At 72.5% G+C, this 113343-nt stretch carries 106 protein-coding genes, 1 tRNA gene, 1 other RNA gene, 7 pseudogenes and 1 riboswitch (2 of these 116 cut by a window edge); of the genes and pseudogenes, 60 read left to right on the top strand and 55 right to left on the bottom strand.

Annotated elements, in window-relative coordinates:
* Positions 1-853, top strand: partial view of an FtsX-like permease family protein gene (locus tag B056_RS35015; RefSeq protein ID WP_018500543.1) — the 3' portion only. It extends 539 nt beyond the left edge of the window; only the last 853 of its 1392 coding nucleotides appear in the window; the start codon falls outside the window, past its left edge; it ends in the stop codon at positions 851-853.
* Positions 854-1684: 831 nt separating this feature from the next.
* A complete protein-coding gene (locus tag B056_RS0103620) occupies positions 1685-2725 on the top strand; it encodes a metallophosphoesterase (RefSeq protein WP_026239284.1) in 1041 nt (346 codons plus the stop codon).
* 270 nt (positions 2726-2995) lie between these two features.
* Here the strand turns inward: B056_RS0103620 and B056_RS42330 are convergent, their stop codons facing one another.
* Positions 2996-3235, bottom strand: a complete 240-nt coding sequence (locus B056_RS42330) for a hypothetical protein (RefSeq protein WP_154676805.1) — start codon at positions 3233-3235, stop codon at positions 2996-2998.
* A 35-nt stretch (positions 3236-3270) separates the two neighbouring features.
* Here B056_RS42330 and B056_RS45925 point away from each other — a divergent pair.
* Positions 3271-3492 (top strand): annotated as a pseudogene (locus B056_RS45925) (LysR substrate-binding domain-containing protein); the annotation flags it as partial.
* Positions 3493-3514: 22 nt separating this feature from the next.
* On the opposite strand, the pseudogene B056_RS45920 reads toward B056_RS45925, so the two are convergent.
* Positions 3515-4283 (bottom strand): annotated as a pseudogene (locus tag B056_RS45920) (AraC family transcriptional regulator); the annotation flags it as partial.
* Positions 4284-4289: 6 nt separating this feature from the next.
* Entirely contained in the window at positions 4290-4880 is a 591-nt protein-coding gene (locus tag B056_RS0103600) for a TetR/AcrR family transcriptional regulator (protein WP_018500538.1), read from the bottom strand.
* Between the two features lie 108 nt (positions 4881-4988).
* On the opposite strand from B056_RS0103600, the gene B056_RS0103595 reads away from it, so the two are divergent.
* Positions 4989-5933 (top strand): TIGR03620 family F420-dependent LLM class oxidoreductase, encoded by a 945-nt coding sequence (locus tag B056_RS0103595; RefSeq protein ID WP_018500537.1) that lies wholly within the window; start codon positions 4989-4991, stop codon positions 5931-5933.
* A gap of 13 nt (positions 5934-5946) precedes the next feature.
* Here B056_RS0103595 and B056_RS43450 read toward each other — a convergent pair whose 3' ends face one another.
* The 4 genes from B056_RS43450 to B056_RS0103580 form a co-directional block, all read right to left on the bottom strand.
* Positions 5947-6306, bottom strand: coding sequence for a hypothetical protein (locus tag B056_RS43450; RefSeq protein WP_076784630.1), 360 nt, complete (start codon positions 6304-6306; stop codon positions 5947-5949).
* Positions 6303-6662, bottom strand: coding sequence for a hypothetical protein (locus B056_RS0103590; RefSeq protein ID WP_018500535.1), 360 nt, complete (start codon positions 6660-6662; stop codon positions 6303-6305). Before B056_RS0103590 ends, B056_RS43450 begins: the two co-directional genes overlap by 4 nt.
* Positions 6659-6982, bottom strand: coding sequence for a PadR family transcriptional regulator (locus B056_RS0103585; protein WP_018500534.1), 324 nt, complete (start codon positions 6980-6982; stop codon positions 6659-6661). Before B056_RS0103585 ends, B056_RS0103590 begins: the two co-directional genes overlap by 4 nt.
* 244 nt (positions 6983-7226) lie before the next feature.
* Positions 7227-8189 carry an AraC family transcriptional regulator gene (locus B056_RS0103580; RefSeq protein WP_018500533.1) on the bottom strand — a complete coding sequence of 321 codons (963 nt, stop codon included), beginning with the start codon at positions 8187-8189 and terminating at the stop codon, positions 7227-7229.
* A 136-nt stretch (positions 8190-8325) separates the two neighbouring features.
* Between B056_RS0103580 and B056_RS0103575 the strand changes: the two genes are divergently transcribed.
* The 4 genes from B056_RS0103575 (at position 8326) to B056_RS0103555 (ending at position 11781) form a co-directional block, all read left to right on the top strand.
* Positions 8326-9045 (top strand): SDR family NAD(P)-dependent oxidoreductase, encoded by a 720-nt coding sequence (locus B056_RS0103575; protein WP_018500532.1) that lies wholly within the window; start codon positions 8326-8328, stop codon positions 9043-9045.
* Positions 9046-9049: 4 nt separating this feature from the next.
* On the top strand, positions 9050-9481 hold the full coding sequence (locus B056_RS0103570; protein WP_026239281.1) for a nuclear transport factor 2 family protein: 432 nt from the start codon (positions 9050-9052) through the stop codon (positions 9479-9481).
* A 344-nt stretch (positions 9482-9825) separates the two neighbouring features.
* Positions 9826-10878, top strand: a complete 1053-nt coding sequence (locus B056_RS41610; protein ID WP_063826600.1) for a cupin domain-containing protein — start codon at positions 9826-9828, stop codon at positions 10876-10878.
* 81 nt (positions 10879-10959) lie between these two features.
* Positions 10960-11781 carry an SDR family NAD(P)-dependent oxidoreductase gene (locus B056_RS0103555; protein WP_035749958.1) on the top strand — a complete coding sequence of 274 codons (822 nt, stop codon included), beginning with the start codon at positions 10960-10962 and terminating at the stop codon, positions 11779-11781.
* Positions 11782-11823: 42 nt separating this feature from the next.
* Here B056_RS0103555 and B056_RS0103550 read toward each other — a convergent pair whose 3' ends face one another.
* Positions 11824-12798, bottom strand: a complete 975-nt coding sequence (locus B056_RS0103550) for an LLM class flavin-dependent oxidoreductase (RefSeq protein WP_018500528.1) — start codon at positions 12796-12798, stop codon at positions 11824-11826.
* Positions 12799-12883: 85 nt separating this feature from the next.
* On the opposite strand from B056_RS0103550, the gene B056_RS0103545 reads away from it, so the two are divergent.
* Positions 12884-13654 carry a helix-turn-helix transcriptional regulator gene (locus B056_RS0103545; RefSeq protein WP_018500527.1) on the top strand — a complete coding sequence of 257 codons (771 nt, stop codon included), beginning with the start codon at positions 12884-12886 and terminating at the stop codon, positions 13652-13654.
* A gap of 146 nt (positions 13655-13800) precedes the next feature.
* Here B056_RS0103545 and B056_RS0103540 read toward each other — a convergent pair whose 3' ends face one another.
* Together B056_RS0103540 and B056_RS0103535 are read right to left on the bottom strand one after the other, a co-directional pair.
* Positions 13801-15189 (bottom strand): phenylacetate--CoA ligase family protein, encoded by a 1389-nt coding sequence (locus B056_RS0103540; RefSeq protein ID WP_026239279.1) that lies wholly within the window; start codon positions 15187-15189, stop codon positions 13801-13803.
* A gap of 142 nt (positions 15190-15331) precedes the next feature.
* On the bottom strand, positions 15332-15778 hold the full coding sequence (locus B056_RS0103535; protein ID WP_018500525.1) for a group II truncated hemoglobin: 447 nt from the start codon (positions 15776-15778) through the stop codon (positions 15332-15334).
* Between the two features lie 145 nt (positions 15779-15923).
* On the opposite strand from B056_RS0103535, the gene B056_RS0103530 reads away from it, so the two are divergent.
* The 3 genes from B056_RS0103530 (at position 15924) to B056_RS39250 (ending at position 18163) form a co-directional block, all read left to right on the top strand.
* Positions 15924-16853: a LysR family transcriptional regulator gene (locus B056_RS0103530; protein WP_018500524.1), complete on the top strand. Its 930-nt coding sequence runs from the start codon at positions 15924-15926 to the stop codon at positions 16851-16853.
* 24 nt (positions 16854-16877) lie between these two features.
* Complete coding sequence (locus tag B056_RS0103525; RefSeq protein ID WP_018500523.1) at positions 16878-17234, top strand: NADPH-dependent FMN reductase family protein; 357 nt, start codon at positions 16878-16880, stop codon at positions 17232-17234.
* A gap of 362 nt (positions 17235-17596) precedes the next feature.
* A complete protein-coding gene (locus B056_RS39250) occupies positions 17597-18163 on the top strand; it encodes a DUF3592 domain-containing protein (protein WP_051105518.1) in 567 nt (188 codons plus the stop codon).
* Positions 18164-18396: 233 nt separating this feature from the next.
* Here B056_RS39250 and B056_RS0103515 read toward each other — a convergent pair whose 3' ends face one another.
* From B056_RS0103515 to B056_RS34985, 3 genes are all read right to left on the bottom strand, one after another.
* Positions 18397-19134, bottom strand: coding sequence for an SDR family NAD(P)-dependent oxidoreductase (locus B056_RS0103515; protein WP_026239278.1), 738 nt, complete (start codon positions 19132-19134; stop codon positions 18397-18399).
* A gap of 235 nt (positions 19135-19369) precedes the next feature.
* On the bottom strand, positions 19370-19978 hold the full coding sequence (locus tag B056_RS0103510) for a TetR/AcrR family transcriptional regulator (RefSeq protein WP_018500521.1): 609 nt from the start codon (positions 19976-19978) through the stop codon (positions 19370-19372).
* On the bottom strand, positions 19979-21658 hold the full coding sequence (locus B056_RS34985; protein ID WP_018500520.1) for an MFS transporter: 1680 nt from the start codon (positions 21656-21658) through the stop codon (positions 19979-19981). It abuts the gene before it with no gap.
* Positions 21659-22156: 498 nt separating this feature from the next.
* On the opposite strand from B056_RS34985, the gene B056_RS34980 reads away from it, so the two are divergent.
* The 7 genes and pseudogenes from B056_RS34980 to B056_RS45660 form a co-directional block, all read left to right on the top strand.
* Positions 22157-22468, top strand: coding sequence for a hypothetical protein (locus tag B056_RS34980; RefSeq protein WP_018500519.1), 312 nt, complete (start codon positions 22157-22159; stop codon positions 22466-22468).
* Positions 22465-22950, top strand: coding sequence for a hypothetical protein (locus tag B056_RS0103495; protein ID WP_018500518.1), 486 nt, complete (start codon positions 22465-22467; stop codon positions 22948-22950). Before B056_RS34980 ends, B056_RS0103495 begins: the two co-directional genes overlap by 4 nt.
* 83 nt (positions 22951-23033) lie before the next feature.
* Positions 23034-23501: pseudogene (locus B056_RS0103490) on the top strand (N-acetyltransferase family protein); the annotation flags it as partial.
* A 103-nt stretch (positions 23502-23604) separates the two neighbouring features.
* Positions 23605-23700, top strand: a pseudogene (locus B056_RS45665) (HhH-GPD-type base excision DNA repair protein); the annotation flags it as partial.
* A gap of 90 nt (positions 23701-23790) precedes the next feature.
* Positions 23791-24135, top strand: coding sequence for a winged helix-turn-helix transcriptional regulator (locus B056_RS0103480; protein WP_018500515.1), 345 nt, complete (start codon positions 23791-23793; stop codon positions 24133-24135).
* A 45-nt stretch (positions 24136-24180) separates the two neighbouring features.
* Positions 24181-24816, top strand: a complete 636-nt coding sequence (locus tag B056_RS34975; protein ID WP_063826598.1) for an NADPH-dependent F420 reductase — start codon at positions 24181-24183, stop codon at positions 24814-24816.
* 139 nt (positions 24817-24955) lie between these two features.
* A pseudogene (locus B056_RS45660) lies at positions 24956-25054 on the top strand (HhH-GPD-type base excision DNA repair protein); the annotation flags it as partial.
* A gap of 61 nt (positions 25055-25115) precedes the next feature.
* Here the strand turns inward: B056_RS45660 and B056_RS43955 are convergent.
* Positions 25116-25457, bottom strand: coding sequence for an amidohydrolase family protein (locus B056_RS43955; RefSeq protein WP_018500512.1), 342 nt, complete (start codon positions 25455-25457; stop codon positions 25116-25118).
* A gap of 43 nt (positions 25458-25500) precedes the next feature.
* Positions 25501-25704, bottom strand: a pseudogene (locus tag B056_RS45915) (amidohydrolase family protein); the annotation flags it as partial.
* 167 nt (positions 25705-25871) lie between these two features.
* Here B056_RS45915 and B056_RS34965 point away from each other — a divergent pair.
* From B056_RS34965 to B056_RS43950, 5 genes are all read left to right on the top strand, one after another.
* Entirely contained in the window at positions 25872-27020 is a 1149-nt protein-coding gene (locus B056_RS34965; protein WP_018500511.1) for a sensor histidine kinase, read from the top strand.
* 21 nt (positions 27021-27041) lie between these two features.
* Positions 27042-27704, top strand: coding sequence for a response regulator (locus tag B056_RS0103455; protein WP_018500510.1), 663 nt, complete (start codon positions 27042-27044; stop codon positions 27702-27704).
* A 186-nt stretch (positions 27705-27890) separates the two neighbouring features.
* A complete protein-coding gene (locus B056_RS34960) occupies positions 27891-29387 on the top strand; it encodes a nitrilase-related carbon-nitrogen hydrolase (RefSeq protein WP_154676803.1) in 1497 nt (498 codons plus the stop codon).
* Positions 29388-29699: 312 nt separating this feature from the next.
* Positions 29700-30275, top strand: coding sequence for an HhH-GPD-type base excision DNA repair protein (locus tag B056_RS0103445; RefSeq protein WP_026239277.1), 576 nt, complete (start codon positions 29700-29702; stop codon positions 30273-30275).
* 138 nt (positions 30276-30413) lie between these two features.
* On the top strand, positions 30414-30611 hold the full coding sequence (locus tag B056_RS43950; RefSeq protein ID WP_018500507.1) for a hypothetical protein: 198 nt from the start codon (positions 30414-30416) through the stop codon (positions 30609-30611).
* A gap of 146 nt (positions 30612-30757) precedes the next feature.
* Here B056_RS43950 and B056_RS0103435 read toward each other — a convergent pair whose 3' ends face one another.
* Genes B056_RS0103435 through B056_RS0103425 form a run of 3 tightly spaced genes read right to left on the bottom strand, consistent with a single transcriptional unit; the run spans position 30758 to position 32164 of the window.
* The gene (locus B056_RS0103435; protein ID WP_020572292.1) at positions 30758-31618 is read right to left on the bottom strand and encodes a class I SAM-dependent methyltransferase; all 861 of its coding nucleotides are present in this window, start codon (positions 31616-31618) and stop codon (positions 30758-30760) included.
* The gene (locus B056_RS0103430) at positions 31615-31983 is read right to left on the bottom strand and encodes a VOC family protein (RefSeq protein ID WP_018500504.1); all 369 of its coding nucleotides are present in this window, start codon (positions 31981-31983) and stop codon (positions 31615-31617) included. Before B056_RS0103430 ends, B056_RS0103435 begins: the two co-directional genes overlap by 4 nt.
* A 1-nt stretch (position 31984) precedes the next feature.
* Positions 31985-32164 (bottom strand): ribbon-helix-helix domain-containing protein, encoded by a 180-nt coding sequence (locus B056_RS0103425; RefSeq protein ID WP_018500503.1) that lies wholly within the window; start codon positions 32162-32164, stop codon positions 31985-31987.
* A 693-nt stretch (positions 32165-32857) separates the two neighbouring features.
* On the opposite strand from B056_RS0103425, the gene B056_RS0103420 reads away from it, so the two are divergent.
* Positions 32858-35005 (top strand): TIR domain-containing protein, encoded by a 2148-nt coding sequence (locus B056_RS0103420; RefSeq protein WP_018500502.1) that lies wholly within the window; start codon positions 32858-32860, stop codon positions 35003-35005.
* 16 nt (positions 35006-35021) lie between these two features.
* On the opposite strand, the gene B056_RS43435 is transcribed toward B056_RS0103420, so the two are convergent.
* Positions 35022-35786: a hypothetical protein gene (locus tag B056_RS43435; RefSeq protein ID WP_020572291.1), complete on the bottom strand. Its 765-nt coding sequence runs from the start codon at positions 35784-35786 to the stop codon at positions 35022-35024.
* Between the two features lie 322 nt (positions 35787-36108).
* On the opposite strand from B056_RS43435, the gene B056_RS0103410 reads away from it, so the two are divergent.
* Positions 36109-36744, top strand: a complete 636-nt coding sequence (locus B056_RS0103410; protein ID WP_018500500.1) for a TetR/AcrR family transcriptional regulator — start codon at positions 36109-36111, stop codon at positions 36742-36744.
* Positions 36741-37208 (top strand): nuclear transport factor 2 family protein, encoded by a 468-nt coding sequence (locus B056_RS34945; protein WP_018500499.1) that lies wholly within the window; start codon positions 36741-36743, stop codon positions 37206-37208. Before B056_RS0103410 ends, B056_RS34945 begins: the two co-directional genes overlap by 4 nt.
* 56 nt (positions 37209-37264) lie before the next feature.
* Here the strand turns inward: B056_RS34945 and B056_RS0103400 are convergent, their stop codons facing one another.
* The 7 genes from B056_RS0103400 to B056_RS0103370 all read right to left on the bottom strand — a co-directional run bounded on the left by B056_RS0103400 (position 37265) and on the right by B056_RS0103370 (position 43594).
* A complete protein-coding gene (locus tag B056_RS0103400; RefSeq protein ID WP_018500498.1) occupies positions 37265-38827 on the bottom strand; it encodes an FAD-dependent oxidoreductase in 1563 nt (520 codons plus the stop codon).
* Positions 38824-39429, bottom strand: coding sequence for a nuclear transport factor 2 family protein (locus tag B056_RS0103395; protein ID WP_018500497.1), 606 nt, complete (start codon positions 39427-39429; stop codon positions 38824-38826). Before B056_RS0103395 ends, B056_RS0103400 begins: the two co-directional genes overlap by 4 nt.
* On the bottom strand, positions 39426-40133 hold the full coding sequence (locus B056_RS0103390) for an ABC transporter ATP-binding protein (protein WP_026239275.1): 708 nt from the start codon (positions 40131-40133) through the stop codon (positions 39426-39428). The genes B056_RS0103395 and B056_RS0103390 overlap by 4 nt, the downstream gene beginning before the upstream one ends.
* A complete protein-coding gene (locus B056_RS0103385; protein WP_018500495.1) occupies positions 40130-40894 on the bottom strand; it encodes an ABC transporter permease in 765 nt (254 codons plus the stop codon). The genes B056_RS0103390 and B056_RS0103385 overlap by 4 nt, the downstream gene beginning before the upstream one ends.
* A gap of 8 nt (positions 40895-40902) precedes the next feature.
* A complete protein-coding gene (locus B056_RS0103380) occupies positions 40903-41886 on the bottom strand; it encodes an ABC transporter substrate-binding protein (protein ID WP_230202800.1) in 984 nt (327 codons plus the stop codon).
* Positions 41887-42220: 334 nt separating this feature from the next.
* On the bottom strand, positions 42221-43129 hold the full coding sequence (locus tag B056_RS0103375) for an LLM class flavin-dependent oxidoreductase (protein ID WP_018500493.1): 909 nt from the start codon (positions 43127-43129) through the stop codon (positions 42221-42223).
* A gap of 165 nt (positions 43130-43294) precedes the next feature.
* Complete coding sequence (locus tag B056_RS0103370; protein WP_018500492.1) at positions 43295-43594, bottom strand: YiaA/YiaB family inner membrane protein; 300 nt, start codon at positions 43592-43594, stop codon at positions 43295-43297.
* An 83-nt stretch (positions 43595-43677) separates the two neighbouring features.
* On the opposite strand from B056_RS0103370, the gene macS reads away from it, so the two are divergent.
* Both macS and B056_RS0103360 read left to right on the top strand, forming a co-directional pair.
* Complete coding sequence (macS, locus tag B056_RS0103365; RefSeq protein ID WP_018500491.1) at positions 43678-44964, top strand: MacS family sensor histidine kinase; 1287 nt, start codon at positions 43678-43680, stop codon at positions 44962-44964.
* Positions 44951-45769 carry a response regulator gene (locus B056_RS0103360; RefSeq protein ID WP_018500490.1) on the top strand — a complete coding sequence of 273 codons (819 nt, stop codon included), beginning with the start codon at positions 44951-44953 and terminating at the stop codon, positions 45767-45769. Before macS ends, B056_RS0103360 begins: the two co-directional genes overlap by 14 nt.
* A 392-nt stretch (positions 45770-46161) precedes the next feature.
* On the opposite strand, the pseudogene B056_RS45910 reads toward B056_RS0103360, so the two are convergent.
* Positions 46162-46596: pseudogene (locus B056_RS45910) on the bottom strand (HIT family protein); the annotation flags it as partial.
* Between the two features lie 198 nt (positions 46597-46794).
* On the opposite strand from B056_RS45910, the gene B056_RS0103350 reads away from it, so the two are divergent.
* A complete protein-coding gene (locus B056_RS0103350; RefSeq protein WP_018500488.1) occupies positions 46795-47184 on the top strand; it encodes a PPOX class F420-dependent oxidoreductase in 390 nt (129 codons plus the stop codon).
* 64 nt (positions 47185-47248) lie between these two features.
* Here B056_RS0103350 and B056_RS42320 read toward each other — a convergent pair whose 3' ends face one another.
* A complete protein-coding gene (locus tag B056_RS42320) occupies positions 47249-48280 on the bottom strand; it encodes a fibronectin type III domain-containing protein (RefSeq protein WP_018500487.1) in 1032 nt (343 codons plus the stop codon).
* Positions 48281-48502: 222 nt separating this feature from the next.
* Between B056_RS42320 and B056_RS39240 the strand changes: the two genes are divergently transcribed.
* The 9 genes from B056_RS39240 (at position 48503) to B056_RS0103300 (ending at position 58937) form a co-directional block, all read left to right on the top strand.
* Positions 48503-49768, top strand: coding sequence for a serine/threonine-protein kinase (locus B056_RS39240; RefSeq protein WP_051105516.1), 1266 nt, complete (start codon positions 48503-48505; stop codon positions 49766-49768).
* Positions 49769-50086: 318 nt separating this feature from the next.
* Positions 50087-51430: a ferredoxin reductase family protein gene (locus B056_RS0103335; RefSeq protein ID WP_018500486.1), complete on the top strand. Its 1344-nt coding sequence runs from the start codon at positions 50087-50089 to the stop codon at positions 51428-51430.
* Entirely contained in the window at positions 51427-51975 is a 549-nt protein-coding gene (locus tag B056_RS39925; RefSeq protein ID WP_026239272.1) for an FMN-binding protein, read from the top strand. Before B056_RS0103335 ends, B056_RS39925 begins: the two co-directional genes overlap by 4 nt.
* Before the next feature lie 79 nt (positions 51976-52054).
* A complete protein-coding gene (locus B056_RS0103325; RefSeq protein ID WP_035749952.1) occupies positions 52055-52891 on the top strand; it encodes an FAD:protein FMN transferase in 837 nt (278 codons plus the stop codon).
* Between the two features lie 10 nt (positions 52892-52901).
* Complete coding sequence (locus tag B056_RS0103320; protein ID WP_018500482.1) at positions 52902-53591, top strand: response regulator transcription factor; 690 nt, start codon at positions 52902-52904, stop codon at positions 53589-53591.
* Between the two features lie 68 nt (positions 53592-53659).
* A complete protein-coding gene (locus tag B056_RS0103315) occupies positions 53660-55183 on the top strand; it encodes a sensor histidine kinase (RefSeq protein ID WP_230202799.1) in 1524 nt (507 codons plus the stop codon).
* Between the two features lie 99 nt (positions 55184-55282).
* Positions 55283-56146, top strand: a complete 864-nt coding sequence (locus B056_RS0103310) for an SDR family NAD(P)-dependent oxidoreductase (protein ID WP_018500480.1) — start codon at positions 55283-55285, stop codon at positions 56144-56146.
* Between the two features lie 370 nt (positions 56147-56516).
* A riboswitch (cyclic di-AMP (ydaO/yuaA leader) is annotated at positions 56517-56694 on the top strand.
* Positions 56695-56705: 11 nt separating this feature from the next.
* The gene (locus tag B056_RS0103305) at positions 56706-57083 is read left to right on the top strand and encodes a transglycosylase family protein (RefSeq protein WP_026239270.1); all 378 of its coding nucleotides are present in this window, start codon (positions 56706-56708) and stop codon (positions 57081-57083) included.
* A 351-nt stretch (positions 57084-57434) separates the two neighbouring features.
* On the top strand, positions 57435-58937 hold the full coding sequence (locus B056_RS0103300; RefSeq protein WP_018500478.1) for an MFS transporter: 1503 nt from the start codon (positions 57435-57437) through the stop codon (positions 58935-58937).
* 52 nt (positions 58938-58989) lie between these two features.
* Here B056_RS0103300 and ppc read toward each other — a convergent pair whose 3' ends face one another.
* The 3 genes from ppc to B056_RS0103285 all read right to left on the bottom strand — a co-directional run bounded on the left by ppc (position 58990) and on the right by B056_RS0103285 (position 64020).
* Entirely contained in the window at positions 58990-61935 is a 2946-nt protein-coding gene (gene ppc / locus B056_RS0103295) for a phosphoenolpyruvate carboxylase (protein ID WP_018500477.1), read from the bottom strand.
* A 296-nt stretch (positions 61936-62231) separates the two neighbouring features.
* The gene (locus tag B056_RS0103290) at positions 62232-63446 is read right to left on the bottom strand and encodes a M56 family metallopeptidase (protein WP_018500476.1); all 1215 of its coding nucleotides are present in this window, start codon (positions 63444-63446) and stop codon (positions 62232-62234) included.
* A gap of 13 nt (positions 63447-63459) precedes the next feature.
* Positions 63460-64020, bottom strand: coding sequence for a BlaI/MecI/CopY family transcriptional regulator (locus B056_RS0103285; RefSeq protein WP_018500475.1), 561 nt, complete (start codon positions 64018-64020; stop codon positions 63460-63462).
* A 155-nt stretch (positions 64021-64175) separates the two neighbouring features.
* On the opposite strand from B056_RS0103285, the gene B056_RS0103280 reads away from it, so the two are divergent.
* The 6 genes from B056_RS0103280 to B056_RS0103255 all read left to right on the top strand — a co-directional run bounded on the left by B056_RS0103280 (position 64176) and on the right by B056_RS0103255 (position 71220).
* Positions 64176-65720 (top strand): cytochrome ubiquinol oxidase subunit I, encoded by a 1545-nt coding sequence (locus B056_RS0103280; RefSeq protein WP_035750086.1) that lies wholly within the window; start codon positions 64176-64178, stop codon positions 65718-65720.
* Entirely contained in the window at positions 65717-66709 is a 993-nt protein-coding gene (locus B056_RS0103275; RefSeq protein ID WP_018500473.1) for a cytochrome d ubiquinol oxidase subunit II, read from the top strand. The genes B056_RS0103280 and B056_RS0103275 overlap by 4 nt, the downstream gene beginning before the upstream one ends.
* A gap of 82 nt (positions 66710-66791) precedes the next feature.
* The gene (locus tag B056_RS0103270; RefSeq protein ID WP_018500472.1) at positions 66792-67712 is read left to right on the top strand and encodes a CPBP family intramembrane glutamic endopeptidase; all 921 of its coding nucleotides are present in this window, start codon (positions 66792-66794) and stop codon (positions 67710-67712) included.
* A 248-nt stretch (positions 67713-67960) separates the two neighbouring features.
* A complete protein-coding gene (locus B056_RS0103265) occupies positions 67961-69499 on the top strand; it encodes a CYTH and CHAD domain-containing protein (RefSeq protein ID WP_020572290.1) in 1539 nt (512 codons plus the stop codon).
* Between the two features lie 156 nt (positions 69500-69655).
* Positions 69656-70705 (top strand): aldo/keto reductase, encoded by a 1050-nt coding sequence (locus B056_RS0103260; protein ID WP_035750084.1) that lies wholly within the window; start codon positions 69656-69658, stop codon positions 70703-70705.
* 311 nt (positions 70706-71016) lie between these two features.
* Entirely contained in the window at positions 71017-71220 is a 204-nt protein-coding gene (locus B056_RS0103255) for a cold-shock protein (RefSeq protein WP_018500469.1), read from the top strand.
* 530 nt (positions 71221-71750) lie between these two features.
* Here B056_RS0103255 and B056_RS0103250 read toward each other — a convergent pair.
* On the bottom strand, positions 71751-72812 hold the full coding sequence (locus tag B056_RS0103250) for an aspartate-semialdehyde dehydrogenase (protein ID WP_018500468.1): 1062 nt from the start codon (positions 72810-72812) through the stop codon (positions 71751-71753).
* Positions 72813-72876: 64 nt separating this feature from the next.
* Positions 72877-74145, bottom strand: coding sequence for an aspartate kinase (locus tag B056_RS0103245; RefSeq protein WP_018500467.1), 1269 nt, complete (start codon positions 74143-74145; stop codon positions 72877-72879).
* Positions 74146-74456: 311 nt separating this feature from the next.
* On the opposite strand from B056_RS0103245, the gene B056_RS0103240 reads away from it, so the two are divergent.
* From B056_RS0103240 to B056_RS0103225, 3 genes are all read left to right on the top strand, one after another.
* Positions 74457-75041, top strand: coding sequence for a TerD family protein (locus B056_RS0103240; RefSeq protein WP_018500466.1), 585 nt, complete (start codon positions 74457-74459; stop codon positions 75039-75041).
* A gap of 84 nt (positions 75042-75125) precedes the next feature.
* Positions 75126-76148: a zinc-binding alcohol dehydrogenase family protein gene (locus B056_RS0103235; RefSeq protein WP_018500465.1), complete on the top strand. Its 1023-nt coding sequence runs from the start codon at positions 75126-75128 to the stop codon at positions 76146-76148.
* A 360-nt stretch (positions 76149-76508) separates the two neighbouring features.
* Positions 76509-79307, top strand: coding sequence for an ATP-binding protein (locus B056_RS0103225; protein WP_026239269.1), 2799 nt, complete (start codon positions 76509-76511; stop codon positions 79305-79307).
* A 72-nt stretch (positions 79308-79379) separates the two neighbouring features.
* On the opposite strand, the gene B056_RS0103220 is transcribed toward B056_RS0103225, so the two are convergent.
* Positions 79380-79832, bottom strand: a complete 453-nt coding sequence (locus B056_RS0103220; RefSeq protein WP_018500463.1) for a hypothetical protein — start codon at positions 79830-79832, stop codon at positions 79380-79382.
* 618 nt (positions 79833-80450) lie between these two features.
* Here B056_RS0103220 and B056_RS0103215 point away from each other — a divergent pair.
* Positions 80451-81038, top strand: coding sequence for a hypothetical protein (locus B056_RS0103215; RefSeq protein WP_018500462.1), 588 nt, complete (start codon positions 80451-80453; stop codon positions 81036-81038).
* 62 nt (positions 81039-81100) lie between these two features.
* Here the strand turns inward: B056_RS0103215 and recR are convergent, their stop codons facing one another.
* From recR to ffs, 4 genes are all read right to left on the bottom strand, one after another.
* Positions 81101-81700, bottom strand: coding sequence for a recombination mediator RecR (gene recR / locus B056_RS0103210; protein WP_026239268.1), 600 nt, complete (start codon positions 81698-81700; stop codon positions 81101-81103).
* A gap of 13 nt (positions 81701-81713) precedes the next feature.
* Positions 81714-82151 (bottom strand): YbaB/EbfC family nucleoid-associated protein, encoded by a 438-nt coding sequence (locus B056_RS0103205; protein ID WP_035750082.1) that lies wholly within the window; start codon positions 82149-82151, stop codon positions 81714-81716.
* 143 nt (positions 82152-82294) lie between these two features.
* Positions 82295-84910, bottom strand: coding sequence for a DNA polymerase III subunit gamma and tau (locus B056_RS0103200; protein WP_018500459.1), 2616 nt, complete (start codon positions 84908-84910; stop codon positions 82295-82297).
* 36 nt (positions 84911-84946) lie between these two features.
* Positions 84947-85043, bottom strand: an RNA gene (gene ffs, locus B056_RS39920) — signal recognition particle sRNA small type.
* Between the two features lie 117 nt (positions 85044-85160).
* Between ffs and B056_RS0103195 the strand changes: the two genes are divergently transcribed.
* Positions 85161-85245, top strand: a tRNA-Ser gene (locus B056_RS0103195).
* A gap of 513 nt (positions 85246-85758) precedes the next feature.
* On the opposite strand, the gene B056_RS0103190 is transcribed toward B056_RS0103195, so the two are convergent.
* The 16 genes from B056_RS0103190 to mpaB all read right to left on the bottom strand — a co-directional run bounded on the left by B056_RS0103190 (position 85759) and on the right by mpaB (position 101096).
* On the bottom strand, positions 85759-86442 hold the full coding sequence (locus B056_RS0103190) for a GOLPH3/VPS74 family protein (RefSeq protein ID WP_018500458.1): 684 nt from the start codon (positions 86440-86442) through the stop codon (positions 85759-85761).
* Between the two features lie 81 nt (positions 86443-86523).
* Complete coding sequence (locus B056_RS39225; RefSeq protein ID WP_018500457.1) at positions 86524-87765, bottom strand: glycosyltransferase family 2 protein; 1242 nt, start codon at positions 87763-87765, stop codon at positions 86524-86526.
* 14 nt (positions 87766-87779) lie between these two features.
* Positions 87780-89570: a daptide biosynthesis intramembrane metalloprotease gene (gene mpaP / locus B056_RS42315; RefSeq protein ID WP_018500456.1), complete on the bottom strand. Its 1791-nt coding sequence runs from the start codon at positions 89568-89570 to the stop codon at positions 87780-87782.
* Between the two features lie 54 nt (positions 89571-89624).
* Positions 89625-90368 (bottom strand): ABC transporter permease, encoded by a 744-nt coding sequence (locus B056_RS39220; RefSeq protein ID WP_195905814.1) that lies wholly within the window; start codon positions 90366-90368, stop codon positions 89625-89627.
* Positions 90346-91113, bottom strand: coding sequence for an ATP-binding cassette domain-containing protein (locus B056_RS34915; protein WP_018500454.1), 768 nt, complete (start codon positions 91111-91113; stop codon positions 90346-90348). Before B056_RS34915 ends, B056_RS39220 begins: the two co-directional genes overlap by 23 nt.
* A complete protein-coding gene (locus tag B056_RS43940; RefSeq protein WP_230202798.1) occupies positions 91110-91340 on the bottom strand; it encodes a hypothetical protein in 231 nt (76 codons plus the stop codon). The genes B056_RS34915 and B056_RS43940 overlap by 4 nt, the downstream gene beginning before the upstream one ends.
* A gap of 97 nt (positions 91341-91437) precedes the next feature.
* Positions 91438-91632 (bottom strand): daptide-type RiPP, encoded by a 195-nt coding sequence (locus B056_RS0103160; RefSeq protein ID WP_018500452.1) that lies wholly within the window; start codon positions 91630-91632, stop codon positions 91438-91440.
* 89 nt (positions 91633-91721) lie between these two features.
* Complete coding sequence (locus B056_RS34910; RefSeq protein WP_154676800.1) at positions 91722-91904, bottom strand: daptide-type RiPP; 183 nt, start codon at positions 91902-91904, stop codon at positions 91722-91724.
* A gap of 111 nt (positions 91905-92015) precedes the next feature.
* Positions 92016-92198, bottom strand: coding sequence for a daptide-type RiPP (locus B056_RS0103150; protein ID WP_154676799.1), 183 nt, complete (start codon positions 92196-92198; stop codon positions 92016-92018).
* A gap of 52 nt (positions 92199-92250) precedes the next feature.
* Positions 92251-92406: a daptide-type RiPP gene (locus tag B056_RS43425; RefSeq protein WP_018500449.1), complete on the bottom strand. Its 156-nt coding sequence runs from the start codon at positions 92404-92406 to the stop codon at positions 92251-92253.
* Between the two features lie 76 nt (positions 92407-92482).
* Entirely contained in the window at positions 92483-93784 is a 1302-nt protein-coding gene (locus tag B056_RS0103140) for an IS701 family transposase (RefSeq protein ID WP_020572288.1), read from the bottom strand.
* Positions 93785-93832: 48 nt separating this feature from the next.
* On the bottom strand, positions 93833-95266 hold the full coding sequence (locus tag B056_RS0103135; protein ID WP_018500447.1) for a YcaO-like family protein: 1434 nt from the start codon (positions 95264-95266) through the stop codon (positions 93833-93835).
* Positions 95206-96504 (bottom strand): daptide-type RiPP biosynthesis dehydogenase, encoded by a 1299-nt coding sequence (mpaC, locus tag B056_RS39215; RefSeq protein ID WP_195905813.1) that lies wholly within the window; start codon positions 96502-96504, stop codon positions 95206-95208. Before mpaC ends, B056_RS0103135 begins: the two co-directional genes overlap by 61 nt.
* On the bottom strand, positions 96501-97856 hold the full coding sequence (gene mpaD, locus B056_RS0103125) for a daptide-type RiPP biosynthesis aminotransferase (RefSeq protein WP_018500445.1): 1356 nt from the start codon (positions 97854-97856) through the stop codon (positions 96501-96503). Before mpaD ends, mpaC begins: the two co-directional genes overlap by 4 nt.
* A gap of 1 nt (position 97857) precedes the next feature.
* The gene (mpaM, locus tag B056_RS39210; protein ID WP_018500444.1) at positions 97858-98736 is read right to left on the bottom strand and encodes a daptide-type RiPP biosynthesis methyltransferase; all 879 of its coding nucleotides are present in this window, start codon (positions 98734-98736) and stop codon (positions 97858-97860) included.
* On the bottom strand, positions 98733-101096 hold the full coding sequence (gene mpaB / locus B056_RS39205) for a daptide biosynthesis RiPP recognition protein (protein ID WP_018500443.1): 2364 nt from the start codon (positions 101094-101096) through the stop codon (positions 98733-98735). The genes mpaM and mpaB overlap by 4 nt, the downstream gene beginning before the upstream one ends.
* Positions 101097-101361: 265 nt before the next feature.
* On the opposite strand from mpaB, the gene B056_RS39200 reads away from it, so the two are divergent.
* From B056_RS39200 to B056_RS0103065, 10 genes are all read left to right on the top strand, one after another.
* Complete coding sequence (locus B056_RS39200; RefSeq protein ID WP_018500442.1) at positions 101362-102048, top strand: response regulator transcription factor; 687 nt, start codon at positions 101362-101364, stop codon at positions 102046-102048.
* Positions 102049-102230: 182 nt separating this feature from the next.
* On the top strand, positions 102231-102890 hold the full coding sequence (locus B056_RS0103105) for a hypothetical protein (RefSeq protein WP_154676798.1): 660 nt from the start codon (positions 102231-102233) through the stop codon (positions 102888-102890).
* Positions 102891-103154: 264 nt separating this feature from the next.
* A complete protein-coding gene (locus tag B056_RS34885) occupies positions 103155-103913 on the top strand; it encodes an STAS domain-containing protein (RefSeq protein ID WP_084647064.1) in 759 nt (252 codons plus the stop codon).
* Positions 103913-104410 carry an STAS domain-containing protein gene (locus B056_RS34880; RefSeq protein WP_020572287.1) on the top strand — a complete coding sequence of 166 codons (498 nt, stop codon included), beginning with the start codon at positions 103913-103915 and terminating at the stop codon, positions 104408-104410. The genes B056_RS34885 and B056_RS34880 overlap by 1 nt, the downstream gene beginning before the upstream one ends.
* Positions 104407-104853, top strand: a complete 447-nt coding sequence (locus B056_RS0103090) for an ATP-binding protein (protein WP_018500439.1) — start codon at positions 104407-104409, stop codon at positions 104851-104853. The genes B056_RS34880 and B056_RS0103090 overlap by 4 nt, the downstream gene beginning before the upstream one ends.
* A gap of 38 nt (positions 104854-104891) precedes the next feature.
* Positions 104892-105971: an ATP-binding protein gene (locus B056_RS0103085; protein WP_230202797.1), complete on the top strand. Its 1080-nt coding sequence runs from the start codon at positions 104892-104894 to the stop codon at positions 105969-105971.
* Positions 105962-107830 carry an ATP-binding response regulator gene (locus B056_RS0103080; RefSeq protein ID WP_051105515.1) on the top strand — a complete coding sequence of 623 codons (1869 nt, stop codon included), beginning with the start codon at positions 105962-105964 and terminating at the stop codon, positions 107828-107830. Before B056_RS0103085 ends, B056_RS0103080 begins: the two co-directional genes overlap by 10 nt.
* Positions 107831-107836: 6 nt before the next feature.
* Positions 107837-108988, top strand: a complete 1152-nt coding sequence (locus B056_RS0103075) for a PP2C family protein-serine/threonine phosphatase (RefSeq protein ID WP_035750046.1) — start codon at positions 107837-107839, stop codon at positions 108986-108988.
* Between the two features lie 153 nt (positions 108989-109141).
* The gene (locus tag B056_RS0103070) at positions 109142-111475 is read left to right on the top strand and encodes a heavy metal translocating P-type ATPase (RefSeq protein WP_018500435.1); all 2334 of its coding nucleotides are present in this window, start codon (positions 109142-109144) and stop codon (positions 111473-111475) included.
* 92 nt (positions 111476-111567) lie between these two features.
* On the top strand, positions 111568-112755 hold the full coding sequence (locus B056_RS0103065) for a cytochrome P450 (RefSeq protein WP_018500434.1): 1188 nt from the start codon (positions 111568-111570) through the stop codon (positions 112753-112755).
* Here B056_RS0103065 and B056_RS0103060 read toward each other — a convergent pair.
* Positions 112745-113343, bottom strand: partial view of a TIGR03617 family F420-dependent LLM class oxidoreductase gene (locus B056_RS0103060; protein WP_018500433.1) — the 3' portion only. The gene runs 460 nt beyond the window's last position; 599 of the gene's 1059 nt are visible here — the last part of the coding sequence; the start codon falls outside the window, past its right edge; its stop codon occupies positions 112745-112747. The genes B056_RS0103065 and B056_RS0103060 overlap by 11 nt on opposite strands.

The following is a 113343-nucleotide window of genomic DNA, read 5'->3' as shown; positions in this document are numbered from 1 at the left end:
CAACGATTCGATCACCACGACCTCACTGTCCAAGGTGTTCTGGCCCGAAGAGGGTCAGGCACCGGCCGCGGACCAGATCCCGGCCGGCCTCGCGGCGGCCCCCGGGGTGCGCAGCGTGACACTCGTACGCCGGGATCCGTCGGGCGAGTGGGGCCTGATCACCTGCGCCGAGCTGGACCGGCTCGAGGTGTTCGGCAGCTGCCCGGCCGGCGCGCAGGTCGCGAGCGTGCACCCGGACCTCGTCGGCCCGCGGGCCTTCTCGCGCAACGCGTCGGCCGTGTGGGACGCCGCCCCCGTCAGGCCCGAAGCGGTGGACGACCAGCCCGTCCTGTCCGTGGTCGTCGACACCACCACCCGATCGGCTTTCGAGCGAGTCCGCACGACGCTGATCAGTGCCTTCCCGGCCGGCCACTTCCCGGTCAGCGTCGGCGAGTGGCAGGCCGGCACGACACAGCAGCTGACCCAGTTCCAGCGACTGGCGGACGTCGTCGTGGTGTGCGGCCTGCCGATCGCCGGATGCGGCCTGGCGGTGACTGTGGTGGCCGGACTCCGGGACCGGCGGTGGCCATTCAGCCTGCTTCGGCTCACCGGGGTCCAGCTCGCGACGCTGCGCCGGGTGATCTCCCTCGAAACGGTGGTACCGCTGCTGGCGGTCGCCGTGGTCGCGATCGGAACGGGGTTCCTGGCTGCCTACCTGTTCCTGCGCGCACAGCTGCAGTACACGTTGCTCGCTCCACCCGCCTCTTTCTACCTGACGGTCGCCGGTGGGCTCGCGGTGTCGCTGGCCACCGTCGCCTCCACACTGCCGCTGCTAGACCGGATCACCGGCCCCGAGTCGGCGCGGAACGAGTAACAACGCATCTCACACCCGATTCGGCTGGCCGTCGCCTGCTTCTGGGGGGGGATGGAACCCGTCGAATGGCGGTGAAGAGAGCGAGAATTTGCGGGATGCCGACGTCGAGGACGGCCGGATCGTTCACGCCCACCATTGATGCTGCTTCGCACGGCCAACGCCTGACGTCGTGTTACGCCAACGGGCGCTGATCCGCGGTCAGGCGGACGACGTGGCGCAGCTGGCCTGGGCGCTACGGTGATGACGTGGGACTTCATCTGAGCCGGATTGCCGAGGCCGAGGAGTCGTCGACCAACGACTCGCATGTGCTCCTTGTCGGTATGGTTCTGGACCAGCTGGTATCGGAAAGAACGAACGCGGCGCCGACAACGATCTCTGATCATGACGGTCATGGCTCGCCGGCACTCTCCGGCGGCCGAAACGGTCGATGCTGGTCGAGGTCACTGCCGGCGACACCCTCGGAATGCTCACCGTGTTGGAAGGGCGGATGGGCCGGCGGGAGCCTGGACCGCTTCCTCACAGGTGTGCGGCATGACCTGTTTCCCGGATGTCGCACGTTGTCGTGTGTCTGGCCGTGTCGCCGCTCGCGCAACGCGACAGAGCCGATACGCGAAAAGGGAGCCGTGTGCTCGGCACGAATACGGATGGGTGCGCGGCGGACGTGGTCGCCATCCCCCTGGCTTGGCTGATCATCTTGGGTGACTGCCCAGGTCAGGGGTGACCTCGGTGAGCAAATATTCATCCGTGCGCCGGTCCGCGTTTACCTGCGTGGCACCATGCGCTGGCACCGTTTACCCCCGCCTGGCACGCAAATGCTATTTAGGGGGTTCAATGCGTGTGACACGCCTCGTGAAGGTGGTAGCTCTCGCTGTCAGCGGTGTCGCCCTGTCGACGACAGCCGCGTTTGCCTCGGACACTCCTCCGGGTCAGGAGAAGTCCGGACACTTCTCGTTCGCCGTCATCGGTGACGTACCTTACGGCAGCGACCAGGTCGCGAAATTTCCTGGTTGGATCGATCAGATCAACGCGGCTCAACCAGAAATGACGTTTCATGTCGGTGACATCAAGAACGGCTCGAGCCGTTGCGACGACGACTACTACAACTTGATCAAGTCCGACTTCGATCGTTTTGTCGGTCCGCTGATCTATACGCCTGGCGACAATGAGTGGACCGACTGTCATCGGGCGAACAACGGCGGGTACAATCCGCTGGAACGACTCGACTTCGACAGGTCGGTGTTTTTTTCCAAGCCGGGCACCACGCTGGGCCAGAATCCGATTACCGTCGACAGCCAGGCCGCCGCCGGATTCCCGGAGAACGTCCAGCTTCGCCGGCAGGGCGTCGACTTCGCGACCTTGCACGTAGTCGGCAGCAACAACGGCCTACAGCCCTGGACCGGTATCGGGCAGACGGCGGTTACCCCGGAGCAGACGGCCGAGGAGAACGCTCGGATGACCAACGTGATCGCGGTCGTCCACAACGCATTCGCCGGCGCTCGTCAGCGTCACGACAGGGCGGTCGCGCTGCTCCTGCAGGCCGATATGTTCGACCCGACGTACACCCCCGCGTGGACCGACATCTCGGCGTTCAAGCCGCTCGTCCAGGCCATCGTCGACGAGTCCAGCTCGTTCCAGGGGCAGGTCTATCTGTTCAACGGTGACAGCCACATCTACGAGAGCGACCAGCCGTTGGCCGCTGGATCGCGATGGCTCACCACCTACGGCGTCACCGGATCGGCGAACAACCTCCGTCGCGTCACCGTCGACGGATCGTCCAACAATGTTGACTGGCTCAAGGTCACCATCAACCGGCCGGGCGCGGCGGAGGTCCTCAGCTGGGAGCGGGTTCCGTACCTGGCGTCCGGTCAGTAATCCCGTCCTACTCTCAGTAACGCCGCCGCCTATCTGACCCGACCGGTAGGGCCCGGTAGGACCGGGGAGCCACCACGGCTCCCCGGTCCGTCACCCGCGCGGCGGGTCCTGTGCCGGCGAGCCCGCAGGCCAGCGTCATGGGGACACACCCCGGGTGGCCACGCGGTGGCTCACACCCGGGAGACGGCCTCGTGGCGGTCCCGCGCAGCCTGAAATCGCCAGCCGCATGAGGCACGGCCCGGTGATGATCGACCCCGCGACGGCCCCCACTCAGGGCGAGGCCGACCGCCGCCGCTGGATCGCACTGGTGGTCGTGTGCATGGCCATGTCGATGAACGCGCTCGACTCGTCGATCGTCGTCCTCTTCACCGCCGTCTCCTCGTCGGTCAGTATCGCGATCACCGTCACCGAGTTCCCGAATCCGGGCGAGTGGGCCCGGGCGATGAGCGCGTACACACTGGTCACCGGGGGCGGCGGGTCGCTGGGGCTGCTGGCCGGCGGGGTTCTCACCCAGGCTGTGAGTCTCGCGTGGCGGATCAGCGCCGACCGCGGTCGTCGAAGCCACAGCCGCGGTCGCTCCGGGCGTGACGCTGCGCTTCGTCGGCGAAGGCAGCGAAAGCACCGAGGACCTCCGCGACGGCTCGGTCGATCTGGACATCGGCGCCGGCGAGGTCGCGGCTCCTGACATCCGGACAGCCGTGCTGTACCGCGAACGACTGGTCGGCATCGTCCGTGCCGACAGCCCGATCGGCGGTGAACGCCAGCCGCCGCCGACGTGGTGGCCCGGCGTCAGTTCCACCGGGCCTCGTCGACTCCGGTCACACGACGGTAGTTTCCGGGGACGAGGCCGTACTCTCTTTTGAATGCCTTGACGAAGGCGAATTCGGACGTGTAGCCGACGCGGTGAGCGACGGCGGACAGCGGTATGTCCTGCTGGCGCAGGATCCGGGCCGCGGTGGTCAGGCGCCAGCGGGTGAGGTAGGCCAGGGGCGGTTCACCGACCAGCGCGGTGAACCGGCGGGTGAAGGTGGCGCGGGAGAGCCCGGCCTCGGCGCCCAGTTGTTCCACCGTCCACGATCGCGCCGGATCCTGGTGAATGCGATGGAGGCTGAGGCCGATCGCGGGGTCGGCGAGCGCCCGGCTTCTGCTCCTCGACCTCGATGCCGAGCAGGTCCACCGCCGTGTGCAGCCCGTGGCGCCGCCGGTTCGGCAGGTGCACCAGGTCGGGAAGCGTGGCCAGCAGCGGATGCGGCCGGCGCGGTTCGAGCCGGTAGGCACCGGACAGCAGGACCGACTGCACTCCGGCCACTGCCCCGACGACGTGTTGGTGACCGATCCGTTTGGCGCGCGGCTCGCCATCCAGGCGGAAGGCGACAGCAGGGGTGGCCGGAGCGTCGGCCAGAGTGTGCTCCTTCCCGCCGGGCAGCAGCACCACGTCACCTGACCGCAGTGCCCGTGGCGGCTCGTCAGCGCTCGACAGCCAGCAGGCGCCTCGCAGGATGACGTGGAACCCGAACCCCTGATCGCCCCCGAACCGCAGCCCCCACGGGCCCTGGGCTGTCGGTCATCCCCCGTCGACCGGTGGCTTCCGGCGCACCGCGTCGAGGGCCAGCGCGAGCAGCCGGTCGGCCTGACCGTCGTCGTTGTCGCGGGCGGTGGCGAGGGCGATCCCGACGACGAGCTGAATGAGGTCATCCGGGCTCAGGTCCTGGCGGGCTGTCCCGATCTGTTGGGCGCGGGCGAGAAGGCCGGCCGCCGTGTCCGTGATTGTCTGGTGGCAGTCGATGACGGAGGTCTCGGGGCCTTCGAGCATGAAAGCCCCGGCGAGACCCTGGTTGACCCGGGCGTGGACGAGGAACAGCCGAAGCCAGGCGGCCAGCGCGTGGTCCGCGGACTCGCCGGCGGACAGCTCCGCCGCCCGCCGGCACAACGTCTCGATGCGGTCAGCGAGAACAGCCCGTAGAAGCGCGGCCCGCGTCGGGAAATGCCGGTAGAGGGTTCCTTGCCCGACCCCGGCCCGACGAGCGATCTCGACCAGGGACGCATCGGGCCCAGCTTCGTCGAACGCCTCGCGGGCGACGGCGAGCAGGTGGTCCCGGTTGCGTCGGGCGTCGGCGCGCAGCGGGCGTTCTGCGGAAGCTCGCCCAGCCGTCATCGTGGCTCCTTCCCCACCCGCTCTGGACAACCGGACAGGCTATCCGTATTCTAGCGCAACGAAAGCGGACATGCTGTCCGATTGATGGCGGAGGGTGGAAGGGCGGCAGTGAAAACGGATCAGGGGCACACGCTCGGTCGCATCGGCGTCTGGACGATGGCCTTCGACGGCCAGCCAGCCGGCCGCGTGCGGGAGGCCGCGGCGGAGATCGAGGAGCTGGGCTACGGCGCGATCTGGTACGGCGAGGCGTTCGGCCGTGACACGGCGAGCCAGGCGTGGCTACTGCTGTCGGCCACCCGGCGGATCACCGTCGCGTCGGGCATCGCGAACATCGCGTTCCGCGATCCGATCGTCATGGCGACCGCGACCCGCGCGCTCGGCGAGGCGTTCCCCGGACGCTATCTTCTCGGTCTCGGCGGGCACCGAGTCGACGACACCGTCCACACACTGGACGGCTATCCCGTACCTGCTGTGGGCAAGGCGGTGTCGGCTATGACCTCTTACCTGGCGGCCATGGACGCCGTCCCCGTTCACAGCCCGTCGCCGCGGCCGGCCGCGCGCCGGGTGCTGGCCGCGCTCGGTCCGAGGATGCTGTCGCTGGCGGCCGAATCGACCTGGGGAGCGCACCCGTACTTCGTGCCCGTCGAGCACACCCGGCGGGCGCGGCAGATCATGGGGCCAGAGGCGTTCCTCGGCGTCGAGCAGGCTGTCGTCCTGGATCCCGATGTCGAGCGGGCCCGCGAGGTAGCCACGGCGCACGTCGGTGCCTACGTCTCCATGGCGCCGCACCACGCGGCGAACATACGGCGGATGGGCTTCGATGAGATCGATACCGGTGGGCCGAGCCGCCGCCTGGTCGACGCGATCGTCGCCTACGGAGACGCCCAGGTGATTCAGGACCGAGTGCGCCAACACCTTGCCGCGGGCGCGGATCACGTCTGCGTCCAGGTCCTCACCGCGGACCCCGCCGCGTTTCCGGAACACGAATGGCGTGAACTCGCTCCGGCGTTGCGCGATGTCGCGCCCACACCGTGGTCGGGATCCGCGAGCTGACCGGAGTCTCCTGTCATCCGCGCTGCCGGTCGACTACTCGCCGATTTACCCGCGACCTGCGGCGGAGTGCCAGGCCGGCCAGGAACAGGACGAGGACGGCGGGGCCGGCGTGCACCACGATGAAACCAATGTAGTGGGGGCCGCCCCAGGCGTGTCGATACGTCTCCGGATTGCCGGGGTGCTCATTAGCAAGGATGTATCCGGCCCGGGCGACAAGAAAGGCGCCGGCGGCCAGGAGGAGAAGGCGGACCACCGCGCGCCGTAGCCGTGCGGCCCAGCCCACGACTGGTGGCGGCGGCGGTCGGCGTGCAGTGATCGGAGCCACCGTGATCAGGCCCGCCGCGACCATAGCGGCTACGGCCAGTCCCGTCACGCCGCTTCGTCTCCGTGGAGCCGGATACGGCGCGTGGCCGCGGAGCCGACCGTCAGCGCGGTCGGCGTGAGGACCACCACCAAGGTCAGTGCCCGCAGCGGCGTGGTCGGAGCCCACAGGATGTTGTCGGTGAGCCCGGTCCGTACGGCAGCGGCTTCCATGACGGCGGTGGCGAATACCGATCCGGCGAACCGGGCGATCCAGGGCCTGGCCCGGAAACGGAGCCCCACGGCCAGGCGCAGGACGTCGATGACAACGGCCAAGGTCAGGGGAGTGTCCTGGAGGAGCGCGGCGAACTCGTCGCGGTAGCGCGCCCGCCACTGTCTGGGACACAGGGCGAGAAGGAAGCGCTTCATGCCTGGGCCAGCCGTGACTGCCCGGTCTGGACGATCCGGGACCAGGTGGCCAACTGCGCGGCCAGGGCCGCTCTTCCCGCCGCCGTGATTTCGTAGGGGCGGCGGCGGTCCTCGCTGGGCAGCGCGGCGATCAGGCCGCGTTCCACCAGTTTGGTCAGCGAGCCGTACAGGGTGCCAGGACCGAGCCGGACTCCGGTCTGTTCCAGCACGTCGGCGGTGATCGCGTAACCGTGCTTCGCGCCGTCGCTCAGTGACAGCAGGACAAGTACTCCCGGCTCGCCGAAGCGGGCCAGGCCCTCGTCCCGCCCGAATCTCGCCATGCGATGCATCGTATGGCGTAGTAGCAGGGTGCGGCAAAGTGCGCGGTGGCCCTGATCTCCCGGTCTCACGGTGCCCCCCGGCTCCGCCCTGGACCGGGTCACGACCGCTCGAGACTCCTCGTCACCCAGGCGGTGGGGCTCAGCCGGTTCCACGAAGGTCTGGTCGTCCTCGTCCTCGTGCCCTCGCCGAGCCGGAGGGCACGTCGACGGTCACGAGCACGTGGGGTCGGAGCGTCGGTTCACGTCAGACGGGCGCAGGAGGGGACGCGGCCGCGATGCCGTGCCGGATGCGGCTCTGGGCGCGAAAGCGCCCGGGAGGGATGGCGCGGTCGCGCGAGAAGGCGCGGGAGAACGCGTACTCGGAGGTGTAACCGACGGCTCGGGCGACGACCTCGATGGGGTCGTCGGTGTCGCGTAGTCGGCGGGCGGCCAGGTCCATGCGCCATCGGGTGAGATAGGCGGCAGGGGTCTCACCGACGAGGGCCGGGAAGCGGCGCGCGAGGGTGGCCCGGGAGACGGCGACATGGTCGGCGAGAGAGCTCAGCGTCCAGGCGCGGCCGGGGTCGGCGTGCAGGGCGGCGAGCGCCATGCTGACCATGGGGTCGTTCAGCGCACGCAGCCAGGACGCCGACGGCGCGGCGGGCGCGGCTCGCAGCCAGGCCCGTAGCACCTGGATGAGCAGGACGTCCACGAGCCGGTCGAGCAGCGTGGTGGTGGCCGGCCCGGGGTCGGCGAGTTCGCCCGAGAGCAGCCGGACGGTGTCGGTGAGCGGGCTGGCCCCGGACGTCCCGGCGGGTACGTGGACCAGCTCGGGCAGCACGGTGAAAAGCGGGGTGGTGACGGCGGGATCGTGCCGGAAGGAGGCGCACAGGATCCTGGTCCGTGCCGGTCCGGGTCCGACGTCGAGCCGACCGCCGGCGGCGGGCGCGGCTTTCGACGCGGCGTGATCGAACGGTTCCAGGGGGCCCTCCGGGTCTCCTGCCAGACCGTGCGCGGCCCCGGTGGGCAGGAGCACGACGTCGCCGGGCATGAGCCGCACGGGGGGCTGGCCGGGCAGACGCAACCAGGCGGTGCCCGCGGTGACGGTGTGAAAGGCCGCCGCGGAGATCCGGAACAGCCGCAGCCCCCACGGGTCGCCGGCATGCACTGTGGCGGCGACGGTTCCGCGCACACCGGCGACGCTCAGGACGTCGGCGAGCAGATCCACTGCTGCAGCCTACCGATGGGAGCACAGCCAGCCGAGCTGTGAGACGGACAGACAAGATTTCGAGACTATCTGTCATCCATTAACGCTGCCATGCGCCATACGGTTGCTGTATTCCACAAGCGACCGAAAGGTACTCATGAACGTCAAAGGCAGCATCGCTCTGGTGACGGGCGCGAACCGGGGCCTGGGCGCCCGCCTGGTCGACCATCTCCTCGACGCTGGCGCCAGCAAGGTCTACGCCACCGCCCGGGACCCTCGCAGTGTCGCCCCGACCGTGAGCGCCGACCCGAGGGTGAGCGTCCTCGCCCTGGACGTCACCGACCAGTCCAGCGTGGACGCCGCGGCCAAGGCCGCGGCCGACGTCACCGTCCTGGTCAACAACGCGGGGGTGCTCGGGTTCGGCAGCGCGCTCGAGGGCGATCTGGACCTGTTCCAGCGGGATGCCCTGACCAACTATGTGGGCCTGCTGCGGGTGAGCCGGGCCTTCGTTCCCGTCCTGACCGCGAACGCGCCCGGCGCGATCGTCAATGTGCTGACCCTGATCGCGCTGGCACCGGTGGCGGGTATGACGGGATACTGCGCGTCGAAGGCCGCGGCGCATTCGGTCACCCAGTCCCTGCGGGCGGAGCTGCGCGACAGGGACATCGAGGTCGTCGGAGCCTACCCGGGCGGCATCGACACCGACATGCTCGCCGGAGTCGACGCAGACAAGGCGGCCCCGGAGGTCGTCGCCGAACGGATCGTCGCCGGGGTGGCCGCCGGACAGACCGTCATCTGGCCTGACGACGCCTCCACCGGCGCGGGCTCGGTCTACCTCGGTGACCCGCTGGGCCTCGAGCGCATGCTCGCGGGCTGATCCGATGGCGGTCTTCCACTCCGCCGCCACGGCCGCCGCGGGGACCGGCACCGACCAGCTGGTCCACCGCCTGCTCGCGGCTGTGGGCGGCGGGAACTGGGACGAACTATCCGAGATCCTGCACCCGGAGTTCACCATCACGGAACCTCGATCACTGCCGTGGGGTGGGGTTCACATCGGCATCGGCTCCTACATCACCCTGATGACCGCCATCGTGGGAATGTTCGATCTCGACTTCCGGACCGAATGGCTCCTCCGGCAGGGCGACCGCATGATCCTACGGGCCACCGTCACATTCACCGATCGTGCGACGGGAAATAACGTGGCGATGCCGACGGTGGAGCTGTTCACCATTTCCGGCGGTCTTCTACGTGCGAGCGAGGTGTATTTCGCGGACACGGCCGCGCTGCTCGCTCTCCTGCCATCAGCCGGCTGACAGCGGCACTGACGTGGCTCGGTGGGTCCCGGGACCCGCCGAGCCACGTGTCATCGGCCTCCTGCTTCGACCCCTCCGCCGCTGCTTGGGGAGGGGGCCGGGTAGCCGCCGCGCGGGATGGGCCGTCACCGTGGCGGTCGCCCGGCCCGAACCGACGCCCGACGTCCAGGACGCGATCCGACGGCTACTGTGACTCCACAAGCCGGCACCTGAGCCAGATCGACGAGGCGGCCGAGCCGCTGACGAACGGCCCGTCGGCACCGCTGATCGGAATGGTGCTGGACCAGCGAGGTTCGGCCGGAACGAACGTGGTGCCGCCGGCTCACTCCTGAGGTGGGGAACACGTGACATTCGGCGTCCAGGCTCCGGGCGGAGAGCAACCGGCCCGGGGTTTCGCCCGGAGTCGTGACGAGGGCCGTCGTATCGACCTGCCGGACTGGTCGATGCTCGTCAAGGTCACGGCGGGTGACACCCTCGGCCGGCTCACCGTGCTGGAGGGCCGGATGGGCCCGCGGCAGCCCGGACCGCTCCCGCACGTTCACGAGGGCCACGACGAGACGTTCGTGCTGGTCGAGGGGCGGCTGCGGTTCCGCGTCGGAGACGGGTTCCACACCGCTGTCGCCGGTGAGACGGTGTTCGCCGGCCGGCGGCTGGCACACGGCTTCGGGAATCCCTTCGACGAGCAGGCCCGCTACGTCGCCACCCTCACGCCCAGCGGTTACGAGGACTACTTCGCCGAGGTAGCGGAGCACGTGGCGAGAACTGGAGCCATGCCCGGCCGGGCTCTGACGCAGGAACTGATGGCACGCCACCGGACGGTCCTCGTGCCGCCCCTGCCCGACCCGGACGCGGTCCCGCCACCGCTCCCGCCGCCGCTCCCGCCCGCGACCACTCGGGCACCGCTGGAGCGGCTGGAGGCCGGCGTCGCGGCGGTGGTGCGGTGGAGCGAGAGCAGGCACATCCGCGCGGAGATCGCCCGGCGTTCGGGGTGTGACGCGGCGCCGAGCGAGCTGCGGTTGCTGGAGTTCTTCGACCTGGTGGAGCCCCTGCGGATCTCCGACATCGCGCAGTGCCTGCGCATCGACGTCTCCACCGCCTCGCTTCAGCTGCGTCAGCTCCGCGGGAACCGGCTCGTCGAGGCGATTCCCGTCGAGGGAGATCGTCGCGCAAGCCTGATCGCCATCACCCCGAAGGGGCGCGCGACGGTCGAGAAGGTGCGCGCGGCGCGCCGCGACCTCCTCCGGACGGTGTTCGCCGACGTCCCCCACGATGACCTGGAGCAGGGGGCCGAGCTGCTGCTGCGCGTCCAGGCCCACATGCTCGCCGGGATGCGGGCGAAGCTCGGGGGCGACGCCCCGGACGCCTCGGATGCCCCGGACGGAGCGGCCTCGCCCTGATTCCCGCCGCCGCCGGGCAGATGCTTTGATAGTTCAAAGCATTCCCCCGGAGTGCCCCTCCGAGGAAGGAGAAGCCGGCGCATGGCTACGGCAGTGATCACAGGCGGCACCGACGGCATCGGCAGAGCGCTCGCCGAGGCGTACCTCAGCCGCGGGTTCGAGGTGCTCGTCGTCGGGCGCGACGAGCGGAAGGGCAGGGCGTTCGCCGCCGCCGGCGAACGGGCGCGCTTCATCAGCGCCGACCTGAGCGGGGTGGCCGAGAACCGCCGGCTGGCCGAACACATCTCCCAGCGCCACCCGGCTCTCGACGTTCTGGTGCTCGGCGCGCGGTACCACCGGCCGAACCGTGTCCTGACCGCGGACGGGTTCGAGAGCAACTTCGCGCTGTTCTACCTCAGCAGGTTCCTGCTGAGCCATGGCCTGGCCGGTGCGCTGAGCCGCGCGGGGAACCCGGTCGTGCTCAACTTCGGGGGCGCCGGGCAGACCGGGCCGGTCCGGTGGGACGACATCCAGTTGGAACGTGGCTATCACGGTGTCGGGGCGATGGGGCATGCCGGCCGGCTCAACGACCTGCTCGGCGTCGATTTCGTGGACACCTACGCCGACACCGGCATCCGCTACGTTCTGAACCATCCGGGCGTGGTCGTCACGAGTTTCGCCGGGGAGTACGACCCGGTGACCGCCGCGCAGATCGACCGGCTGCGCGTGGTCGGGAAGCCGGTCGCGACCGCCGTCGCCGAGATCCTCCCGTTCCTCGAGCCGACCGGGCAGGACCGGCTGACCGCCGTCCTGGAAGGCCGCCGGGTGTCGCTGGAGCCGGGGTCGTGGGATCTCGGCGAGGCCCGTCGCCTCCACGACCTCACCGGCGACCTGCTGGCGCAGTTCGACCGCCGCACGGCCTGAGGTGTCAGATCCGAGCCGAGCACCCGACCGGCACGGCGGTGGTCAGGACATCTCCGGCCCGGACGGACGCTCCGCCGAGGCCTGAACGGCGGAGATCAGCTCCGCGATCCGGTCGAGTTGGTCGTTCTGCGACCGCAGGTCGAGGGCGCCCAAACGGATGACGATGTGGCGCGCGCCGGCGGCGACATACCGGGTCAGGCCGTCGAGGACCTGGTCGGCGGAGCCGGTGACCACCGCCTGAATCCTCTCCAGTTCCTCCAGCGGCATCCCGTAGGCGACTCGCGCGTAGTCCTCGAGTGCCCGGCGCCCGCTCTGGACGTCCTCGTCGATCCGCACTGAGACGAACAGCGCGGGTGTGACGCGCTCGGCGGCCCGGCCGGCGGCGCGCGCCGCCCTGTGGATGTCGCGCAGCCCGGCGGTGTAGTCGGCCGGATCGGGCGGGTACGGCAGCCAGCCGTCGTATGCCCGACCGGCCCGGGCCAGCGCCGTGGGGGTCGCGCCGCCGAGCCAGACCGGCGGTCCGCCGGGGCGGGACGGCCTCGTCGCGGGTGGGAGGTCGTCGAACCTGAGGATCTCGCCGTGGAAGGCGTCGGCACCGTCCCAGAGGGCCCGCCACAGCGCGACCGTGTCGTCCAGCCGGGCGAAGCGCCGTTGCCACGGCACCTCGGACAGCGTGTAGAAGGGCCGTCCGAACCGACCGGGGAAGCCCGCGCCGACCGCCACGGTGAGCCGTCCGCCGGACAGCAGGTCGATCGACGCGAGGGACTGCGCCGCCTGGATCGGACGTCGCAGGAACGGCAGCAGCGCGCCCGTCCCCAGGGTCGCCGTCTCGGTGGCCGGGGCGAGCGCGGCCAGCATGGTCAGCGCCTCGACGCGCGGGCTGATCAGGGAGTCGTTGACGAAGAGCGAGGAGAATCCCAGGCTTTCGGCCCGCCGGCCGAAACCGACCAGGTCGCGAGGGTCACCGTCGGCGCCCCACTGGGCGGCGCCGGTCGGGAGCAGTACGCCGATGTCCATGCGGCTGATGGTCGTGACCGGTGCCGACGGCGACAATTCCCGCCAGGGAATGGCCGGGGCCCCTCGCCATTGTTAGAACAACGGGGTGGACTTCCCCCGGGCCCTGCGTGAACGCCGAAACTGTCGTCATCTCAGCCAGCTCGACCTGGCGCTGCGGGCCGGGACCACCCAGCGGCATCTCAGTTTCCTCGAGTCCGGTCGGTCCTTTCCCGGCCGGAACCTGGTCGTGCGGCTGGCCGAGTCGCTCGAACTGCCGCTGCGGGAGCGCAACGAGCTCCTGCTGGCGGCCGGGTACGCCCCCGTGTACCCGGAGAGCTCGCTCGACGACCCGGTGCTGGCCCCGGCCCGCACGGCGATCGACCACATCCTGCGCGGCCACCTGCCCTACCCCGCGCTGGTCGCGGACGGCAACGGCGATCTGGTCGCCGCGAACGACGCCTTCGGCCTGATCACCGAAGGCGCCGCGCCCGAGCTGGTGGGACCGGGCCGGAACGTCTATCGCCTCGCGCTCCACCCCGACGGCCTGGCACCCCGGATCCGCAATCTCGCCGAGTGGGCGCACCACATCCTGGCCCGCCTTGGCCGCCTGCCGGAGCTGCGGGCCGAACTGGCGCGACACGTGCCCGAGCCCGGGCCGGCCGACGGGCGGCTCGGTTTCGCGGTCCCACTCCACCTGGCGACGTCGCGCGGAGAGCTGCACCTGATGACAACGGTGACGACCTTCGCCACAGCCGTCGACGTGACACTGGCCGAGCTGAAGCTCGAGGCGTTTCTCCCGGTCGATCCCGCGACAGCCGAAGCCCTCTCGGCGGCCGTCGGTGGACCCGGGACGCCGCCGCGGCGGATCCGATCCTGACCGGACGAGCTGACCGACGACCCGTCGGCCCCACTGGTCGGGATGGCGCTGGACCGGCGGGTGTCCTGGACCGGCGGGTGCCGGAGAGAACGAACGGGGCGGTGCGGGGGAGCGAACCCCTGGCGGAACGCCGGGCCGCGAAGCGGCTAGCCACCCAGCGCGACGAACCGCCTGAGCTTGCCTGTCGAGGTGTGCCGGGGGATCCGCTCAACGATGCTTACGCCGAGGTCGGGGTTCGTGAGTCCGTACGGCCGTAGCGAGAGGGCCAGGGCCGCGGCCACCGCGGCGGTGTCGGGTGACCCGACCACGAGCACGTCCGCCCCGCCTCTGGTCTGCCGCACCTGATACTCGGAGATCAGCGGGTCGGTACCCAGCACATGCCGGAACGCGCTCGCCGGGACGGTGCGCGGCCCGTAGCGGAAGTCGTCGTCACGCCGACCGGCGATGTCGGCGACCCGCGGCATCGAGCTGCCACACGCGCAGCGGCCGGGCAGCAGCGTGATCTCGTCACCGAGGTCATAGCGAACAAACGGGAACGCGCGCCCGGCGAGCCCGGTCGCGAGGGTGCGCGCCGCCGGCTCGTCGGGGGCGGCCGGGCGCCCGGCCGCGTCGACCCGTTCGAGGATCACCTCGTCCGCGCAGAGGTGAAGGCCGTCGCCGTGGCCGCAGCCGACCGCCTGGACGCCGATCTCGGTCGAGCCCCACAGATTGTGGACGGGGGCGCCCCAGGCGGCGCCGATCGCGTGCCGGTCCTGTGGGCTGAGCGGCTCGGAGTTGGTGCTGACCCGAACCGGCCGGATGTCGAGCTCCCCCGCGATCGCCGCCCGGGCGAGGCGACCGATGACCGAGGCGTAGCCCACGAGATGGGTCGGCCGCGCGTCCGCGACCGCGCGCAGCACCTGATCGAACGGCGCCGCCGCCGGGATCACGACGGTCTGCGTCGACGGCCCGGTCGCGACGTCGAACAACGGCGTGCTGGCGTGGGGCGGCTCGCCGGCCTCCACCACGGCCAGTCGCGCCGGGCGGCCGGCCGAGCCGGAAGCGCGCTCGTCACGCGCCTGCCATCGCCAGGCGAGGCAGGCGAGCGTGACGAACTGCTCCCAGTCCCATACGTAGACGCCACGCACACCGCTCGAACCGCCCGAGGTGAACACCTGGAGCCCCGCGGGCGTGTAGGAGAACCAGCCCTGCCGGGCCAGCACCCGCTCGGCGCCCGCACGGTCGATGTCGGGCGTGGTGACGATCGTGTCCCATTCGTCGTGGACATCCCGCTTGGTCATGATCGGCAGCTGTGCGAGGTCGTCGGCCGTCGCCTTGGCCGGGTCGATGTCGGCCATCCGGGCCGCGTGGAACGGCGAGCGCTCACGCGCGAACCCCAGCAACGACCGGAGCCGTTCGGTGCGGTAGCGCTCGATGCGTCGGCGCGGCCACGCCAGCCGCGCCACGTGGTCCTCGAGCGCGGCCCGCACAGCACTCAGGTGCGCCGCGCGCAGACGCTGGTAGACCGCCTTGGGGTCCTCCTGGGACACGCACACAGTGTCGGTCGCGGGCAGCGGTCACGCCAGCCGCGAGGCCGCGGCAGCGTGCCACCCGCGGTCCCGGAGATCGATCACCGGCGTCGCCCGTCGCCGGACAGTGCCGCGGCTTGAGCTGAGCTCCCTGCTCGGGTTCAGGGGGTCAGCCGTCCGGGCTCCACTGCCAGCGGGGCACCTCGCGGATCGGGTGCAGTTCGGTGTCGGTGGCGGCCCAGGAGTTCTGCTGGGCGACCTGCGCGCCGAACTCGATGTGCTCGCGCACCGCCGCGCGGAACGGGGTGTCGTCGGGCAGGCCGGCCTCGTCGAGTGCCTGGAGGTACGCCTCGACGAACCGTTCCCGCTGCTCGTCGGTGATCTGGAGATGCCGGTGCACGTCGATCAGGTACTGGAAGCCGACCTCGTGGCTGAAGCGGTCGGGGCCGCCGAACGATTCCCCGGTGAACCAGGTGAGACGGTCGACATGGGTCGGCACGCGCTCCGTAAAGAGTTCGCTCAGCACCGGATCGGCGAGCGCCTTCTGGTAGAACAACTCCTCAAGCCGGTGCAGGGCGGCATCACCGCCGGCGTGCTCGTACAACGTCTCTGCCATGGTGTCGGGGGATCCCATCGCCCAGCGTGCGCTGTCCCGCGCACCAACTGCATGAAACGCTAGAGCGATGCCCACGGCAGGGGAAACAGAAGTTTTCGGTGGCCCCACAGCGGCTGTCGGTCGATCATCACCGCGGCCCGCCGCCGTGCGGTTCGACCTCCGCCAGCTCGGTTACTTCGTGGCGGTCGCCGAGGAGCTGAACTTCACCCGCGCGGCGCGGCGCCTCAGCGTGGCCCAGCAGTCGCTCAGCAGCGCGATCGCACGACTCGAGTCGCAGGTCGGGTTCGACCTGTTCGAGCGCTCCACCCGGGCGGTGGCGCTGACCGAGCGCGGGTCCAGGTGGCTGCCCTATGCCCGTGACCTGCTCGCCGTCGCGGAGCGTTGCGCGACCGCCGCGCACGACATCGCCGCCGGCGGTGGCGCCAGCCTGCGGATCGGGCTGGCCGCCACCGCGGCGGTCGAGATCACGCCGAGACTGCTGCACGCCTACGCCGAGCGGCATCCCGGCGTCCGCGTCGTGACGAAGCACTACGGCCTGGAGGATCCGACTGGCGGCCTGCGCACCCACCTGAGCGACGTCGCGATCGTGCGGCCACCGTTCACCAGCGCGGGACTGGATCTGGTCGTGGTGGCCACCGAGCCGAGGTTCGTAGCCCTCTGGGACGGCCATCCGTTGTCGACCAGGCAGAACGTCGGGTTCGAGGAGATCGCCGATCTGCCGTGGATCGACGTCGTCGCGTCAGACCCCGTCTGGTGCGCGTTCTGGCGGGTGAACGAGCGGCGTAGCGGACCTGCGCGGTTCGGCGCTCAGGGCCACACCTTGGACGATCTGCTCGACGCGGCCCGCGCCGGCCAGGCGGTCGGACTGGTCCCCGCCTCGATCGCCCGCGCGCAGCGCTGGCCCGGCCTGGCGTTCGTCGAGGTCGCCGACATCCCGGGCTCGGACGTCGCCGTCGCCTGGAACCCGGCCGCCCTGCCCGCGCCCGCCCGCGACTTCATCGGCCTCGCCGCAACGCTCGCCTCCGACCAGCCACCCGGTCACGCGGACGGGCCGGCCCGCGCCCCGTTCCGGTAGAGCCGACCCCTTGAGCGACGTCCTGTGCGCCCACGATCGCGGGCTCGCCACGCGCAGGCCGCCTCCGCCCGCGTCGCCGACGAGGACCTCACCGCCGATGCGATCACCGTCGCCGCCCCGCTGCACGACCCGGGGATCCCGGCGCTGCTTGAGACGTGGGTCGACGTGCTGTTCACCGATCCCCGCCTGAACCCTCGGAGCTGGTGCCAGTGTGAGCGGCGCTGTCGCCTGCAGGAGGAAGTAGGCGCCCAGAGGGCCGGTGTTCAGGTCGTGTTCCCGCTGAACGAACAGGATCTCGTCCGCCGTTGGATCCTCGACGCCGGTCAGGCCGCTTCCCAGCGGCGCTCCGTCGTGGCGGACGCCGAGGAGAGTGGTGTGTAGCCCGGAGCAGTGGTCCGGATGCTCGAAAGCCATCCACTCGGCGATCGGCGCGCCCTGGTCCCCGCCGTGGATGTAGTACCTGGCCTCCCCGAGGACCTCGGTCAGCAGCCTGTGAAAGAAGACCGGACGCACGAGCAGTTCACGGCTCCCGAGGCACTGAGCCGCTGGCTCACCGCTCACCGCTCACGGCCTGGCAAGGGAAGGGACGTCCGTGGGCCACACCGAGTTCGCGGACGCACTGCGCCTGCGCGCAACGCTGCGCAACGCTGCGCGAGGCCGCGGCGGCCAACCAGCGGACTGGGCGACGGTCGCCGGAGACTGTCGATTTCCACTCGAACGTCACTTTCTCGAAGCATGGAGTCGTGGCTACCGCCGAGGTACTGGACGCCGGCGGTCCGCACGAGCGGCCGACGGCACTTTTCGTCACCCGCGCGGGCAGGGAGATTGTCACGAAAATCAGCACTGACGGGGGGGACCTGCGAGCCGGGGAAATCCTGACAGTGGAGTACGACGAGCGTGATCCGACCCGGGCGCGTGAACTTGACCGTTCATGGAACTGGGGTCTTCCGATCGGCCTGACCATAGTCGGACTGGCGATGCCCGCTGTCGCCGGCTGGATTCTCCTCCGCCGTCGCCGGGAATATCCCGGATGGGACGCCCTGTCGCCGTCCGAGACAGCCGAGATCTTCGGGGCACTCTCGGTGCCGTGGTGGCCTGCCGCGCCGTCACCAGCCACCGCCGACGGATCGCGGGAGCATGAGGAAGGTCGGGTCCTCATGCTGCGTCAGGACCAGCAGGCGATCCACCGGGCGCTACCGGGCTGGGATCTGCGCGCGGTGGGAGCCGGAAGTGAGCAGGGCCGCTGGCGGGCCGGCCAACGGCTCAGTACGGCGGTCGAGGAGGTTGTGGTGCCGGCGTGGCCGAGGTGAACCGTGGCGGGTGCGGGTCAGCCTGCTGGAACAACCGCCGCCTCCGGCCACCTGAGCCGCCGCCGTGCGACAACCGGCGCGGGGGGTGGTGCACCCCGGCACCGAGCCAGCGCCGACGACTTCGCCCGTGGCCCTGCGGCGGCTGTCCCGGCGGCCTGGCGGCGGTTGTCCTGACGGTCCTCCAGCTTGCCCGCGACCACGCGACCACGCGACCGGCACAGTCTCCGGCGTGGCTACCAGGCAACCGGGCCGTTGGCGTCGATGAACGTGCCTGACTCCGCGTCGGCGGGCAGCGTCGCGGCCGTGACCACGATCTGCGCCGCTTCGTCGGCGGTCAGCGGCGCCTGCTGTCTGCTGATCGGTGTCAGATCCGTCTGAACGAAGCCGGGACACACTGACGTGACCTTGATCGGAGTGTCCTTCAGGCTCTTCGCCAACTCGACGGCGATGCTGTTCAGCGCGGCCTTCGAGCTTCGGTACGCCGGCAGGAGCATCGAGTAGTACGGCGAAAGAGGGTTGTTCTGATCGGTGAGCGAGCCCATGGTCGACGAGACGTTGACGATCCGCCCGGCGGCGCTCCGGCGCAGCAGCGGCAGAAAAATCTCCGTCACGGTGACCGACCCAAATGTATTGGTCTCGAACGTCTGCCGGAAGATGTCCGTGTCGGCGAACTCATGCTCCACGGTGTCGGTCGCCTCGGGCAGAATGCCCGCGTTGTTTATCAGCACGTCGAGCCGGCGGTAACGTTCCCGGATGATCTCGGCGGCGGCTCGCGCGCTCGCCGGTCTGGTTACGTCGAGTTCCACCCAGTCCGCGGTGAGTCCCGACTCTTCCAGTGCATCTACGGCTTTGCGTGCGGCGGCTTCACCGCGCGCGCCGATAACGACTGTGGCGCCGGTAAGAGCCAATGCCTTGGCCGCCGAAAATCCGAGGCCCCGGTTTCCGCCGGTGATGAGGACTATTTTCGACATTCTTCCCGAACTCCCGTCTATATGGTTCCCCTCAACTGTGGCGGCTGTGGCAGCGGAAGTCTGGCGAGATTCCGACGTCACGTTCCTGTCGTATCGGGTCGTGGAGGCCCGGGTGTTGCTGATCACTGCGCAGTTTTGATCAACCAGCCGTTGGCAGCGGCTGCTGGTGCCCGGAGCGTGGAGGTGGGACTGCGCCTGAGCCAGATCGACGAGGCGGACGAGCTGCCGTTTCCGGTCAGAGTGCGCCGAATCCTCGTTGCAGCCGGGCCAGGGCGTCGTCGATCGCAACAAGCGGGTCCCGGTGCGGCGAGGACGGTGCGGGTCGCCTGGACGTGTCGAGTTGGCTGATCATCATGACGCCGATGATGGCGCCGCTGACTGCGATGACGTCGGGGTCGTTCGCCTTGCGTCCGGCACGTTCTGCCACGGCCACGGTGAACTCGTGCGTGGCGGAGGTGAGGTGATCCAGGTGCGCCGCGCGGACCTCGGGTATCGCGGCGATGAGCTCGGTGCGGTGCTGCTCCAGGGCACGCTGGTCGGGACTCAGGGCGGCGTAGCCGGCGCGCAGCGCCTCGCGGAAGGCCGTGATGACGCCCTCGCCGGCCGGGCGGGCGCGGAAGTGGGACAGGAGATCGTAGTCGGCGGCGTCCCACAGGACCATGTCGGGCTTGGTCGGGAAGTGCCGGAAGCAGGTCCGCGCCGCGACCCCGACCTCTTCGGCGATCATGCTGACCGTGGTCTCGGCGTATCCTCGCTCGGCGAACAGCCGCAGCGCGGTCGACTGGATCGCCTGCTTGAGCGCGATGGTCTGCGTCTGACTCCACGATGGCCGCTCCGGCGACAATTACTCGCTCCCTCCGACAACGGTGTCAGCGCGTGCTGTGTCGATCATTGCCCTGTCACCCGCCTGGCTGACAGGCGACGGCCCCGACACGCCGGCGGCGACGCTGTCGGTTCCGACAACGTCGCCTTCATCGCCGGCGTCGGTCGCGTCTGGCGAGTAGATGGTCGCTCGGCGTGGGAACAGTGCCAGCGCCAGAAGCGCCCCGGTGAACGCTATCCCGCCGCAGACGAGCAACGCGGTGTCGACGCCGTCGACGAACGCCGAGCGGATGTCGGCGAGCAGGGCTGGTGAGTGGAGCTGCTGGGCCAGCGCGGTGCCGTCGAAGACCCCGCCGCGCGCGACACCAGCCTGGGCCGGGGTGAGCTCGGTCATCGCCGGGGTGGCATCGAGGCTGGCGCGGTAGCTGGCGAGTGCGGTGGTTCCGAGTATCGCGGCGCCGAACGGGCTACCGGCATCCTGCAACGCCTGGATGAGGGCCGAGGCGACACCGGCCCGGGCGACGGGGACGCGCCCGAGCGCGGCGGCCGTGGCCGTGGCGAGGACCGCGCCGAGCCCGGCGCCGGTGATCGAGGTCCAGGCGGACACAAACCCGAAACCGCTGCCCGTGCTCGTGCCGGACCCGAGTGCCAGGCCGGCGCTCAGCACCGTGAAGCCGCCGACGAGCACCACCTTCGCGCCCATCGTCTTCGTGAGTGGCTCGGCACCCACCGCGCCGACGGCGAGCCCGCCGAGCAGCGGGAGGAGCCGCAGGCCGGAGCCGATGGAGTCCACGCCGAGCACGGCCTGGAAGTACTGCGGCAGGATGAACACCACCCCGATCATCGCCAACGAGCACAGGAAGGCCAGGACCGTGCCCCAGACGTAGTCGGGGATGCGGAACAGGCCGATGTCGACCAGCGGCTCCCGTGTCCGAGCCGTGACCGGTGCCACGGGCAGGCGGCGGGTCAGGCGACGCTGCCAGGCTGCGAACACGAGCATCAACAGGGTGCCGGCCAGCAGTGCGCAGATCACGACCGTCGAGCCCCAACCACGGGTGCCCGCCTCGGTGAACCCGTAGACCAGCCCGGTCAGTGCCCCGCTGAACAGAGTCATCCCCACGAGATCGAGCCGGCCCCAGTGCGACCCCCGGGACTCTGGCACCAGAGCCACCACCGCGACCAGTGCGATGATCACGACCGGCACGTTGACGAGGAAGACCCAGCCCCACCAGAACCGGTCGAGCAGCCAGCCGCCCAGAATCGGTCCGGTCGGCAGAGCCAGGAAGTTCACGCCCGCCCACACGCCGACCGCTCGGGAACGCTCGTCCTCGGCGAACATCACCGTGACCGCCGACATGGCCATCACCACGATGCCGGCCCCGGCGATTCCGCCCACCGCGCGCGCGGCGATGAACATGGCCGCCGAACCGGACCAGGCGGCCCAGGCCGAGGTGGCCCCGAAGGTGGCCAGAGAGGCGATCATCACCCGGCGCCGCCCGTACCGGTCACCCAGCGACCCCAACGGCAGCATCGCCGCGGCCCAGGTCAGCAGATACGCCGAGGAGAACCACACCAGATCCGTGCCCGAGGCATGCAGCTTCACCGCAAGCGTCGGCAGCGCCACCGCCAGCACCGTTCCGTCCACGCCAACGGCGAAGACGGCCACCGCGACGCCGGCCAGCGCCCACCACTTCCGATCCATGACATCACCTTTGTCATCAAGTGACTTAATGTCAGTGAGTGACACTAGCACAGTGGATGACTTTGATCATCTGGCTATGATCACTCACTCTCGGCCTGTCCGCCGGGCGCGGGCTCCCTGTAAGCCCCGTGCGTAAGCCCTGTGCGCCTCGTCCGGGCGGTCGGTGATGTCTGGCGACGGAATCGGTGATGCCCGGCGGCAGGACCGCGCCGGCTACTTAGCGGTCTGACCGGCGGCTTGTCGGCCGTCGCGGTGCGGTCGGCTACGGTGAAAAGGTGGGACTGCCCCTGAGCCGGATCGACGAGGCAAACGAACTGCTGACCAACGACCCGTTGGCGTTGCTGATCGGGATGGTGCTGGACCGGCAAGTCGGACAAACAAGGAACGATCGGTAGGCGGAGCCCAGTATCGACGGCCTGCTTCGGTCGGGTCGTCGGCGGAACGCGGCCCGTGGCATGGTGGTCACGACGGCGTAATACGCTGTGTTACGCTGACGGCATGCCAAACATTCGGTTCACGATCTCGACGGCCTCGGACGTCCAGGCCGCGATCAGGATGCATGCCGAGGCGGCAGGTATGGATGTGTCCGCCTACATGGTCGCGGCGGCCGTCGCGCAGATGGCGCGCGACGATGCCGCCACGGCGACCTTCGCGGCCCTTGACGCGCGCAACCAGGCAGCCCTTGAGCAGACTGTCGACGTCTCCGAGGCGGACCTGCCTTCGTTCGACGCCTTGGCGGCGGACGAGCAGGCGCTCGTCCGCCGGGTCCTGAACAGCGCGCTTGGATCGGACACCGCAAGCGTCGCATGATCGCGCGTACTGTCGTCTATGACGCCGGGATGCTGGTGGCGCTCCTGCGAGACAGCTCCTCGGCGCGGCTGCTCCACCACGGCCTACGCGCGGCTCCGCACCGGCCGGTCGTCATCGGCCCGGTCCTCGCCCAGGCGTGGCGACCAGACCCGGAGACGGTTCATGCCTTCAGTCAGTACCTGAAGGACTGCACCGTGCCCCAGACTCGGGAGAGCACGCCACCTGTGCGCGGCGTGTCGAGTCTCCCCGCCGGCTGCGTTGCCTGCGCGAGAACCTTCACCCTCGACTCATATAAACGGGCGGGGGCCATGCTCGCCGAGGCCAGGCTTCCCACGAAGAAGCGACCGGACGTCATCGACGCCCTGGTCGTCATAGCGGCTGCTCTTCACGGCCCGGCCCAGATCCTCACCAGCGACCCGGACGACATAGCCGCCTACACCGCCACCCTCGACCGCGCTGACATCGTCGTCGAACCGATCTGAGACGCTCCTCGCGATCCCGGGCTGACGCTCCGTCGTTGCGAACGGCCGAACGGCGGCCTTGATCGGCGCGGCGAGCCGGCGGCAAGATCGGTGTCATGCGCAGCCTCCGCATCCGGCTCGCGGTCACCGATGATCTTCCCGCGCTGCTCGAACTGTACCGGCAGCTCGCTCGCTTTCCGATCGGGTCGCTGCCAACCGACCCGGCCGTCGCCGGCCCGGTCCTCGCGCGCATCCTCACCGACCCGGCCCGGCGGTTGCTCGTTGCCGAGGCCGGTGACAGGGTTGTCGGTACCGCCGATCTAGTGATCATCGCTAACCTGACGCACGGCGGCCGGCCGTGGGCGATCGTCGAAAACATGGTCGTCGACGCCCAGACCCGCCGCCGCGGTGTCGGCGAGGCGCTTATGACCCACGTTCTCGATGCCGCTCGCGCCTCCAACTGCTACAAGGTTCAGCTTCTGTCCCGCAACGACCGGTCGAAAGCTCACGCCTTCTACGCGGCGGTCGGCTTCACCCAGTCCGCCGCCGGGTTTCGGATCTACCTGACCTGATCAGATCACGGCAACTCGACCAGGCCGCGCGGATGTTGGCTCATCGAGCTGAGCCAGATGGCCGCACGATGTTGCCGCGGCGGTGGTCCGCTACGGTGAAGGTGTGGGACTGCACCTGAGCCAGATCGACGAGGCGGACGAACTGCTGACCAACGACCCGTTGGCGTTGCTGATCGGCATGGTGCTGGACCAGCGGATGTCGGAACCGTGGAGTGATCCCCGAGCTTGGCCGACGAGGCGGCCGCGTCCTGCGCTGGCATGACGGCCAAGGTGGCGTGACAAGGGTTCGATGGCCGACTATGACGTCTTCGTAGCCGACTGCCCGGCTCGCACGACCCTGGAGGTCATCGCCGATACCTGGTCGGTCGTGGTGGTGTACGCCCTCCGGGACGGTCCTCGGCGCTACACCGATCTTCGTGCTCGGATTGGTGGGATCAGCAAGAAGATGCTGACTCAGACTCTCCGGAAGCTTGAACGGCGGGGCATCGTCGAGCGGCGAGACCTGGCCACAGCGCCCAAGGGCGTCGAGTATCGGCTCACCGACCTGGGCCGGAGCCTGCTGGCGCCAGTATCCGTGCTCGCCCGCTGGGCCGAGGAGCACGCGGAGGAACTCGGCGACGACTCGTTTGCCTGACGTAGGGCACCGGATGGTTCCCCATGGCTGCCTAGCGTCGCCGGCATGCGAATCGGAATCCTAGGTGCTGGTGTGATGGCGGACGCACTCGGAACCCGCTGGGCGGCGGCCGGTCACGAGCTGATGGTCGCGGGCCGAACGACACAGAAGGCGCGTGCTCTGGCGGAGAAGTGGGGCGGCCGGGTCGGTGGGTTTCAGGAGACGGCCGCGTTCGGCGACGCGGCGTTGATCGCGGTTCTTTACCAGGGGATGCCCGCCACGCTGGCGGCGATCGGCGACGGCCTGCGCGGCAAACCGGTAATCGACTGCAACAACCCCGTCGAGGTCGACCACTTCACGTTGGTCACCGCCCCTGGCCAGGCCATGGCGTGGGAGATCCAGAATGCGACCGGCGGGCAGGTGGTGAAGGCATTCAACCTGTGCCATGCCCGCGTGTGGAAGATGGATGAGCCGTTGTTCGACGGGCGTCGGCTATCTGTTCCGTACTGCACGGACGAGGCCGCCGCGGCGGCCGTCGCCCGCCAGCTGATCGAGCAAGTGGGAGGCGAACCCGTGTCGGTCGGCGATCTCCGCCATGCTCATCATCTCGAGGCCATGGCGGCAGTCGTGATCTCGCTGCTGTTCGCCGGGCGCGATCCGAGCACGGTCTTCAACCTGGTCGACGCTCTCCCACCTGCGTAGGGCGTCACGGTCTGAGCCCGCGACGGAGGACCCAGCTCTCGCTCGTCCGACGCCGCGCGGCCAGGAGCCAACTCGAAGGTGGCCCGGTCGCGCGGAATGCCCTCCGTGGTTTCGCCGGTGTCCCGGTTATGGTGACGGCGTGGGACTGCATCTGAGCCAGATCGACGAGGCGGACGAGCTGCTGACGAACGACCCGCTGGCGCTGCTGATCGGGATGGTGCTGGACCAGCGGGTTCCGGAGGGATGGAGCGGGAAGGACGGAGCGCACAGATCTCGCGCCCGAGACAACAATGCCTAGGCTAGGAACCTCTGCCGATTCGGGCTGCCAACTTCGGAAGCAGCCGTAGGGCATTGTCCCGGCGGACCCGCTGGCGTGTGGTGGGGTTGAGAAACGGGTCGACGTCCAGAGCGGCCGTGACGGCGGCGACCTCCCGAGCGGGGCGGGCCGGCCAGTCTGTTCCGTAGAGAACACGAGTCGGGTCGGCGGCGGTCAGCAAGGTCGGCGTGGCGTACGGCGACATGGGCAGCGCCGTGTCGTAGTAGAAGCGGCGCAACGCCCGGCGGACGGCGTCGGGGTCCGGGCCCTCGCCCTGGCGGCCAGCGGATTCCGCGCGGCCGGCCGCCCAGGGCAGGAATTCCACCGGCGTGCGAGAGAATCACCGAAACGTCTGGATAGCGGTCCAGCGTCCCCGAGCCGACGAGACTCAGCGCCGCCCGCGTGGTGTCGAGCAGGAAGTCCCCGATGAAGTCCGGCACCCGCGCGATCTTGGTGCCGCCTTCCGGGAGGCTGAAGGGGTGGATGAACACGACGGCCCGGCGGTGGTTCAGTTCGGCGAACAAGGGGTCGAAGTCGGCGTGGCCCAGGTAGCGGTCGCCCGTCCTCGTCATGAGGGAGATCGTCATGGACGCTCGACCGGGCAGGTACGCCCTCGTCACATCGGTGGCCAGAGGGATCCGGGCAATCACTCTTGGGAGGGACGCCACGCAGTGGCCGGTCCGCGAGAATGATCGAGATGTCGACGTCGCGGACCCCTTGGCTGATTCGACCAGGTCGGATGTCGCGACCCCGCTGGCTTTCCGCCTGGTGGGACCGGACCGGGCGGACGCGGTCCCGGGAGGTGGACGTCGCGATCACCCTCGCGGTGACGGCAGCGACCGTCCTCCCCACCCTTGCTCCCCACCCACGAGCCTGGTGGATCGTCGGGTTGGCGGTCCTCACCTCGGTTCCCGTCCGGTGGCGGCGACGTGCCCCCATCCGGATGGTGCTGGTCGCTGGACTGGCAATGACGCTCCTGGTGCTGTGGGAGAAGCCACTGCTCCCGTTCGGCCCGCTGGTCTGCGTCTACACCATCGCCGCACTCAGCCCGCCGACATTGCGCGCGATGAGCGTGCCGCTCATCGGGGCGGCGGTGCTCTTCTCGCTTGCCCTTCCGCATGAAAACGGCGACGCCTATCGCGCGGTCGGCACCGCGTTCGTCGCCGCCTACGCCCTGGGCACCGGCGCCCGGGCGCGTCGAGCGCACGCCGCGGAACTGGCCGAACGCGCCCGCCGGCTCGCGGAGGAGCGCGCCGCCGCGGTAGCGAGCGAGCGGCTGCGCATCGCGAGGGACATGCATGACATCGTCGCGCACGCCGTCGGGCTGATGATCGTGCAGGCCGAAGCCGGGCCCCTGGTGGTGCGGTCGGACCCGGATCGTGCGGAGGCCGCGTTCGACGCGGTGGCCGAGACCGGCCGAGGCGCTCTGACGCAGCTTCGTCACCTGCTCGGCGCGTTGCGCCTCACCGGGGACAGCGGGATCCATGCTGTCGAACCCCTGCCAGGACTCGACGGCATCCCCACGCTCGTCGAACGGGTCAGGCACGCGGGACTCGAGATCACCCTGGCCGCCGAGGGCAGCCGTTCCGAGCGTCCCATCCCGGCCCAGGTCGGAGTGGCGGCATACCGGATCGTCCAGGAGGCTCTGACCAACGTGCTACGCCACGCCGACGCCCGGCGCGTGCGCGTCTGCCTACGGTGGGCCGAGACCACTCTCGTCGTCGAGGTGACCGATGACGGCCATGGCCCGGGTGACCCGACCGGCGGATACGGCCTGGCGGGGATGCGTGAGCGGGCGGAGTCCTGCGGAGGATCGCTGCGCGCTGGGCCGCCGGAGAACCCGCGGAAAACGGGATTCGTGGTGACGGCGACACTGCCGCTGGGTTAGGAATCCGCTTGGATCGGAGTCGTGCTACGTGTCCTGATCGCCGACGACCAAGACCTCATCCGCGCCGGCTTCGCCATGATCCTCAACGCCCAGCCGGGCATCACCGTCGTCGGGGAGGCTCACGACGGTGATGCCGCGGTGTCCCAGGTAGCTGAGCTGCGGCCGGATGTCGTCCTGATGGACATTCGGATGCCCGGCATCGGCGGGGTCGAGGCCACCCGCCAGATCTGCGAGGTGTCGCAGGCGAAGGTACTCGTGTTGACGATGTTCGATCTGGATGAGTACGTCTACGACGCGCTCCGCGTCGGCGCCTGCGGATTCCTGCTCAAGGACATCCGCCGGGACGAACTGGTCCAGGCTGTGCGGGTGGTGGCCGCGGGTGACTCCCTGCTCGCCCCGTCGGTGACCCGGCGTCTGGTGCAGAACCTGATCAGGCGGCCCAGCCACGGAACCGCACCACGACTGGCGATGCGGCTGAACGAGTTGACCGACCGGGAAGGCGTGATCCTGCGGCTGGTCGCGAGCGGGATGTCCAATGCCGAGATTGCAGCGGAGCTGGTCGTCAGCGAGCACACGGTGAAGACACACGTCAGCAGGATCCTCACGAAACTCGGACTGCGAGACCGGGTGCAGGCGGTGGTTTTCGCGTATGAGTCCGGGCTCGTCGTTCCCGGGGACGGGTGACGAGTAGTCCGTACGTCTGATCCGTGGGATCGCTCTCGGCGGCGATGCGGCGGCATCCGTGGAAAGAAAGCATCAGGGGCAGCTTTAGCGAAGGGAGCTGCTTCAGTGAAAACCCCAACCCCAACCCCAACGGCAACGTCGGTGCCGGTGCCCGTGACCATCGCGGCGCGTCAGACCGTCGCGGCCGTGGCGGCCGTCCTGGTGTCGTCGCTCCTGTTCCGCCTGGGCACCGGACTACAGCCGTGCCCCTGGTTCACCTGGCTTGCGCCCCTGCCGGTGCTCGCGGTGGCCCTTCGTCTCAGCGCCCGTGCGGCGTTCGCCCTCGCGTTCGTCGCATGGCTCGGCGGGGAGAGCCAGCTCTGGGGCTACTTTCTGGGGACGCTGGACATGCCACCAGCGGTGGGCACGTCCATCATCATCGGCACGGCGTTGGCGTTCGGGCTCACAGTCCTGGGAACCAATGCTCTGCTCGTGCGACGGCGAACGCTGATCGCGGCGTGCTTCCTGCCCGTGACGTGGGCCGGCTTCGAGTACCTGCTGTCGCTGGCGATGCCGCATGGCGCCTGGTGGAGCCTGGCATACACCCAGGCTGACCTGCTTCTGGTGTTGCAGACGGTGTCCGTCACCGGGCCGTGGGGCGTCACCTTCCTGGTCCTGCTGATCCCGAGCACGGCGGCGGTGCTCTTGGCGCCGGGCGTGGTGGGTCGCGCGAAGGCCATCACGGTCGCCGTGACCTTGCTGGCTGTGGCACTTGGATACGGCGGCTGGCACCTGGCCCACGCCCCTGGCCGACAGGAGGCGAAGGTGGCACTGCTCGCCGCCGACCGGCCCGACGACCCGGTCTCCCTGGTCACGCCCGCGGGCCGCGAGCTGCTGGATCGCTACCTTGCCCGCGTCCGAGACGTGGCGACGGGCGGGGTTCGCGTCGTGGTCATCCCGGAGAAGGTCTTCGCCGCGGATGACAGCAGCCTGCGCGTGCTCTCGGAACCCCTGGCCCGCCTCGCCTCGCAACGGAAGATCGACGTGGTCGTCGGACTGGTACTCACCCGCGGCGGCACGACCTACAACGCCGCGATCGACTTCCAAGCCGGCCAGGGAACACCCGCCGTCTACTACAAGCGTCACCTGATCCCCGGCGCCGAAAGCGACCTGAGTCCCGGCGACCAGCCGATGCTCGTACCGGGCCCCGGCGGGGAATGGGCACTCGCGGTCTGTAAGGACATGGACTTCCCTGGCCTGATCCGCGACTACCGCCAGCGCGGCGCGACCGGTGTCTTCGTGCCCGCGTGGGACTTTGGCAACGATGGGTGGCTTCACAGCCGCATCGCTGTCACCGGGGGTGTCGAGAGCGGTGTCACCATCGCACGGTCGGCACGCAGAGGCGATCTGACGGTCAGCGATCCCACCGGCCGGGTGCTGGCCGAGAAACGCAGTGACACAGCGACCATCGCGGCCGTGGTCACCAGGCTGCCGTCTCCAGCCGCTCCTACCGTGTACTCCAGATTCGGTGACTGGTTCGCCTGGGCCTGCCTGCTCGTGTTCGCCGCCGGACTGGCGTCACTACGCATACGACGCGCAGGTCGACGCATAGCGGAACCCCGCCCTCTCATGGTGGGGGCGAACCCGGCCGGCGCGCGCACATCGCGGGGTGCTGAACCAGTCGGTTCCGGAAAGATGGAGTAGACAAGGCGTTTCGTGTCTGTTCGACTACACAAAGACAGAAGTCGGTCTTGTGGTCGCCGGAGCGAAGAGCAGAGCGAGCGACCATAACGGCGTTTGACGAGTCTGGATCTGCACTGTGGCCTCGTGGTCACTTCCTCCCCGCCGTCCTCCGGGACTGGCGGGGCTTTTTTTGTAGGCACCCGGCCAGCATGGGCACGTAGATCCCGTGCGCGTAGCGCGGCGGATCGTCAGTGGGCGATGACTCGGCGGCGAGCTCGTGACGGTCCGTGTCTGCCGCGGCGGCCGGCCGACATGGTCGGCTACGGTGATGATGTGGGACTGCATCTGAGCCAGATCGACGAGGCCGACGAGCTGTTGACGAACGACCCGTTGGCGCTGTTGATCGGGATGGTGCTGGACCAGCAGATTCCGTTGGAGCGCGCGTTCGCGGCGCCACTGGAGCTGACGCGGCGGCTCGGCCGTTCTTTGGACCCGGCGGATCTGGCGGGGATGGATCCGGACGAGCTGGCCGCGGTCTTCTCCATCCAGCCCGCGCTGCACCGGTTCCCGGCGGCGATGGCCCAGCGGACGCAGAAGCTCTGTCGGATCATCGTCGACAGCTACGACGGCGATGCCGCGGGCGTGTGGACGACCGCCGCGGACGGGCGGCAGCTGTTGAAGCAGGTCGCGGCGCTGCCCGGCTTCGGGGTGCAGAAGGCGAAGATCTTCGTGGCGCTGCTCGGCAAGCAGCTCGGCGTCGATGCCCCGGGCTGGCGGGAGGCCACCGCCCCGTTCGGAGAGGCCGGCAGCTACCTCTCGGTGGCGGACATCGTCGACCAGCCGAGCCGGGACAAGGTCCGCGAGTACAAGAAGCAGATGAAGGCGGCGGTGAAGGCTGCAACGGCCTGACCTGCAGGTCTGGGAGTGAACTCCCCATCCTGTCCGCAAGGTGTCCGCTGGATGGCCAGGGTCGCGCGTCGATGTCGGGCGCTCTGTTGACTCACTGTAGTCGTTGTCTGGCGCTCGTTCGTCCGTGTGAGTAGATGTGTGACGCTGCAAGTGGTGGTGGACGGCCTTTGGCGGGACGAGGAGGACGCGGAGTACATCCGGCATCGGTCTGATCGTTATCCCGGCGCGACCGATATCGAGCCTGAGTGGACCTTGGAAGCGGTGAAGGATCCGCGGAGGATCATTCGTGACCCGGACCCGAGGAGCAGGATGGGCGCGGCTGGCCTGATCGGGTAGTCGCGTAGTGCCGGGTTCGTGCCGAACCGTGATTGTCGATCCGATCGATGAGGCTGGGATCACCGCGTGGACGACCCGCGGAAGCGATCTTCGGGACTACCTGGAGGAGGCAGCGGCGGTGACTGATGCCTGAAACGGCGGCGAGTTCATGTGCTGGCCACCAACACGTCCTCTCCGCTCGACGGGCGGAGGCCGTCGGCCCGGCCGGCGAAGTAGCGCTCGGCAAGCACCGTGCCCGGCACGTGGTGGACGTCCCCGAAACCCGCCTCACGGGCCACCGCCAGCATCTCGTCGGGCGTGTAGAAGCTGATGAACGGTGTGTTCGAGGCCTGCGCGCCTTTCTTGGACGCCTCCAGCCCGACACGGTCGGCCTCGTCGAGAAGTAGCTCGGGAGGCAGCAGGAACGTCATCGCGACCGTCGACCCGGGTGCGAGTCCGGCGATCTGGCGCAGGGTGGCGGCGGTGGCCTCCTTGGAGAGATACATGGTCACGCCGGTGGAGGCGACCACCGCCGGTTGCCCGGCGTCGAAGCCGGCGGCGGACAGCTGCGTCAACCAGTCCCCGTCCGCCTCGAAGTCGACGGGTACGAGGCGCAGCCAGCCCGGGATGCCATAGCCGAGTTCGATCAGGCGCTCGCGCTTCCACACCTGCGGGCCGGGCTGGTCGACCTCGAACACCGTCAGGCGGGCGGCGATCTCCGGTTCACGCTGGGCGAACGTGTCCAGGCCCGCGCCCAGGATGACGTACTGGGCGACGCCGTGGTCCGCCTTCTCGGTGACGAGGTCCTGGATGAGACGCGCACGGGCCACGATCGACGCCCGGAACCCGCTGGTGGCGCGAGGGTCCATGTCCGGCCGGGTGCGCCAGTCGCTGTCGGGGGCGGCCAGCCGCAGGCCCACCTCGTCGGCGAGAACGTGCGGTGGCGAGTCGACCTGGACGTGCATCGCCCGCCAGAGGGCGACTCGCACGGCGGTGCTGTCCGGTGCCGTGTGCCGTGGGTCTGTCATGTCCGCACGCTCTCCGGGCTGGTTCCGAGGGGGGCCCGGAGGCTCCAGAGGCGCCCATCGGGATCACGGACAGTCATCTCCCTGGTCCCGTAGTGGGTGTCCTCGAACGGAGTGACCACCTCGACGGCAGGGTCGGGGTGGAACGCCTCCGCGTCGGGCACCTTCAGCACGATGCGTGGTGCCTGGGGTTCCCTCGTTTCGGGTACCTCGGCGATGAACACGTAAGGACCCTGACCATTGCGGAGCTGACCGGAGTTGTGATCGGTCTCGAACTCCAGCCTGAAACCCAACGCCTGGAAGAACCTTGCCGCTTTACCCCAGTTGTGGGTCTCCAGGAAAATGGCTTCTATTCCTTCGGCCGTCATGTCAGGTCTCCGATTCGGACGGTTGCGGTGGCTGCCGGGGGGTGTCGTCGAGGTAGGTACGCAGTGCGTCGGCGACGAGCGCCGAGAGGGACAGTCCTGACTCGATGGCATGGTGTTTGACCTGCTTGATCAGCCCGATCGGCAGGTACACGTTGAACTGCTTGACGTCCTCGTCGCCCACATGGGCGATGCTAGCATGCTAGTAACATAGTGTCGAGGTGCGCGCTCCCGACACGTGGGCCCTCGCCTGGGACGGCCCCGCTTCATCGTTCCGAGACTGGCCGGGACGAGCGGACTCCGTTGGAGCGGGCGTTCGCGGCGCCGCAGGAGCTGACGCGGTGGCTCGGTCGTTCGTTGGACCCGGCGGATCCGGCGGGGATGGATCGTCGACAGTTACGACGGCGACGCCGCACGGCTGTGGACGACCGCCGCGGACGGGCGGCGGCTGTTGAAGCAGGTCGCGTTGATATGGCCAGTGAACCTGCCCATCCCTGTTGTGTATGGATTCGATCCACCGGCCGGACGTCCACCATGCCCGCCGGACAGCTCCGGGCATGAGGCCGGGAGACCACAGTCGGCCGCGGTTCCGGGCGGGTCCCGGCGGTCCCGGGCGGCCTCGGAGCGGCAGGGGCGCATCGGGTCGTCCTGCATGGTCTTCACCGCCCGGTGGGGGAGGCGCTGACCGGGGAACGCGCGGAAGAATCGAATGGAGTGCGGGCGAGGGATGACCAGGCACCGACCCTGCGCCGCGCCGATTCGCTCATGGCAACGAAAGACAGACTCCGAACAGCGGTCACCTCGGCCCCACCTGTCGAGATAGCGCGGGACGGCGGCCAGCCGTTCAGCAGGAAACAGGCGATGCAACACTCAGCCGGTGACCTCACACTGCGACGCGGACGGCCACGCCGGTTACGACTTCTACGTGTCGTATGCACTGGCGGACGAGACCTGGGCGACGTGGATTGCCTGGACGCTGGAGGAGGCCGGGTACCGGGTTCAGATCCGAGCCTGGGATTCCGTTCCCGGCTCCCACCGGGTCGCGGCCATGGACGACGGTCTGCAGTCGTCCGAGCGGATGATCGCGGTGCTGTCCGACGAGTACCTCAGTTCCGAGCGGAATCGAGCGGAATGGTCGGCTGCCTGGGCCGATGACCCGACGGGCCGGAGCCGACGGCTGCTCGTCGCCCGGGTCGCGGACTGCGCGCCTGCGGGGCTGCTCGGCTCGGTCGTCCCGGTCGACCTGTTCGGCCGGCCGCAGGATGTCGCTCGTTTCCAGCTGCTGTGGGCGGCGGGGCTGGCGGTCTCGGGCGGACGGGGAAAGCCCACCTCCGCGCCGCCGTACCCGTGGGACGAGAGAGCGGTGTCCGTCCAGCCGTCGTTTCCCGGGCCGGAGGCGCCGGACGCCGCAGGGCACGGCGCGATGTTCTTCTCCTGTCCCGAGCCACGCCTTTCCGATGCCTGCGCGCCGAGTGTGCTGCTGCGGCCCGAGCACAGCGTCGCGCCGTTCGTCGAGCTCGACGGTGACCGGGCGGCGCTGCGTCTGTGGGCGGCTGGATCGGACCCGGTCTCCGTGCGGTTGCTGGCGGGTGCGGCCGGCTCGGGCAAGACACGGCTGGCGATGCGGGTCTGCGTGGAGCTGAGTGAGCAGGGTTGGCTGACGGTGGTGGTCAACTCGTCGTTGAGTCCGGCCCAGCTGCAGTGTCTGCGCGAGTCGGACGTCCCGGTGCTGGTGGTCGTCGACAGCGCCGAGCTGTGTCCCGACCAGGCTGTTCTGGTCGCTGCCGCGCTTGCCGAGGGGGCCGCGCCTGGTATCTCGCCGCGGCGGCTGCTCCTGCTCACGCGGTCCACCGAGCTCCTGCTGGAGGACCTGCGGTCACTGGCCGAGGCCCGGGCCGGCGCTGGGGTCGGGGAGCTGTTCCGGGCCGCCCGGGCTCAGCCGAGGACGCCGCTTCCGGCCGGGGCCGGGGCGCGCCACGTCCACTTCGAGGCGGCCTACACGGCGTTCCGCGTCGAGTTGCGACAGACCGGGCCGATCGCCGTGCCGCCGGCTGATCTCGTCGATCTTCACTCGGTGTTGGACGTCCACGCGGCGGCGCTGAACGCCTGTCTCGACCACACCCGTGGCTCCCGGCCCCCGCTCGCCACGCTCCTGGACCACGAGCGGCGGCGCTGGCCCGGGAGCGATCACGGCGATGGCCGTCTTCGGTCGGGTCTGGCCGACCGGATCTGCGCGCTGGCCACGCTCCTGCGGCCCGGTTCCTTCCTGGCGGCGGAGGCGTTGTCGGCCCAGCTGCCCGGGATTCTCGGTGTCGACGCGGAGCGGATTCGGCAGTGTCAGGAGGAGCTCGGTGTGCTCTATCCAGGCCGATGGAGGTTCGATCAGATCCGGCCGGACGCGTACGGGGAGCACGTGGCCGCCGGCACGCTGGTAGCCGATCTCTCGCTCGCTCGCGGCCTGAGCCGTCTCTGTTCGGTCGAGCAGGCGGCGGGCGTCCTCGCGGTGCTCGGCTGCGCGCTGCCGCGCCATCCGGAGCTGGCCACCGTGATCGTGGAGTTGCTGCGGACGAGGCCTGACGAACTCGTCCTCGTGGCGGCCGACGTCGCGACGCGCCTGCCCGACCCGGAACTGTTCGCGCGGGCCGTTGCCGATGCGTTCGACGACGCGACCATCCGCCAGCTCACGCTCGTCACGGCGACGGCGCTGGCCGACCGGGTACGGCGCGGCGGCCGGGAGCTTGGCCCGCTGCGTGGCCTGACCCTGCGTGCGTCTGCCGCGGGAGGACGCAGGCTGACCGCGGATCTCACCGGGCCGGCGGCGCAGGATCCCGCGACGGCCGGCGTGGCCAGGATCGCCGAGCGGGTGACCGACGGCATCGTCGATCTTCTCGTCGGCCTTGTCGACCCGGGTTCGGGGCGCATGCCTCCGCAGGCCGGCGGGAGTCCGAACATCACGCCAGATCTCCTGGGCACGCTCTTCGACCTCCAACGACAGTTCCGGAGGTCGGATCCTGAGACGAAGTGAGCCCGCGGATTCGTCGCTACTGGTCGGGAATACCCAGCTCCCGTCTGATCTCGATCAGTTCATTCAGGGGTGACAAGAACGCGGGCGAGGGCCCGGCCTGTGGATCGTCACCCGCGAGGTCGCCCTCGAGCTTTTCGTACATCGCACTCAGGACATCTGCGTATCGAGTGACGCGCGCGTCTCCGGAGGAATCTGCAAGCCTGCGTAGTGCCGGGATCTGGGCCGCCAGGAGCTCGATCTGCGCCAGCTGATACGCCTGCGGGTCGAGCGCGCTGACGCCCACTCCGTCGGTAATCGCACTGTCTGCCTGGCGGTTGATCTCCGCGACCGTCTCGGCGGCCGGAACCCCTGCCGAGATCCCGGTGTCCACCAGAGTGAGCAGGCGTGCGCCGAGAACAGCGGGTGCCGAGGTGCCCTGGTCGCGTCGCACCGCAAGAATCGCACGCAGGACGAGTGGAACGTCAGGGATCGGTACGTCAGGTTCCACCCGGCCTGACGTCGCCTGGCAGACCACGATCCTGAACAGGACGGCCTGAATCAGGTACCCCTCGGTTCCCCGGACCTCGCGTACCTGCTCCACGTCAAGCCGAGACGGCAGGCGGATGGCTCGGTTCTGGCGCCGGAGCGAGGGACGCCATGTCAACGTGCGACCGTCGAGAAGCAGGACACCGTTACGCCAACGATGTGGGAAGACTTCCGCGGCACCGCGTAGGAAACAGGTGACGGCCACGGGCTGTCCGACGAGTCGACCGGCGTCCATCTCCGCCACCACCTTGGCCACGGCGTCCGGGTCAGTGGGTCGCGACAACCCGCGGAGGACGTCGAGAGCGGTCCGGGTACCGGGTGATCGTCGCACTCTGGGCACAGCCGCGATGATGGCCGATCAGGCCGCGCCAGCGGCGAGGGGACGGAACGCTTTGTGACCTTCGACGGTCGGGGAGGTCGAGGGGCAGGGTCAGGCCGCCGCAGCGGAGCGGTGAAGGCTGACCGGATCCGATAGTCTCTTCAGGTTATGATGCGTGCGCTCCTGTGGCAGGTGTCGGCTCGGTCAGGCGGTTCCGGGGCGGCTGGCGGCCGATGTGCCGGGTCGGGAGCGGCTGTCGATGAGTGAGGCCGCGGGAACCCGGCCGGAGGTCGCGTCGGGCCCGCCGGAGGCGGCGCGGGCGCGCCGTGCGGACGCCGCGCGCAACGAGCGGCGGCTGCTCGAGGTGGCGCGCGAGACGTTCGAGCGCGAGGGCGTGGACGCGTCTCCGGAGAGCATCGCCAAGCTGGCCGGTGTCGGCGTCGGCACGCTGTACCGGCATTTCCCCACCCGCCGGGCCCTGCTGGCCGGCGTCGTCGCGGAGGAGTTCACTCACCTCGCCGTTCGTGCCGACGAGCTGCTCGGGGAACCGGATCTGGACGCTGGCGGTGCTGTTCGCCGCTGGTTGCTGGAGCTGGTCGCGGCGGTGAGCAGGTTCCGGGGTCTGTCGGCCCAGTCCGCCGCGATCATGGCGGTCGAGGAGCGGGTGGCGGCTCCCTGCCAGGCCATGCACGAGTCCTTCGGGCGGCTGGTCTACCGGGCCAAGCGGGCGGGCACCCTCCGGCGCGACGTGTCGGTCGAGGATCTGCTGCTCCTGTCCTGCTCGGTCGCGTGGGCGGCCGAACAGGTCCAGGACGGCGGCGCGTACGCCGACCGGCTCCTGGTGCTGGCACTGGAGGGCATCGAGAGAGACGAAACGATAGCCTCTTCCGTATGACGGTCGTCCCCCGTGTGCTTCAACCCGCCGACGTCGAGGCCGTCCGGCAGACGATCGCGCTCTCGATCCACGTCATCGACAACCGGCGGAGCGACCTGTTCCACACGGTGTTCACGGCCGACCTGCGGTTCGTGCCGACGGGCGGCGAGGGCGACCAGGGGCTCACACTGAGCGAGTTCCAGCAGCAGCTCAGCCAGCTTCCCGCCGACTACCCGCGGCCCGACCATCACACCCACGACACCGTCCTGTTCGAGAACGCGGACGGGTCGGTCAGGGCGCGCAGCCGCTACCTCGCGGTGCGCCCGGACTCGACGGTCACCTCCGGGGACTGCCTCGACGTCCTGGTCCGTACGGACGAGGGCTGGCGGGTGCGGTACCGCCGGCTGGTCCGGCGGATCCCGCAGCCTGACGGTGGCCTCCGCGCGACGTCGTGGTCGGACGACTGGTGGCCCGCCGCGATCTGAGCGCGGGCTGGCGCGCTACGGGTGCCTCGCCCGCTGAGGCCGGTGGCGCGGGTGGGTCAGCCGGCTGAGGCCGGTGGCGCGGGGGGTCGGCCCACCGACGCCAGCAGCGCGAGCGCCTCCTCGCGGGACGGGCCCGCCCCGGCGGCACCCTCGATGCCCCGCGCCCGCTCGGCCTCCGCCTTGGCCCGCACCAGTGGGTCGTCGAACAGTGTGTCCACCGAGTCGAGCAGGGCCATCCGCCGCATGAGCGCGCGCAGCAGATCCGGATCCTTGGTCGCCGCGGGCAGCAGGCCCCGGGTGATGAGGTCCTCCTCCTCGGCCGCCTCGGTGTCCGCGTCGGGCACGGGTACTCCGCGCCACCGGTAGGAGCGCAGCCGGTCCATCGTCGAGGCTGACCGGAACAGCGACGACGCCTCGGCGTTCACACCGTCGTAGTAGGCCGCTGTCAGGGCCGCAACGCCGTCGCCGTCGCCGTCGCTGCCGCTGCCGCTGCCGTGTTCGGCGAGCGCGTCGGCCGCGGCCGCGGCGTGGGTCAGGGCGAGCGACGCGCCCCAGCCGAAGAACGGGTTCGTCGTGCACAGCGCGTCGCCCAGGACGAGCAGCCCCGCCACCAGCACCTCGCCGTCGACCACGAAGTGCCGTCGCTGGTTGGTGAGCCCGGCCATCACCTGGACGTCGTGGAGCGGCACGCCGCCGGTGACGGGATCGACCCACCCGGCGATGGCCGGCACGCTGCCGGCGAGCCGTTCCCAGGCCCGGTTGTGGCGCAGCACCTTGAACTCCTTGTCCCAGGGCGGGCCGCCGATCGCCACACCGTAGGTCCCGTGGTCCCCGGGGAAGGTCCAGCAGATCAGGTAGCCGAGGTCGGCCCTGGGGAAGCCCCTCGTCACCGGTCCGTCGCCGACCGCGCGCAGGTAGCGGGAGTAGTAGGTGAACTCGCACGCCTGCTGGTCCACCGGGACGGTGACGCCCGCGCGCGCGAGCCAGCCGGTGACCGGTGACCGGCGGCCGCCGCAGTCCAGTACCAGGTCGGCGGCAAGCGTCGCGCCGTCGGTCAGCGTCACACCTCCCACGCGTGGGCGTGACGTTGACACCGGCGGCGTGCCACCCTCCGCCAGCGGCCTGCCGCCGTCCACCGGCGGTAGACCGTCCCTCGCCGGCGGCAGGCCGTCGCCCGTCAGCAGCAGGCCGTCGACCCGCGCCGGGGTGATCAACCGGATGCGGTCGTCGGCCTCGACGCTGCGGCGCAGTGCGAGCTCGAAGGCCGGCCGCCGGGAGAGAATCGCGGTGAGCTCGGCGTCCTCGGGGCGCTGCGCCGTTTCGGGCAGAAACGACGACAGGGCGTTGAACAGCTCGATGCCGTCGGCTCGCAGGCGTGTCATCACCTGGGGCGCGCGCGTCTCCAGCAGGTTGCGCGAGCGGGCCGAGAAGCTGTGCGCGAACCTCCACTGCGGGACGGAACGGCGTTCCCAGGCCTGGAACGCCTCGTCCCCGTCGCCGATCTCGGGCATGGAGTCCTGCTCGACGACGGTGACGTCGTGTCCCGTGTCGGCGAGGAACAGGGCCGCGCCCAGGCCGGCGACACCGGCACCGACCACGACGATCCGGCGGCGGCTCACTTCCACACCGCTGCGGGGGTGAGCCGTTCGCGCAGGTGGTAGACGAGGTCGTCGGGATGGTTACGGCTCTGGCCGTCGGGGTGGAAGGACGCGCTGGCGGGGGAGGGCGCGGCGGGCTCGTAGCGTTCGAACCCGCTGTGCAGGATCACACGGTGGGTGATCTTCCAGGTGCCCCGGCGTTCGAAGCGGTCGAGCCAGCGAATGCCGCGCCAGTGGGTGACGTCCCCGTCCGGCGTGGTGAAGACGTTGAGGCTGAGGGCGTGCGATTCCGCGAAGGCGACGTCCCCCGCCAGCTCGATCAGGGTGCTGGGCACGGTGAGGAACTTCGCCGTGAGGGGGGACTTCCGCGCGGCCTCGACGATCAGCTCGGCGAGCTCGCGCGCAGTGGTGTGGGACGGCGACGGCGCCCCGATGTGGTGCTCGTAGATCACGTCGTCGTGAAATGCCGTCGCCAGGGTCGCCGTGTCCAGGCGCTCGATGCCGCGTGCGTAGCGCAGCACGACTTCCCGGATGTCCTGCTTGTCGAGCAGCTCCCGCAGCCGTGACTCCGCGGGCGGAGCTTCGGTGGTCGTAGACCCGGTGGCCGACGGTTCAACCGTCATGATTCCTCCACTCCGAGGTGTTTCAGCAGGTCGCGGCGCAGCGTTTCGTAGTCATCGCCGCCGCGGCGGCTCCGGGTGGTCGCCGAGGTGTCGACCTCGTGGGTGAACGCACCGCCGTCCATCACGAGAACCCGGTGACCGAGCAGGATCGCCTCGTCGACGTCGTGGGTGACGAGCACGGCCGCGGCACGGTGGCGCTCGGCCAGGTCCCGGATCAGGCCCTGCATCGTGATGCGGGTGAGGGCGTCGAGCGAGGCGAAGGGCTCGTCGAGCAGGAGGAGCCGCGGCTCGCGCACCAGGGCCCGGGCCAGGGCCACCCGCTGCGCCTGGCCTCCGGACAGACTCTTCGGCCAGGCGCCGGCGTGGCCTTCGAGCCCGACCTCGGTCAGCGCCGCCCGCGCCCGCGCCGCCGACTCACGGGTGGGCGGCAGACCGTAGCGGACGTTGAACCCGACCCGCTTCCACGGCAGCAGGCGTGGCTCCTGGAAGACCACGGCCACCCGCTCCGGGACCTGGACCACGCCGTGATCGGCCCGGTCCAGACCGGCCAGTGTGCGCAGCAGCGTGGTCTTCCCGCAGCCGCTCCGGCCCAGCAGGCACACGAACTCGCCGTCGGCGACGGTCAGGTCGAGGTTGTCGAGCACGACAGTCGGTCCGTAGGCGCGCCGCAGCCCCGTCACCCGGACCGGGGCAGGCGCCGTCATCGTGCCTCCACCCCCGAGCGCCAGCCCAGGAGCACCCGCTCGAGCCCGCGCACCAGGACGTCGGAGACGACACCGAGCACGCCGTAGAGCAGCACGCAGGTGAAGATGACGTCGGTCTGCACGTACTGCTGGGCGCTGCTGAGCAGGTACCCGATACCGCTGCGTGAATTGATCGTCTCGGCGATGACCAGTGCCAGCACGGAGTAGGCGAGCGCGAAGCGCAGTCCCACGAGCGCCGAGGGCAGGGCTCCCGGCAGCAGGACGTGCCGCATCGCCGTCAGCGGGCCGACGTCCATCGAATCGGACATCTCGAGCAGTCTGCGGTCGACTCCCCGTACCCCGCTGTAGACGTTGAGGTACATGGGAAAGAAGCAGGCGCTGGCGATCAGCACGATTCTCGGGGTCTCCCCGAGGCCGAACCAGACGATGAAAAGCCCGGTCAGCGCGAACACCGGCACGGTGCGCACGATCTGGATCGTCAGGTCGACCGTCTCCTCCGCGAGCCGCCACAGCCCCGCGGCCAGGCCGAGCAGCAGGCCCAGCCCGGCGCCCAGCGCCAGCCCGGCGAGCGCGCGCAGGAGCGAGACTCCGACGTTGTCCTGCAGCGTCCCGTCCCGGACCAGCTGGACGAAGGTGTCGCCGATCCGTCGCGGCGAGGAGTAGAGCCGTTCGTCGATCACGTCGGCCGCGGCCAGCGACTGCCACAGGACCAGTAACAGAATCGGCACCGCGATCCGGCGGAGCGCCGGGAGAATCTTCATCGGCGAGCTCAGCCGTTGTCGATGCGGGTGTTGTACTCGTCGGTGATGTAGGTGGAGAAGTCGTTCCCGCCCGCCGTGATGTTGCCGAGCTCGACCTCGAGGTCGTGGGTCTGAGTCAGCCCGTCGACGATCTCCTTGCTGATGGGGGCGCCCTTGATCTTCCCGACGGCGTAGAGCGCCTCGAGGATCGTGGCGGGAGCTCCCACCAGCTTGGCCTGGATCTCGGCGACCCGGGCGACGTTGGTGTTGCCCCACTCGAAGCCCGCCTCGGCTCGGTGGATGAAGTCGACGACGGCGGCCTCCCTGGCCGGGTCCGCCAGGGCGCTGTCCGACGCCGCCCAGACGTCATCGCCACGCCACGGTCCGGTGGTGCCGTCGACCACGAAACGTGCCGTCCCGCTGTTCACGAAGAAGTACACCGGTGCGCTGCAGCCGGCCCACGCGTCGACCTGGCCGCTGCGGTAGGCGGCCACCACGTCGCCCACCGAGGAGAAGTCGACCACCTCGGCGTCGTCGAAGTAGCTCAGGCCCTCCTTCTTGAAGGCGTTGATCGCCACGATCTCGGAGCCGGCGCTCTTCAGATTGGCGATCTTCCTGCCCACCAGATCACGGACCCCGTGGATCGGTGAGTCCTCCGGCACCACGATGCCGCACCAGGCCCGTGGGATCTCGACGGCGCGGATGGCCTTGATGGGAAGGCCCGCCGCCGCGAAGGTCGCGAAGCCCACGTCTCCGGCGAGGACGAGGTCGCCCTTGCCGGACGCGAGCGCGGCCGAGGTCTCGGCGGCGCTCGCCACCGAGATGTAGTTGACCTTGTAGGGAGTGTCTCCGACGCCGGCGGGGCCCAGCTCTGCCTCCGCCAGGTGCAAGGGGTCTATCACATTGAGCGTGACCCCGCTCAGATCCACCGTCCCCACGGCTGCCGACGCGGGCGGCGGCGATGGGTCGGCGTCGTTCCCCGCCGACCCGCACGCGCCCGCGACCAGCGTCACCAGCGCCAATCCGACTGCCGCTCGCGCCACACGCTCCGTGCGTCCCATCGCCGACCTCTCCGCCGTACCCGGTGCCGGGTTCCCTGGTATCTCGACCGGCCAAGTGAACTAGGTAGCTTCGCGGGACTATATGAGAGTAGATTCCGTTTTAGCAACATGGCGGCGCGTTGTCACCGTTCACGCACGGAAGGCTCACCTGCGGTCGTCGGTGCCCCACGGGGTGGTCACCGGTGTCTCCCGCCGAGCCCGCGGCGGACAGTCGCGACCCGGCGGCCACCGGCACCGGCACCGGCACCGGCACCGGCACCGGGCCGGTCTACACCGGCAGCTCCCGTCAGGGCCTGGCGATCGCCTCACGCACCGCCGGGACGATCTCTCGTGCCCACCTGCTCAGCGCGACGTCCGTCCCGGTCCCGTCGTCGACCGGGAAGCAGATGAAACCGGCGGCTCCGTGCTCCAGGACGGCCGACGTCAGCTCGTCCACCCACTGATCGACCGATCCGCCGAACCAGCGGCCGGAGCCGTCGCGGAAGGCGGGCAGCGGCGAGGCCGTGATGCGGCCCTGCACGTTGTAGATGGTCGCGACGTCCGCCGGGTCCCGGCCGGCCGCCGCGGCTGCCTCGTCGATGAGCGGGCGCGACTCGGTGAACCGTGAGCTGAGCCAGTCGGCGGCCCGGCCGGGAATCCACCCGTCGGCCAGCCTTCCGGTGACGGCCAATGACTGTGGGCCCACCGAGCCCGTCCAGATCGGGGGTGTCGGGGGGAGGGAGGGAACCAGGTCGGTGACCCGGTGGAACTCTCCTTCGAAAGTCACCGGATCGCCGCCACCGGTCAGTGCCCGTACCAGGGTGATGCTTTCCTCCATGGCACGCACGGCCCGTGCCGGTGACAGCGGTTCGACGCCCAGCTTCGCGATCTCCGACCAGAGCCCGCCCGCGCCGACCCCCAGGACGACCCGGCCGCCCGAGAGCGCGGACAACGCGCTTATCGTGCGGGCCAGCATCGGCGCGGGGCGGCTCGGGGTGTTGGTGACGTTCACCGCGCCGGTGACGGAGGTGGTCCGGCCCAGGACGACGCCGAGCGCGGCGTACGCGTCCAGTCTGTCGGCCAGATAGGGGTGATCGGAAAGCGTGACCAGGTCGAGCCCGTCCCGGTCGGCCCGCGTCGCGTGCGCGAGCAGGGCGTCCACCTCGCCGGCCCCGGTCTCGAGCCCGAACCCGAACAGTACGTCGCGGTTCCGCACGGTGTTCTCCCTTCCTGCGGCGGCTGGGGGCGCGCCTGCCAGACCACCATGGCGACCGGTGCGACGGCGGCCAAGACCGCGCCGAGGCTGGTAGCGGCAGGGCCACGGTTCCGGTTCGGGCAGGCCCCTCACGGTTCCGGGCCCGTTCCGGTTCGAACCCGTCCGTCAGTGTCCGACCGTCTGCTTGAAGGGATCGTGTTCGGCGAGGAAACGCTCCAGGCGGGCCTGGTCGACCCGGCTGATGACCGCGGACGCCTCCTGCTGGTCCCGGACGCATTTGGCGAGAGTGAACGTGGACGTGACGATGTACAGCATGCCGAGCAGGAGAAAGCCGCGTATCCACGCGTCGCCGGGGAGATGGGCGATCGCGTAGGTGACCGCGACCACCGAGACGCCGAAGGAAAGCGCGGCCTGCACCATGAACGCGGTCGTGGTCCTGGGGGTGAGAGGCTTGGAGTGGGTCATTGATCTAGTTTCGGCGCGTTGGAGCCGGCCGTCCTGAGCGACCGTACTCATCTCGAACTCGGATTTTCTGCCACACTCGCCGGGTGCGGTTGTCGCGGGGAGCGGACCGGTTCCGCGCGGCGGAAGGCGCGCGTGGCGCGCTGTGGCGGTCGCTCGCCGTCTTCCGTCTGGTGGCGGCGGCCTACGCCGTCGCGACGGTCGGGCGCGATCTGGGCCAGACCCCGCATCCGGGGCGTGGTCTCGCCTGGTTCGGTGTGCTGGCGGTCTGGTCGGTGGTCATGTCGTGGCTCGCGCCGGCGGCCGGCGGCTGGCGGCCGTGGCGGCGGTACGGCCTGGTCGTGGCCGACGTCGTGGTCTGTGTCGCCGTGGCGCTGACAGCCGGTGCGGTGAGCCCGGCCGGGTCCACGGACGTCCTGCCCGCGCTGTGGACGGCGAGCGGCGTGTTCAGCGCCGCGCTGGCCGGCGGGCCCCTGGGCGGCGCCGCCGGCGGTGCGGCGCTGGCCGTGGCCTCCTTCGTCGCCAGCGGTTCGGTGAGCGACTCCTCGGTCCGGCCGGCGGTCCTGTTCGTCGTGTCGGGAATCGTCGTCGGCTACCTGAGCCGGACCGCCATCCGCGCCGAGTCCGCGCTGGCCGACGCGCTGGCGGCGCGGGCCGGGGACGCCGAGCGGGAGCGTCTCGCCCGAGGCGTCCACGACGGCGTGCTCCAGGTTCTGGCGTTGATCGCGCGCGAGGCGCAGCGCGGGATGGCGGCGGCCGACGTCGCCAGGCTCGCCGCCGCGCAGGAATCGGCGCTGCGTGATCTCCTACGTGCCCCCGCGACCGCTCAGCCTGCTGAGCGGGGACGTCCGCCCGGACGCGAGACGGGACCAGGCCGCGGGAACCCGGCTCGCCCCAGAGCTGATCTTGAACCACTGTTGAGGGGGCTGGCGCGGATGTCATGTTCGACCGTGGCGGTGGGACGGGCGATCCCGGCCGGCCCCGCCCCGTCCGGGACGACCCGCGGGCCCTCGGCCGGAGAGATGCCCGCGGTCGTGACGGTCTCCACCCCGGGCGCGCCGGTGCCGCTGCCGGCGGAGCACGCCGACGAGGTCGTCGCCGCCGTCCGAGCCGCGTTGCGCAACGTCGCCGTGCACGCCGGACCCGCGGCCTCGGCGTGGCTGCTGCTCGAGGACGACGGCGACTCGGTGACCGTGACCGTCCGTGACGACGGGATCGGCATCGAACCCGGACGGGTCGAGCGGGCCGCCGCGGAGGGCCGGCTGGGTCTCGCGGTCTCCATCCGCGGACGGATCCGGCAGCTCGGTGGTGACGTCGTCGTCACCGGCCGTCCCGGTCAGGGGACGGAGGTCGAGCTTCGTGTCCCGCGCTGACGCCGACGACGCGGTGCCCGTGGCCGGAACGCCCGGAGCCGCGGTGCCCGGGGTGGGAGTGCCCGGGGTCGCCGAGCCCGACGGGGCGCGTCGCGGCGGCCGGGTGGTCGTCGTCGACGACCACCCGCTGTGGCGTGAGGCGCTGAGCCGGGACCTCGCCGAAGCGGGCTTCGCGGTCGTCGGCACCGCGGGCTCCGTCGCGCAGGCGCTGCGCGTGCTGGCGGCGACCCGGCCCGAGATCGTCGTCCTGGATCTGGGACTGCCCGACGGGTCGGGCGTCGAGGTGATACGCGCCCTGGTCGGCTCGGCTGAGACGCCGTATCCGCTCACCGGCGCTCCGGCTTCGGTGCTCGTCGTGTCCGCCTCCGGGGAGCAGGGCGATGTGCTGGAAGCGGTCAAGGCCGGAGCGTCCGGCTATCTGCTCAAGTCGGCCCGTCCCGAGGAACTCGTCGACGCGGTGCGTCGTACGGCACGGGGGGCCGCGGTCTTCACCGCCGGGCTGGCCGCGCTCGTCCTCGGCGAGAACTCCCGGGCCGCGCGGAGTTCCGGCGCGGGCTCGGGTGCCGGCTCGGGTGCCGGCTCGTCGACGGGCCCGTCCACGGCCGCGCGGCTGACCGTGCGGGAGGTCGAGGTGCTCCGGCTGGTCGCCAAGGGCCTGTCGGCCCGGGACGCCGCCCGCCAGCTCGGTGTGTCGCACCGGACGGTCCAGAACCACGTTCACAACGTGCTCGGGAAGCTCCAGCTCCGCAACCGCGTCGAGCTGACCCGCTTCGCCGTCCGGGAGGGCTACGACGACGCCTCCTGAGCCAGGACGCGGCGGGCCCGGAGAGAGCCGGGAAAACAGCAGCCTGTCACGTGGCGGCGGCGCCCTGTCAGTCAGGACCGAAACCTCTGTCGTTCGTTTCTCGTCGGGAATCTTTCGGTGGTCAGAAACAGGACCTCTTCGGCTAGAACGAACGGGGAGAACCCGCGGGCGAGGCCCGCGCCGGTGCAGATGTCGGCCACCCGGCGCCGGGTGGCCTCGTCCGCCGCTCGGTAGTCCACAATAACGACGCCGTTCTCGCGGTAGGCTCTGATCGCATCATGGGCATCGCTGTATTCGGCAATTTCGAAGACGGGGGCGTCGAGGACGGGGGATTCGGACACGGAGGATTCGGAGAGGGGGGATTCTTCGTCCGGGCTCGCGTCGTCACGGGGTGCGGGGCCGCTCCGGGTTATGCCTAGGCGCAGCGCCTCGGCGGACCTGTCGAGTTCGCCACGGTCACGCGGGCGCCAGTCCGCGTCGAGGCGGAAGCCGTCTCCGGCGAAGCGCGGAAAAACATGCAGGTGGACGTGGAAGACTTCCTGGAAGGCGGCCACGCCGTCGGCGAGGAACAGGTTGACGCCCTCACACCGCAGGCCTGATCGACGCAGCGCGCGTCCGAGCCGATGGGCGACCAGCCAGACCGCCGCGCCCACCCGCTCGTCCAGATCCTCCAGCCCCACGGCGTGCGCCTTCGGTACGACCAGGAGATGGCCCGGTGTCACCGGCCGATGATCCATGAAGGCCAGGGTGGTGTCGTCCTCGTGGACGATGCTCGCCGCGGCCTCACGGCGGACAATCGCGCAGAACACACATCCGCTGTCGTCCACCTGGTTTTCCGCCTCTCCACCCGGGACTCTGCACGCAGTGTGCCGCACCCGCCGTTTCGGCTGCGGCGGGTTGGAGGAAAGCCGCGAGGGCCGATCCGCGGCGGATCTCGGGGTCCTCCGGAGGGCGACTATGGTCGATGCGACAGCGCCCCGGCCCGGCCTGGCAGGCGTCGCCAGACGAAGCGAAGGAGCTTACGAATGCCGACCATCTCTCCCAGCCACCGCGATCTGCTGGCGAAGCCCCACACGGTCACCTTCGCCACGGTCGGTGCCGACGGGCAACCTCAGGTCACCGCCATCTGGGCGATGCTGGACGGTGACGTCGTACGGACATCGCTGTCCAGGAGCCGGCAGAAGTACCGGAACCTGCTGGCGCATCCGAAGGTGACGCTGTTCGTCATGGATCCGCGGAATCCCTTCCGGACCTTGGAGATCCGCGCCACCGCGGAGATCACCGATGACCCCGACCTGGAGTTCCTCAGCCGCCTCCTCGGTTTCTACGGCGGCAGCCTGGAGACCTTCGAGGGGCCCAAGGAGGACCGGGTCGTGATCACGCTCGATCCCACCCGGATCGTCGAGCTCGGATAGCGCCGGTCCGGGTCGGCGTTGGTCGGCGTTGGTCGGCTTTGTCCAACCGGAACCGGCGGCCGGGTCAGCCGGGCATGGCGGAGGCGGTGCCCGAGTAGTCGGCTTCGCCGTCGGCGTTGCTCGACCGGATCCTGAACTCGTAGGTGTGGCCGTTGGTGAGCTGGGTGACGGTGCTGCAGGTGTCGGCGACGGGGTAGGGGACGCGGTACCAGCCTTCGCCGGTGGTGGTGTCCCGGTGGTACATGACGTAGCCGGTGGCATTGGGTGCGGGATTCCAGCAGACCCGGGCGGAGCCGTTGCCGGGCGTCGCGGTCAGTCCGGTGGCCGGCGGCGGGATCGTGCCGGCCGGCCGGGCCTGGACCGCCCCCGAGTAGTCGGCTTCGCCGTCGGCGTTGCTCGACCGGATCCTGAACTCGTAGGTGTGGCCGTTGGTGAGCTGGGTGACGGTGCTGCAGGTGTCGGCGACGGGGTAGGGGACGCGGTACCAGCCTTCGCCGGTGGTGGTGTCCCGGTGGTACATGACGTAGCCGGTGGCATTGGGTGCGGGATTCCAGCAGACCCGGGCGGAGCCGTTGCCGGGCGTCGCGGTCAGTCCGGTGGCCGGCGGCGGGATCACCCGCGCGGCGGAACCAGCCCCGGCCCCGGCCCCGGCCCCGGCCCCAGCCCCGGCCCCGGCCCCGGTCCCGGGACGTGAATCGGCTGGGGGTGTGGGCTGCGCCGGTGGCTGGGACTGAGCCGGAGTGACCGGGGGAGAGGGCGAGGCCGGGTCGGGCGGCGACGTCCCGGGAGAATCCGCGGCGGACGTCCCAGCTTCCCCGGGAGCGGGCCGTCGCGGCGCGGAGGCCGTGGCCGCCGTGTCGGGTGGCCCAGCCGCGGGGTGGGCCTGCGCCGCGTCGGTGCCGCCGGCGTCGACGGCGAAGAACAGCGCGCCCGTCGCCGCGACGGCCAGCACCGCCACCGGCAGGGCACACCAGCGGCGGAACCCGCGGCCCGCGGCACCGAAGAGAAACGAACCGGTTCTCCCTATCCGGCCGGCGGTGAGGGTGACAAGCCGAAACCGCAGGTCGTGGGTGTGCGGCGGGGGGCTCCGCTTCATGGGACGCCTTTCCGACACCAGTCAGTCCTCGATCCCGCGCCGCCGCGCCGTCGCGCGCGATTCCCATCCAGGTATCCGGGTACCGGCCGCGCACGGCGGCCTTGTTGGAGATGATGACACCAGCCGATGGCACCGACGTACTTTTCGCGCGGGCGGCGCCCGGCGCGGGGCGCGGCGGATGAGCGGACTGGGGAGGCTGTGGTTTCCGATCCGCAGGGGACGATGGATCGCCTGGTCGCCGGTCGTTACCGGCTCGCGGAACGACTCGGCGCCGGCGCCTACGGGACGGTCTGGCGCGCGGTCGACGAGCTGCTCGACGTGAACGTCGCGGTCAAGGAGATACGGCTGCACGCCGCGGTGACCGACCCGGAGTCGAGCGGTCTGCTCGCCCGGGTGGTCCACGAGGCGAAGGTCGTCGCGCTGCTGCGCGACCATCCCAACGTGGTGACCGTCCTCGACGTCGTCCACGAGGGTGACCTGCCCTGGATCGTGATGGAGTGGATTCCGTCGCGTTCCCTCGCGGAGGTCGTCGGGCAGGAGGGGCCCCTCGCCGCCCGGGACGTCGCCCGGGTCGGCCTGGAGGTTCTGAACGCTCTCGTCGCGGCGCACGCGGCCGGAATCGTGCACCGGGACGTAAAACCCGCGAACATTCTCCTGGGTGACGACGGTCGGATCGTTCTCGTCGACTTCGGCGTGGCCGTGCTGGAATCACATTCCACCGTTACGCAGAGTCCGCTCGGAACGCTCGCCTACATGGCGCCGGAGCGTTTCTCCGGCGCCCGCGCCACATCCGCCAGCGACCTGTTCTCCCTCGGTGTCACGCTCTACACGGCGGCGGAGGGAGTCTCGCCGTTCGCCCGGGAGACCGAGGCCGCGACCGTGGCCGCCGTGCTCTCCTACCAGCCGGAACCGCCGCGACGGGCCGAGGCGCTCGGCACGACGATTCTCTCCCTGATCGACAAGGATCCCGACGTCCGGCTGGGCGCGCCGGGCGCGCGCGACGCGTTGGCCGACGCTCTGGCGGGGCTGACGGGGCTGACGGGGCCTGGGAGCACGGTCGAGTACGGGGAGTCGTATCTCGGGCGGGCCGTCGGGGTCGGCCTGGCCGTGGGCGCGGCGGTCGGGGCGGCTGTCCCCTGGATCGTCCAGGGTTTCGTCGACCCGCCGACCTGGGCCTTCATCCCGGCCGCGTTCTGGTCGGTCGTGTTCGCGGTCTGGACGGCTGCCCTGGTCGCGCCGATCACCCGGCCCGGCCTGCTGACCATCGGCCCGGACGGGATCAGGTGCCGCCGGTTCCCGGACGACCTGCGTCTCGCGTGGAGCGAGGTCGCCGACGCACGTGTTCACGGCGACGTGCTGGAGATCGAACGTCGGGCGGACCCCGAAGGGACGGTGGAGACCTGCCGACTGTGGGAGTTCCACGGCACCTCGGCCGGTGAGATCGAGGCGGTGCTGAGCGCCTTCCGTCGGGAGGCCCCGACCCGCTGACCAGGGCGGAACCGACTTTCGGGCACGTCTCGGCCGGGCGGGGCGACTTCCCGGGAAGCTCTGAGGGTTCGCACAGCGGATTCTCAGGGTCCGGGCACATCGTCCGAGGCTATGAGCCTCACGCATTCCCCGGGTGGCGCGACGCGGGCGGGCCGATCGATCAGTGTCGGCCTGCCGGAACCTCGCGCCCGTCCCTTTCGCCCGCGTGCGGCGGATCCTTCGGGCTCCGGTCCGGAGTCGGGCCCCGCCGAATCCGGTCCGGAGCCGCGGGCGGTTCGCGGACGGTGGCCCGCGCCGGCCCGACTGCCGGCACTCGGAGTGCGCGTCGGGCTGGTGGCCTGGGGTGTCGTGGTCGTCGCCATGTGGTGGCTCGACACCTCGGCGTCGAGCCTCGACGGCGGCGGCCTCCTCCTGACGGCGCTGGGACGGGTCGCCGGACTGCTGGCGGCCTACCTGATGCTGGTGCAGCTCCTGCTCATGGCTCGGGTGCCGGGGCTCGAACGCGCGGTCGGGTTCGACCGGCTGGCGGCCTGGCACCGCGGTCTGGGGACGAACGTCGTGCTGCTGATGGCCGTCCACATCCTGACGGTGGTGTGGGGGTATGGCCTGACCGCGCATCACCAGCCGCTGTCCGAGCTGGTCACGGTGATCATGACCTACCCGGAGATGTGGAAGGCGACCGCGGGGGCGCTGCTGTTCGTCACCGTCGGAGTGGCCAGCGCCCGCGCGCTACGGCGCCGCGTCTCCTACGAGATCTGGTACCTGCTGCACCTGAGCGCCTACGTGGCTGTACTCCTCGTGTACTCCCATCAGACGGCCACCGGCGCGGATTTCGTCGGGCACCCCGGCAACACGCTGCTGTGGCAGGGGATGTACGTCGCGGTGGCGGCCTGTCTGGTGATCTGGCGGCTGGTCCTGCCGGTCGCGGCGGTCGTCCGCCATCGGATGACCGTGGAGCGGGTGGTCACCGAGGGGCCCGGCGTGGTCTCGGTGTGGATTCGTGGACGTGATCTTGATCGTCTCGGTGTCCGGCCGGGGCAGTTCCTGCTCTGGCGGTTCGCCGCCCGGGGGCACGCCGTCACCGCCCACCCGTACTCGCTGTCCGCGCCGGCCCAGCCGCACCGGCTGCGGATCACCGTGAAGGACGCGGGCGACCACTCCCGCGCGATCGCCCACCTGCGCCCGGGGACGCCGGTCATCGCGGAGGGGCCGTTCGGGCACTTCACCGCGGAGCACGCCACCCGGGGCCGGGCGCTGCTCGTCGGCGGTGGCGGCGGCATCGCCCCGATTCGGGCGCTCGCCGAGGATCTCGCCGGGCGCGGCGACGACGTCGTGGTGGTGCACCGGGCGAGCAGGGCGACCGACCTCGCGCTGCGCGACGAGTTCGACGAGCTGTCCGATCGCCGGCCGGCAGTCGGCGGTCCGGCAGTCGGCGGTCCGGACGGCGGTCGGGTGGTGGTCCACCGTGTGGTCGGCTCCCGGCACGAGCTCGGCCACGATCCGCTGGCCGCCCGCTATCTGGCCGCCGCCGTGCCGGACGTCGCCGAGCGGGACGTCTTCGTCTGCGGGCCCGCCGGCATGACGCTCGCGGTCGTCCGGGCCCTGCGCGAGCTCGGTGTGTCCGACGAGCAGATCCATACTGAGGAGTTCACGCTGAGATGAACGAGAACGCAGGCAGGCCCTACCGGGCGCGTCTCGGCTTCGCCTCGCTGCTGGGGGCGGTCGTCCTCGTCGTCGGGGCGAAGTCGGCGACGGGCATCGGCGCGCATCCCGCCGCCCTCGCCGTGGCGCCGGCGGCGACCAGCACGACCTCCAGCGCCGGCTCGACCTCCAGCGCCGGCTCGGGCGCCGGCGCGAGCTCCGGCTCGGGCTCGGGCTCGAGTGCCAGCTCCGGCACTTCGTCCGGGTTGAGCTCGATGGGCGGGACCACCGCGCGGACGGTGACGGGCGACGCCGTCGACACGCGGTACGGGCTCGTGCAGGTCCAGGTCGTCCTGACCGGGCAACAGATAACCGATGTGGTGACGGTGCAGCTCCCGGACCGGGAGCGGCGCGACCGGGAGATCAACGAACAGGCCGTGCCGCTGCTGCGCCAGGAGGTTCTCGATGCCCAGAGCGCTCAGATCGACGTCATCTCCGGGGCGTCGTTCACCAGCTACGGATACGCGCAGTCCGTCCAGTCGGCCCTGGACGCCGCCGGTGTCTAGGGCCGCCGCCGACCCCGGCGTGCGGCCGGGGCGGCCGGGGCGGCCGTCGCGGCCGGGGCGCAGCCACGCCGAACCGGTGATGGGCACGGTGGTCAGCATCGACGTCCGCTCACCGCTCGACCCGGCCGGTCTGGACGCGGCGATCGGCGCCGCCGTCCGCCTGCTGCACCGGGTCGACGAGGATTTCAGCACGTTCCGGGCGACGTCCTGGGTGTCGCGGCTGCGCCGTGGCGAGATCAGGCTCGGCGACTGCCCGGACCACGTCCGCCAGGTGTACCGGGCGGCCGCCGAATGTCGGGACCAGACCGACGGCTGGTTCGACCCCGCCTGGCGCGCGGATGGCACGCTGGACCCGACCGGGCTGGTCAAGGGCTGGGCGGCCGACGCCGCGTCGAGCGTCCTGACCGCCGCGGGTGCCCCGAGCCACTGCGTCAGCGCCGCCGGTGACCTGCGGGTGCGGGGCACCTCGGGCTGGGCGCCGGGACGTCCGTGGCGGATCGGGATCGCCGACCCGTTCGACCGGGCCAGGCTGGTCGCCGTCGTGGAGGGCACCGAGCTGGCCGTCGCGACCTCCGGGGTCGCCGAGCGGGGCGCGCACGTCGTCGACCCGCGCACCGGCGCACCGGCGACCGGCCTGGCCTCGGTCACCCTCGTCGGAGCGGACGCCACGCTCGCGGACGCGTTCGCCACCGCCGCCCTCGCCGCCGGGCCGGCGGCGCCGGCCCTGCTCGGACGCCTCGCCCGGCGGGGCTGGGAGTGGTTGACGGTCGACGCCACCGGGCGGCTGGCGCACTCCGCCGGCTTCCCGGGCCAGGTCACCACGACCGTCGCCGGGCCGGTCGCCGCGACAGCTCCGAGGCCGGCTGTCCGGACGACCGGCTCGAGGCCGGCCGCCGGACGCTCCGACGGGCGGTGACACTGGGGGGATGGAGCGTCCCGTGCGGGTCCTCGTCGTCGACGACGAGGAGGCGATCACCGATCTCGTCGCCATGGCGCTGCGCTACGAGGGCTTCGAGGTGAGCGCCGTGCATTCGGGGCAGGCGGCGCTCACCCGGGTCGCGCGGGAGCCGCCCGACCTGCTCGTGCTGGACGTCATGCTGCCCGACATCGACGGTTTCGCCGTCTGCCGGCGGCTGCGCGAGGCGGGGCGGGACGTGCCGACATTGTTCCTGACCGCCCGCGACACCACCGAGGACAAGGTGCACGGGCTGACGCTCGGCGGCGACGACTACGTCACGAAGCCGTTCGTGGTCAGTGAGCTGGTCGCCCGGGTCCGGGCGATCCTGCGCCGGGCCGGGCAGGCCGACGGCGCGCCGGAGACGCTGCGCTTCGCCGATCTCGAGCTCGACCCGCGGACCCGCGAGGTGCGCCGGGCCGGGCGCCTGGTGGAGCTGACCGTCACCGAGTACCGGCTGCTGCACTACCTGCTGGTCAACGCCCGCAAGGTGCTGACCCGGGCGCAGCTGCTCGACCATGTCTGGGGGCACGACTTCGGCGGCGACGCCGGGGTCCTGGAGACCTACGTCAGCTACCTGCGCCGCAAGATCGACGACGTCCCGCCGGCACTGATCCACACGGTGCGCGGGGTCGGCTACGTGCTGCGCCTGCCGCGGTGAGACCGCCGGCTCCGCCCGGGCGCCCCCCGCCCCGGGGTTTCCCGCGTCGCCGGCCCGTGTCCTCGCGCGTGTCCTCACGCGTGGTCTCGTTGCGGGCGCGGCTGCTGTTGGCCCTGGTCGGCCTGCTGGCGATCGGCCTGGTGCTGGGAGCGTTCGGCACCAGGAACGCCGTCGGGTCCTACCTGCTCGGCCGGCTGGACCGGCAGGTGCGCGACGCCCACCCGGTGATGGAACAGACGCTGCTCGCCGGCGACTCGGACCACGCGCTGTACCACCACGACGCCGACGACCGGGCGCCACGGTTCGGCACCGCCTTCCTCGTCGGCACCTACGGGGCGCTGTACGACGGCGCCGGGCGGCGGGTGGCCGAGACCAGCCCGGGGCCGAACGGCCCCGCGGCGCCGACCCGGCGCCCAGCCGTCACCCCGAGCCTGCTCGCCGCCGCCCCGGTGCGGCCCGACCTGGCGACCGCCCCGCTGTGGACGGTTCCCGCCGAAGGCGGCGGGGACCGGTTCAGGGTGCTCGCCGAGCGCTTCGGCGACGGAGACGTGCTGGTCGTCGCGGTGCCCTTCGCCGAGATGGAGGCCACCCTCGACAACGTCACCAGGATCGAGATCGTCGCGAGCGCGACGATGCTGGCGGTGCTGGCCGTGCTGGCCTACGTCATCATCCGCCTCGGCCTGCGCCCGCTGGCCCGGATCGAGCACACCGCGGGCATGATCGCGGACGGCGATCTGACGCGACGGGTCACCGACACGGACCGCCGCACCGAGGTCGGACGGCTCGGGCTGGCCTTCAACACGATGCTCACCGAGATCGAGGCTTCGTTCCGGGCCCGAGAGGCCTCCGAGCGCCGCCTGCGGCGCTTCGTCGGGGACGCCAGCCATGAACTGCGCACGCCGCTGACGTCGATCCGCGGCTACGCCGAGATGTTCCGCCGGGGAGCGGCGAGCCGGCCCGAGGACCTGGCGATGGTCCTGCGGCGCATCGAGGAGGAGTCGGCCCGGATGAGCGAGCTGGTCGACGACCTGCTGCTGCTCGCCCGCCTCGACCAGCAGCCCGACCTCGGGCGCGGGCCCGTCGATCTGGCCGCCGTGCTCCGGGACCTCGCCGCCGACGCCCGTGCCGTCAGCCCGGGACGGACGATCGAGGTCGACGTCCCGCCGATCCTGGAGGTGGCAGGGGACGAGGGGCGCCTGCGCCAGGCCGTCGGGAACCTCGTCCGCAACGCGCTCGTCCACACCCCGCCCGAGGCCGCGATCTCCCTCACCGCCGGCCGGGACGACACCGACGCCGACGCCATGACCACAACCGACGCCGCGGTCGCGGCCACCGCCGAGACCGTCGTCGTCTCGGTGATCGACCACGGGCCCGGTGTCCCCGCCGACGCCGTCGACCACGTCTTCGAGCGGTTCTACCGGGCCGACGCCGGCCGCTCCCGTGACGCCGGCGGGACGGGGCTGGGCCTGTCCATCGTCGAGGCCGTCGCCGCCGCGCACGGCGGCCGGGTGGAGCACCGGCCGACACCGGGCGGCGGCGCCACGTTCCGGCTGATCCTGCCCCGCTCCGATTCCGCTCCCTCTTCGTCATGAGCCGGCTCGGCTCCGTTCACCCCGATCCGCCAGGCTGATCCCGGCCCGCCCGGCCGGCCGGGCGGGCCATTGGGATCTCTCGGAGCTCGTGGAGGACGCGTGGTCACCTCGGCGGTCGTCGTCACCGGAGCCGCGTCCGGGATCGGGCGGGCGTGCGTGGAGCTGTTCGCCGCGCGGGGGTTCGGCGTGATCGCGGTGGACGTCGACGAGGCGGGCCTGGCGGAGCTGCCCCGGGATCGGGCGGGGGCGCGGATCGTCCCGATGGTCGGGGACGTCTCGGTCGAGGAGACCGGGGCCGCCATGGCGGAGCTGGCGCTCGTGAGCTTCGGGCGGCTGGACGCGGCGGTGCTCAACGCCGGGATCGGCGCGACGCTGCCGTGGGAGGCCCCGGGCGCGATCGACCGGCTGGACCGGATTCTCGCCGTCAACGTGCGGGGTGTCGCGATCGGGATCCGCTCGGTGGTTCCCGTCCTCCGGGCCGGCGGCGGTGGCTCGATCGTCGTGACCGCCTCCAGCGGCGGGCTACAGGGGGAACCGGGGAACTGGGCGTACAACGCGTCCAAGGCGGCTGTGATCAACATGGTGCGGGCCGCGGCGCTCGACCACGCCGCCCAGAACATCCGGGTGAACGCCGTCGCCCCCGGCCTGACCGAGACGGCGCTGACCGCGCGCCACCGGGCCGATCCGGCGTCCGCCGCGGCGGTGAGCCGGCGGATTCCGCTGGGGCGCTGGGGGCGGCCGGGTGAGCTGGCCTCGGCCGTCTGGTTCCTGGCCGGCACCGAGTCGTCCTACATCACCGGGACGGCGCTGGTCGCCGACGGGGGCCTGACCGCGCACCACGGAGTCGTGCCGCTGCCGGTTCCCGAAGCCCTGCCGCCGGTTCCCGCGGTTCCGTCGTCGGCGCCCGAGGTCGAGGTTCCCCGGCCGGCTTCCGTGGCGCCCCAGCCGGATCCGGAGATCTGACCCAGGACGGACGAGATCGCCACTTGCCCGGATCGGGGGCCTGTCGACTGGTCCGGGTGGTTCTCGGACCGCCGCCGGGACCGATTTCAACTTGCTGCTCGCGCAACTTCTTCCCGGGCGGTGAGCCGAATTCCCGCACCGAGGTGAGTGCGTCGTCCACGCTACGCGACATCGTGCTCGGTCCCGGTGGCGGGGCGGTCACGGTAATTGGCTGCCCAGTAAGAAGGAACGCGCCTGCGCGCGTGATACGCCGCCCACGGAGGATCTTCAATGGTCCACCGGGTTGTGTGGCGCTCGTCACAGACCCTTGGCAATTGTTGGTCCGTTGTGTGTAACGTCTGCGCCGTGCTTTCGTTCAGGAAAGCGCGCACCGGGCGTCACGCCGAATCCTGCCCCGCCCGGTGAACAACAAACATCAGGGCGGGAGCGGGGGAACCAACCTTCGGGCGTCGATCACCGGCGTCCTCGGGGTGAAGCCGCACAGTGCGGCCGGGTAAATCCCAGCCCGAACCCGACAGCTAACTTCGCAGGCGTGGGGAGGGGCATCACTTTGTCCGTTATGGCTTCGCGTGCTCGTAAAACCAGTCGTTCCATCCGCCGCGGCCGCGCGCTGCTGGTAGCTCCGCTGCTCGCCGCCACGATCGGCGGCGGAATCGCGATGTCACAGCCCGCCAGTGCCGCGGGTCGTCCGGACGCACACCGTTTCCTGAGCGCGGTTGTGCCCTGCGAGTCCGGCGGTAACCCCCACGCGGTCAACTCGATCGGCGCGGGCGGCCTGTTCCAGTTCCTGCCGGGCACCTGGCACGGTGTCGGTGGGCAGGGCCTCCCGCAGAACGCGAGCGTGGCCGAGCAGTGGAAGCGCGCGCACATCCTGTACGCGCAGCAGGGAACCAGCCCGTGGTACTCCTCGAAGAGCTGCTGGGGCCACAAGATCTGACCCGGCCCCCAGGGCTCTGACGCGGCCCGTCGAACGGGGCGGCCAGGTGACGGACCAACCTGGCTGATTCCTGGCTGATCCCTGGCCGAGCGCAGAAGATGGTCCGCGGAACGCGATCGGCGGCCCGGGTGTCAGCACTGACACCCGGGCCGCCGGCGTCTCACCGTTAAATGATCGCGCCCTTGGCCCACAGAAATGAATCAGCACGGAGCATTTGATCGTGATGGCGCCTTCCGGGGGAGGTCTTCGCCACTGACCGGGCGGCCGGCCAGGTGGCTGCCGTACGCTGAGCAGTCGTCCGCTGGCGCACTGGCGGCCGAGTCGGCGGCGGCCGGAGAGGTGGGGCTGTCAATGGCCGAGCCGACCAGTCGGCGCAGGCTCGCCGTCCTGGCGGTCTGCTGCATGAGCCTGCTGATCGTGGGCCTCGACAACACCATCGTGAACGTGGCCCTGCCGGCGCTGCGTCGAGATCTCGGGGCCTCACCGGCCGGCCTGCAATGGACGATCGACAGCTACACCCTCGTGCTGGCCAGCCTGCTCATGCTCGGCGGTTCGACCGGTGACCGGCTCGGCCGCCGCCGGATCTTCCAGACCGGGCTGGTCCTGTTCACCGCCGGATCGCTGCTGTGCAGCCTCGCCCCCGGGCTCGGCTGGCTGGTGGCCTTCCGAATGCTGCAGGCCGTCGGCGGCTCGATGCTGAATCCGGTGGCGATGTCCATCATCACCAACACGTTCACCGATCCCCGGGAGCGGGCCCGCGCCATCGGTGTCTGGGGGGCGGTGATCGGGATCAGCATGGCGCTCGGCCCGGTGCTCGGCGGCATCCTCGTCGAGACGGTGAGCTGGCGGGCGATCTTCCTGATCAACATCCCGGTCGGGCTCGTCGCGCTGGTACTCACCCGCCGGTTCGTCCCGGAGTCCCGCGCGCCGAGCCCGCGCCGCCTGGACCCCGTCGGGCAGCTCCTGGTGATCGCCGTTCTCGCCACCCTCACCTACTCGATCATCGAGGCGCCCGAGGCCGGCTGGACGTCCGCCGGCACGCTCGTCCTGCTCGCGGTGGCGATGGCCGCGGCGGCGCTGCTGGTCGGCTACGAGTCGCGGCGCACCGAGCCGCTGTTGGACGTCCGTTTCTTCCGCAGCGTGCCCTTCTCCGGCGCGACGGCGATCGCGGTGTGCGCGTTCGGCGCCCTCGCCGGCTTCCTCTTCCTCAACACGATCTACCTGCAGGATGTCCGCGGGTACTCGGCGTTGCACGCCGGCCTGCTGACCCTGCCGATGGCACTGGCCACCCTGGTGGCCGCACCGCTGTCCGGACGGGCGGTGGGCCGGTTCGGCCCGCGGCCGTCGCTGCTCGCCGCGGGTGTCGCCCTGACCGCCGGCAGCGCGGCGATGACGGACCTGTCCGCGCGGACCTCCGTCGCCGCCCTGGTGGTCGCCTACCTCCTGTTCGGGGTGGGCTTCGGCCTGGTGAACGCGCCGATCACCAACACGGCCGTCTCCGGGATGCCGCTCGCGCAGGCCGGGGTCGCGGCGGCGGTCGCCTCGACGAGCCGCCAGATCGGCCAGTCGCTGGGCGTGGCCGTGATCGGCTCCGTCGCGGCCGTGACCGCGACGGCCGGGGCCGTCGGGGCCGTCGCCGGCGGCTCGGTGGCCGGGATCGATCCCACCAGCCCGGCGGCCTGGTGGGCGGTGGTCGCGGCCTGCGGCACCGTCCTGGCCCTGGGCTTCGCGACGACGGGCACCTGGGCCAGGCGCACCGCCGACCAGACCAGAGCCCGGCTCATGGCCACCCCCGCCCCCGAACAGGCCGCCGTCCCGCGGGCCGGCGCCCAGCCCGATCCGGCGGGGCGGTAGGCCGGACGGGTCGGCGGGCCAGCCGGGGCGGCGGGTCGTGCGGGGCGGCGGGTCAGCCGGTGTTGCGCAGGCCGGCGGCTATGCCGTTGATGGTCAGCAGGAGGCCGCGGCGCAGCTGGGGGTCGGCGGTGTCGCCGGCCGCCCGGGTGCGGGCCAGCAGGGAGACCTGCAGCGCGTGCAGCGGGGCCAGGTAGGCGTCCCGGACGAGCAGGGTGTGGCGCAGCACCGGCGCCGTCTCGAGCAGGCCGGCCTGCCCGGTGACGGCCAGCACCTCCCGCACCGTCCGCTCGTGCTCGTCCCGGATGACGTCGAACAGCCCGGCCGTGACCGGGTCGACCAGCGCCGAGACGTAGCGCTGGGCGATCGCCAGGTCCGACTTCGCCAGGGTCATCTGGACGTTGCCGAGGAACGTCCGGAAGAAGTGCCAGGAGCGGTACATCTCGGCCAGCTCCCCGCCCGCGCCGGCCTCGCGGGCCGCCGCCAGCCCGGAGCCGACCCCGAACCAGCCGGGCAGGATGATCCGGGCCTGGGTCCAGCCGAACACCCAGGGGATGGCCCGCAGGTCCGCCAGCCCCCCGGAGCCGCCGGGGCGCCGCGCCGGGCGGGAGCCGATGTTGAGGTTGCCGAGTTCCTCCACCGGCGTGGCCGCCAGGAAGAACGGGACCAGGGCCGGGTCGGCGACGAGCGAGCGGTAGGCGCCCTGGGCCGCGTCCGCGACCGCGGTCATGGTCTCGTTCCAGCCGGCGATCGCCTGTCCGGGGAGCCGGGAGGTGCGGTGCAGGATGGACGCCTCCACCACCGCCGACAGGGTGATCTCCAGGTTCTGCCGGGCCAGCTGCGGCAGGGTGTACTTGTCCGAGATCACCTCGCCCTGCTCGGTGACCTTGATCGGCCCGTCCAGGGTGCCGAACGGCTGGGCGAGGATCGCCTCGCCGGAGGGGCCGCCGCCGCGGCCGACCGATCCGCCGCGGCCGTGGAAGAGCCGCAGCACGACCCCGTGCGCGCGGGCGGTGTCCCGCAGCTCGCGCTGGGCCTTGTGGATCTCCCACTGGGACGCGGTGATGCCGGCGTCCTTGGACGAGTCCGAGTAGCCGAGCATGACCTCCTGCACGTCGCCGCGGGCCGCGACGAGCGCCCGGTAGGACGGGTCGGTGAGCAGCCGGTCGAGCAGCGTCCCCGCGGCGCGCAGCTCGGCCACGGTCTCGAACAGCGGCACGAACCCGATCCGCGCCCACGCGACCACCGGCACCGCCGTCCCCGCTGGTACCGCCGTCCCCGCCGGCACCGTGGGCCCGTCCCGTTCCGGGCCGCCTCCCGGGCCGCCGGACGTCCCCGGTGGCCGGCCGAGGCCGACCAGGCCGGCCTCGCGGGCGAGCACGGCGACGGCCAGGATGTCGTCGGCGTCGCGGGTCATCGAGACGATGTAGCTCTCGATGACGCCGTCGCCGTACTGGTCCAGCGCGTGGCGCACCGTGGTGAGCAGTTCGAGGGTGCGCGCCACCCGCTCGGGCAGCCGCGGCGGGACGGCGCCGAGCAGCGGCCGGCGCCCCGCCAGCTCGGCCGACAGCAGCGCGAGCCGGGCCGGCCGGTCCAGGTCGCGGTAGGGGACGTCCAGCTCGGCGAGCTGGTCGTAGATCGCGCCGAGGGCGGCGTGGTGGGCGTCGGCGTGCTCGCGGATGTCGAGGGTGGCCAGCGAGAGACCGATGGCGCTCGCCGTGCGGATGACGCGTCGCAGCGGGCCGTTCGCGACGAGCTCGCCGTGGCTCGCGGCGAGGGAGACCCGCATGAGCTCCAGCTCGTCCACCAGGTCGGTGGGCCGCAGGTAGTCCTTGCCGGGGACGTGCGGCGCGCCGGCGGCCAGCCGGGCCCGGGTGCCGGCCAGCCGCGCCAGGATGTAGCTGCACTTGAGCCGGTACGGCTCCTCGGCGTTGAGCCGGATGAAGCGGTCGTACACCTCGGGCAGCGCGGCGCGGTCCGCGGCCAGCGCGGCGAGCAGGTCGGCGCTGACCTCCCCGACCACCCGGGTGGACGCCGTCAGCTCCCGGACCAGCCGGTCGACGAGGGCGGTGAGGACCCGGATACCGAACTCGTACTGGAGGTTGAGGACCTCCAGAGTGACCTCCGGGGTGACGTTCGGGTTGCCGTCGCGGTCGCCGCCGGCCCACGAGCCGAAGGCCAGCGGACGGGCGGTCACCGGCAGCTCGACCCCGATCCCGGCGAACGCGGTGTCGAGTTCCTCCAGCAGGTCGGGCAGGACCTCGGTGGCGATCGAGGCGAGGTAGTACGCGGCCGAGCGTGCCTCGTCCGTGGGCTTCGGCCGCTCCACCCGCAGCTCGTCGGTCTGCCAGAGGACGTCCACCAGCTCGGCGAGGCGGCGGCCCAGCCGCTCGTCGTCGGCGCCGGGGCGGCGCGGGTCGTCGGTGGCGTCGAGCAGGTCGGCGATGCCGCGCAGCGTGTCCAGGACGGACCGGCGGCTGGCCTCGGTGGGATGCGCGGTGAAGACCGGGCGCAGCTGCAGGCGCCGCATGACCTCGGCCGGCAGGTCCGGGTCGACGGACCCCCGCTCCACCGCCTCGGCGATGCGGTCGGCGAGGTCGCGCAGCCGGCCGCGCGGGCGGTCGGAGATCTCCCGGGCCCGGTGCAGCTGTTCGGTGATGTTCGCGAGCTGGAAGTAGGCGGTGAACGCGCGGGCCAGCAGGCTCGCCTGCCGCGCGTCGACACCGTCCAGGACGGCGGCGAGCTCGGCGCCGCCATCCTCGCCGCGGGCGAGCAGGCGGACCCGTTCGACCAGCGCGAGCAGCTCCGGGCCCTCGTGGCGGGTGAGGGCCTCGCCGAGCAGCGCGCCGAGGCGGCGCACGCCGGCCCGGACCGCCGCGTGGCGCGCGTCGGAGGACACGCCGCCGGAGAAGCCACCCGGGTCCTGGGCCTGCTGGTCCGGGCGCCCGTCCGCCGGGCTGTCGGTGCTCGCCGTTCCGGGGATGCCAGGTGTGGTTGTCACGCCGCCGTCTCCGATGGGTTGAAGTCGCGGAAGAGCTCTCCGCGACAGCGATCAGGTGAGGACGTGTCTGCGGGGGCAGGTGCGGGTGCGGTGCCCGTGCGGGTTCCGCGCGTGGGGCGGTGCGGGTGCGGGGTCGGGGCTCGCTGTCCGGATCCGGCGACGGCGGTGTCGCCGCGCTGGCGGGCGGGCTGCCGCCCTGCCGGCGTACCTGTCCAGTCTGCCGACTGTGTGCGCTTCTGTGATACCCGGGCCGCCGGAAAGCTCAGGTGAACGGCAGGCTCAGGTGACCGGAAAGCTCAGGTGAGGAGCAGGATCACCGGGGTGAGGAACACCACCGCGGCGGTGAGGTAGGCGGTCCCGGGCAGCCAGATCGGGACGGTCGGCGGGTCGAGCAGCCGGGCGATCCGGGCGACGACCGGTGTCCGCACACCCGCGTTGCGCGCCGGGTCGGTGCGGTCCGTGGCCACCGCGGCGGCGGCGGCCGCCAGCCGACCCACGCCGGCGACTCCGAGCACGGCGGGTGACTCCGGCGGGCTCACCGGCCCGAGGTCGGCCGGTCCAAGGTCGGCCGGTCCGGAGTCGGCCGGTCCGGAGTCCGCCGGTCCGACCGGGCCCGTCGCGCTCAGCGTCCCGGCGGGTACCGGCGCACGGGTGACACCGAGTCGGGCGAGCGCCCGGGCCAGGGTTCGCCCGCAGGTGCGCCGGGCGGCGGCGTCGTCCGCGAGCATCTCGACCAGCAGCGAGACGGCGGCGGTCGCCTCGCGGGCCGGGCGCAGGAAGGGGAAGGTGCGCTCCCAGGCGACGAACGGCTGGATGACCAGGTCGTGCCGGCCGCTGACGTGCGCCTCCTCGTGCGCCAGGACGGCGTCCAGCTCCTCCGGGGTCAGCGTCCGCAACAGGCCCGCGGAGACGACGACCCGCGCGTGGCGTACCCCGGGGACGCAGTAGGCGACGGCGACGGGATGATCCAGGATCCGCAGCCGGGTGCCGGCCCTGTCCCGGTGCTCGCACAGCCGGCAGTCGGTGCCGTGCTCCCCGTGCTCACCGGAGTCGCCCGGGGTATTGGAGCCGCCGGGGTCGCCAGGGTCGGCATGGTCGTGCCCGCGGTGGCGGTGCCGGTGGCCGGCGAGGTCGACGAGGTCCCGGTGCCGGTGCCGTTCGCGCAGCGTCGCCGCAGTCGACATAACCAGCACGCCGAACAGGCGTGCCGCCAGCGCCGCCGCGACGGCCAGCCCGACGAGGTTCGTCCGGCCGAGCCCGACCAGGGGCTCACCGGCGAGCAGATTGGAGGCGTGGTCGGCGAGCGCCGACGGGATGCCCTGCGACAGCGGGGCCACGGTGAAGGCCGCGGCGGCCAACAGGGCGGAGACCCCACCCGCGAGACCTATCGCCTGCCACAGCACGATCGCCGCCCGCGGGCAGCGGTGCGGCCACCGCGCGGCGGCCAGCAGGCGCGGAACCGGCCAGGCCAGCGCGCCCGCGAACAGGGCGAGAAGGGCCGCGGTCGTCATGTCCCGGCAGACGCTACCGCTCGGCCGCCGGGAGTTGTACCGGTCGCGCCTCGGCCGAGGCGCGCGATCCTCCGGACGTGCTGGCTGGAGTGGTCGTCGCGGCGCCGTCGGTGACGTCGGTGACGTCCGCCGGCCCCCCGACGGTGGTCGTCGCCGAGCCCGCCGAGGCACTCGGGCTCGGGTCGTTCGGGCTCGGGTCGCCCGGGCCACTCGCTTCGGCGGGGGTGGCCGGCTCCAGCGCGCGGCGCAGGATCTCGGCCTCCTCGGCGGAGACGGAGCCGACGAAGCGGACGAGGGCCGAACCGCGGTCGTCGGCGGTGCCGAGGGCTTCCAGCATCGCCTCGGCGACGACGGTCTCGCGGCTGTCGGTCGCCGCGTAGCGGTGGGCGCGGGCGGCCCGCTGACGCCGGACGAAGCCCTTGCGCTCCAGCCGCTCCAGCACCGTCAGCACGGTGGTGTAGGCGAGGTCGCGCTCGTGGTGCAGGCGGGCGGCCACGTCGCGTGCGGTCAACCAGTCGTCGGCCGACCACAGGACGTCCATGACAGACCGTTCCAGGTCACCCAGGCGTGCCATGGGACCGATCCTACGCCGCGTAGAAGTTCTTGCCCGGAACTTCGTCGAGCTCGGTAGATCTCACAACGAAAAAATCTTCTACCAAACGTAGAATCTTCTACGTAATGTAGAAGAACGCGACGGGCGTGCTGCCGCCCACGGTGGAGGAGGTCCAGATGGTCCATGCCGCCGAAGTTCTCTCCCACGTCGCGGCTCTCGCCCAGGCCGCGGACCCGCCCCAGGCGAGCTCCGGGTCCACCAACCTGGCTCGGGCGCAGACCGCGTTCTCGCTGGCGTTCCACATCTGTTTCGCGGTGTTCGGCGTCGGCATGCCATGGCTCCTGCTGTTCGTCGAGGGGCGCTGGGTCCGCACCCGCGACCCGGTCTGGCTCGCGCTGACCCGCAAGTGGTCCAGGGCCTTCGCGGTCCTGTTCGCCGTCGGCGCCGTCTCCGGGACGGCGCTGTCCTTCGAGTTCGGCCTGCTGTGGCCGGCCTTCATGGCCCGCTACGGCGGGGTGCTGGGACTGTCGTTCACGCTGGAGGGCTTCGCGTTCTTCGCCGAGGCGATCTTCATCGGCATGTACCTCTACGGCTGGAAGCGCCTGTCGGCCCGCACGCACTGGCTCACGCTGTGGCCGATCGCCATCGCCGGCACGTTCTCGACTCTGTTCATCATCACGGCGAACGCCTGGATGAACACCCCCGGGCACGTCACAGAGGTCGACGGCAAGGTCGTTTCGGCGGAGCCGTTCGCCCCGTTCCTGGCCGCCACCGCGCCGCATCAGCTCATCCACATGCTGCTGGCCGCACTGATGTGCACCGGAGGCATCGTCGCGGGCGTGTACGCCGTCGGCATGCTGCGCGGCCGGCGCGACGCGTATCACCAGCGGGGACTGCGCGTCGGTCTGGCCGTCCTGCTCGTCTGTGCCCCCCTGCAGCTGATCGTCGGTGACTGGGCCGCCCGGGTGGTCGGCAACGAACAGCCGATCAAGCTCGCCGCGATGGAGGGGCTCGGGCACACCCGCACGCACGCCCCGCTGACCATCGGCGGGATCTACGACGAGCGGACCGGCGAGGTCCGGCACGGCATCGAGGTCCCCGACCTGCTGTCCCTCATGCAGGGGTTCAGCGCCGACCACGAGATCACCGGGCTCACCGCCGTCCCGCCCGAGGAGCGGCCCAACGCCGTGCTGGTGCACTCGGCCTTCAACGTGATGGTCGGCCTCGGGATGGCGCTGATCGCGTTGTCCCTGGTCACCGGGGTTGTCGTGCTGCGCCGGCGGCGGCGTGGCCAACGCCCGCTGCTACCCACCGGAAGACCGTGGCTCTGGGCGGCCGCGGCCTCGGGACCGGCGTCCGTGCTGGCGATGCTCGCCGGCTGGGAGGTCACCGAGGGCGGTCGCCAGCCCTGGATCGTCTACGGCCGGATGCGGGTCGACGAGGCCGCGACCAGCAGCTCGGGCATGCCGGCGATCTTCACCGGCACCCTCCTGCTCTATCTCGGTCTCGCGGCGGCGCTCATCCTCATCCTGCGCCGGATGGCGACGGGTGGCCCCGAGCTGGCCGCCACCGTGGGGGAGACCTCCACGACGCCCGAGATCCCGGACGCCCGCCCCGCTCCCGTCGCGCCCGGCACCCCCGCGCCGACCACCCCGACCAAACCGACCAAACCGACCACGCCGCGAACCGATCCGTCCGGCAGCGAAGGGGACGTCCGATGACCGCCGCCGACCTGCTCGCCGTCGTGATGGTGATCGGGCTGACCGCCTACGCCCTCACGGGCGGCGCCGACTTCGGCGGCGGGGTCTGGGACCTGCTCGCCCGCGGCCGGGACGCCGCCGACCAGCGCCGGCTCGTCTCCGCCGCGCTCGGCCCGGTCTGGGAGGCCAACCACGTCTGGCTGATCTTCGTGATCGTGATGATGTTCAGCGGCTTCCCGGCCGCGTTCGGCATCGTCGGGTCCACGCTGGAGATACCGCTCATCCTCGCGCTGGTCGGGATCGTCCTGCGCGGGGCCGCGTACGTGTACCGCGCCTACGGCGCCGGCGCGGCCGGGCCGGACCACTGGTGGGGCCACGTGTTCGCGGTCTCGTCCGCGATCACCCCGGTCGCGCTCGGGGTGTGCGGCGCCGCGCTGGCCACCGGTGACGTCGCCGAGGGCGACGCCCTCGCCCCGGTGACGAGCGCCTTCGGGATCGTCTGCGGCGTCTTCACCCTCGCCGTGACGGCCTTCCTCGCGGCGGTGTACCTGTGCCGGGACGCGGCGTCGAGCCCGGAGACCGAGCACCTGGTGCCCGGGTTCCGCCGCCGCGCGCTCGGCGGGGCCGTCGTCTCGGGGCTGCTCGCCGTAGCGCTGCTGCCGCTGCTGTGGTCGGAGGCACCCGTGGTGGCGGAGCGGTTCGCCGAGCGGTCCGTGCCCTTTGTCGTGATCTCGGCCATGGGCGGGATCACGTCGCTGGTCGCGCTCTGGCAGCACCGCTTCACCGCGGCCCGCGTCACGGCGGGGGCCGCGGTGGCCGGCGTGCTCTGGGGGTGGGCGGCCGCCCAGTACCCGGATCTGGTCGTCGGCCGCGCGACGGTCGACTCCGCCGCCGCGCCCGAGGCCAACATCGTGGCGATGCTGATCGCGGTCGCCTGCGGGCTGGTGGTCCTCATCCCGTCGCTGTGGATGCTGTTCCGCCTGTTCGCGAACCCCGAAGTCAAGTCCTGACGGGTGCGTCCGGCCGGCGCCCGACGGTGCGCGCCGGCCGGCCGGCGCCGGGCGCCCGGCCGGCCGCGGCTACCGTCGACGGGTGACGAGGGCCAGCATCGGCAGCGGTCGGGCCGGCGATTCCGACGGGCCGGCGGGCACGGCCGCGACCGGTGCCGCCAGCGCCGGTGCCAGCGCCGGTGCCGGTGCCGCCGGCGCCGAGGCCACCGAGGCCACCGGCGGTACCGGGGCCACCGGCGGCGAGCCGCTGAGTCGGCGGTCCCTGCGCACCGAGATCCTGCTCGTCCTCGGGGTGTCCTTCGGCGCCTCCGGCCTGTTCGCGCTCATCCGCTACCTGGGCGTGCTCACCGCGCAGCAGTCGGTCCGCTCGCAGGTCGCCCGGCTCAACTCGTCCGCCGCGCCGGGGCGCCCCTGGCTCGACCTCGCGCTGCAGGCCGCCTCGCTCGCGACCGCGCTGGTACCGGCCCTCCTCGTCGTCCACCTGCTGGGCCGGCACGGAGGCGGGCCCGCGGCCATCGGCCTGGATCGGCGCCGCTCCCGCTCGGACGCCGCCCGCGGCGCGGCGCTGGCGGCGGTGGTCGGGGGCACCGGTCTCGCCTTCTACCTGGTCGCCTGGCACAGCGGCGCGAATCTGACGGTCGCGCCGTCGAACCTGCCCGACGTCTGGTGGCGGATTCCGGTCCTGGTGGCCTCGGCTGCCCAGAACGGGCTGGCCGAGGAGGTCGTGGTCGCCGGGTACCTGCTGGTGCGCCTGCGCGAAATGGGGTGGGGCGAGAACCGCGCGCTCGCCGCCAGCGCCCTGCTGCGCGGCTCCTACCACCTCTACCAGGGGCTGGGGGGCTTCGCCGGCAACGTCGCGATGGGGCTGCTGTTCGGGCGGATCTTCCAGCGGACCGGCCGGGTGCTACCGCTCGTCATAGCACACACACTCATCGACACTGTCGCGTTCGTGGGGTATGTGACGCTGGCCGGACGAGTGTCGTGGATACCCGTTCCCCGCTAGCGTTCCGCGCTAAGGTTAACAAAAGGCAAACAACGATCGTCCTTTTGGGGCGCGAGCTGGGCACGTACCGTAACGGCCCCCGGTACCCCGGGCCCGTCGGTCGACGGCCCGAACGGCGGGCCAACGCCATGCCACGCCACCGGCCGGGGCGGTCGAGCAGCGCCGACCGATCGCGAGGGCCGGCGGCCGCGGGTGCGCGTGCGGAGCCGTCGAGGCCGCGGGCACCGGGGGCGCGGAAAGGAGCGGGCGTGGGCTCTTCGCGGGAGATCGAGCGCAAGTACTCCGTGGACCAGAGCTTCGTGCTCCCCCGGCTGACGCAGGTGGACGGGGTCGCGACGGCCCGCACCCGCCGCACCGTCACCCTGGAGGCCGTTTACTACGACTCCGACGACCTGCGGCTGGCCCGCAACCGCATCACCCTGCGCCGCCGGACGGGCGGCGACGACGCCGGCTGGCACCTGAAGCTCCCCGTCAGCCCGGGTGTGCGCGACGAGATCCACCGCCCGCTCGACTCGTCCGATCCGGTTCCCGCCGACCTCGTCGACCTCGCCACCGTGCACCTGCGCGGGGCCGAGCTGCGCCCGGTCGCCCGCCTGGTGACGCTGCGCACGGCCCGCCGCCTGCGCGACATGGCGGGCCGCGACCTGGCGGAGGTCGTCGACGACCAGGTGACGGCCCAGACGCTCGGCGCGACCACGGTCGTGCAGAAGTGGCGGGAGATCGAGGTCGAGCTGGGCGCCGGCGACCCGGGCGTGCTCGACGCCGTCGAGGCCGTGCTGACCGGCGCCGGCGCCGCGCTGTCGGCCTCGGCGTCGAAACTGGCCCAGGTGCTCGGCCCGGCGCTGACCGACGCCCCCGGCCCGGACGTGCCACCCGCCGCGACGAAGCTGCGCCGGCGGACCCCGGCCGGCGAGGTCGTCCGCGCCTACCTGGTCGCGCAGGTCGAGGCGCTGCTCGCCACCGACCCGAGGGTGCGCCTGGACGCGCCCGAGGCGGTGCACCGGATGAGGGTGGCCTGCCGGCGGACCCGCAGCACCCTGCGGACCTTCGCCCCGTTCTTCCCCGCGGAGCTGGTCGCGCATCTGGACGTCGAACTGCGCGACCTGGCCGGGGCGTTGTCCGCCGCGCGCGACGCCGAGGTGCAGATCGCCTACTTCGCGGGCCGGCTCGACGACCTGCCCGCCGACCTGCTGCGCGGGGACGTCGCGGGGGCGATCTCTGCCCGGCTCACGGCCGACCAGACCGCCGCGCGGGCCGAGGCGCTGGAGATGCTGCGCAGCGAGCGCTATCTGACCCTCGTCGAGGATCTGCTCGCGCTGGTCAACGGCCCGTTCGTCGGGCGTTCGGGAAAGCCCGCGGAGAAGGTGCTGCCCGATCTGCTGCACGACGCCGACCGGCGGCTGAGCCGCAAGGTCGGCCGGGCCGCCGCCCTGCCGGTGGGCGCCGAACGCGACGGGATCCTGCACTCCGCGCGCAAGCAGGCCAAGCGGCTGCGGTACGCGGCCGAGGCGGTCGGCCCGGTGTACGGACCGCCCGCGGCCGCGTTCGCCCGGCTCGCCGAGTCGATGCAGGAGCTGCTCGGCACCCACCAGGACGCGACGATCGCCCGTGGTCTGCTGCGGGACTGGGGGGTCGAGGCGCAGATAGCCGGCGAGCCGACCGCCTTCACCCTGGGCGTCCTGCTCGGGCTGGAGGAGTGCCGCGCCCGCACCGCCGAACGGGACTTCTTCGACCTGTGGCCGGACGCGTCGGCGCGCCGGCACCGGCGCTGGTTCGCCCGCCGCTGACCCGTCCGGTGCGGGCCGGTCGCGGGTGACGCCGGCTCCGGTCGCCGGTGACACCGGTCGCGCGGTCGCGCGCGGTAGCGGGGGGGGCGCCGGCCGGGTGGGCACCGGCGGCCCGGATCGGGCAGCATCAGATCCCCGTGCCACGAGGAGATGCCGATGACCGCGCCAGCGACCCCGCGCACCACCCGACTGGGTCTGACCGACATGTCGATCACTCGGGTCGGGTTCGGCGCCTGGGCGATCGGGGGGGCGGACTGGGCGTTCGGCTGGGGGCGCCAGGACGACGACGAGGCGGTCGAGGCCATCCGGGCCGCGGTGCGGTCCGGGGTGAACTGGATCGACACCGCCGCGGTCTACGGTCTCGGGCACTCCGAGGAGCTCGTCGGCCGGGCGCTGGCCGCCATCCCCGCCGACCAGCGCCCCTACGTGTTCACCAAGTGCGGCCTGGTCTGGGACGAGACCGACCCGACGCGGCCCCCCGCGCGGGTCGGCGCGCCCGCCTCGATCCGCGCCGAGGTGGACGCCTCGCTGCGCCGGCTCGGGGTGGAACGTATCGACCTCTACCAGCTCCACTGGCCGCCGCGGGACGGGACCCCGATCGCCGAGGTCGTCGGCGCCCTGCACGGGCTCCGCGCCGCGGGCAAGATCCGCGCGGTCGGGGCGTCGAACCTCTCGGTCGCCCAGCTGGAGGAGGCGGCGACGGCGGGCGGCGTCGACGTCCTGCAGCCGCCGTTCTCGCTGATCAACCGGGTGGCGGCCGCCGACCTGCTGCCGTACTGCGCCCTGCGGGACATCGGTGTGATCGTCTACAGCCCGATGCAGTCCGGGCTGCTGACGGGCGGGTGGTCCGCGCGGCGCACCGACGCGCTCGCCGCGGACGACTGGCGGCGCACGGCGGCGGAGTTCAACCCGCCGGCCCTTGAGCGCAACCTGGCCCTGGTCGACGCGCTGCGCCCGATCGCGGCCCGGCACGGGACGACAGTGGCCGCGGTGGCCGTCGCCTGGACGCTGGCCTTCGACGGGGTGACCGCGGCGATCGTCGGGGCCCGGCGCCCGGATCAGATCGACGCCTGGCTGCCCGCGGGTGGCGCGGTGGTGCTGACCGACCTCGATCTGGACGAGATCGGCGTAGCGGTCGAACGTCTCGAGGTGGGTGCGGGGCCGTCTCGGCAGGGCCCCGCGCTGCCTGGCAGCGCGCTCGTGTGAGGACTCACAGCGTTCCTCCGGTCATCCGGGGAGGGTGTTCGAAGTGAGCGGTGGCTTCGGTGGAGTGGTCCGTGGCGCACCGGCGTGACGAAGTCGATGTTCGTAATGCCGAGCCGTGAAGTGGACTTCTTCTGCCGGAGGTCTCCCGCCCGGGGCTGCGTGCGTGTAGCGTCAGTCGTGGCCAGAGTTCGCCAGTTCGTGTCTCAACCGAGACCCGGCGGAACAACGCGGCGGCGAATCGTATCGCTGTCACGTTCGGCCCGGGGCCCGCGCGGTGCGGGTCCTGACTGCACCAGCAGGGAGAACGGCACGTGGCTCAGGGCACGGTGAAATGGTTCAACTCGGAGAAGGGCTTCGGCTTCATCTCCGTGGACGGCGGCGGGTCTGACGTCTTCGTCCACTACAGCGCAATCGATATGGACGGGTACAAGGCACTCGAGGAGGGCCAGCGGGTCGAGTTTCAGGTGACCCAGGGCCAGAAGGGCCCGCAGGCCGACGCCGTCCGCGTCGTCTGAGCCACGAGTAGCAGTAGAACCAGGTTTGGTCAGCCCGCCCGCCGGACGTCTCCGACAGGCGGGCTGACCGTTTTTCGGCGAGATCCCCAGGGTCTGGCGGATCTGATCCGATCTGTTCGGAGGCGTCCTACCCGCGCTCTCGGATGGACCCGGACAGACTACGGAACGAGCACGCTTCGCTTCTGAACCGGTTTGCTTCTGAACTTGTTGCCTGCAGTGGCTGAACCGTGTGCGTCTACGTGCGGCGTGAACGAATGACCAGCGCCGATCGTTCCAATGTCTGTGGATCGCTTTGTCGATGCTCCGGGAAGCGTCTGTTGGATTACTCGTATCCGTAAAAGCTTCCGCGTGGAATGCGTGCGGGCGCAAATATCGTGCCCCGGTGAGATACGGCGCGATGCTCCGTGTTGCGAGAGGTCCACGCCCCGCATTGATGTTCCACGCCCCACATCGATGGTCCGTGCGCCCGGTCACGGAGATCGGCCGTGCCGGGCGCGTCGGTCCGTCGGTGTCGCGGCGCCCCGCGGGGCTCAGCCGGCCGCGAGCAGCTCCGCGATCTGGAGCGTGTTGAGCGCGGCGCCCTTGCGCAGGTTGTCCCCGCACACGAACAACGCGACCTCGTGCGGATCGTCAGGCGACTGACGGATACGCCCGACCCAGGTCGGGTCCGTGCCCACCACGTCCGCCGGCGTCGGGAACTCGCCCGCGGCGGGATCGTCGAGCACGGCCACGCCCGGCGCCGACGTCAGAACGTCCCGGGCCTGCTCGCCGGTGACCGGCCGCCCGAATCGGGCGTGCACAGCCACCGCGTGCGTCGTGACCACGGGCACGCGCACACAGGTCGCCGAGACGCGCAGCCCGGGCATCCCGAGGATCTTCCGCGACTCGTTGCGGATCTTGAGCTCCTCCGACGACCAGCCGCCGTCCTTGAGCGAGCCGGCCCAGGGCACCACGTTCAGCGCCAGCGGCGCGGGGAACGGGCCCAGGCCCTCCTCGCCGACGGCCTTGCGCACGTCACCGGCGCGCTGCCCCAGCTCGCTGGTGCCCCCGACCAGGGCCAGCTGCGCGTAGAGGGTGTCGATGCCCTCCTGGCCGGCCCCGCTCGCGGCCTGGTAGGACGTCGCGAAGAGCGATTCGAGGCCGAACGCCCGGTGCAGCGCGCCGACCGCGACGATCATCGACAGGGTGGTGCAGTTCGGGTTCGCGATGATGCCGCGCGGGCGGTCCGCCACCGCGGCGGCGTTGACCTCGGGGACGACCAGGGGGACGTCCGGATCCATCCGGAAGGCACCGGAGTTGTCCACCGCGACCGCGCCGCGGGCGGCGGCGACCGGCGCCCACTGGGCCGAGACCTCGTCCGGCACGTCGAAGACCGCGATGTCGACGCCGTCGAAGACCTCCGGCGCCAGGGCCCGCACGGTGACGTCCTCGCCGCGGACCCGCAGCGTGCGCCCGGCGGAGCGGGCGGAGGCCACCAGCCTGATCTCACCCCAGACATCGGGGCGCTCGGTCAGCAGCGCGAGCATCACGGTGCCCACCGCGCCGGTCGCGCCGACCACGGCCAGCGTCGGCCGCCGGGAGGCCCCACTCATGCGCCGACTCCGTTCGTGCTCTGACCGTTCCCGCCCTGACCGCTCATGCCCCGACTCCGCTCGCTCATCGGCCGGTTCCCGCGTACACGACGGCGGTCTCGTCCGGGTTGCCCAGCTCGAAGGCGGCGTGCACGGCGCGCACGGCCACCGGCAGGTCGGTGTCCCGCACTACCACCGAGATCCTGATCTCGGACGTCGAGATGATCTCGACGTTGACGCCGGAGTCGGCCAGGGCGCCGAAGAACCGGGCGGACACCCCGGGATGCGACTTCATCCCGGCGCCGATCAGTGACAGCTTGCCGATGTGGTCGTCGTAGAGGGTCCGCTCGAAGCCGATCTGGTCGCGGACCTTCTCCAGCGCGCCGAGCGCCGTCTTGCCGTCCGTCATCGGCAGGGTGAACGAGATGTCCGTCCGCCCGGAGCCGGCGACCGACCCGACCTGGACGATCATGTCGAGGTTGACGTCGGCGTCGGCGACCGCCCGGAACACGGCCGCCGCCACGCCCGGCTTGTCCGGGCAGCCCTTGACGGTCACCTTCGCCTCGCTCGAGTCGTGCGCGACGCCGCGGATGATGGCCTGTTCCACGAGCTGTGCCTCCGAAGTATCGGTGACCCATGTGCCCGGCTTCGACGAGAACGAGGAGCGGACGTGCACGGGGACGGAGTAACGGCGGGCGTACTCGACGCACCGCAACATGAGCACCTTCGCCCCGCAGGCCGCCATCTCCATCATCTCCTCGTAGGAGATCTTCTCGATGCGGCGTGCGTCGGGGACGATGCGCGGATCGGCGGTGAACACGCCGTCCACGTCGGTGTAGATCTCGCAGGCGTCGGCGCCCAGCGCGGCGGCGAGCGCCACCGCGGTCGTGTCGGAGCCGCCGCGCCCCAGCGTGGTGATGTCCTTCGTGTCCTGACTGACACCCTGGAAGCCGGCGACGATCGCGATCGCGCCCTCGTCCAGCGCGGTGCGGATGCGACCGGGGGTGACGTCGATGATCCGGGCCCGGCCGTGCACCGAGTCGGTGATCACACCGGCCTGCGAGCCGGTGAAGGACCGCGCCTCGGCGCCCAGCTTGGTGATCGCCATCGCGAGCAGCGCCATGGAGATCCGCTCACCGGCGGTGAGCAGCATGTCCAACTCCCGTGCGGGCGGCAGCGGACTCACCTGCTCGGCCAGGTCGAGCAGATCGTCGGTGGTGTCACCCATCGCGCTCACCACGACGACCACGTCGTTCCCGGCCCGGCGGGTCTGGACGATCCGGTCGGCCACCCGCTTGATGCGATCCGCGTCCGCGACCGAGGACCCGCCGAACTTCGCGACCAGGAGCGCCATGGCTGCCAGATTACCGAGACCGGGGGCACCTCCGCCGCGATCCGCGGATGGTGGCCGGCGTCGGTTCGCGCTGGAAACCCCGCCCGTCCCTGCTTCGTTGGCCTTCAGCGGGACACCGGGTCGCCTGCGTGACCGGAGAGCGATCACGCGCGGCGGTCATCCGGTGGCATGTGTGTCATCCGACCGACGGCTTCCCCGGATAGTTCCGCCTTGTGTGCAAGGGTGACCCGGGAAGTGGCCGTGTTGGTCCGATGGTCCTCGACGTGGAGGGTCGTCGGCGTTAGAGGGATCCTTCAGGAAGGACAATCGTCATGGCGATCAGCCTTGCCAAGGGCGGCAACGTCAGCCTCACGAAGCAGGCCGCCGAGGCAGGAACCGGAGCGCTGACCGCGCTCACCGTCGGGCTCGGGTGGGATGCCCGCACGACGACCGGCACCGACTTCGATCTCGACGCCTCCGCCATCGGCGTGAAGAGCGACGGCAAGGCGCTCTCCGACGGGCACTTCGTCTTCTTCAACAACATGAAGTCCCCGGAGGGCGCCATCACGCTCTCCGGCGACAACGTGACCGGTGCCGGCGAGGGCGACGACGAATCGATCAACATCGCCCTCGGCCTGGTGCCGGCGGAGATCGACAAGATCGTCGTGCCGGTCTCCATCTACGACGCGGCGAACCGGGCCCAGAACTTCGGCCAGGTCCGCAACGCCTACATCCGCGTGGTCGACCAGACCGGCACCGAGCTCGTCCGTTACGACCTCTCCGAGGACTACTCGACCGAGACGGTCGTCATCTTCGGCGAGGTGTACCGCAACGGAGCCGACTGGAAGTTCCGCGCGGTCGGCCAGGGGCACAACGACCTCAGCGGCCTCGCCCGCGACCACGGCGTCAACGTCTGAGCCCTCCCAACCCGGTAACCCGGCCCGGGGGTGCTCCGGGGCTGTCCGTGGCGGGTGCGTCGTCGCTGACGGGGGGTGCATGACATGTTGGCCTGGCAGGTCACCAACCCCGCGCCGGTGGCCGCGGCGTCACTGCGCGCGGTCGAGCTGCCCATCCCCGAGCCCGGTCCCGGTCAGGTCCGTCTGAAGGTCGCCGCCTGCGGCGTCTGCCGGACGGACCTGCACCTGGCCGAGGGTGACCTCCCCCCGCACCGGCCGCGCGCCGTGCCCGGGCACGAGATCGTCGGGTACGTCGACGCGCTCGGTCCCGGGCTCCCGGAAGCCGGGGCGGCCCCGATCCGGCCGGGGGACCGGCTCGGCATCGCCTGGCTCGCCGGGACGGACCGGACCTGCGCCTACTGCCGGCGTGGCGCCGAGAACCTCTGCCCGGCGTCGCTCTACACAGGTTGGGACGTCGACGGCGGGTACGCCCAGTACGCCGTCGTCGCCGCGGAGTACGCCTACCGCCTGCCCGCGGGCTACAGCGACGGCGAGCTCGCCCCGCTGCTCTGCGCCGGGATCGTCGGCTACCGGGCGCTGCTGCGCGCCGAACTGCCACCCGGCGGCCGGCTGGGCGTCTACGGGTTCGGCGCGTCCGCGCACCTCGCCGCGCAGGTGGCGATCGCCCAGGGCGCGACGGTGCACGTCATGACCAGGTCCGCCCGCGCCCGCCGCCTTGCCCTGGAGCTCGGCGCGGCGTCCGCGACCGGCGCCTACGATTCCCCGCCCGAGCCGCTCGACGGGGCGGTCCTGTTCGCGCCGGTGGGTGATCTGGTCCCGGTCGCGCTCGCCGCGCTGGACAGGGGCGGCACCCTCTCGATCGCCGGGATCCACCTAACCGACGTCCCGGTCCTGAACTACCAGCGGCATTTGTTCCAGGAGCGCTCGGTGCGCAGCACGACCGCGAACACCCGCGCCGACGGCCGCGAGTTCCTGGAGATCGCCGGGCGCCACCGGCTCGCGGTGACAACCACCCCGTATCCGCTGACAGCCGCCGACCAGGCGCTTGAGGATCTCGCGCGAGACCGGGTGGACGGCGCCGCGGTGCTCTTCCCGGACGGCGTCTGACAGTCCCGGACGGCGGGTGGCGGCTCCCGGCAGGTCGACCAGTCCCGGCAGGTCGACGTCTACCGCGTTGGTGGCCTTGCTGTGATCCGTCGTGTCTTCGGTCGTCCTGCGCCACGATCCTGATCGTGATCTTGGTTGTCTCTCTGGTCGGGCCGTTGTTCCGGGGTGATGCCACCGGGCAGGTGATGATTGTCATGTTTTGCCCGCCCCCTCGGGACGGCGGGTGATGGCCTCGGGGCCCAGGTCTCGGCCGCGGGAGCGATTCGGTCGGTCGGCGGCGTGCGGGCGGCGGGATGGCGCGGTGGTGGCGTGTCCGGCGTGTGACGGGTTGTTGCCCCGTGGGGCTCCTATGATCGGTTCGTGCGCGTGCGCCTACTGGGCCCGGTGGACGTGGTGGACGCTGCCGGGCTGCCGATCGCCATCGGCAGTCCCACCCAGCGGCTGCTGCTGGCCGTCCTCGGATCGCGGGTGGGGGAAGTCGTACCTCCCGCCCGCCTGGTCGCCGCCGTGTGGGGGGAGTCCCCACCGCCGTCGGCCGAGGCGACGCTGCGCTCCTACATCTCGCGGCTGCGCCGGGTGCTCGGGGGCGCGTTGCCGACCCACCCCGGCGGGTGGTCGCTGCGGCTCGCCCCGGAACAGGTCGACATCGCCGTCTTCGAGCGTCTGCTGCGGCTGGCCGGGCTGACCGGACCAGCCGGGCTGGAAGGGCTGGACGGGCTGGACGGGGCAGCCGGGCCGGCGCGGGACACCTCCGCGCGGCTCGCCGCGTTGGACGACGCCCTCGCCCTCTGGCGTGGCCCCGCCTTCGGTGAGCTGACGGACGACCCGGCGCTGCGACCGGTCGCGGCGCGCCTCGGGGCGGCCCGCGCCGCGGCGCGCGAGTCACGGGCCGCGCTTCTGCTGGCCACCGGGCGCCCGGCGGCCCCGGCTGCCGTCGCCGCTGATCTCACCCCCGCCGGGTCCTTGCCGGGTCGGGCGGCTGACACGGCCGCGGTCTGCGACCTGCTCGCCTCGGCCCGGCTGGTCACCGTGTTCGGACCGGACGGGGTCGGCAGGACGCGGCTGGCGCTGCACCTCGCCGACCGCCTCGCGGGCGGGTTCCCGCACGGCGTCCGGCTGGTGGAGCTGGCGACCGTCGCCGACCCGACCTCCGTCCCCGCGTTCGTCGCGGACGCGCTGGGCGTGCGCGGTGCCTCCTGCGCCGCCAGGGCCGCCGGCGACGCCGGTGCCGACGCCGCCCTCGCGGCCGCCGCCGAGCTGGACGCGCTCGTGATCCTGGACAACTGCGACCACGTGGTGGCCGCGGCCGCGGCCGTCGCGGCGGCCCTGGTCGGGAACGGCCGCGGAGTGCGGGTACTCGCGACGAGCCGCGAGCCGCTCGGGGTGGCCGGCGAGCGCTGCTGGCCGGTGCGCCCGCTGCGGGTCGACGGCCCGGACGCGCCCGCGCACGCCCTGTTCCGGGAGCGCGTCCGGGCCGCCCGCGGGCAACCGGTTCGAGGGCCCGGGGACCTCGCGGCGGCCGACCGCATCGTCCGGCGGCTGGACGGCCTGCCACTCGGGCTGGAACTGGTGGCCGCGCGCAGCGGCACGACGTCCCTGCCCGAGCTCGGGGCCGGGCTCGATGACCACTTCGGCCCGCTCCGGGACGCCCGCCGGGTGGGAACGCCACGCCACCGGGCGCTCACCGACGTGGTGGGCTGGTCGGTCTCGCTGCTGGACGCACCGCACCGCGCGATGCTGCGCACCCTGGGCGTCTTCGCGGGTCCGGTGGGCCCGGCGGACGTCGCCGCGCTGGCGGGCGTGCCCGAACCGGAGACCCGGGAACTGCTCGACGCCCTGGTGGCCCGGTCGCTGGTGGTCGTCGATCCGTCCCGGGCTCCAACCCGTTACTCGCTCCTGGAGACCGTCCGCGGGTACGCGCGACGGCGGCTCGGCGCGTCGGACACCGCACTGCGCCAGGCACATGCCCGATACGTCCTCGCCGAGGTGCGGGCCGCCGACGCGGTCCTGCGCACCGCGCGGGAGGCGGCGGGGCACAGCCGGATCACCGACCTGATGGTCGAGGCCCACGCGGCCCAGACCTGGGCGCTGGGCGAGGATCCCCCGCTGGCCGTGGAGATCGCGGCCGGCCTGCACGTGTTCGCGGTGTCGCGGCTGCGGGTCGAGCCGTTGCGCGCCGCGGTGGAACTCGTCCGCGTGCTGGGGTTGCACCCGCCGCCGGGCGGTGAGCCCCACCGGCTGGCGGACCTGGTGACCGATCTCGCCGTCGGTCTGCCGCCCGGCGTGGCGGTGGGGGCCGCGGCGACCGTGCTGGCGACGGCGGCCTGCTGGTACGCCAACGCCGGTGAGCTCGAGCTCGCCGTGGCCTGCGCGCAGCGCGGCCGGCTGATCGCCGCGGACGCGCCCGAGCGCCGGTTCCCGCTCGAGCTGCTCAGCGACACCGCCTCCGGTCAGGGCCGGATCGGTGAGGCCGTCGACCACGGCTGGGAGCTCGTCGCCGCGGCGCGGTCCTGCGCCGACCCGCACGCGGAGGTCGCCGGGCTGCTCAACGTGGCGCTCGCCCATGCCCGCGCGGGGCACGTCGAGGATGGCCGGGCCGCCCTCAGCCAGGTTCCCAGGGGGCCGCTCGCACCGTCCGACCTCGGCTGGCTGGCCTACGGCGAGGCCGAGCTGATCCGCGACCGCGATCCGGATCACTGCCTGCGGCTGCTCGACCGCGCGGCCGCCCTGGCGGATTCGGTCGACAACCCCTGCCTGGGCGGGACGGCGCGGGTGTCCGCGGTGTCCGTCCGGGCTCGCTGCGGTGACCCGCGGCAGGCTGTGGAGGCGTTCGCGCGGGCGCTGCGGCACTGGCGCGACCAGTACGCGCTGACCCACCTGCTGACCGCTTTGCGTAACCTTGTCGTGCTCTTCCGGCGTCTCGGCCGACCGCGGCCGGCGGCGCGGCTGCTCGGCGCGGTCACCTCACCGGCGGTCAGGCCGAGTCACGGCGCGCAGGCCGCGATGCTCGCGGCGACCGACCGCTGGATCGACGACGCCCTCGGCCACGCCGCCGCCACCGCCGAACGCGCCGCCGGAGCCACCCGCACCCTCATCGCCGCCACCGGGACGGCCCTCGACGACCTGGCCGCCATCACCGCCGAGATCCCCGGCGGCTGAGCGGGCCACCGACGTCCGTACCCGTCCGTTGCCCTCCGCACCCGCCACCCCCCGCACCCGCCACCCGTCGTCTCAGCGGTGGCGGGTCGCCAGCAGGCGCAGGGCGAGGGTGCCGGCGGCGGTGAGGGCGGCGGCGGTCGCCACCTCCCGGGGCAGCCGGTGCCGGGCCTCGTTCTGGATCGCCTCATGGAACCGGTCGAACCGGGCGGGCCAGGGGCTCGAACCGACGAAGTAACGGCCCACCTTGTCGGTGTCGGGCAGGCAGGCGCCTACCATGCCGGCGAACACCCCGATCCGGCGGTCCGCCGGTGCCGCGGCCGTCAGCAGCGCCATCGCGGCGAGGCCGGCCACGCCGTCCTTACGGGCGATCGGCAGCCACTCGGACTCGGTGCCGGGCCCGGTACCCCAGTGCGGCAGGGCGTCCATCACGAGGTGGGAGAGGAAGCCCGCGGCCAGTGCCGGCCCCAGCCTGGGCACGGCCATACCGACGAACGCGCCGGCACCGACATGGGAACTGATGATCATTGGCCGCTCCTGCTCACCTGGTCGAGACGGGTACTGGCCTGGTCGCCCAGGCATGGTTCCACCTTGTCCCCGGCCCCGGCGGGCGCCGCACCGGGGGTGGTCACGGGCCCGCGACCGCCGGTGCGGCGGGGATGTGGCCGGAGGCTGCCGGGAAAGTTGTGCCCGACGGACTTCGGACAGTCCGCAAGGCACGTAGCATCTGCATGCATAGCGCATCGGTGCGGTATCTGTGGCTGGAACTCCGGCTTGTGCCGGGTCGACATGGTCAACACGGTGTGACTGGGCAAATCGAAGATGGCGGGTTGACCGGGCCAGTGACAGGGCCGGGGGTCGGAAGGTGAGGCGTGACGGCCATCCCTCGCAGACGTGTGCTCACCGGCACCAGCACGTGCAGCCGCAGGCGTGCGTGCACTGGCATCTGCACACCATCCTATGGTCGGGTGCTTCCGGTGCCGTCCCGGCCCTGTCCGGGCCACCGTCCGAGACGGCGCCCGGGCCGCGCGGCGGGGTGGCGCGGTGCCGCCGGCCCGCCGCCGGGGCGCCCCACCCCGCGGGCGGCCGTCCGCACCACCGGCATCCCGGCCGCCCCCGGCCGGGATGTCTAGGCGGATCTCGCATATGCGTGTGACCGACACTCTCGCGACGGCGGTCGAGGGCCCGGACACCCCGGCGGGGGCGATCGTCTCGGTCGCCTGGCGGGTGGAGGGCGCCGGCCACGTCGTCGGCGGGCTGCTGCCGCGCGGCCATCCCGACGGCGGCACGCTGGGCAAGCGGATCCTGCGCGGCGAACGCATCTGGGCCGCCGAGATGCTCCCCTGGGAGCAGGAGATCTCCCCGGAGTCCAGCCTGGTCGAGCCCGGTCCGCCCGGCAGCCCGGCCCGGATCGTCGTGCACGGCCCGTCCGGTGACATCGTCGGCTACCTGGACCAGCCCAGGCTGCCCGCGGCGCGCCTGCGGCGACTCACGACGGGACTGCGCCGGGACGCGCGCCAGGTGCGGATCCGCGCCGGCGGGCGGGTGTGGTGGGTGCGGGCCAGCCACGTGTTCGGCGTGCGGGTGATGTGTGAATCCAGCGGCCTCGTCTACGCCACCAGAGGGCTGCACGCGGAGTTCGAACCGGCGGCCGACTCGCTGGACATGAGCGTCGTGCTGCTGACGCTCGCCTCCATCCCCAGTTCCGCCTATGCCCCCATCCTGGGGTTCTGACACAGCGGCGGGTCGGGACCCGGGTGGGTCGGGGTGGCCTCGGCCCCGACCCGGCCCGCGGCTCAGGCGCTGACGATCCGCCGGCCCTCGAAGGCCCGGCCGAGTGTGACCTCGTCGGCCCACTCCAGGTCGCCGCCCATCGGGAGCCCGCTGGCCAGGCGGGTGACGGTCAGCCCCATCGGGCCGAGCTGGCGGGCCAGATAGGAAGCCGTCACCTCGCCCTCGGTGTTCGGATCCGTGGCCAGGATGATCTCGGTGACCGTCCCGTCGGCGAGCCGGGCCACCAGTTCACGGATGCGCAGGTCGTCCGGCCCCACTCCGCCGATCGGATTGATGGCCCCGCCGAGGACGTGGTACCTGCCGCGGAACTCACGGGTCCGCTCGATCGCGACGACGTCCTTCGACTCCTCGACCACGCAGATGGCCGCCGGATCACGCCGCGGGTCGGAACAGATCCGGCACAGCTCGGACTGGGCCACGTTGAAGCAGACCCGGCAGAACCGGACCTTCTCCTTCAGCTCGGTCAACGCGTTGGCGAGCCGGCGGACATCGGCCGGGTCCGCGGCGAGCAGATGGAACGCGATGCGCTGCGCGCTCTTGGGACCGATCCCGGGGAGCTGCCCCAGCTCGTCGATCACATCCTGGACGATGCCCTCGTACACGGCGCCGGCTGACTCAGCCGAGCCCGGGAAGACCCAGACCGCCCAGCGCGCTGGCCGCGCCGGGACCACCGCCGAGCGCACCACCACCCGGCCCGCCGACGGCGCCACCGAGACCACCGAGCGCGCCACCGAGACCACCGGTCGCCGCGCTCATCTTCTCGGCCGCGAGCCGATGCGCGTTGGTGGTGGCGTCACGCACCGCCGCGAGAACGAGGTCGGCGAGGGTCTCGGTGTCCTCGGGATCCACGGCCTCGGGCTTGATCACGAGGTCGACCAGCTCACCGCCGCCGTTCACCGTCGCGACGACGAGCTCGCCACCGGCCGAGCCTTCGACCCGGGCCTCGGCCAGCTCCTGCTGGGCGGTGAACAGGGCGGACTGCATCCGCTGCGCCTGCTCGAGGATCTGCCCCAGGTTGGCCCCGCCACCGGCGGGGATCTGCGGGTTCGACATGACCATGAGCCTACGTGCCGCCGGGCGCCGAACCGGCGTCAGCCACCCGTGCCGCCACCCGGCCCGCGCCCACCCGTGCCGCCCGGTCACCCACCGGCACCGGCCCGTCAGCCGGACAGCACGGATGCCCGACGGCCGGTCCGTCAGCCGGACTGCTCGATCACCGTCGCGCCCAGGCTCGTGCGGAGCAGGGCCACGGCCGCGTCCTCGCCGCCCCGGGCCCCGCCGAGGTGTGTCGGCACGTCCTCGTCGTCGAGCGAGACCTCGTCCACCGCGGACACCTCGCCGGACATCGACACGGCCGCCACGGGGGCACTGCCCGGCCGGGCAGTGCCCGCCGCCCTCGGCCCACCACCGGGGCCCGTGGACGTCCGAGCGGAGCCGTTGAGGCCGGTCCGCGCGCTCACCGCCGCCCGCGCCGCGGCGAGCCCGGCCTCCGCCCGGGAGCCGGGGCCGGGACGGGACGCGGCGATGGCGGCGGAGCTCACGCCGGCCCCCGCGACCGCACCGCCCACGCCCGCGTTTCCCAGGTTGGAGATGGCCGTCGCCGGGTGGAGGCCGCCCTGCGGGCGGGGGAGCCCGTCCGGCGCCGCGAGGCCGGAGGGCCCGGCCTGCGCCGTGGCCGCCGGCACGGCGGAGACACCGGTGAGGGAGCCGGTCGGAGCGGAGGAGGCCGGGAGGGCGGCCCCCGGTGTTCCCGCGCCAGGACGCTCGCCGGTGCCCACCGCGGACCAGCCGCCGGGGGCGCCCGCGTCCACCGGAACCACCGGGCCGCGGGGGGCGGGCGGGGCCGTGACCGCCTGCGCGGGCCAGCCGCCACCGGCCGGCTCGCCCGGCCCGCGCTGGCCACCGCCCGACTCCCCCGGGCCACCGGCACCGCCCGGGCCACCGGCACCGCCCGGGCCACCGGCACCGCCGTAGCCGCCCGGCCCGCCGCCACTGCCGTTGCCGGGCCCCCCGCGCGGCGGCTGGGGACGTCCTCCCGACGGGCCGGGGCCACCGCCGATCGTGACCCGCCAGGTCCCACCGAACTTCTCGGCCAGCAGGGTCGCCAGGATCTCGATGTTGTTGCCCTGGCTGAACATCTTCGCCATCGCCGGCGCGGAGAAGGCGAGGACGACCTCGTCCCCGCGCACCTCGGCCACCGAGGCGTAGTCCTTGAGGATCGCGTGGGTGCGCCGGCTGCGCTGGACGGCGAGTGCGAGGACCTCGTCCCAGCGGGCGTTCAGGACGGCCGCGTCCAGCCCGCCCCCGCCGGGAGCCGCGGCGGCCGGCGTCGCGGGCGGTGCGGCCGAGGCCGGCCGGGCCGGCCGGGCGTGCGCCGGCGGTGTCGGGGGGTGTGCCGCGGCCGGCGCGGGCATCCGCGGGCCGGTACCCCCGGCCGGCGAGGCGACGGTGCCACCGGCCCCGGAACCGTTCGCGCCGTGGGGAACCTCGCGGCCCGCGGCCTGGCCGTGGGCGCCGTCGGCGGCGCCGCCGAACCCCGCGCCGCCGGGCCCTCCGCCAACGGGCTGGGCGCCGCCGAACCTCGCGTCGGCGGGCGGCGCGGCGCCGATCCCGGCCTCGCCGGCCGGGGCCGGGCCGGGCCCGGTTCCGCCGCCGACCACCGCCCGGCGCTCCAGCCGGTCGAGCCGGACGGCGAGCGCGGCCGGATCCCCGGCGGCGCCCGGGAGGAGGGCACGGGCGAGGATCAGCTCCAGCAACAGCCGTGGGCTCGCCGTCCCGCGCATCTCGACCAGACCCGCGTGCAGGACGTCGGCCGTCCGGGAGAGCTCGACCGGCCCGATTCGGGTGGCCTGGGCGCGCATCCGGTCCACCTGGTCGGTGGAGAACGCCTCGAGCAGGCCGCGTTCCGCCGCGTCCGGCACCGCGGCGACCACGATGAGATCACGGAGCCGGTCGAGCAGGTCGGTCGCGAACCGGCGTGGATCGTGACCGGAGGAGACCACCCGGTCGACCACGGTGAACAGCGCGGCGCCGTCGCGTTCGGCGAGGGCGTCCACTGTCTCGTCGAGCAGGATTCCGTCCGTCATGCCCAGCAGCGCCACCGCGCGCTCGTAGCTGAGCCCGCCCTCGCCGGCGCCGGCCAGGAGCTGGTCGAGAACGGAGAGCGAATCCCGCACGGAGCCCGCGCCCGCCCGCACCACCAGCGGGAGCACCGACGACTCGACCTCCACGCCCTCCTGGGCGCAGATCGACTCCAGGTGCTTGCGGAGCACACCGGGAGGCACCAGCCGGAAGGCGTAGTGGTGGGTCCGGGACCGGATCGTCGCGATGACCTTGTCCGGTTCGGTGGTGGCGAACACGAACTTCAGGTAGGACGGCGGCTCCTCGACGACCTTCAGCAGCGCGTTGAACGCCGCCGCCGTGACCATGTGCGCCTCGTCCACGACGAACACCTTGAACCGGGCGGACGCCGGGGCGAAAAAGGCACGTTCCCGCAGGTCGCGGGCATCGTCGACGAGCCCGTGCGAGGCGGCGTCGATCTCGGTGACGTCCATCGAGGAGCCGGTGCGGATGGAGACGCACTGGTCGCACACCCCGCATGGCTCGGGGGTCGGCCCCTTCTCGCAGTTCAGCGAGGCCGCCAGGATCCGGGCGGACGAGGTCTTCCCGCAGCCGCGCGGGCCGCTGAACAGGTAGGCGTGGTGCAGCCGCCCGGAGCGCAGCGCGTGCCCCAGCGCCTCGGTGACGTGCTCCTGGCCGACCACCTGGGCGAACGTCGCGGGGCGGTACCTGTTGTACAGCGCTGTGCTCACTCGCGTGCTCCGGATGCTCGAGATGATCGTCCGAACGAGGAGGACCCCCCGCACACCCGCCAGAGCCCGCTTACCCTTGCTGCCTTCCGGCCCTGGGGGAGTTCACGAGGGTAGCGCCGCACGAGGGGTCTGCTGGGCAGTGTAGCGGTCCGGCGGCGGTCGGGGACGGGAGGGTCCGGTGGCCCCCTGTGACCCTGTTCGCGCCCCCCGGTGACCCCACTCTGGCCCGCCGTCGGATAGGCTCCCCGACGGAGGATTCGCCTAGTGGCCTAGGGCGCACGCTTGGAAAGCGTGTTGGGGGCAACCCCTCAAGAGTTCGAATCTCTTATCCTCCGCTCCTGCCTCGTGCCCTCCTGCCCTCCTGCCCCGGCACCGCCGGTGCGCCCAAGGCGCCGTGGGAGATGTCCCGGCCCGCCGGGGATGTCCTGTTCGCTGTGTACCGCGGCGCCGGTATCCGGATCCGGTCGTGGTGGGGCCTTCGCGGTGCGGGCCCCGCGGACGCGGTACGGCAGCCATCGGCCTGGGCCGCGGCGAGTGCCTGGCGGCCCCCGCCGCCGTCACCGCGTCTCGCAGGCCAGGGGCTCAGAGTGACTGGCCTGTCGCGGTCATCGAAGAGTTGGATTCCGTCGGCAGTGTGGAATTCTTCGGTAACCGGCTGGGGTTCGAGCGTGGGCTCGACGCGGTGGTTCCGCCGTCGGTTTCGGCGCTGTCGGTATAGCCCGGGTTACCCGCTCGCCCTTCGCGGATCGTTCGGGCACCGTTCCGACCCGCGAAGGGCAAGCTCACGACGAAAGGGCGAGCGGGTCACACTCGCTGCGGCTGAACCGGCTGCTCCGGGGTGAGAACCTTCAGCCGGAGGCAGCCGCCGCGCCCGCGGAGCTGGCGGCCAGTGCGGCCAGCAGGGTGGTCCGGGCGGTGCTGACCGCGTCGTTCAACGCACGGGGCAGCGCGGCGGAGCCGATGACCGCGTCGGCCCGCCCGTTGGCCTCGGCCCGACGCCGTTCCGGCACGAGCTGGTCGAGCAGGCCGAACGGGCGCAGCAGCGCGAGCAGCACGGCGTCGCCGGGGGAGGGGGCGTCCGCCGCGAACAGGGCGGACTCCAGCGCCGCGTGGAGGGCCCGGCCGGGTGCGGGATCGGTGACCGGGTAGCGGAGCACCTGGAGGATTCCCGCGGTCCGGTGCTTCGTCACGGCGAGGACGTCCTTCTCGACGAGCAGACCGGCCACCTTCTCGCGCAGGGGCGCCAGGTCGCCGGCGAACCGCTGGAGAAGGTCGGCCGTCACCGTCGCCGAGGCCGGCTCCGTCGCCGCGACCACCACCTCGTAGGTGCCGCTCAGCAGGGCGTTGTCGGTGGCCGGTGTCCCGCCCGGGCTCAGGGCCAGGGTGCCGGCGTCGAAACGGACGTCCCCGGCGATGGCCAGATCGGCGACGAGGGCGGCGGCCAGCGCCACGTCGACGCCGACACCGGCACGGTCGCCGCCACTTTCGTCGAGGGTCAGCAGCACGAACTTCTCGGCGGTCGTGAGGTCCATACCGGACATCATCGCGCCTGTCCCCTCACGTTCCACGGCGACGGCGGCTGGTGGAACAAGGCGGACACCTGGAATGTGTATTTATTTATTTTTTTGTTTTCCTGCTGTTGTTCTTGTCGGGGCCGCGGGTCCGTGTCGGCGATGGCGATGGCGATCCTCGGACAGGACCCTGCTCGTCAGGCTGAGCTGGGTGTGCTGCCGGTCGCGCAGGATTGCCTCGACGCGTGCGGCGTGCTCGGGCGTGGCGCACCACAACGGGAGCCCGACCGCGACACCTCCGCCCTGTTCGGCGGTGTTTCTCCGCACCGTGAGATCCGGCCAGGGCGACGCCGCCGGCGCCAGCGACGCGAAGGCCTGTTCGACGAGATCGGCCACGGCCGCCGGGCTGATCGGTCCGGAGCGGGTCGAGCCGGAGCCGGTCGGTGCGGAGCGGGGCCGGTGCAGGGTGCCGGCCCCGGCCAGGTCGCGGTACCAGGCGAGCTGGTCCGCGCGGGCCGCGGCGCGCAACGCCTCGGCGGCGGCCGGCTCGCGCAGCGCGGCCAGGCCCCGGGCCGCGCCGGCGAGATCCGGGAACCCCGCCAGCCGCAGCAGATGGCGGCGGGGAACCCGGGTGCGCCGGGTGGCGGGTCCGTCCGCGAGAACGGCGGTGCGGGCGTCGATCGTGGTGATCCGGTGGCCGGCGTCGGCCAGGCGCAGCCACAGGTCCCAGTCCTCCAGGCCGGTGTCGAGCTGACGCCAGCCGCCGACCGCCGCGCTCAGCCCGGCGCGGTGGGCGACCCGGGACGGCTCGAACAGCGGCGACACGACCTGCAGCTCCGGGTGCCACAGCAGGTCGAGCGGTCCCGTAGCGGACGTCCGCCGCCCGTCGGGGTCGACCCGGACGGCCCCGACGGCAGCGATGTCGGCGCCGCCGCCGCCGGCAGTGCCGCTGCCACCGGCGCTGCCGACGGCACCGGCGCCCCGGGCTCCGCCTTCGGCCCCGAGGACGCCGAGCAGCACCTCGAGATGCTCCGGCAGCCAGGTGTCGTCGTGGTCGAGGTAGGCGATCACGGCCCCGCGGGCCTGGGCGATCCCCACCTCGCGGACCGGTGAGGGATGACCGTGGCGCCCGGTCCGCAGCAGGCGCACCCGGTCGTCCCGGGCGGCGCAGGCGGCGACGACGTCGTCGGTGTCGTCCGTGCAGCCGTCCGAGATCACCAGGAGTTCCCAGCCGGTGATGCTCTGCGCCTGGACCGAGTGAATGGTGGGGATGATCCGGCTGGACCGGTTGTACGTCGGGCAGATCACGGAAACCACGGGGTCGGCGGACAGGAGGGTGGTCACGGCGCGGTCCGCGCTCAGCCGATGATCGACCGGATGGCGGGCGTCAGGTAGGTGTCGACCAGCCACGCGCCGGCACTGACCCGGCCCAGCTTGATCTCCGCCTGCCCGGTGCCGCCCAGCCGTCCGACGCCGTCCGGCAGGTTCGTCGCGGTGAGCGGGTGGAAGGTCGCGGTGATCGTCCGGGGGCCGCCGCGGATCGGGAGCACGGTGCCCATCGGGGCGTACGGGGAGTCGGTGCGCGCGGTCTCGCCGGTCGTGGTCGCCGTGCCCACCGTGCTGCCGCCGAGCAGCCCGGTCTGCCGCAGTTCGACGCGGTGCCCGGCGGTGGCCGCCCCCGGGTCGGTGCCCTCGGGCAGCACGAGCAGGACCCGGCCGTCCTCGACGACGTAGCCGGCCTGTACCTGCCGGGGGACGTCCACCAGCGCGACGGCGGCGCCGACGAGCCCGACCACCAGGGTCGACACCAGCGCGATCCGCAGCGTGCCGGCGCCGGCGGCGCGGGCCTCGACGAGCAGGTGCCAGCAGGCGCGGGCGACGAGGGCGATCATCACGCCGATCAGCGCGACGCAGCCGACCGCGCCGGCCGGGCCCATCGCGAGCAGGCCGCCCAGCCAGGACTGGGCGGCGAAGCCGACGAGGTACACCGGGAAGAGCAGGCACAGCACGCCGAAGGGCACCGCCCAGCCGAGCCGGGGCAGCTCGCGGCGGTACCGGCCGCCGAACAGCGCCTTCGCGGTCGCCCGCCGGGCGTCGGCCATCGACTTGCGGCGCAGGTGCGGGATGTCGAGATGGGACATCAGCGCGATGTAACCGTCGAACTTGACGAACGGGACGAGGTTGAGGATTCCGTAGACGTAGCAGGCCAGGGCCAGTCCCACGACGGCGTCGTGCGGGTCTCCGGCGGGCAGCGCCAGGCTGGCGAGCGCCGCCACGCCCGCGCACACCCACTGGACGGCGACCCCGGCCAGCGCGGTGGCGACGCGGTCGCGGTTGTGCCGCAGCCGCCAGCCGTCGGAGATGTCGCAGAAGAACGCCGGCGTCAGATAGAACAGCATCACGCCGAGCCGCCGCGGCCGGCCCCCGAACGCGGTGAGCACCGCCGCGTGGCCCAGCTCGTGGATCCCGGTGACGACCAGCAGTCCGGCCAGCACGATCCCGTACTCGCGCAGCCCCAGCGGATGGCTGATCACCTGCCGCAGCGATCCGGCCTGCCAGGCCAGCGCGCCCAGCCCGGCGACGGCGACGGCGAGGTAGCCGCCGCAGGCGACCGGCCGGGTCAGCCGGCGCAGCGCCGGGCGGAACCGGCCCAGCAGCCGACTGGGGTCGACGAGGGTGAGCTGGATCGACAGCGGGGGCCGGTAGGCCACCCGCCGCGGCAGCCGTGGCCGCCAGCGCCGCCGCCCCCCGGCACCCCCGGAACCGGCAGAGCCGCCGGCACCGCCGGTCGAAGCGGCGTCGGCGGCGTCGACGACCAGGCCCGTCTTCACAAACGCCTTCAGGGATCGTCCGACCACCTCGGGTGACCACGGCGGCCCGAGCGCCTCGGCGAGCTGCCGGGCGTCCCGCGCCCCGTCCAGGATGCCCAGCAGCGTGGCCGCGTCGGCGCCGACCCGCAGGTAGCGCTGCGGTCCGACCTGGGCGACCCACACGTCGTCGGCGTCGACCGGCGGGTGCAGGCAGGCGTCCGCGGCCAGCGCGGGCCGCCGCGGGCCGGTGTCGTCCACCGGCGTGCCGACGGGCACCGTGCCGAGGGCGGGGTCAGCGGGCGTGGTGTCGGTGGGAACCGTGCTGGTGGAGGCGGGCATGGCCGGGTCTTCCCCTTGTCTGTCCGGCGGGGAGGCGGTGTCGGGGGCGCGGTGTCAGGTGACGTCGCGGTGCCGCAGCAGGCGGTCGGCGACGACGGCGGCTAGCGAGAGCCAGCCGCAGAACAGGACGAGCCCCCACGGCATGGACAGCACATCCGTCGACGTGTCGCGGTAGATGGCGGCCTGGGCGCCCCCGGGCAGGAACCGGGCGAAGCCGGGGATCCAGGCGCTCAGCGCGCTCTCCACGATCAGCGTCCAGACGATCGTGACGATCACCGCGGGCACCTGGCCGCGGATGAGCCAGCCCAGGAACGTCCCCCAGGGCGCGGTGAGGGTGGACACCAGCACCAGGCCGAGGCAGATCAGCCAGGTCTCGCGGTCGAGCACGAGCTCGTCGCCGCGGGCGCCGAGGGTGACCCAGCCGGCGAGCAGGCCGGTCCCGGCGCCGGCCAGGCCGAACAGGAACCCGGCGAACAGGCTGACGACCGCCTTGGCGCCGAGGACGTCCCGCCGGGAGCGGGAGAGCAGCAGCGAGCGGCTGATCGTCCCCGTCCGGTACTCGCCGGTGACCGTCAGCACCCCGAACAGGGCGGCGAACAGCAGGTTCGCGAACCCGAGGCGGATGACGTCGTGCGAGGCGGCCGCGGCCGTCGTCTGGCCGGCGACGAGGTCGTCGTGGACCACGCTGGCGGTGCCGAGCATGGACAGGACGTCCAGCAGGGTCGCGCTGATCAGAAGGGTCGGCAGCAGCCAGCCGCTGCGGGCCTTCAGGAACTCACTGCGGATCTGTCGGCGCATGGCCACCCTCACCATCCGATGCGCCCGCGCCGGCCATCGCGGGCTGGGTGAGCAGCTCGAAGAAGCGTTCCTCCAGCCGGGTCCCGCCACCGCCGGTCAGGCTGTCGAGCTCGCCGACGAACAGCGCGCCGCGGTTGATCACGACGATGTCGTCCACGGTGTTCTCCAGCTCGGCGAGCATGTGGCTGGAGAGCAGGACGGTGCGCCCGAGGGCGGCCTGGCCGCGCAGGAAGGTGCGCAGCCAGCGGACGCCCTCGGGGTCGAGCCCGTTGGTCGGCTCGTCCAGGACGAGCAGGTCGGGGTCGCCGAGCAGGGCCGTGGCCAGCCCGAGCCGCTGGCGCATGCCGGTGGACCAGCCGCGCAGCCGGCGGTCGGCGGCGTGCGCCACCCCGGTCAGCTCCAGCACCTCGTCGACCCGGCGCTCGGGCAGGCCCGCGGCGCGGGTGCAGACCCGCAGGTGCCGACGTCCGGTGTGGGCGGGGTTGATGCCGACGCCGTCCATGCTGACGCCGACCCGGCGCGCCGGGTCGGTGAGCGCCGAGTAGGGGGCGCCGAAGACGGTCGCGCTGCCCGAGGTGGGGCGCAGCAGGCCGAGCAGGCCGCGCAGCGAGGTGCTCTTGCCCGCGCCGTTCGGGCCGACGAGGCCCACGACCCGGCCGGCCCGCACCTCGAAGCTGAGGCCGTCGACGGCCAGGGTGTCGCCGAAGGACTTGGTGAAACCGTCGAAACGGACGACGGGGGTCACGACCCACCGCCGCCCTGCTGGCCGATCGCCTGGCCGATGAGCACGCCCATGCCGACGAGCAGGGCGAGCATCGCGACGGCGCCCACTATTCCCACCGCGGTGGTGGCGGCGTGCGAGCCGCGGGGCGTCAGCAGGGCGATCACCGCCACGAGCAGCCCCAGCGCGCTCGCCAGCGCCGCCAGGGTCTGCGGTCGGCCGGTCGCGGAAAGGGCGAACATCCGACTCATCAGTCATCTCCTTGCCCGGAGGTCCGGGACCGGTGGTGACCGGTCCCGGAGTCTCACAGGTGTATCTCGGGCGGTGGCCGGCGGGAGGCCGGCACCGTCAGGTCAGGCCGATGGCGATGGCGCCACCCACGACGGCCACGGTGATCGCGCCGGCTTCGGCGCCGACCCAGAACGCGTGCCAGTCGAACGGGGCGTCCAGGGACTCGAGCTCGTCGACACCGAGCTGCAGCGAAACGCAGTCGACGTCGCCCGCCGCGAGGGCGGGGAGCTCCGTGATGGCGAGAGCGGTCATGTTTCACCTCCTGGCGGAGTGAACGGGCATAATCTGGAGGACGAGAGATACGGGGGCGGGCGGCTACCATCCGCCCGCCCCCGCTTTCCTCAGGTGATGGCGATGCCGATGCCGATACCGGCCCCGGCGGCACCCGCCACCGCCACACCGACCCGGAAGCCCTGCCAGAAGCCGGCCCAGTCGAAGGGCGCCTCAAGGGGTTCGAGCTCCTCGACGCCCAGCGACAGTGCCGGGGTGTCGGTCTCGTGTCCCACCAGAACGGACGCGAGCATTTTCACCTCCTTCACATGATGCTGGTCGTACACAGGTGTGACGGCCGTTCGCGACGCGGACTCCGGGTGTCACCGGAATAACCGGAACGAATCCCCGGAGACCACCGCCGGTCAGGTGATGGCGATGCCGATGCCGATGCCGCCGCCGAGAACACCGACGACCGCGACACCCGCCCGGAAGCCCGACCAGAAACCATCCCAGTCGAACGGGGCCTCGAGGGGCTCGAGCTCCTCGACGTCCAGGGAAAAGGGACGGGTGTCGAGCGGAAGCTCGAACGCAGCGAGAGCGGACATGTTCTGCACCTCCCTTCGGTCCGGAGAGAACGGAGCTGACGCGGATCGGGACTCAGGTGATGGCGATGCCGATCGCGATGCCGCCGTAGAGGGCGGCACCACCGACGGCCACGCCGGCGCCGAAGCCGACCACGTAGTGCCACCACGCGGGGGCCTCGAGGCCCTCCAGCTCCTCGAAACCGAGGTCGAGCGCGGGGATGAGTTCCATGTTTGTCACCTCCTGGTGAATGATTCACAGAGCGGGGAACGCGGTCTGCGCATTCATTTTCTCTGTGCCACTTATGTTAGGGCGCCGCGTCTTTGGTTGGCAATGAACCGCGGGTGAACTGGCGCGTTCCGGTCGCGACGTTTTTTGCGGGTTCCCGCGGAGCCGCGCTTTCGTCGGGTGACCGCACTTCCGCCGTGGCCGAATCGACGGCGGCGGCCGCGTCGGCGAGCATCGCCAGGGTCACGTGCCGGTACCAGCCCGTCCAGCCGCGCACCCGGTAGCTGTCCAGGCCGACCGTGGCCCGTGCCCGGCCGGCCCCGGCGCGCACCGCGCCGGCGCGGCGCGCGGCGCCGACGAGCTCCTCGAGTGACGTGCCCCGCGGGACGTGGCAGGCGTAGAAGCGCAGCCCGCCCGCCCCCGGGGAGCCGCCCGCCCCCGGGGGGCATTCCGCCCTTGGGGAGCCGTCCGCTCCCGGGGAGCCGGCGGCCCGCAGCAGGAGCCGGTGCTCCCAGCGGCCGTCCCGGGACGGCCGCACCCGCACCTGCGCCCAGGTCCACGCGGTGTCCCAGCCGGTGATCGGCGCACCCGCGTCGGGCACCGACGTCCACGGCAGGTCATCCGCGTGGGCGGCCACCGCGGCGGCGGTGACCCGCCGGCCGGCGGTCGCGCCGAGCGTCGTGCCCGGCCCGACCGGCGCGACGAAGGCGACCTCCCTGCCGGCGAGCCACGAGCGCAGCCGGTCGTCGGGGCCGAGGGCCACGCCCAGCACGACCCACCGCAGCGGCAGCCGGCGCAGGGCCCGTTCCACCATCGCCCCGGCCAGCTCCCGGCCGCTGTGGCGGTGGTGGTCCGGCGGGATGCCGGCGGCGTGGCGCAGCCGGCGGTCGGTGTCCCAGGGGCTGGGCAGGCACAGCTCCCGGTCGACCAGCACGGAGTGCTCGGGGGTGTCGTAGGCGGCCAGTACGGCCACCTGGCAGCTCTCCACCCGGCCGGTGTCGGGGAGGTAGCGGGGGGTCGCGCCGACGAAGCTCGGCCCGCGCCCGGTCAGCACGACCTCGTCGACGACGAGGGCCGCCGACGCGTGGACGTAGCGTTCCCGCACGTAGGCCAGCAGGTCGTCCCGGACGAGATCGGCGTCCCAGCCGGCCGCGGTCAGCAGGCGCTGCATGCCGTCGGGGCGGCTCTCGCCGGCCGCGGACGCCAGCGCCTGTCCGTTGCGGTCACCGCGCAGCGTCGCCAGCCCGCGCAGGTAGGCCAGCGCCCGCCGCCGGGGCTCGGGCCGGCCGAACCGGTGCGCGACCCGGGAGTGCAGCAGGGTCAGTTCGTCGGGGGCGTCCCGGACCGGTGTCCAGGGGTCCCGCAGGGCGTCTGTCGTCATGCCGGGCGACACCTCTACCGGGTTCAGGCCGGCGGCGAGCCGGCGGGGTCAGATCAGCGGATGGGGGAAGGGGTGGATCCCACCGTCCGCAACCGCGGCGGACCGGGCGAGCCGGCCGGGCGCGCCGGCGATCCGGCCGCGCAGCCAGGTGAACTCGTGCCGTTCGTCCATCCGCAGGGCGTGCAGTCCGACCGGAATCACCTTGACCACCGCCCAGCCCATCTCCTGGACGGCCGCCGGCAGCCGGTGGGTGAGCCGGACGGCGACCGGCCGCGCGCCGTCGCGCACCAGGTCGGCCACCAGGTCATCCACCGGGGCACCGACCGCGGCCGTGGTGGAGGCGGTAGTGGTGGGGGCGGCCGGCCCGGCGGCGGCGCGCCGCCCGCCCGCCGGGACGAAGCCGTCCGTCCAGCGTTCGACCGCGTCGACCGCCGCCGGGGTGCACCACAGCCGCGCCCGGTCGAGGTCGCAGGAGACGGGCGGGTACCCGCCCGCGCTGTCGGCCGGGAGCCCGGCGGCGTACCACTCGGAGATGCCCCGCAGGGCGGCGCGGACCTGGAACGCCTCGCGGAACGCGCCGAGGGTCGCCTCGGCCCGGCAGGCCGAGGCCCGCGTGCCGACGGCCGCCAGCGGCCGGGACGAGTCGTGGTCGACCAGGATCCCCACGACGCACTCGACGCCGCGCAGGCAGGTGGGAATGGCTCCGAAGGTCACCGAGAGCCCCAGATCACCGGCCGCGCGGGCGAGGCGGTCGAGGTCGCGGACGTGTGCCGCCCCGGGCCCGCGGGCCGCCGTCAGACCGGCGAGGTCCACCCGCTCCAGGCGCAGCTGGGCGGCCCACGCGACCATCACGGCGTCCCGTTCCACGATCTCGTGCAGGGCGTTGCGCAGGGCCATCTCCTCGCCGGCCCCGGCGGCGGCGCCGGACGGCGTCGGATCGAACCAGCGCAGCGACCCGGCGTCGCCGGCCGGGTAGTCGACGAGGGCGGCCGGCACCGCCACCCGCTCGCCGCCGGCCAGATCCCAGCCGGTCAGCCAGCTCAGAGCGTCCGGGTCGGCCGCCGGCGAGCCCAGTGCCACCGCGGGGTCGGCGAACGGCAGCCGCCGGGCAGCGCCGGCGTCAGTGCCGGCGTCAGTGCCGGGGCCGGGGCCGGCGGCGCGGTCGTCCTGGGCGGGGGGCCGCAGCGCGAAGCGCTCCACCGCCTCACCGGCACCGCGCAGCAGCGCGTCGCCGGGGCGCGGGCCCGCCGCTCCGACCAGGTGCAGCGGGTAGTCGTCGGCGGCCAGGCCGCGGTGCCCGGACGGGTCCAGCCCACCGATGTCGACGGCGACCGTCCACAGTGGCTGCTCCGGGCCGGGTGGGATGAGACTGGCGCCCCGCGCGATCCCGGCGCCGGCGTCGAGGGTGGCCCGGGCGTCGATCACAGCGCCGCCCCGGCGGGCTGGCACCGCGACTCCCCGCGCGGCGGCTCCTCGTTCCATGGCTCCTCGTCCGGTGCCGTCTCGTTCGCGGTCTCGTTCAGGGACTCCCGCAGCAGGCTGGTCACGTCGGCGTGGCTGATCCGGGCGAGTGCCGGCAGGCCGCCGCCGAACGCGTGCGTCACCCGGCGGGCGATGTCCGCCAGCTGGGCCGCGGCGGGCACCGGGCAGCGCGGCACGCCCCACCCGTCGGCGAGCCGTCGGATGCCCCGCGCGGCGTCGGCGGGCAGCCGGTGGCCGCTCGCCCGCCGCGTGGCGTCCCACGCCACGGCCAGCCGCCCGGCGCCGCCGAAGCGGGTGTCGCCGGCGGCCACCCGCGACCAGACCCCGGCCGTCATCGGCACGGTGGCCACCATTTTGCTGACAGCCAGCACGCTGGCCACCTCGTTCGCGAGATACCACGCCTTGCCGCCGAACGGGTCGCGTCCGATGAGCGACCAGCCGGCGTGCGTGTACGCCGACAGCTCGGCGGCCAGCAGCCGCTGCTCGCCGGTCGGCTGCCCGGGACGGCCGGCGGCGAGTCGGTCACCGAGGCGCACCAGCTCGGTGACGAGGGACAACGCCGCGGCGTCCGCCACCGGTCGCGGCTCGGGGCTGCCCACGAACGGGCCGAGCAGGCGCATCAGCGCCTCCAGGACCCCCTCGACGACCATCGGGCGGGGCAGGCCGTGGGTGGCCGCCGGGTCGAGGACGGCCACCTCGGCGCGCATCCCCTCGCAGAGGGCGAGCCGGTGCCGGCCCCGGACGCCGACGCAGGCCACCGGGCTGATCTCCGACCCGGTGCCGACGGTGGTCGGCACCAGCACCCGGTGCGGCACCGTGCCCGCCGGCGGCGCCGGCAGCGCGACGACACCGCTGCGCCCGGCGCCGAGCCGGGCGGGCAGGTCCGGGTCGGCCATGGCCAGGCAGCCGAGTTTGACCAGGTCCAGCAGGCTGCCGCCGCCGACGGCGACGACCGTGTCCAGCCCGTCCGCCGGCTGGCCGCGCAGCCACCCGGCCAGGTCGCCGACGCCGGCCACCCCGGAGCCCACCGGGTCGACGGTGATCATCGGGCTGTCGGCCCGGTGGTCGCGCAGCCAGGCCACCGCCGGCGTGGCGGTCACGCCGGCGTCGACGACCAGCCCGATCCGACGGCCGTCGCGCCGTCGCGCGTCGACCACCTGCCGCAGGCTTCCCGGGCCGGCGAACACCCGGGTCGGGCACGACCACTGCCGAACGGCGCTCGCCGGGTCGCCGCTCACCGGGGCGCCGCCGCGTCGACCAGCGTCGTCAGTCCGTCCGCGGCGGCCGGGCCGCCCTGACGCGCCCACAGGTCGGTCAGGCCGCGGTCCACCGCGTCGAGGAGGCCGTCGAGGTCGTCGTCGGTGTAGACCAGCGGGGGCACCAGCTGGATCCCGGCCGGCCCGGGGTGCGCGACCGCGCCGGCCAGCCGGATCGCCTCGAGCGCCGCGGTCACGTCGGCCGGGGTGAACGCCGTGCCGTCCGGGCGTACCAGCCCGAGGTGACGGAAGAGGCCACGACCGCGGAACCCGGCCACCGCGGGATGCCGCCCGGTCAGCTCCGCCAGGGCGGCGCCGAGCCGGTCACCGAGGGCCGCCGCCCGGGCGACCACGTCGAGGCGGCGCATCTCGGCCACCGTGGCCGTGATCGCCGCGCAGGTCGGCGGCGTCCCCGCGTTCGTCTCCCCGTGCGCCAGGACGGCGTCCGCGTCGTCGAAGGCCGCGCGGACGCCGTGCGAGACGACGACCGCCGACCCGGCGCAGGTGCCGTTGGTCAGCCCCTTGGACAGGACCATCACGTCGGGCCGGACCGGCCAGTCCTGGGAGGCGAACCACGTGCCGGTGCGGCCGAAGCCCGTCGCGACCTCGTCGGCGACGAGCAGGAAGCCGTGCCGCTCCCGCAGCGCCGCGAGCTCGGCGAGGAAGTCCGCCGGCAGCTCGTGCGCGCCCGTCCCGAGCACCGGCTCGACCACCACCGCGCCGATCTGGGCGCCCGCGCCCGTGACGAGCCGGCGCAGCTCGGTCGGGTCGGTGAACCCCACGTGCCGGACGAAGCGCCGGTCGACGAGGTAGAGATCCTGGGCGAGATCCTCGCCGGTCAGCGCGGAACTGCCGTAGGTGAGCCCGTGGTAGCTGTCGCGCAGGCCGACCACGAGCCGGCGTCCCGGCTCGCCGCGCAGCGCCCAGTACTGCCGGACGATCTTCATCATGACGTCGTTCGCGGCGCTGCCCGACGTCGAGAACATCACCCGGGAGAACGTGTCGGGTCCGCACAGCTCCACCAGGGTCCGCGCGGCCTCGACGGCCCACGGATGGCTGCGCCGGAACAGGGTCAGATACGAGGCGTCGAGCAGCGCCCGGTGCACTCCGTCCGCCACGGCCGCGTTCCCGTAGCCGAGGTTGGCGTTCCACAGGCCGCTGGTGGCGCACAGCGCCGTCACCCCGTCCGCGAACCGCACCCGCACCCCGGACGCGCCGACCACCCGTGCCGTCGGCGAGCCGAACTGGCTGGGCGGGGAGAGGAACTGCCACAGGTGATCGGTCCCGCCGTCGGATGTGGGCAGGCCCACCGGCCGGGTGTCGGTCGTCCGCATGTCAGCGCCCGCCGGTGGTGTCGTCGTGGTGGACGCAGCGCAGCATCAGCGTGGCCCGGTCCGGCTCGGCGCCGCCGGTGATCTGGGCGCGGTCGGCCACGACCAGGCCCGCGGCGGCGAGCTCGGATGTCAGCTCGGCCACGTCGAGAATCGCCACCTGGGAGGTGAACAGCCGGTGATCGACCGCGCCAGACGGGGTGATCTCGGCCTGCAGGGCGCTGACCAGCCGGTGGCCGGCGGCGCCGTCGATCCACTCGATGAAGGTGACCAGCGACCCGCCCGGCCCGCCCGGTCCGGGAACAGCCAGCACGCGGACGCTCTCGCGGACCGGCTGCGCCAGCATCGGCCCGCGGCGCATCTGCAGGGTGCTGAGCAGGAAGGAACCCGCCGGAGCGAGATGATCGCGGATGGCGCGGAACATCGCCGCGCGTCCGTCCTGGTCGAGCAGCGACACCGAGGTCGCCCCGAGCACGATCACGTCGAAGCGACGTCCCAGGTCGAACCGGGTCATGTCGCCCTCGACGAGGGTGAGGCGCCCGGCCTCGCCGGCCCTGGCCGCCTCGCCGGCCCTGGCGGCGAGCAGGCGCAGCATCGTCGGGGACTTCTCCAACGCGACCACGTCGTGCCCGTCGGCCAGCAACGGCAGCGTCAGGCGGCCGGAGCCGCAGGCCAGCTCGAGCACCGTGCGCCGCGGGCCACCCAGCGCCGCCCGCAGTTCCGCGACCTCGTGCTCGTCGTCGCGTCCCAGCAGGTCGTAAAGGACGGAACCGCGTTCGGAGTAGATGTCCTCGACCGGCAGCCCCGCGCCGAACATCGCCAGCAGCACGCCGGCCGTCCCCGGTCGGGTGCTGGACGCCGGTGCCGTGGCCGGCGCGGTCATCGGGCGCCTCCGGCCACCGCGGCGAGGGCGTCCCCGGTCGCGGGGCCGTGGGAAGCCTCGCCGGTCGGCGGGCCGCCGGCGGTGTCGCCGGTCGCGGTGTCGCCGGCGGTGTCGAGCAGGCGCACACCGGCGCGGGCGAAGGTGGCCGCGAGGGTGGCGAACCCGTCGGCGACGGTGGCCGCGGACGCCCGGGTCCGGGCCCGGCCCAGCTCCACCGCCCGTTCCCCGGTGCCCACGACGAGCATGATCTCGATCAGCGCCGCGGCGTCCGCGCCGATCCGGAACACCCGCATGTCCCGCGCGTTGACGAGCAGGGCACCCGACCGGTCCCCTACGAGCAGCGGGGCGTCCGGCGCCTCGACGCCCGCGCCGGGACTGCTACCGGCGGCACCGGCGGTGGCGGCCGTGCCGTCCGGCCAGCCGTCGGCGAGCGCCTCGACCAGGCGGCCGCCGAAGCCGGAGACCACCGGCTTCTTCATCCCCTCCAGGCGCGCGCGCCGCAGGGCGTCCAGGCTCCACAGGAAGCGCGACAGCCACGGGCGTTCGACGCGGGCCTGCCGGGACAGCTCGACCGGCACGACCGCGGCCAGGCACGGGTCGTCGCCGTCCTCGAGCTGCCCGGTGAACGGTGGTCGCGTGAACGGCGGGCCGCCGGCCGTCAGCAGCCCGAGCGGCGCGCCGCCCGGCGCGGGGCGGACCGTCCCGTCGGCGGAGACGAACAGGCGGGCCCCCCGCCGTCCGGCGCAGGGGTGGACCGTGCCCAGGGCGCAGGTGTCGGCGATCTGCACGAGGGGGTGCAGCAGGTGCTCGGGGAACTCGCCGCGGGTGCGGGCGGCGTCCGCGTCCTCGAGGAAGACCGCGTAGTCCATCTCCGAGGTGACCCTCAGCAGCGTGGGGCCGACGAGCGACAGGTAGCCGCCGGAGGAGTAGTCACAGGTCTGCAGGAAGAAGTCGTCGCCGATCACCAGCTCGTCGCCGGCGTCGGCCACCGCGCCGGTGTACCGGACGAGGGAGCCCGTGACCCGCGCGGGCGGTGGCACCGCGGGGTCGGCCGGGGCGAAGACCAGGGTGTGGAAGTCCGCCAGGCCGGTGTCCGGGTCGGTCACGGCCGCCAGGTGTTCCGCACCGGCGAGGACGATCTCGTCCGGCCCGGTCCGGGCTCCCGGCCCGGTCGCCGAGCCCGGCCCGGTCGCGGGGTCTGGACGGTCGGTGGACGCGGCGGCTCGCGGGGGCGCACCCTCCAGAGCGGCGATCCGACTGCCGGTGGCCCACCGGCCGAGCCGTCCGCTGATCTCCTGGAGGTGCTCCACCCCCGACACGTGGTCCACTACCAGACCGGGCGGCAGTCCCAGCGTCTCGCTGGGCAGGACGCCGTCCTCGGTGGTGCCCATCCGCAGCGAGACCCGCTGCCGGCCGATCCTCCCGGCGATCTGCTGGACGTCCTCCGGCTCCAGAGCGCGGACATCGAGCTCCACCGCGCACGCGGTGCCGAGCCCGAGCAGCGTGAGCGCCTGGCCGGTGTCGGCGACCCCGGCCACGGTGATCCGGGCGACCCCGGCCGCCGCGGCCAGCTCCATCAGCTCGCCGACCCCGATCCGCTCGACGAGGTCCGCGGTCAGCGTCACCGACCAGCACAGGTCGCCGTCGGCCAGGGCGTCGTCCACCGGATCGTCGTCCACCGGGTCGCCGTCTCCCGGCGCGGCGTCTCCCGCGGTGGCGTCCACCAGGGCGGCGAAGGAGGTCAGCCGGCGGCGGACGTCGTCCGCGGAGCCGGCCAGGCCGTGCAGCGGCACCGGCGTCACCGGCCGGTCCGCCTGGGCCCGCAGCCAGGCGAGCTCGGCGGCCACCAGGTCGTCCGGGCGGTCGACCCGCACCCCGCCCGCGTCGTCGGCGACGAGGGACAGGCCGACATTGGTGATCTCGGCGGCCGGCGTGACACCGTCGAGGTAGGGGCTGCGCCGGAGGTCCTCCGGCCGCCAGGCCTCGGACAGGCGGCCGAGCAGATCCGGCAACGTGACCGGGGCGTCGTCGGCCGGTGCGGCCCCGGCGACACCGTCGCCCGCGGAGCTCAGCGCGGCCCGCCAGCCCTGTTCGCAGTACGCGTCCCCGCATTCGCAGTGATCAATCCACACGACGCGGTCGTCCGTGTCCGGACCGCCTTCTGGGTCGCCTCCCGGGCCGGTCAGCAGGGCGCGCAGGTGCGGGAGCGCGCAGTTCACCGTGGCGGTGTCGATGTCGAAGCCGCGGTCGACGAGAATGGCCTGGGCCAGGCGTAGTGGCCAGCTGGGCCGCGTTCCGGTGATCTCGGTGACGTAACCACTGCGGTGCTTCCGCAGGCCGAGCAGGACAAGGCGGCGCACTGACACACCTCCGGTGCGGGGAACGGGTTCGAAGCGGGTAACGCGGACGCCACTATCGCCATCAAATGCGGGCGGTGTCTGTCCCCGGGCGTGTCCCCAAAATTGTCGACATTCCACTGCCTGCAAGTTCATCAGGCGTTTACGATCCGTAGGCGGATCGTAAATATCGCCCGGTTACTCTCGGCAGCCGACATCCCGGTGAAGGAGACTTGTGGATCCTTTATTCCCGTCACCCCTGAAGGTCGGAGTCGTCGGAGATCGTCCCTTGTTCAGGTGGGCTGTCCAGCAGCTGCTGATCCGTGAGCCTGATATCGCCACCGCGGTCATCGGCGAAAACGGCGGTGAGCTGAGGAGCACACTGTGGTCGACGGGCGGGACCAGACTCGATGTCGTCTTCGTGGATTTCGGCGCCAGTGTCCACTCGGTGGCGGAGGTGATAGCGGACGTCGCCGGCCTCGGTCGGGTGCTGGCCGTGTCGGAGTCGCGTGACCGGGACGACGCGATCTCCGTGCTGACGGCCGGGGCCGCCGGATACCTCATCAGCAGCGAACCCTGCTCGATGTTCGCCGTCGCGGTCCGCGCCGTTGCCGCCGAGGGATTTTATCTGTCCGCCGGCCTGTCCGACGCCGTTTTTCCCACAGTGGCGCCGCGACAGCTGCCGGCGAGTTCCGCGCAGGCCGGTCTGCCGCGGCTGTCCGAACGGGAGGAGCAGGTACTCAGCCTGATCGCCGAGGGACTGACCCACGGTCAGATCGCGGCCAGACTGGGAGTGGCGGTGACCACCGTCAACACCTATGTCAAGCGGATGCGCGCGAAACTCCTGCTGGGCAACAAAGCGGAACTGGTGCGGGTCGCGGTGGAACGCCGCCTGATGTCCTACGCCCGCGCGTCCCCGGACCGGCCCGGGGGGCCGGCACCCGGCCGCGTCGCCGTGGACGGAGTCCCGGGCTGACGGAGTCGCCGACCGGCGGAGCCCCGGCCTGACGGCGCCTCCGGCCGGCGACGGCGCTGGCCGGCCGAGGTGAGGTGTCGGCAGGGCCACCCGTGCGGTGGTGCCGAAAAGTAGCGACTTTGCTCCGTGCGGTGGCTTTCGTCCCGCTGGTCCGATGAGGATCGGACCAGCGGAGGAGGAACATGCGGATGTTGCGCCAGCGGCCGGCGGAGTGGGGCCATGGGATACATGCCTGGGTTCGCGGGCACCGGCGGGTGAGCGGCGGGGTGGGCGGGGTCCTGCTGTTCCTGCTGGTGGCGGCCGCCCTGGCGCCCGCGCCGGGGTGGGGCCAGGCCCGCTCCAGCGCGTTCGGCGCGCCGGCCGAGCCCGCGCCGGTCGCGCTGCCGACCACCCCGACACCGCCGCCCGCGCCCTCGGTGCCGCCGGCTCCGTCCGCGGTGCCACGCCCGCCGGCGGCGCCGGTTCGGGTGGCCGCCGTGCCGCCGCCCGCGCCTCCGTCCCCGGTGGCGACGACGCCGACCGCCGAGCAGGCGACGCCGTCCGCGCCCACGCCGTCGGCCACCGCGGACCAGGCCCGATCCAGCCCCCCGGCGACCGGGTCCTCCCGGTCCTGCGGGGGCGTCCGTGCCACCGGCGCGGTGCTGCCGCGCAGGGGCCAGCCGGGACTGTGGTCCGTGCCGGGCGGCCCCGGTGCCGGCACCGGGTGTGAGCCGGCCAGGTCGTCGACCCCGTGTCCTTCGGACGCGGCGGACGCGGCGGACGGGACGGGAGCGTGGGGCGCCGGGGCCTGGGGCGGCCTGCCGAGGCTGGGCATCCTGCCCTGCCTGTTCCTCGGTCGCTGAGCCGCCGGCCTGTCCGGACGTGAGCATCAGGGGACCCGGGGGCCGTGAACCGCCCGAAAACCGATGTGAGCGTTCCAGAAGGTCAGGTGATGGTGACCTCGTGGGCGTGGCGGGACCAGCGCGTGGTCCCACCCGGGTCGGTAGGGTCGTGTCGTGACTGAAACGGTTGGTTCACTGGACACGGGTGTGGATGGCGGTTGGATCCTGCCGTTGTGTCGTGAGCGCGGCGAGATTCTCGCGCGCTGAACCGACCGGGCGGGTGAGCTGCTCCGGGCCCGGCTCACGGCGGCCGAGCTCGGCCGCGAGCTGGGCGAGCTCTACAACGCGCTCGTCACCGGCCTGAGCGCCGACGGTGCCGATCTTCGCGCGGAGTCGTTCGCCGAGCTGCGGGCGGTGCTCGCCGAGCTCTCGGCGAGCCGGGCGCGCCAGGGCTTCACCTCGCGGGAGACCGCGATCACGGTGTTCTCCCTGAAGGACGCGGCGGCGGTCGTGCTGGAGAAGGACGGCGTCAGCTTCCGGGATTACCGGAATTTCAGCGAGTTCGTCGACGAGCTGGGTGTCTTCACGTTCGAGAGCTACGTCCAGACCCGGGACCGGGTGATCGTCGACCAGAGCAACCAGCTCCTCGAGCTGTCCACCCCGGTGATCAAACTGTGGGAGGGGATCCTCGCGGTGCCGCTGGTCGGCACGCTGGACTCCGCCCGCACCCAGCTGGTGATGGAGAGCCTGCTCCAGGCGCTCGTCGAGACCGGCTCCCGGCACGCGATCATCGACATCACCGGGGTCGGCGCGGTTGACACCCAGGTCGCCCAGCACCTGTTGAAGACCGTGCGGGCGGCCCAGCTGATGGGGGCGGACTGTGTGATCTCCGGGATCCGCCCGCAGATCGCGCAGACGGTGGTGAGCCTCGGCATCGAGTTCGGCGAGATCGTGACCAAGGCGACGCTGGCCGAGGCGCTCGCGCTCGCACTGCGCCGGGACGGCTTCCAGCTCCGCCGCTCCGCCGCCGCCGAGCGCCGCTGATGGAACGGATCCCCGTCCTGAAGATGGGCAATCTGCTCCTGGTCTCCATCCAGGTGGACCTGCAGGACCAGCTCGCGCTGGATCTCCAGGACGACCTCGCGGAGCGGATCGTGGCGACCGGCGCCCGCGGGGTGCTGATCGACATCTCGGCGCTGGACATCGTCGACAGCTTCATCGGCCGGATGCTGTCGACGATCGCGTCCCTGTCCAGGCTGCTGGACGCGGAGACCGTCGTGGTCGGCATGCGCCCGACGGTCGCCATCACGCTGGTCGAGCTCGGGCTGTACATGCCGGGGGTGCGCACCGCGCTGACGCTGGAACACGGGCTGGAACTGCTCGGCGCCGAGGTCCGCGTGACCACCCGGGCGGACGAGGGCTTCGATCTCGACGAGGCCGGGAGCAGGGCCGAGGCCGGGTCGACCGCCGCCGGCAGTGGTGCCGAGGCCGGCGCGGTCGCCGCCGGGTCCGGTGGCGCCGTGGGGACCAGCGCCGGGTGAGCACAGGTGGGCGGCCCGGCCCGCCGGGCGGTGGGCTGGTGGGCGCCGAGCCGCAGCGCCACGCGATCGAGTCGGAATCCGACGTCGTCCGGGTACGCCAGGTCGTGCGGAACCTCGCCGTGGCGGCGAAACTCTCCCTCGTCGACCAGACGAAGATGGTCACGGCGGCCAGTGAGCTGGCCCGCAACACCCTCGTCTACGGCGGCGGGGGGTCGATGACGATCGACATCGTCGACAACGGCCGCCGGCGGGGGGTGCGCGCGGTCTTCACCGACGCCGGCCCCGGTATCCCCGACATCGACCTCGCGCTCACCGACGGCTGGACCAGCGGCGGCGGCCTGGGGCTCGGGCTGTCCGGCAGCCGTCGCCTCGTCGACGACTTCGCCATCGAGAGCAGCCCTGGCGCGGGCACCACCGTGCGGGTGGTGAAGTGGTCGCGCTGACCTCGCCGGGCCCGTTTTCAGCCCCGTCGTATCCGCTGGTGGAGGACGTCGCCTGGTTCGAGGCGGTCGAGCCGTCGGCCGCCGGCGCGGCGCGCCGCGCCGCGGTGGCGCTCGCCGGCCAGCTCGGCTTCGACCCGGCCCGCGGCGCCGAGGTCGGTGTCGCCGTCACCGAGGCGATGACGAACCTCATCCGGCACGCGGACGACGGCCGGTTCCTGCTGAGAGCACTACGAGGACTGGGCGGGCAGGCAGCGGACGGGTTCGCCCTCCAGTTCGTGGCGATCGACAGCGGCCCGGGGCTGGCTGACGTCCCCGCCGTGATGCGCGACGGCGTGACGTCGGCGGGCACCCTCGGGGTCGGCCTGGGCGCGATCGCCCGGCTGTCGAGCGCGCTGGACATCCATTCGACGCCCGGCCGCGGGACGGCCATGGTGGGCACGTTCCTGCCCGACCGCCGGGCCGACCTCGGCCGGCCAGACCCCGGCGGGAACGACGGGTCGCGGGCCTTCGTCACCTCCCTGGTCGCCGGTCTGACGAGGCCGATCACCGGTGAGACGGCCTGCGGTGACGCCTACGCCGTCCGGAAGGCCGGCGACGGGGTCGCGCTGCTGCTCTGCGACGGCCTGGGACACGGCGAACTGGCCGCCCGGGCCGCGGACGAGGCGGTCCGGATCTTCCGGGAGGCGCCTGAGTCGAACAGCCCGGTGGAACTGCTGCGGCGGATCCACCAGGGGATCTCCCACACCCGGGGCGCCGCGGCGGCGGTCGCGGTGCTCGAACCGGCCGCCGGGGTCCTCCGGCTCGCCGGCGTCGGCAACATCAGCGGTGTCATCCTGGACGGCTCCCGCCGCTCGGGCCTGATCAGCCGGCCCGGGATCGCCGGTCACCAGGCCCGCGGCCTGACGGAGACGCGGCATCCGCTGTCCCCCGGCTCCCTAGTCATCCTGCACAGCGACGGCGTCACGCCCCGGTTCGACCTGTCCGCGCATCCGGGCGTCGCCAGCCATGGGGCCCTCGTCGTCGCGGCGACCGTGCTGCGCGACGCCGGCCTGCGCCGTGACGACGCCTCGGTGCTCGTCGCGGCCGTGCCGCGGGCGCCGGCACAGTCATGGCTCTAGCGGGTCCGGGTACCCCTGGCGGCGATTCGTGGGAACTGGCGGCGGTGCGGGTCGACAGCGAGCCGGACGTGTTCGCGGCCCGCCAGCTGGCCCGGGTGGTCGGGGCCGCGGCCGGCCTCGACGGGCAGGACCAGGTCCGGCTCGCGACGGCGGTGAGCGAGGTGGGCCGCGAGACGCTGCCGGCGGGGGGCGCGCTGGCTGTCTTCCGGCTGAACCGGCCCGCCGGGCTGGCCGTCCTGATCACCGCCGACCGCCCGCTGGCCGGTGACGCTCCCGGGCTGCGCGCCGCGGCTCGTCTCGTGGACGTCACGGTCGCCCCGGGCGGGGCGTCCCGGGTGGTCGCGCTCGCCAGGCCGCTCGCCCCGGGAACGGTCGTCGACGAGGCACTGCGCGCCCACCTGCGCCGGGCGGTGGCGGCCAGCGCGCCGCTCGCACCGGTCGACGAGCTCCGGGTGCAGAACAACGAGCTGGTCAGCGCCCTGGAGGAGCTGAAGAACCAGCAGAACGAGCTGCTGCGCCTCAACGCCGAGCTGGAGGAGACCAACAAGGGTGTCCTCGCCCTTTACAACCAGCTCTCCTCGGAGCTGGAGCAGACCAACCGCGGGGTCGTCGCGCTCTACGCCGAGCTGGACGAGCGGGGCATGGCGCTCGAGAAGGTGAACGAGACGAAGACCCGGTTCCTGCGCAGTGTCAGCCACGAGCTGCGGTCGCCGGTGAACTCGGTGCTGGGCCTGGCGCGGCTGCTGCTCGACCCGGTCGCGGATCCGCTCACCGCCGAGCAACGCCGCCAGGTCGAGCTGATCCTGGCCAGCTCCGACGACCTGCTCCTGCTGGTGAACGATCTTCTCGACCTGGCGAAGGCGGAGTCCGGCCGGCTCACCCCGAATCTCGACGAGGTGGACATCCACGGGGTGCTCGCGCACGTGGAGGGCACGCAGCGGCCGCTGGCGATCCGGCCGGGAGTCCGGCTGGTCTTCGAGGAGCCGGCCGGGATCGGCACGCTGCGTACCGATGAGAGCCTGCTCGGCCGGGTGCTGCGCAACCTCGTCGGGAACGCGCTGAAGTTCACCGAGCGCGGCGAGGTGCGGGTCGCCGTGCGCTCCACGGGCCGGGACGGGACCACGGGACGGGCCGAAACCACAGGCGGCCCCGGTGACGCGGGAGCCGGGCCGGGCGACGACACGGTGTCCTTCGTGGTCCGCGACACCGGCATCGGCATCGCGCCGGACGACGTCGAGCGGGTCTTCGACGAGTTCTACCAGGCGCAAAGCCATCTGCACGCCCAGGTCCGCGGCACGGGGCTCGGTCTGCCCTACGCCCGCCGCGTCTGCCAGCTGCTGGGTGGCCGCCTGGAGCTGGAGAGCGTTCTCGGCACGGGTTCGACCTTCACCGTCACGCTTCCCCGCGACTCGTCGACCGCCGTGGGCGCGACGGCCATCGAGCCGGCGGCCGGGGAGGCCCTGGCCGACCTCGATCCCCCCTGGGTGGAGACCGCGCTCGTGGTGGACGACGACCCGGCCTTCCGCACGATGATGCGGTCGCTGCTGGCCGATCGCGCCGGACGGGTCGTCGAGGCCGCCGACGGGTCGGAGGCCCTGGCCGTGCTCCGCGCGGAGCTCCCCGACGTGGTCTTCCTCGATCTGATGCTGCCCCAGCTGGACGGCAGAGCGGTACTCTCCGCGATGGCGGACGATCCGGTGTTGCGGGACATTCCGGTGGTCGTGGTGACCTGGAGCGACCACGAGGCCGTCGGTGGCCGGGGCGGGTTCGGCTCGGCGGTGGCCGTCCTGGCGAAGTCGACGCTCAGCGCGAGAACGATCGACGGCGCGCTCACCCGGGCACGGGCAGATTGGCAGTGAGTGGAGATGGTCACTGAACGTGCCGTGATCCTCGTGGTGGACGACAGCGAGAGCAAGCGCTACATCCTCGGCAGCTGGCTGCGCCGCACCGGCTACCTCGTCGTCGAGGCCGCGACCGGGGGCGAGGCGCTGCTGCGGCTCGCCGAACGCCCCCCTGACCTGGCCGTGCTCGACGTCCATCTGCCCGACATGTCGGGGATCGAGGTGTGCCGGCGGATCAAGGGCGACCGGGTGTCCGCGGCGGTACCGGTGCTGCACGTCTCCGCGATCGCCGTCGACTCGGCGGACCGCAGCGCCGGGCTCGACGAGGGGGCCGACGCCTATCTCGTCGATCCGATCGAGCCCAAGGAGTTCCTCGCCACCGTCGGCGCGCTGCTGCGGCAGTCCCGGCGGTTCGCCGAGGAGCACCGGATCGCGCACACACTGCAACGGAGCCTGCTGCCCGCCGGCCTGCCCGACCTGCCCGGCCTGCGGGTCGCGGCCCGCTATCACGCCTCCGCCGACCACGCGGAGATCGGTGGCGACTTCTTCGACGCCTTCGACACACCCGCCGGCGACGCCGTCCTCGTCATCGGCGACGTGCAGGGCCACTCCCTCGCCGCCGCGGTGATCATGGCCGAGCTGCGCTACTCGCTGCGCGCCTACGCCTTCGACGGCCAGGAGCCGCGCGCCGTCGTCGAGCGGCTGAACCGGCTGATGCTGGCGCACCACCCCGAATCCACCGCCACGGTCTGCGTGGTGGTGCTTCCCCCCGACCGGTCGAGCGCCACGGTCGTCAACGCCGGTCACCTCCCGCCGCTGCTGGTCGGCCGGGACGGCGTCCGTTACTGGAACGGCGGCGCCGGGGTCCTGCTCGGCATCGAGGCGCCGCCGCCGGAGGCGGACAGCATCTCGCTCGACCCGGGCGCCCGGCTGCTGCTGTTCACCGACGGCCTGGTGGAACGCCGCTCGAGCCCGCTGACTGAGACGATGGCCGCGTTCGCGGACTCCGTCGAGGCCGCCCACCGCGCGCCCGGCGCCCGCGCGACCGCCGGTGGCCCGCTGGATCCGGCCCGCCTGCCGATCCAGGATCTGGCCGACGGCCTCATCGCCGCCGCGGACGAGTCCGACGACGACGTCGCCCTGGTCGCCTTCGAGACGACCGCCGACCGCTCCTGAGCCCGACCGGCTCCCGAGGCCGACCGCTCCCGAGGCCGGCGGAGCCGCCGCGCATCCCGTTCGCGACCCCCGTGCTTGACAGGTACCCCCTAGGGGTATGTAACTTGCGGTGCGGAGGCAGGACTCGACCGTCTCGACGAGCGGAGGGCTCCGATGAGCTTGTTGTCGACCAGTGACGCGCCGCCGGACCGGCTCGAGGTCGATCTGCTGATCGGCGGGATGACCTGCGCCTCCTGCGCGGCCCGGGTCGAGAAGCGGCTGAACAGGCTGGCCGGGGTCACCGCGACCGTGAACTACGCGACGGAGAAGGCCCGGGTGACCTTCCCCGCCGACCTGCCGGCCGAGAGCCTCGTGGCGCAGGTGAGAGCGGCCGGCTACACGGCCGCCCTGCCGCCGCCCCCCGCGCCGGTGGAGCCACCGGGCAGCCCTGACAGCACCGGCGGTCCCGGCGGCACCGAGAGCGCCGAGAGCACCGAGGGCACCGACGCGCGCACGAGGGCCTCGCGCGACCGACTGCTCGTCAGCACGGCCCTGTCCGTTCCGGTGATCGTCCTGGCGATGGTGCCGGCCTGGCAGTTCACCTACTGGCAGTGGCTGTCGCTGACGCTGGCCGCGCCCGTCGTCGGCTGGGGCGCCTGGCCCTTCCACCGGGCGGCGTGGGCGAACCTGAGGCACGGCGCGACGACCATGGACACCCTCATCTCGATGGGCACGCTGGCGGCCTTCGGCTGGTCGCTTTACACCCTGTTCCTCGGCGACGCCGGCGAGCCGGGCATGACCCACGGCTTCAGCCTGGACGTCTCCCGCGGCGCCGCGACGGACGGCATCTACCTGGAGGTCGCCGCCGGGGTGACCACGTTCATCCTGGCCGGCCGTTTCTTCGAGGCCAGGGCGAAGCGGCGGGCCGGTGCCGCGCTGCGCGCCCTGCTCGACCTGGGTGCCCGGGACGTCGCCGTCCTGCGCGACGGTCGGGAGACCCGGGTGGCCATCGGGGCGCTCGCCGTCGGTGATCTGTTCGTCGTCCGTCCCGGCGAGAAGATCGCCACGGACGGCACGGTGGTCGAGGGCGTCTCGGCGGTGGACGCGTCGATGCTGACGGGGGAGTCGGTGCCGGTGGAGGTCCGGCCGGGGGACGCGGTCGTCGGCGCGACCCTCAACGCCGGTGGACGGCTCGTCGTGCGCGCCGGCCGGATCGGGGCCGACACCCAGCTCGCGCAGCTGGCGCGGCTCGTCGAGGAGGCACAGAGCGGGAAGGCCCCGGTGCAGCGGCTCGCCGACCGTGTCTCCGGGGTCTTCGTGCCGATCGTGATCGGCCTCGCCGTCGCGACGCTCGGCTACTGGTGGGGCGCCGGCGCGGGGCTGACCGCGGCCTTCACCGCCGCGGTGGCCGTCCTGATCGTCGCCTGCCCGTGCGCGCTGGGGCTGGCCACCCCGATGGCGCTCCTGGTCGGCACCGGCCGCGGGGCCCAGCTCGGCATCCTGATCAAGGGCCCGGAGGTGTTGGAGTCGACCCGCCGGGTCGACACGATCGTCCTGGACAAGACGGGCACGGTGACCACCGGGCAGATGACGCTCCTGGACGTCGCGGTCGCCCCCGGCGAGGACCCGGCCGAGGTGCTGCGGTTCGCCGGCGCGGTGGAGCACGCCTCGGAGCATCCGGTCGGGCGGGCGATCAGCCGGGCCGCGCCCGGGCCGCTGCCGGCCGTGGCGGAGTTCGCCAGTCTCGAAGGTCTCGGGGTGCGGGGGGTGGTCGAGGGGCGGGCCGTCCTCGTCGGCAGGCCGCGCCTGCTCGCCGAGTGGTCGCAGCCGCTGCCGGCGGAGCTGGCCCGGGCGGCGCGGCGCGCGCAGGACGCCGGGCGCACGGCCGTCGCGGTGGCCTGGGACGGCCGGGCCCGGGGCGTGCTGGCGGTCGCCGACGCCCTCAGGCCGACCTCGGCCTCGGCCATCGGCCGGCTGCGCGGGCTGGGGCTGCGTCCGATGCTGCTGACCGGGGACAACCCGACCGTCGCCCGGGCCGTGGCGGCCGAGGTCGGGATCGCGCCCGCGGACGTGATCGCGGACGTCCTGCCCGCGGGCAAGATCGAGGCCGTGCGCCGGCTGCAGGCCGAGGGCAGAGTCGTCGCGATGGTCGGGGACGGCGTCAACGACGCGGCGGCACTCGCCCAGGCCGACCTCGGCCTGGCGATGGGGACGGGCACCGACGCGGCGATCGAGGCCGGCGACCTGACGCTGGTCCGCGGCGACCTGCGGTCGGTGGCCGACGCCATCGGGCTGGCCCGGCGCACCCTGCGGACGATCCGGGGGAACCTGTTCTGGGCGTTCGCCTACAACGTGGCCGCGTTGCCGCTGGCCGCCGCCGGCCTGCTCAATCCGATGCTCGCCGGGGCGGCGATGGCGTTCAGCTCGGTGTTCGTGGTTGGGAACAGCCTCCGGCTGCGGCGGTTCGAGCCGGACCGCCGCCCGACTCGCCCCGTACTGTCAGGTTAGGTCCCTTGCTCGTGGAGTGGGTCCCACGCCAATCTGCTCCTAAGCGTTGACGAACTGGCGGAGACGTGTTCTGAGCACAGAAGGGCTCAACCGTGACGGAAGACCTGTACTGGGACCCGTTCGACAAGGTCATCGACGTCGACCCGCATCCGCTGTGGCGCCGGCTGCGGGACGAGGCACCGGTCTACCGCAACGAGAAGCACGACTTCTACGCGCTCTCCCGGCACGCGGACGTGGACGCCGCCCATGTCGAACCCGAGACGTACAGCTCGGCGCACGGCACGGTCCTCGAACTCATGGGGCCGGAGCCGTTCACCACCGGACAGATCATCTTCATGGACCCACCCACCCACACCCTGCTGCGCGTCCTGGTCTCGCGGGCGTTCACGCCGCGCCGGGTCGGCGGGCTCGAGGGGAGCATCCGCGAGATCTGCGCGGAGCTGCTGGATCCCCGGATCGGCGGCGGCGGGTTCGACTACGTCCAGGACTTCGCCGCCCTGCTTCCCTCACTGGTCATCTCCAAGCTCATCGGCGTCGACGACGCCGACCGGGAGGAGATCCGGCAGACGATCGACCAGACCTTCCACATCGAGGAGGGCAAGGGGATGATCAACGATGTCTCCTTCGCCGCCCAGATCAAGCTGCACACCTACTTCTCCGAGCAGATCGACGCGCGGCGCACGGCCCCGCGTGACGACATGATGACCGGCCTGGCCGAGGCCGAGATCACCACCGACGAGGGCACCCGCCGGCTCACCACCTCCGAGGCCGCCGACTTCACCAACCTGCTCGTCGCCGCCGGCACCGAGACGGTCGCCCGGCTGCTCGGCTGGGCCGGGGACCTGCTCGAGGCCCACCCGGACCAGCGCGCCGAGCTGGTCGCCGACCCGTCGCTGCTGGGCAACGCCGTCGAGGAGACGCTGCGCTACGAGTCGCCCTCCCCGGTCCAGGGCCGGGTGAACCTGCGCGAGGTCGAGCTGCACGGCACCACGATCCCGGCCAAGTCCAGGATCCTGCTGCTCACCTCGTCGGCGAACCGTGACGAGCGCAAGTACCCGGACGCCGACCGCTACGACATCCGGCGCAGGTTCGACAGCCACCTGGCCTTCGGCCGCGGCCCGCACTTCTGCCTCGGCGCCGCGCTCGCCCGGATGGAGGGCCGGATCGCGCTGGAGGAGACCCTGCGCCGCTTCCCGGACTACGAGGTCGACCGGGACAACGCCGTGCGCCTGCACACCAGCACCGTGCGCGGCTACGAGAAGCTGCCGATCAAGGTCTGAGCGAGCCCTCCCGGGCCCCGCCGGGCACATGCCACGCGGGGCCCGGGATCGCCTGGATGGCGGCCAGGGTCTCCCGGGTCTGCTCCGGGCCGAACGACGGCGGCGGCGTGAACGTCGTGCGGGTGGCCAGGCCGCCGAGGCGCTCGGCGATGCGGGCGGGGACGTCCGCCGGGGCCGCGACGATGCCGAAGGCCTCGACGACCTCGTCGTCGATCAGGGCGGCCATGTCGGTCCACCGGTTCCGCCGGGACAGCGTGGTCAGCTCGCTGCCGAGGTCGCCCCAGCCGTGCAGCTCGAGCACGGGCCGGTAGGCCGGGGTCGACCCGTAGAACGAGATCTGGGCGCGCATCCGCGCCAGCCCCTCGGTGATCTCCTGGTCGGTGCCGGTGGCCACGAACCCGCCGGCGATGACGTCGAAGCCGTCCAGCGTGCGGCCCGCCCGCTGCCGGCCCGCCAGCAGCGCGGGAATGGTGTGCTCACGGATCCAGCGCGGGCTGGTGAACCAGTGGCACAGGAACCCGTCGGCGACCTCGCCCGCGACCCGGGTCATGCCGTCCCCGACGCCGGCGAGGAGCACCGGGGGCGGCC

Origin of the sequence: Parafrankia discariae (assembly GCF_000373365.1) — a bacterium.
GTDB classification, from domain to species: Bacteria; Actinomycetota; Actinomycetes; order Frankiales; family Frankiaceae; genus Parafrankia; species Parafrankia discariae.
The sequence above is the reverse complement of the archived record's forward strand: the minus strand, read 5'-3'. Positions and strand labels throughout refer to the sequence as shown.

Excerpts from the sequence above, each read along its gene's own strand:
- B056_RS0103600 (WP_018500538.1), bottom strand. The coding sequence starts at position 4,880 with ATGACGGCTGGGCGAGCTTCCGCAGAACGCCCGCTGCGCGCCGACGCC.
- B056_RS39925 (WP_026239272.1), top strand. The coding sequence starts at position 51,427 with ATGAACGAGAACGCAGGCAGGCCCTACCGGGCGCGTCTCGGCTTCGCC.
- B056_RS34965 (WP_018500511.1), top strand. The coding sequence starts at position 25,872 with ATGTCGCGACCCCGCTGGCTTTCCGCCTGGTGGGACCGGACCGGGCGG.
- B056_RS0103535 (WP_018500525.1), bottom strand. The coding sequence starts at position 15,778 with ATGGCAGAGACGTTGTACGAGCACGCCGGCGGTGATGCCGCCCTGCAC.
- B056_RS0103080 (WP_051105515.1), top strand. The coding sequence starts at position 105,962 with ATGGCTCTAGCGGGTCCGGGTACCCCTGGCGGCGATTCGTGGGAACTG.
- B056_RS0103480 (WP_018500515.1), top strand. The coding sequence starts at position 23,791 with ATGGCCGACTATGACGTCTTCGTAGCCGACTGCCCGGCTCGCACGACC.
- B056_RS0103240 (WP_018500466.1), top strand. The coding sequence starts at position 74,457 with ATGGCGATCAGCCTTGCCAAGGGCGGCAACGTCAGCCTCACGAAGCAG.
- B056_RS0103135 (WP_018500447.1), bottom strand. The coding sequence starts at position 95,266 with ATGGAACGAGGAGCCGCCGCGCGGGGAGTCGCGGTGCCAGCCCGCCGG.
- B056_RS0103300 (WP_018500478.1), top strand. The coding sequence starts at position 57,435 with ATGGCCGAGCCGACCAGTCGGCGCAGGCTCGCCGTCCTGGCGGTCTGC.
- B056_RS0103070 (WP_018500435.1), top strand. The coding sequence starts at position 109,142 with ATGAGCTTGTTGTCGACCAGTGACGCGCCGCCGGACCGGCTCGAGGTC.
- B056_RS34980 (WP_018500519.1), top strand. The coding sequence starts at position 22,157 with ATGCCAAACATTCGGTTCACGATCTCGACGGCCTCGGACGTCCAGGCC.
- B056_RS34975 (WP_063826598.1), top strand. The coding sequence starts at position 24,181 with ATGCGAATCGGAATCCTAGGTGCTGGTGTGATGGCGGACGCACTCGGA.
- B056_RS0103495 (WP_018500518.1), top strand. The coding sequence starts at position 22,465 with ATGATCGCGCGTACTGTCGTCTATGACGCCGGGATGCTGGTGGCGCTC.
- mpaD (WP_018500445.1), bottom strand. The coding sequence starts at position 97,856 with ATGCGGACGACCGACACCCGGCCGGTGGGCCTGCCCACATCCGACGGC.
- B056_RS43940 (WP_230202798.1), bottom strand. The coding sequence starts at position 91,340 with ATGAGTCGGATGTTCGCCCTTTCCGCGACCGGCCGACCGCAGACCCTG.
- B056_RS0103515 (WP_026239278.1), bottom strand. The coding sequence starts at position 19,134 with ATGTCGAAAATAGTCCTCATCACCGGCGGAAACCGGGGCCTCGGATTT.
- B056_RS0103575 (WP_018500532.1), top strand. The coding sequence starts at position 8,326 with ATGAACGTCAAAGGCAGCATCGCTCTGGTGACGGGCGCGAACCGGGGC.
- B056_RS0103435 (WP_020572292.1), bottom strand. The coding sequence starts at position 31,618 with ATGACAGACCCACGGCACACGGCACCGGACAGCACCGCCGTGCGAGTC.
- B056_RS43425 (WP_018500449.1), bottom strand. The coding sequence starts at position 92,406 with ATGGAACTCATCCCCGCGCTCGACCTCGGTTTCGAGGAGCTGGAGGGC.
- B056_RS0103570 (WP_026239281.1), top strand. The coding sequence starts at position 9,050 with ATGGCGGTCTTCCACTCCGCCGCCACGGCCGCCGCGGGGACCGGCACC.
- B056_RS0103325 (WP_035749952.1), top strand. The coding sequence starts at position 52,055 with ATGGGCACGGTGGTCAGCATCGACGTCCGCTCACCGCTCGACCCGGCC.
- B056_RS0103550 (WP_018500528.1), bottom strand. The coding sequence starts at position 12,798 with ATGGACATCGGCGTACTGCTCCCGACCGGCGCCGCCCAGTGGGGCGCC.
- B056_RS0103250 (WP_018500468.1), bottom strand. The coding sequence starts at position 72,812 with ATGAGTGGGGCCTCCCGGCGGCCGACGCTGGCCGTGGTCGGCGCGACC.
- B056_RS0103410 (WP_018500500.1), top strand. The coding sequence starts at position 36,109 with ATGAGTGAGGCCGCGGGAACCCGGCCGGAGGTCGCGTCGGGCCCGCCG.
- B056_RS0103590 (WP_018500535.1), bottom strand. The coding sequence starts at position 6,662 with ATGAAGCGCTTCCTTCTCGCCCTGTGTCCCAGACAGTGGCGGGCGCGC.
- B056_RS0103260 (WP_035750084.1), top strand. The coding sequence starts at position 69,656 with ATGACCGCGCCAGCGACCCCGCGCACCACCCGACTGGGTCTGACCGAC.
- B056_RS0103105 (WP_154676798.1), top strand. The coding sequence starts at position 102,231 with ATGCGGATGTTGCGCCAGCGGCCGGCGGAGTGGGGCCATGGGATACAT.
- B056_RS0103350 (WP_018500488.1), top strand. The coding sequence starts at position 46,795 with ATGCCGACCATCTCTCCCAGCCACCGCGATCTGCTGGCGAAGCCCCAC.
- B056_RS0103075 (WP_035750046.1), top strand. The coding sequence starts at position 107,837 with ATGGTCACTGAACGTGCCGTGATCCTCGTGGTGGACGACAGCGAGAGC.
- B056_RS0103305 (WP_026239270.1), top strand. The coding sequence starts at position 56,706 with ATGGCTTCGCGTGCTCGTAAAACCAGTCGTTCCATCCGCCGCGGCCGC.
- B056_RS0103205 (WP_035750082.1), bottom strand. The coding sequence starts at position 82,151 with ATGTCGAACCCGCAGATCCCCGCCGGTGGCGGGGCCAACCTGGGGCAG.
- B056_RS0103370 (WP_018500492.1), bottom strand. The coding sequence starts at position 43,594 with ATGACCCACTCCAAGCCTCTCACCCCCAGGACCACGACCGCGTTCATG.
- B056_RS0103245 (WP_018500467.1), bottom strand. The coding sequence starts at position 74,145 with ATGGCGCTCCTGGTCGCGAAGTTCGGCGGGTCCTCGGTCGCGGACGCG.
- B056_RS0103285 (WP_018500475.1), bottom strand. The coding sequence starts at position 64,020 with ATGGCACGCCTGGGTGACCTGGAACGGTCTGTCATGGACGTCCTGTGG.
- B056_RS0103290 (WP_018500476.1), bottom strand. The coding sequence starts at position 63,446 with ATGACGACCGCGGCCCTTCTCGCCCTGTTCGCGGGCGCGCTGGCCTGG.
- B056_RS0103430 (WP_018500504.1), bottom strand. The coding sequence starts at position 31,983 with ATGACGGCCGAAGGAATAGAAGCCATTTTCCTGGAGACCCACAACTGG.
- B056_RS0103220 (WP_018500463.1), bottom strand. The coding sequence starts at position 79,832 with ATGATCATCAGTTCCCATGTCGGTGCCGGCGCGTTCGTCGGTATGGCC.
- B056_RS0103140 (WP_020572288.1), bottom strand. The coding sequence starts at position 93,784 with ATGACGACAGACGCCCTGCGGGACCCCTGGACACCGGTCCGGGACGCC.
- B056_RS0103585 (WP_018500534.1), bottom strand. The coding sequence starts at position 6,982 with ATGGCGAGATTCGGGCGGGACGAGGGCCTGGCCCGCTTCGGCGAGCCG.
- mpaP (WP_018500456.1), bottom strand. The coding sequence starts at position 89,570 with ATGCCCGCCTCCACCAGCACGGTTCCCACCGACACCACGCCCGCTGAC.
- B056_RS0103235 (WP_018500465.1), top strand. The coding sequence starts at position 75,126 with ATGTTGGCCTGGCAGGTCACCAACCCCGCGCCGGTGGCCGCGGCGTCA.
- B056_RS34910 (WP_154676800.1), bottom strand. The coding sequence starts at position 91,904 with ATGCTCGCGTCCGTTCTGGTGGGACACGAGACCGACACCCCGGCACTG.
- B056_RS34880 (WP_020572287.1), top strand. The coding sequence starts at position 103,913 with ATGGAACGGATCCCCGTCCTGAAGATGGGCAATCTGCTCCTGGTCTCC.
- B056_RS0103190 (WP_018500458.1), bottom strand. The coding sequence starts at position 86,442 with ATGGACCTCACGACCGCCGAGAAGTTCGTGCTGCTGACCCTCGACGAA.
- B056_RS39220 (WP_195905814.1), bottom strand. The coding sequence starts at position 90,368 with ATGCGCCGACAGATCCGCAGTGAGTTCCTGAAGGCCCGCAGCGGCTGG.
- B056_RS0103280 (WP_035750086.1), top strand. The coding sequence starts at position 64,176 with ATGGTCCATGCCGCCGAAGTTCTCTCCCACGTCGCGGCTCTCGCCCAG.
- B056_RS0103215 (WP_018500462.1), top strand. The coding sequence starts at position 80,451 with ATGCGTGTGACCGACACTCTCGCGACGGCGGTCGAGGGCCCGGACACC.
- B056_RS0103150 (WP_154676799.1), bottom strand. The coding sequence starts at position 92,198 with ATGTCCGCTCTCGCTGCGTTCGAGCTTCCGCTCGACACCCGTCCCTTT.
- mpaM (WP_018500444.1), bottom strand. The coding sequence starts at position 98,736 with ATGACCGCGCCGGCCACGGCACCGGCGTCCAGCACCCGACCGGGGACG.
- B056_RS0103620 (WP_026239284.1), top strand. The coding sequence starts at position 1,685 with ATGCGTGTGACACGCCTCGTGAAGGTGGTAGCTCTCGCTGTCAGCGGT.
- B056_RS0103275 (WP_018500473.1), top strand. The coding sequence starts at position 65,717 with ATGACCGCCGCCGACCTGCTCGCCGTCGTGATGGTGATCGGGCTGACC.
- B056_RS34945 (WP_018500499.1), top strand. The coding sequence starts at position 36,741 with ATGACGGTCGTCCCCCGTGTGCTTCAACCCGCCGACGTCGAGGCCGTC.
- B056_RS0103385 (WP_018500495.1), bottom strand. The coding sequence starts at position 40,894 with ATGAAGATTCTCCCGGCGCTCCGCCGGATCGCGGTGCCGATTCTGTTA.
- B056_RS0103160 (WP_018500452.1), bottom strand. The coding sequence starts at position 91,632 with ATGACCGCTCTCGCCATCACGGAGCTCCCCGCCCTCGCGGCGGGCGAC.
- B056_RS42320 (WP_018500487.1), bottom strand. The coding sequence starts at position 48,280 with ATGAAGCGGAGCCCCCCGCCGCACACCCACGACCTGCGGTTTCGGCTT.
- B056_RS0103320 (WP_018500482.1), top strand. The coding sequence starts at position 52,902 with ATGGAGCGTCCCGTGCGGGTCCTCGTCGTCGACGACGAGGAGGCGATC.
- B056_RS34985 (WP_018500520.1), bottom strand. The coding sequence starts at position 21,658 with ATGGATCGGAAGTGGTGGGCGCTGGCCGGCGTCGCGGTGGCCGTCTTC.
- B056_RS39240 (WP_051105516.1), top strand. The coding sequence starts at position 48,503 with ATGGATCGCCTGGTCGCCGGTCGTTACCGGCTCGCGGAACGACTCGGC.
- B056_RS0103395 (WP_018500497.1), bottom strand. The coding sequence starts at position 39,429 with ATGACGGTTGAACCGTCGGCCACCGGGTCTACGACCACCGAAGCTCCG.
- B056_RS0103555 (WP_035749958.1), top strand. The coding sequence starts at position 10,960 with ATGGCTACGGCAGTGATCACAGGCGGCACCGACGGCATCGGCAGAGCG.
- B056_RS0103390 (WP_026239275.1), bottom strand. The coding sequence starts at position 40,133 with ATGACGGCGCCTGCCCCGGTCCGGGTGACGGGGCTGCGGCGCGCCTAC.